Source organism: Variovorax sp. Varisp41 (assembly GCF_047325085.1).
Taxonomy (GTDB): domain Bacteria; phylum Pseudomonadota; class Gammaproteobacteria; order Burkholderiales; family Burkholderiaceae_C; genus Variovorax.
Genome location: NZ_CP168540.1, coordinates 1,282,209 through 1,392,583, shown reverse-complemented (window position 1 = coordinate 1,392,583; position 110,375 = coordinate 1,282,209). Strand labels below are relative to the sequence as shown.

109 protein-coding genes and 1 tRNA gene (2 of these 110 cut by a window edge) are annotated in these 110,375 nt (G+C 69.4%); 55 read left to right on the top strand and 55 right to left on the bottom strand.

Features of this window, described 5'->3' with window-relative positions; translation table 11 throughout:
* Positions 1-48, top strand: partial view of a 4-hydroxythreonine-4-phosphate dehydrogenase gene (locus ACEN9J_RS06425; RefSeq protein WP_413763623.1) — the final stretch only. Its footprint begins 624 nt before the window's first position; 48 of the gene's 672 nt are visible here — the last part of the coding sequence; its start codon lies beyond the left edge, outside the window; it ends in the stop codon at positions 46-48.
* 31 nt (positions 49-79) lie between these two features.
* Here ACEN9J_RS06425 and ACEN9J_RS06420 read toward each other — a convergent pair whose 3' ends face one another.
* From ACEN9J_RS06420 to flhD, 8 genes are all read right to left on the bottom strand, one after another.
* Positions 80-802: an RNA polymerase sigma factor FliA gene (locus ACEN9J_RS06420; RefSeq protein ID WP_261205972.1), complete on the bottom strand. Its 723-nt coding sequence runs from the start codon at positions 800-802 to the stop codon at positions 80-82.
* Positions 803-854: 52 nt separating this feature from the next.
* The gene (gene flhF / locus ACEN9J_RS06415; RefSeq protein ID WP_413763622.1) at positions 855-2,327 is read right to left on the bottom strand and encodes a flagellar biosynthesis protein FlhF; all 1,473 of its coding nucleotides are present in this window, start codon (positions 2,325-2,327) and stop codon (positions 855-857) included.
* Complete coding sequence (gene flhA / locus ACEN9J_RS06410) at positions 2,324-4,396, bottom strand: flagellar biosynthesis protein FlhA (RefSeq protein WP_413763621.1); 2,073 nt, start codon at positions 4,394-4,396, stop codon at positions 2,324-2,326. The genes flhF and flhA overlap by 4 nt, the downstream gene beginning before the upstream one ends.
* Positions 4,393-5,571, bottom strand: a complete 1,179-nt coding sequence (locus ACEN9J_RS06405) for a flagellar biosynthesis protein FlhB (RefSeq protein WP_296735597.1) — start codon at positions 5,569-5,571, stop codon at positions 4,393-4,395. The genes flhA and ACEN9J_RS06405 overlap by 4 nt, the downstream gene beginning before the upstream one ends.
* A 15-nt stretch (positions 5,572-5,586) precedes the next feature.
* Positions 5,587-6,606, bottom strand: coding sequence for a flagellar motor protein MotB (motB, locus tag ACEN9J_RS06400; protein ID WP_082321545.1), 1,020 nt, complete (start codon positions 6,604-6,606; stop codon positions 5,587-5,589).
* Positions 6,607-6,631: 25 nt separating this feature from the next.
* Positions 6,632-7,489, bottom strand: coding sequence for a flagellar motor stator protein MotA (gene motA, locus ACEN9J_RS06395; RefSeq protein ID WP_057591773.1), 858 nt, complete (start codon positions 7,487-7,489; stop codon positions 6,632-6,634).
* 118 nt (positions 7,490-7,607) lie between these two features.
* Positions 7,608-8,147, bottom strand: a complete 540-nt coding sequence (gene flhC, locus ACEN9J_RS06390; RefSeq protein WP_057591772.1) for a flagellar transcriptional regulator FlhC — start codon at positions 8,145-8,147, stop codon at positions 7,608-7,610.
* Between the two features lie 28 nt (positions 8,148-8,175).
* Entirely contained in the window at positions 8,176-8,508 is a 333-nt protein-coding gene (gene flhD / locus ACEN9J_RS06385) for a flagellar transcriptional regulator FlhD (RefSeq protein ID WP_057591771.1), read from the bottom strand.
* Between the two features lie 623 nt (positions 8,509-9,131).
* Here flhD and ACEN9J_RS06380 point away from each other — a divergent pair.
* The 4 genes from ACEN9J_RS06380 (at position 9,132) to ACEN9J_RS06365 (ending at position 12,687) form a co-directional block, all read left to right on the top strand.
* Entirely contained in the window at positions 9,132-10,295 is a 1,164-nt protein-coding gene (locus tag ACEN9J_RS06380) for a flagellin (RefSeq protein WP_057591770.1), read from the top strand.
* Positions 10,296-10,422: 127 nt separating this feature from the next.
* Positions 10,423-11,871, top strand: a complete 1,449-nt coding sequence (gene fliD, locus ACEN9J_RS06375; RefSeq protein ID WP_057591769.1) for a flagellar filament capping protein FliD — start codon at positions 10,423-10,425, stop codon at positions 11,869-11,871.
* 80 nt (positions 11,872-11,951) lie between these two features.
* Entirely contained in the window at positions 11,952-12,368 is a 417-nt protein-coding gene (gene fliS, locus ACEN9J_RS06370) for a flagellar export chaperone FliS (protein ID WP_296735589.1), read from the top strand.
* Between the two features lie 19 nt (positions 12,369-12,387).
* The gene (locus ACEN9J_RS06365; RefSeq protein WP_057591767.1) at positions 12,388-12,687 is read left to right on the top strand and encodes a flagellar protein FliT; all 300 of its coding nucleotides are present in this window, start codon (positions 12,388-12,390) and stop codon (positions 12,685-12,687) included.
* A gap of 73 nt (positions 12,688-12,760) precedes the next feature.
* Here the strand turns inward: ACEN9J_RS06365 and fliE are convergent, their stop codons facing one another.
* Positions 12,761-13,078 carry a flagellar hook-basal body complex protein FliE gene (gene fliE / locus ACEN9J_RS06360; protein ID WP_413763620.1) on the bottom strand — a complete coding sequence of 106 codons (318 nt, stop codon included), beginning with the start codon at positions 13,076-13,078 and terminating at the stop codon, positions 12,761-12,763.
* A 160-nt stretch (positions 13,079-13,238) separates the two neighbouring features.
* Between fliE and fliF the strand changes: the two genes are divergently transcribed.
* The 13 genes from fliF (at position 13,239) to fliR (ending at position 23,933) form a co-directional block, all read left to right on the top strand.
* Positions 13,239-14,975, top strand: coding sequence for a flagellar basal-body MS-ring/collar protein FliF (gene fliF / locus ACEN9J_RS06355; RefSeq protein WP_413763619.1), 1,737 nt, complete (start codon positions 13,239-13,241; stop codon positions 14,973-14,975).
* A 15-nt stretch (positions 14,976-14,990) separates the two neighbouring features.
* The gene (gene fliG / locus ACEN9J_RS06350) at positions 14,991-15,983 is read left to right on the top strand and encodes a flagellar motor switch protein FliG (protein WP_413763618.1); all 993 of its coding nucleotides are present in this window, start codon (positions 14,991-14,993) and stop codon (positions 15,981-15,983) included.
* 43 nt (positions 15,984-16,026) lie between these two features.
* Positions 16,027-16,704: a flagellar assembly protein FliH gene (locus ACEN9J_RS06345; RefSeq protein WP_057591763.1), complete on the top strand. Its 678-nt coding sequence runs from the start codon at positions 16,027-16,029 to the stop codon at positions 16,702-16,704.
* Positions 16,691-18,097, top strand: a complete 1,407-nt coding sequence (gene fliI, locus ACEN9J_RS06340; protein WP_057591762.1) for a flagellar protein export ATPase FliI — start codon at positions 16,691-16,693, stop codon at positions 18,095-18,097. Before ACEN9J_RS06345 ends, fliI begins: the two co-directional genes overlap by 14 nt.
* The gene (gene fliJ, locus ACEN9J_RS06335; protein ID WP_296735579.1) at positions 18,094-18,543 is read left to right on the top strand and encodes a flagellar export protein FliJ; all 450 of its coding nucleotides are present in this window, start codon (positions 18,094-18,096) and stop codon (positions 18,541-18,543) included. The genes fliI and fliJ overlap by 4 nt, the downstream gene beginning before the upstream one ends.
* Positions 18,540-19,793 carry a flagellar hook-length control protein FliK gene (locus tag ACEN9J_RS06330; RefSeq protein ID WP_413763617.1) on the top strand — a complete coding sequence of 418 codons (1,254 nt, stop codon included), beginning with the start codon at positions 18,540-18,542 and terminating at the stop codon, positions 19,791-19,793. The genes fliJ and ACEN9J_RS06330 overlap by 4 nt, the downstream gene beginning before the upstream one ends.
* A gap of 107 nt (positions 19,794-19,900) precedes the next feature.
* Positions 19,901-20,467 (top strand): flagellar basal body-associated protein FliL, encoded by a 567-nt coding sequence (gene fliL / locus ACEN9J_RS06325; RefSeq protein WP_057607213.1) that lies wholly within the window; start codon positions 19,901-19,903, stop codon positions 20,465-20,467.
* Positions 20,468-20,480: 13 nt separating this feature from the next.
* Complete coding sequence (fliM, locus tag ACEN9J_RS06320; protein WP_057591758.1) at positions 20,481-21,470, top strand: flagellar motor switch protein FliM; 990 nt, start codon at positions 20,481-20,483, stop codon at positions 21,468-21,470.
* Positions 21,460-21,825: a flagellar motor switch protein FliN gene (gene fliN, locus ACEN9J_RS06315; RefSeq protein WP_057591757.1), complete on the top strand. Its 366-nt coding sequence runs from the start codon at positions 21,460-21,462 to the stop codon at positions 21,823-21,825. Before fliM ends, fliN begins: the two co-directional genes overlap by 11 nt.
* A gap of 25 nt (positions 21,826-21,850) precedes the next feature.
* Positions 21,851-22,147 carry a FliO/MopB family protein gene (locus ACEN9J_RS06310; protein ID WP_093341687.1) on the top strand — a complete coding sequence of 99 codons (297 nt, stop codon included), beginning with the start codon at positions 21,851-21,853 and terminating at the stop codon, positions 22,145-22,147.
* A complete protein-coding gene (gene fliP / locus ACEN9J_RS06305; RefSeq protein WP_057591755.1) occupies positions 22,128-22,877 on the top strand; it encodes a flagellar type III secretion system pore protein FliP in 750 nt (249 codons plus the stop codon). The genes ACEN9J_RS06310 and fliP overlap by 20 nt, the downstream gene beginning before the upstream one ends.
* Positions 22,874-23,143, top strand: coding sequence for a flagellar biosynthesis protein FliQ (gene fliQ / locus ACEN9J_RS06300; protein ID WP_057591754.1), 270 nt, complete (start codon positions 22,874-22,876; stop codon positions 23,141-23,143). Before fliP ends, fliQ begins: the two co-directional genes overlap by 4 nt.
* A 19-nt stretch (positions 23,144-23,162) precedes the next feature.
* Positions 23,163-23,933: a flagellar biosynthetic protein FliR gene (gene fliR, locus ACEN9J_RS06295; RefSeq protein ID WP_057591753.1), complete on the top strand. Its 771-nt coding sequence runs from the start codon at positions 23,163-23,165 to the stop codon at positions 23,931-23,933.
* A gap of 1 nt (position 23,934) precedes the next feature.
* On the opposite strand, the gene ACEN9J_RS06290 is transcribed toward fliR, so the two are convergent.
* Positions 23,935-24,462: a nucleoside 2-deoxyribosyltransferase gene (locus ACEN9J_RS06290; protein WP_261205863.1), complete on the bottom strand. Its 528-nt coding sequence runs from the start codon at positions 24,460-24,462 to the stop codon at positions 23,935-23,937.
* A 264-nt stretch (positions 24,463-24,726) separates the two neighbouring features.
* Positions 24,727-25,530, bottom strand: a complete 804-nt coding sequence (locus ACEN9J_RS06285; protein ID WP_413763616.1) for a helix-turn-helix domain-containing protein — start codon at positions 25,528-25,530, stop codon at positions 24,727-24,729.
* A 66-nt stretch (positions 25,531-25,596) separates the two neighbouring features.
* Between ACEN9J_RS06285 and ACEN9J_RS06280 the strand changes: the two genes are divergently transcribed.
* On the top strand, positions 25,597-25,998 hold the full coding sequence (locus tag ACEN9J_RS06280; RefSeq protein WP_413763615.1) for a helix-turn-helix domain-containing protein: 402 nt from the start codon (positions 25,597-25,599) through the stop codon (positions 25,996-25,998).
* 188 nt (positions 25,999-26,186) lie between these two features.
* Here ACEN9J_RS06280 and ACEN9J_RS06275 read toward each other — a convergent pair whose 3' ends face one another.
* The 10 genes from ACEN9J_RS06275 to ACEN9J_RS06230 form a co-directional block, all read right to left on the bottom strand.
* The gene (locus ACEN9J_RS06275) at positions 26,187-26,690 is read right to left on the bottom strand and encodes a hypothetical protein (protein ID WP_057591751.1); all 504 of its coding nucleotides are present in this window, start codon (positions 26,688-26,690) and stop codon (positions 26,187-26,189) included.
* 106 nt (positions 26,691-26,796) lie between these two features.
* Positions 26,797-28,776 carry an ABC-F family ATP-binding cassette domain-containing protein gene (locus ACEN9J_RS06270; protein WP_057591750.1) on the bottom strand — a complete coding sequence of 660 codons (1,980 nt, stop codon included), beginning with the start codon at positions 28,774-28,776 and terminating at the stop codon, positions 26,797-26,799.
* A gap of 160 nt (positions 28,777-28,936) precedes the next feature.
* Positions 28,937-29,809 (bottom strand): 50S ribosomal protein L3 N(5)-glutamine methyltransferase, encoded by an 873-nt coding sequence (gene prmB / locus ACEN9J_RS06265; protein ID WP_413763614.1) that lies wholly within the window; start codon positions 29,807-29,809, stop codon positions 28,937-28,939.
* Positions 29,806-30,984 carry a succinyl-diaminopimelate desuccinylase gene (gene dapE / locus ACEN9J_RS06260; protein ID WP_413763613.1) on the bottom strand — a complete coding sequence of 393 codons (1,179 nt, stop codon included), beginning with the start codon at positions 30,982-30,984 and terminating at the stop codon, positions 29,806-29,808. The genes prmB and dapE overlap by 4 nt, the downstream gene beginning before the upstream one ends.
* 14 nt (positions 30,985-30,998) lie before the next feature.
* On the bottom strand, positions 30,999-32,147 hold the full coding sequence (locus ACEN9J_RS06255; protein ID WP_413763612.1) for a PilT/PilU family type 4a pilus ATPase: 1,149 nt from the start codon (positions 32,145-32,147) through the stop codon (positions 30,999-31,001).
* Positions 32,148-32,248: 101 nt separating this feature from the next.
* A complete protein-coding gene (gene dapD / locus ACEN9J_RS06250; protein ID WP_057591746.1) occupies positions 32,249-33,082 on the bottom strand; it encodes a 2,3,4,5-tetrahydropyridine-2,6-dicarboxylate N-succinyltransferase in 834 nt (277 codons plus the stop codon).
* Between the two features lie 50 nt (positions 33,083-33,132).
* A complete protein-coding gene (gene dapC, locus ACEN9J_RS06245; RefSeq protein WP_261205857.1) occupies positions 33,133-34,359 on the bottom strand; it encodes a succinyldiaminopimelate transaminase in 1,227 nt (408 codons plus the stop codon).
* A 47-nt stretch (positions 34,360-34,406) separates the two neighbouring features.
* Positions 34,407-35,042 carry a LysE family translocator gene (locus ACEN9J_RS06240; protein WP_261205856.1) on the bottom strand — a complete coding sequence of 212 codons (636 nt, stop codon included), beginning with the start codon at positions 35,040-35,042 and terminating at the stop codon, positions 34,407-34,409.
* Between the two features lie 31 nt (positions 35,043-35,073).
* Positions 35,074-36,420, bottom strand: coding sequence for an amino-acid N-acetyltransferase (gene argA / locus ACEN9J_RS06235; RefSeq protein WP_057591743.1), 1,347 nt, complete (start codon positions 36,418-36,420; stop codon positions 35,074-35,076).
* A 43-nt stretch (positions 36,421-36,463) separates the two neighbouring features.
* Positions 36,464-38,470: an AAA family ATPase gene (locus tag ACEN9J_RS06230; RefSeq protein ID WP_413763611.1), complete on the bottom strand. Its 2,007-nt coding sequence runs from the start codon at positions 38,468-38,470 to the stop codon at positions 36,464-36,466.
* Positions 38,471-38,961: 491 nt separating this feature from the next.
* Between ACEN9J_RS06230 and hrpA the strand changes: the two genes are divergently transcribed.
* Positions 38,962-42,747, top strand: a complete 3,786-nt coding sequence (hrpA, locus tag ACEN9J_RS06225; RefSeq protein ID WP_413764547.1) for an ATP-dependent RNA helicase HrpA — start codon at positions 38,962-38,964, stop codon at positions 42,745-42,747.
* A gap of 106 nt (positions 42,748-42,853) precedes the next feature.
* Here hrpA and ACEN9J_RS06220 read toward each other — a convergent pair whose 3' ends face one another.
* The 8 genes from ACEN9J_RS06220 to lptF form a co-directional block, all read right to left on the bottom strand.
* Positions 42,854-43,012: a DUF3309 family protein gene (locus ACEN9J_RS06220; RefSeq protein WP_082321553.1), complete on the bottom strand. Its 159-nt coding sequence runs from the start codon at positions 43,010-43,012 to the stop codon at positions 42,854-42,856.
* A gap of 95 nt (positions 43,013-43,107) precedes the next feature.
* Entirely contained in the window at positions 43,108-43,575 is a 468-nt protein-coding gene (locus tag ACEN9J_RS06215) for a DUF3592 domain-containing protein (protein ID WP_413763610.1), read from the bottom strand.
* 16 nt (positions 43,576-43,591) lie between these two features.
* Positions 43,592-43,978: a rard protein gene (locus tag ACEN9J_RS06210; protein WP_413763609.1), complete on the bottom strand. Its 387-nt coding sequence runs from the start codon at positions 43,976-43,978 to the stop codon at positions 43,592-43,594.
* Positions 43,979-44,015: 37 nt separating this feature from the next.
* Positions 44,016-45,185: a pyridoxal phosphate-dependent aminotransferase gene (locus ACEN9J_RS06205; protein WP_413763608.1), complete on the bottom strand. Its 1,170-nt coding sequence runs from the start codon at positions 45,183-45,185 to the stop codon at positions 44,016-44,018.
* A 43-nt stretch (positions 45,186-45,228) separates the two neighbouring features.
* Entirely contained in the window at positions 45,229-46,170 is a 942-nt protein-coding gene (locus ACEN9J_RS06200) for a CysB family HTH-type transcriptional regulator (RefSeq protein WP_057591737.1), read from the bottom strand.
* Between the two features lie 63 nt (positions 46,171-46,233).
* Positions 46,234-46,608, bottom strand: coding sequence for a sirohydrochlorin chelatase (locus tag ACEN9J_RS06195; RefSeq protein ID WP_057591736.1), 375 nt, complete (start codon positions 46,606-46,608; stop codon positions 46,234-46,236).
* Positions 46,608-47,717, bottom strand: coding sequence for an LPS export ABC transporter permease LptG (gene lptG / locus ACEN9J_RS06190; RefSeq protein ID WP_057591735.1), 1,110 nt, complete (start codon positions 47,715-47,717; stop codon positions 46,608-46,610). Before lptG ends, ACEN9J_RS06195 begins: the two co-directional genes overlap by 1 nt.
* On the bottom strand, positions 47,714-48,850 hold the full coding sequence (lptF, locus tag ACEN9J_RS06185; RefSeq protein ID WP_057591734.1) for an LPS export ABC transporter permease LptF: 1,137 nt from the start codon (positions 48,848-48,850) through the stop codon (positions 47,714-47,716). Before lptF ends, lptG begins: the two co-directional genes overlap by 4 nt.
* Positions 48,851-48,871: 21 nt before the next feature.
* Between lptF and ACEN9J_RS06180 the strand changes: the two genes are divergently transcribed.
* From ACEN9J_RS06180 to ACEN9J_RS06165, 4 genes are all read left to right on the top strand, one after another.
* The gene (locus ACEN9J_RS06180; RefSeq protein ID WP_413763607.1) at positions 48,872-50,419 is read left to right on the top strand and encodes a leucyl aminopeptidase; all 1,548 of its coding nucleotides are present in this window, start codon (positions 48,872-48,874) and stop codon (positions 50,417-50,419) included.
* Complete coding sequence (locus ACEN9J_RS06175) at positions 50,416-50,859, top strand: DNA polymerase III subunit chi (protein ID WP_413763606.1); 444 nt, start codon at positions 50,416-50,418, stop codon at positions 50,857-50,859. Before ACEN9J_RS06180 ends, ACEN9J_RS06175 begins: the two co-directional genes overlap by 4 nt.
* A complete protein-coding gene (locus ACEN9J_RS06170) occupies positions 50,859-51,278 on the top strand; it encodes a hypothetical protein (RefSeq protein WP_413763605.1) in 420 nt (139 codons plus the stop codon). Before ACEN9J_RS06175 ends, ACEN9J_RS06170 begins: the two co-directional genes overlap by 1 nt.
* Positions 51,279-51,427: 149 nt before the next feature.
* Positions 51,428-52,636 (top strand): branched-chain amino acid ABC transporter substrate-binding protein, encoded by a 1,209-nt coding sequence (locus ACEN9J_RS06165; protein WP_057591730.1) that lies wholly within the window; start codon positions 51,428-51,430, stop codon positions 52,634-52,636.
* 106 nt (positions 52,637-52,742) lie between these two features.
* Here ACEN9J_RS06165 and ACEN9J_RS06160 read toward each other — a convergent pair whose 3' ends face one another.
* The 5 genes from ACEN9J_RS06160 to ACEN9J_RS06140 form a co-directional block, all read right to left on the bottom strand.
* Entirely contained in the window at positions 52,743-53,132 is a 390-nt protein-coding gene (locus ACEN9J_RS06160; RefSeq protein WP_057591729.1) for a response regulator, read from the bottom strand.
* Positions 53,133-53,269: 137 nt separating this feature from the next.
* Positions 53,270-53,632 carry a hypothetical protein gene (locus tag ACEN9J_RS06155; RefSeq protein WP_057591728.1) on the bottom strand — a complete coding sequence of 121 codons (363 nt, stop codon included), beginning with the start codon at positions 53,630-53,632 and terminating at the stop codon, positions 53,270-53,272.
* 139 nt (positions 53,633-53,771) lie between these two features.
* Positions 53,772-53,862 (bottom strand) — tRNA-Ser (locus ACEN9J_RS06150).
* A gap of 45 nt (positions 53,863-53,907) precedes the next feature.
* Positions 53,908-54,840 carry an SPFH domain-containing protein gene (locus tag ACEN9J_RS06145; RefSeq protein WP_057591727.1) on the bottom strand — a complete coding sequence of 311 codons (933 nt, stop codon included), beginning with the start codon at positions 54,838-54,840 and terminating at the stop codon, positions 53,908-53,910.
* 34 nt (positions 54,841-54,874) lie between these two features.
* A complete protein-coding gene (locus ACEN9J_RS06140) occupies positions 54,875-55,300 on the bottom strand; it encodes an NfeD family protein (RefSeq protein ID WP_057591726.1) in 426 nt (141 codons plus the stop codon).
* A gap of 211 nt (positions 55,301-55,511) precedes the next feature.
* On the opposite strand from ACEN9J_RS06140, the gene ACEN9J_RS06135 reads away from it, so the two are divergent.
* The gene (locus ACEN9J_RS06135; protein ID WP_057591725.1) at positions 55,512-57,809 is read left to right on the top strand and encodes an arginine/lysine/ornithine decarboxylase; all 2,298 of its coding nucleotides are present in this window, start codon (positions 55,512-55,514) and stop codon (positions 57,807-57,809) included.
* Positions 57,810-57,847: 38 nt separating this feature from the next.
* On the opposite strand, the gene ACEN9J_RS06130 is transcribed toward ACEN9J_RS06135, so the two are convergent.
* Both ACEN9J_RS06130 and fabI read right to left on the bottom strand, forming a co-directional pair.
* Positions 57,848-58,687 carry a DNA ligase gene (locus ACEN9J_RS06130; RefSeq protein WP_413763604.1) on the bottom strand — a complete coding sequence of 280 codons (840 nt, stop codon included), beginning with the start codon at positions 58,685-58,687 and terminating at the stop codon, positions 57,848-57,850.
* A 141-nt stretch (positions 58,688-58,828) separates the two neighbouring features.
* Complete coding sequence (gene fabI / locus ACEN9J_RS06125; protein ID WP_261205846.1) at positions 58,829-59,611, bottom strand: enoyl-ACP reductase FabI; 783 nt, start codon at positions 59,609-59,611, stop codon at positions 58,829-58,831.
* 38 nt (positions 59,612-59,649) lie between these two features.
* Between fabI and ACEN9J_RS06120 the strand changes: the two genes are divergently transcribed.
* The 11 genes from ACEN9J_RS06120 to typA all read left to right on the top strand — a co-directional run bounded on the left by ACEN9J_RS06120 (position 59,650) and on the right by typA (position 75,261).
* Positions 59,650-61,449, top strand: a complete 1,800-nt coding sequence (locus tag ACEN9J_RS06120; RefSeq protein WP_057591722.1) for an extracellular solute-binding protein — start codon at positions 59,650-59,652, stop codon at positions 61,447-61,449.
* Positions 61,450-61,490: 41 nt separating this feature from the next.
* The gene (locus tag ACEN9J_RS06115) at positions 61,491-62,525 is read left to right on the top strand and encodes a microcin C ABC transporter permease YejB (RefSeq protein ID WP_057591721.1); all 1,035 of its coding nucleotides are present in this window, start codon (positions 61,491-61,493) and stop codon (positions 62,523-62,525) included.
* Positions 62,526-62,529: 4 nt separating this feature from the next.
* Positions 62,530-63,588: an ABC transporter permease gene (locus ACEN9J_RS06110; protein ID WP_395347494.1), complete on the top strand. Its 1,059-nt coding sequence runs from the start codon at positions 62,530-62,532 to the stop codon at positions 63,586-63,588.
* Positions 63,585-65,231 carry an ABC transporter ATP-binding protein gene (locus tag ACEN9J_RS06105; RefSeq protein ID WP_413763603.1) on the top strand — a complete coding sequence of 549 codons (1,647 nt, stop codon included), beginning with the start codon at positions 63,585-63,587 and terminating at the stop codon, positions 65,229-65,231. Before ACEN9J_RS06110 ends, ACEN9J_RS06105 begins: the two co-directional genes overlap by 4 nt.
* Positions 65,232-65,271: 40 nt before the next feature.
* Positions 65,272-66,492, top strand: coding sequence for a YbfB/YjiJ family MFS transporter (locus ACEN9J_RS06100; protein ID WP_057591718.1), 1,221 nt, complete (start codon positions 65,272-65,274; stop codon positions 66,490-66,492).
* Between the two features lie 271 nt (positions 66,493-66,763).
* Positions 66,764-67,408, top strand: a complete 645-nt coding sequence (gene rimP / locus ACEN9J_RS06095) for a ribosome maturation factor RimP (RefSeq protein WP_057591717.1) — start codon at positions 66,764-66,766, stop codon at positions 67,406-67,408.
* A gap of 16 nt (positions 67,409-67,424) precedes the next feature.
* Positions 67,425-68,909 (top strand): transcription termination factor NusA, encoded by a 1,485-nt coding sequence (gene nusA / locus ACEN9J_RS06090; RefSeq protein WP_057591716.1) that lies wholly within the window; start codon positions 67,425-67,427, stop codon positions 68,907-68,909.
* Positions 68,910-68,933: 24 nt separating this feature from the next.
* Positions 68,934-71,957: a translation initiation factor IF-2 gene (gene infB / locus ACEN9J_RS06085; protein ID WP_057591715.1), complete on the top strand. Its 3,024-nt coding sequence runs from the start codon at positions 68,934-68,936 to the stop codon at positions 71,955-71,957.
* A gap of 144 nt (positions 71,958-72,101) precedes the next feature.
* On the top strand, positions 72,102-72,473 hold the full coding sequence (gene rbfA / locus ACEN9J_RS06080; protein WP_057591714.1) for a 30S ribosome-binding factor RbfA: 372 nt from the start codon (positions 72,102-72,104) through the stop codon (positions 72,471-72,473).
* Between the two features lie 2 nt (positions 72,474-72,475).
* Positions 72,476-73,432 (top strand): tRNA pseudouridine(55) synthase TruB, encoded by a 957-nt coding sequence (truB, locus tag ACEN9J_RS06075; RefSeq protein ID WP_413763602.1) that lies wholly within the window; start codon positions 72,476-72,478, stop codon positions 73,430-73,432.
* Positions 73,429-75,261 (top strand): translational GTPase TypA, encoded by a 1,833-nt coding sequence (gene typA / locus ACEN9J_RS06070; protein WP_261205840.1) that lies wholly within the window; start codon positions 73,429-73,431, stop codon positions 75,259-75,261. The genes truB and typA overlap by 4 nt, the downstream gene beginning before the upstream one ends.
* Before the next feature lie 42 nt (positions 75,262-75,303).
* Here typA and ACEN9J_RS06065 read toward each other — a convergent pair whose 3' ends face one another.
* The 7 genes from ACEN9J_RS06065 to ACEN9J_RS06035 all read right to left on the bottom strand — a co-directional run bounded on the left by ACEN9J_RS06065 (position 75,304) and on the right by ACEN9J_RS06035 (position 81,263).
* Positions 75,304-77,235, bottom strand: coding sequence for a hypothetical protein (locus tag ACEN9J_RS06065; protein ID WP_413763601.1), 1,932 nt, complete (start codon positions 77,233-77,235; stop codon positions 75,304-75,306).
* 114 nt (positions 77,236-77,349) lie between these two features.
* Positions 77,350-77,745: an ATP-binding protein gene (locus tag ACEN9J_RS06060; protein ID WP_057591710.1), complete on the bottom strand. Its 396-nt coding sequence runs from the start codon at positions 77,743-77,745 to the stop codon at positions 77,350-77,352.
* A 79-nt stretch (positions 77,746-77,824) separates the two neighbouring features.
* The gene (locus ACEN9J_RS06055) at positions 77,825-78,643 is read right to left on the bottom strand and encodes an anti-sigma factor family protein (RefSeq protein ID WP_413763600.1); all 819 of its coding nucleotides are present in this window, start codon (positions 78,641-78,643) and stop codon (positions 77,825-77,827) included.
* A 4-nt stretch (positions 78,644-78,647) separates the two neighbouring features.
* Positions 78,648-79,199 carry an RNA polymerase sigma factor gene (locus ACEN9J_RS06050; protein ID WP_413763599.1) on the bottom strand — a complete coding sequence of 184 codons (552 nt, stop codon included), beginning with the start codon at positions 79,197-79,199 and terminating at the stop codon, positions 78,648-78,650.
* Positions 79,200-79,220: 21 nt separating this feature from the next.
* On the bottom strand, positions 79,221-79,604 hold the full coding sequence (locus ACEN9J_RS06045) for a hypothetical protein (RefSeq protein WP_296732031.1): 384 nt from the start codon (positions 79,602-79,604) through the stop codon (positions 79,221-79,223).
* A 98-nt stretch (positions 79,605-79,702) separates the two neighbouring features.
* Positions 79,703-80,179 (bottom strand): SsrA-binding protein SmpB, encoded by a 477-nt coding sequence (gene smpB, locus ACEN9J_RS06040; protein ID WP_057591776.1) that lies wholly within the window; start codon positions 80,177-80,179, stop codon positions 79,703-79,705.
* 85 nt (positions 80,180-80,264) lie between these two features.
* Positions 80,265-81,263, bottom strand: a complete 999-nt coding sequence (locus tag ACEN9J_RS06035; protein WP_413763598.1) for an AraC family transcriptional regulator — start codon at positions 81,261-81,263, stop codon at positions 80,265-80,267.
* A 132-nt stretch (positions 81,264-81,395) separates the two neighbouring features.
* On the opposite strand from ACEN9J_RS06035, the gene ACEN9J_RS06030 reads away from it, so the two are divergent.
* From ACEN9J_RS06030 to ACEN9J_RS06005, 6 genes are all read left to right on the top strand, one after another.
* Positions 81,396-82,184 carry an SDR family oxidoreductase gene (locus tag ACEN9J_RS06030; protein WP_413763597.1) on the top strand — a complete coding sequence of 263 codons (789 nt, stop codon included), beginning with the start codon at positions 81,396-81,398 and terminating at the stop codon, positions 82,182-82,184.
* A gap of 51 nt (positions 82,185-82,235) precedes the next feature.
* Positions 82,236-83,510: a styrene monooxygenase/indole monooxygenase family protein gene (locus tag ACEN9J_RS06025; RefSeq protein ID WP_413763596.1), complete on the top strand. Its 1,275-nt coding sequence runs from the start codon at positions 82,236-82,238 to the stop codon at positions 83,508-83,510.
* 2 nt (positions 83,511-83,512) lie between these two features.
* Positions 83,513-84,055, top strand: coding sequence for a flavin reductase family protein (locus tag ACEN9J_RS06020; RefSeq protein WP_057591703.1), 543 nt, complete (start codon positions 83,513-83,515; stop codon positions 84,053-84,055).
* 51 nt (positions 84,056-84,106) lie between these two features.
* A complete protein-coding gene (locus ACEN9J_RS06015) occupies positions 84,107-85,345 on the top strand; it encodes a dienelactone hydrolase family protein (RefSeq protein WP_413763595.1) in 1,239 nt (412 codons plus the stop codon).
* 90 nt (positions 85,346-85,435) lie between these two features.
* Positions 85,436-85,882, top strand: a complete 447-nt coding sequence (locus tag ACEN9J_RS06010; RefSeq protein WP_057591701.1) for a type II toxin-antitoxin system RatA family toxin — start codon at positions 85,436-85,438, stop codon at positions 85,880-85,882.
* 7 nt (positions 85,883-85,889) lie between these two features.
* A complete protein-coding gene (locus ACEN9J_RS06005) occupies positions 85,890-86,225 on the top strand; it encodes an RnfH family protein (protein WP_261205831.1) in 336 nt (111 codons plus the stop codon).
* Between the two features lie 15 nt (positions 86,226-86,240).
* Here the strand turns inward: ACEN9J_RS06005 and ACEN9J_RS06000 are convergent, their stop codons facing one another.
* Positions 86,241-86,759, bottom strand: coding sequence for a DUF4124 domain-containing protein (locus tag ACEN9J_RS06000; RefSeq protein ID WP_261205830.1), 519 nt, complete (start codon positions 86,757-86,759; stop codon positions 86,241-86,243).
* A 209-nt stretch (positions 86,760-86,968) separates the two neighbouring features.
* On the opposite strand from ACEN9J_RS06000, the gene guaB reads away from it, so the two are divergent.
* The 4 genes from guaB to guaA all read left to right on the top strand — a co-directional run bounded on the left by guaB (position 86,969) and on the right by guaA (position 90,839).
* Entirely contained in the window at positions 86,969-88,438 is a 1,470-nt protein-coding gene (gene guaB, locus ACEN9J_RS05995) for an IMP dehydrogenase (protein ID WP_261205829.1), read from the top strand.
* A gap of 91 nt (positions 88,439-88,529) precedes the next feature.
* On the top strand, positions 88,530-88,778 hold the full coding sequence (locus ACEN9J_RS05990; protein WP_057591697.1) for a type II toxin-antitoxin system Phd/YefM family antitoxin: 249 nt from the start codon (positions 88,530-88,532) through the stop codon (positions 88,776-88,778).
* On the top strand, positions 88,775-89,209 hold the full coding sequence (locus ACEN9J_RS05985) for a type II toxin-antitoxin system VapC family toxin (RefSeq protein WP_057591696.1): 435 nt from the start codon (positions 88,775-88,777) through the stop codon (positions 89,207-89,209). The genes ACEN9J_RS05990 and ACEN9J_RS05985 overlap by 4 nt, the downstream gene beginning before the upstream one ends.
* A gap of 10 nt (positions 89,210-89,219) precedes the next feature.
* A complete protein-coding gene (gene guaA / locus ACEN9J_RS05980) occupies positions 89,220-90,839 on the top strand; it encodes a glutamine-hydrolyzing GMP synthase (protein ID WP_209545026.1) in 1,620 nt (539 codons plus the stop codon).
* Positions 90,840-90,850: 11 nt separating this feature from the next.
* On the opposite strand, the gene ACEN9J_RS05975 is transcribed toward guaA, so the two are convergent.
* The 7 genes from ACEN9J_RS05975 to ACEN9J_RS05945 all read right to left on the bottom strand — a co-directional run bounded on the left by ACEN9J_RS05975 (position 90,851) and on the right by ACEN9J_RS05945 (position 100,031).
* Entirely contained in the window at positions 90,851-91,822 is a 972-nt protein-coding gene (locus ACEN9J_RS05975) for a zinc-dependent alcohol dehydrogenase family protein (RefSeq protein WP_413763594.1), read from the bottom strand.
* A gap of 64 nt (positions 91,823-91,886) precedes the next feature.
* The gene (locus ACEN9J_RS05970) at positions 91,887-92,189 is read right to left on the bottom strand and encodes an ArsR/SmtB family transcription factor (protein WP_093341792.1); all 303 of its coding nucleotides are present in this window, start codon (positions 92,187-92,189) and stop codon (positions 91,887-91,889) included.
* 54 nt (positions 92,190-92,243) lie between these two features.
* Complete coding sequence (locus ACEN9J_RS05965) at positions 92,244-93,281, bottom strand: MBL fold metallo-hydrolase (protein ID WP_413763593.1); 1,038 nt, start codon at positions 93,279-93,281, stop codon at positions 92,244-92,246.
* Between the two features lie 35 nt (positions 93,282-93,316).
* Positions 93,317-93,907: a TetR/AcrR family transcriptional regulator gene (locus ACEN9J_RS05960; RefSeq protein WP_057591691.1), complete on the bottom strand. Its 591-nt coding sequence runs from the start codon at positions 93,905-93,907 to the stop codon at positions 93,317-93,319.
* A 199-nt stretch (positions 93,908-94,106) separates the two neighbouring features.
* The gene (locus tag ACEN9J_RS05955; protein ID WP_413764546.1) at positions 94,107-95,051 is read right to left on the bottom strand and encodes an ornithine cyclodeaminase family protein; all 945 of its coding nucleotides are present in this window, start codon (positions 95,049-95,051) and stop codon (positions 94,107-94,109) included.
* 31 nt (positions 95,052-95,082) lie between these two features.
* Positions 95,083-98,553 carry a molybdopterin-dependent oxidoreductase gene (locus ACEN9J_RS05950; protein ID WP_413763592.1) on the bottom strand — a complete coding sequence of 1,157 codons (3,471 nt, stop codon included), beginning with the start codon at positions 98,551-98,553 and terminating at the stop codon, positions 95,083-95,085.
* Positions 98,550-100,031, bottom strand: a complete 1,482-nt coding sequence (locus ACEN9J_RS05945) for a short-chain fatty acid transporter (protein WP_413763591.1) — start codon at positions 100,029-100,031, stop codon at positions 98,550-98,552. The genes ACEN9J_RS05950 and ACEN9J_RS05945 overlap by 4 nt, the downstream gene beginning before the upstream one ends.
* Positions 100,032-100,154: 123 nt before the next feature.
* On the opposite strand from ACEN9J_RS05945, the gene ACEN9J_RS05940 reads away from it, so the two are divergent.
* On the top strand, positions 100,155-101,093 hold the full coding sequence (locus tag ACEN9J_RS05940; protein ID WP_093341799.1) for a LysR family transcriptional regulator: 939 nt from the start codon (positions 100,155-100,157) through the stop codon (positions 101,091-101,093).
* Between the two features lie 46 nt (positions 101,094-101,139).
* On the opposite strand, the gene ACEN9J_RS05935 is transcribed toward ACEN9J_RS05940, so the two are convergent.
* Positions 101,140-102,006, bottom strand: coding sequence for a pirin family protein (locus ACEN9J_RS05935; protein ID WP_261205816.1), 867 nt, complete (start codon positions 102,004-102,006; stop codon positions 101,140-101,142).
* 131 nt (positions 102,007-102,137) lie between these two features.
* On the opposite strand from ACEN9J_RS05935, the gene ACEN9J_RS05930 reads away from it, so the two are divergent.
* From ACEN9J_RS05930 to ACEN9J_RS05900, 7 genes are all read left to right on the top strand, one after another.
* Positions 102,138-103,040 (top strand): LysR family transcriptional regulator, encoded by a 903-nt coding sequence (locus ACEN9J_RS05930; protein WP_413763590.1) that lies wholly within the window; start codon positions 102,138-102,140, stop codon positions 103,038-103,040.
* Positions 103,041-103,250: 210 nt separating this feature from the next.
* Positions 103,251-103,871, top strand: a complete 621-nt coding sequence (locus ACEN9J_RS05925; protein ID WP_413763589.1) for a hypothetical protein — start codon at positions 103,251-103,253, stop codon at positions 103,869-103,871.
* A 13-nt stretch (positions 103,872-103,884) separates the two neighbouring features.
* Entirely contained in the window at positions 103,885-104,427 is a 543-nt protein-coding gene (locus ACEN9J_RS05920) for a GTP-binding protein (protein ID WP_413763588.1), read from the top strand.
* A complete protein-coding gene (locus ACEN9J_RS05915; protein ID WP_057594938.1) occupies positions 104,424-104,807 on the top strand; it encodes a roadblock/LC7 domain-containing protein in 384 nt (127 codons plus the stop codon). Before ACEN9J_RS05920 ends, ACEN9J_RS05915 begins: the two co-directional genes overlap by 4 nt.
* A 93-nt stretch (positions 104,808-104,900) precedes the next feature.
* A complete protein-coding gene (locus ACEN9J_RS05910) occupies positions 104,901-105,260 on the top strand; it encodes a hypothetical protein (protein WP_057594939.1) in 360 nt (119 codons plus the stop codon).
* 236 nt (positions 105,261-105,496) lie between these two features.
* On the top strand, positions 105,497-106,105 hold the full coding sequence (locus tag ACEN9J_RS05905; protein ID WP_413763587.1) for a nitroreductase: 609 nt from the start codon (positions 105,497-105,499) through the stop codon (positions 106,103-106,105).
* 177 nt (positions 106,106-106,282) lie between these two features.
* On the top strand, positions 106,283-106,936 hold the full coding sequence (locus ACEN9J_RS05900) for a 2'-5' RNA ligase family protein (RefSeq protein ID WP_413763586.1): 654 nt from the start codon (positions 106,283-106,285) through the stop codon (positions 106,934-106,936).
* Positions 106,937-106,944: 8 nt separating this feature from the next.
* Here the strand turns inward: ACEN9J_RS05900 and ACEN9J_RS05895 are convergent, their stop codons facing one another.
* A complete protein-coding gene (locus tag ACEN9J_RS05895) occupies positions 106,945-107,604 on the bottom strand; it encodes an outer membrane beta-barrel protein (RefSeq protein ID WP_413763585.1) in 660 nt (219 codons plus the stop codon).
* Positions 107,605-107,814: 210 nt separating this feature from the next.
* Between ACEN9J_RS05895 and ACEN9J_RS05890 the strand changes: the two genes are divergently transcribed.
* Entirely contained in the window at positions 107,815-108,708 is an 894-nt protein-coding gene (locus ACEN9J_RS05890; protein ID WP_413763584.1) for an NAD(P)-dependent oxidoreductase, read from the top strand.
* Here the strand turns inward: ACEN9J_RS05890 and ACEN9J_RS05885 are convergent, their stop codons facing one another.
* Both ACEN9J_RS05885 and ACEN9J_RS05880 read right to left on the bottom strand, forming a co-directional pair.
* The gene (locus ACEN9J_RS05885) at positions 108,709-109,512 is read right to left on the bottom strand and encodes an AraC family transcriptional regulator (RefSeq protein WP_261205808.1); all 804 of its coding nucleotides are present in this window, start codon (positions 109,510-109,512) and stop codon (positions 108,709-108,711) included.
* A gap of 55 nt (positions 109,513-109,567) precedes the next feature.
* Positions 109,568-110,375, bottom strand: partial view of a LysR family transcriptional regulator gene (locus ACEN9J_RS05880; protein ID WP_413763583.1) — the 3' portion only. The gene runs 107 nt beyond the window's last position; the window shows 808 of its 915 coding nt (coding positions 108-915); its start codon lies beyond the right edge, outside the window; it ends in the stop codon at positions 109,568-109,570.

The window sequence follows — 110,375 nt, the reverse complement described above, 5'->3', positions numbered from 1 at the left end:
GATCGAAGCCTCGAAAGCCAGCTCGCGGCGATCCTCGGCGCGCGATGAAAAAGCACCGCGGCGCGGTGCGGTGCGAGCGTCAGTGCGAGCGCATCTTCGCGCGCAGCCGCGCGATCGACTGGCTGTGCAGCTGCGAGACGCGCGACTCGGTCACGCCGAGCACGGCCGCGATCTCCTTGAGGTTCATGTCCTGCTCGTAGTACATGCCCATGATGTGGCGCTCGCGCTCGGGCAGGCTGTCGATGGCGCCCACCAGCGCCTGGCGCAGCCGCTGGTCCTTGAGCAGGCTCATCGGGTCGGCGTCGGCATCGGCCAGGTGGCGGTCGAGGAAGCCCGACTCGCCCTCGGCATCGGTGCCGCCGCCCATGTCCTCCAGGTACACGAGCTGGGTGCCGCGCACGCGGCCCAGCAGGCTCTGGTAGTCGGCCAGCGGCATCTCGAGCGCCTCGGCGATCTCGGACTCGGCGGGCGCGCGGCCCAGCTTCTGCTCGAGCGCGCGCACGGCCTGCTCGATCTGCTTCTGGCTCTTGCGCGAGCCGCGCGAGAGCCAGTCGCCGTCGCGCAGCTCATCGAGCATGGCGCCGCGGATGCGCTGGGTGGCGAAGGTCTCGAACTGCACGCCCTGGCTGGCCTCGAAGCGCGACAGCGCATCGGCCAGGCCGATCATGCCGACCTGGATCAGGTCGTCGAGCTCGACGTTGGGCGGCAGCTTGGCAATCATGTGATGCGCCAGCCGGCGCACCAGCGGCACGTGCTGCCGGATCAGCGCATCGCGGTCGAGCCGGCCCTTGGGCGTGTACATCTGGGAGAGCGGGGAAGCGGCCTGCATGTCGTGTCGTGGGGCGGAACGCTCCTCAGAGTTCGCCCGCGCCGGGCGAGAAGAACAGTTCGAGGTCGGCCGGCTGCGGATCGAAGGGCGAGCGCTGCGCCGCGCGCATCGAGTCGCGCACCAGCTCGGCGGCCAGCGCCGGCTTCCAGTCCTGCGAGGCGCGCGGGCCATGGGCCACGCCACGCAGCACCAGCTGGTGGCGGATCAGCGTGTCGAGCGCCGGGCCCAGCTTCACGGCCTCGTCGGTCTTGCTCAGCACGGCCTGGCGCGCGCCGCCGATCTTGAAGCTGGCGGCCATCTCGTCGAGCGTGTCGCCGTGAGCGCCGGCGTTGAGCACCATCAGGCGCGACACGCCGGGCAGGTCGAGCAGGTCCAGCAGGTCGCGCCGGCGCGGATCGCGCGGCGCCAGGCCTGCGGTGTCGATCAGCACCATGCGCTTGCCGTGGAACAGCGCGAGCAGCTCCTGCAGCGCGGCGCGGTCGTGCGCGAGATGCGCCACCACGCCCATGGCGCGGCCGTGGGCGCGCAGCTGCTCGTGCGCGCCCGCGCGGTGCATGTCGAGCGTGATCAGGCCGACGCTGGCCGGGCCGTGCAGTCGCACGCACTGGGCCGCGATCTTGGCGGCGGTGGTGGTCTTGCCGACGCCGGTGGCACCGACCAGCGCGTAGACGCCGCCTTCCTCGGCCAGCGTGGGCGCGGCGGGGTCGAGGCCGAGCATGGTCTCGAGCGCGCCCATCATGCGGCGCACCGCGCCGGCCGCGTCGTTGTCGAGCGCGATCGATTCGAGCACGCTGCGCGCGAGCGCGGGCGAGTAGCCGGCGCGCAGCAGCTTGAGCATCAGGTTCGAATGCACCGGGTTCTGCCGCGCCGGGCCGAGCCAGGCGAGGGCGTTGAAGCGGCTCTCCATCAGCGTGCGCATGGCCTGCAGTTCGGCCATCAGCGCCTGCTGCGTTTCGCTCGCGGTGTCGGTCACGGGGGCGGGCGCGGCGACGGGAGCGGGGCGTGGCGTTTCGGTGGCGGCGGGTGCGGCGGTGGGCGCGAAGGCCGCGCGGGCCGGCGCTGCCGAGGGCGTGGCGGGCACGGGCGCCGGCGATGCGGCCTCCTGCTGGCGCCGCAGCATGCGTTCGCGCACATAGTCCTGGAACGACAGCGTGCTCATGCCGAGCTCGGCCACGTCGGCCTCGACGATGGCGCGCGATTCGGCGCTCGCGAGCGGGACCGGTGCCGGTGCCGGCGCGGCGGGTTGCGGTTGCGCGATGGCGGGCGCGGGCACCGGCTTCGGCGGCGTCCACGCGGGCGCCGACAGCGTGCCCTGCGTGCCCTGCAGGATCGCGCGGCCGGCCTCGAGCGCGCTGAGGCTGTCCTCGGCCGCGGCCACCACTTCCACGCCGTCGTCGAGCTGGCGGTTCGAGAGGATCAGCGTGCCGTCGCCGAAGACATTGCGCGCCAGCGCCATCGCTTCGCGGGCGGTCGGTGCGGTGAAACGTTGGATGTTCATGCGGAGGCTCCTCGCAGGATCGGGCCGATGCGGATCGTGTGGGTTTCAGGGATTTCGCTGTGGCCGAGCACCTGCATGCGCGGCGCGGCGCGGCGCACCATGCGCGCGATGGCGTTGCGGATCGCGTCGGGCACCAGCAGGCAGGCCGGCACGCCTTGCTCTTCCTGCTTGAGCGCGACCTCGGCCGCGGTGCGCGTGAAGATCTCGACCACGCCCGGATCGAGCGCGGGCGCCTGGGCATTGCCCAGGGCCTGCATCAGCAGGCGCTCGAAGGCCGGCTCGATGGCGATCACGTCGAGCTCCTTCACCGGGCCGTAGATCTGCTGCACGATGGCCGGCGCCAGCGCCACGCGCACGCGGCGCGCGAGTTCGGCCGGGTCGGTGGTGCTGCCGGCATGCTCGGCCAGCGTCTCGACGATGGTGCGGATGTCGCGGATGTGCACCGACTCTTCCAGCAGTAGTTGCAGCACCTTCTGGAACGTGGACAGCGGCACCAGCTTGGGCACGACTTCCTCGATCAGCTTGGGCGCCAGTTTGTTCACGTGTTCGACCAGTTGTTGGGTTTCGGTGCGGCTCAGCAGGCGCGCCGCCTGCACCTGCATCAAATGTGACAGGTGGGTGGCCATCACGGTCTCCGAATCAACGACGGTGAAACCGCTCATTTGCGCGGCTTCCCGCTGCCGCTCCTCGATCCAGTGCGCGGGCAGGCCGAAGGCCGGGTCGGTGGTGGGCGTGCCGATCAGCGGGGTGGTGATGCCGCCCGGATTGATCGCCAGGTACATGCCCGGATGGGCCTCGCCCTCGGCCACCACCACGCCGCGCAGGGTGACGCGGTAGCTGCTGGGCTTGAGCTCGAGGTTGTCGCGCACGTGCACCGCGGGCGGCAGGAAGCCCACCTCCTGCGCGAACTTGCGGCGCACGCCCTTGATGCGCGTGAGCAGGTCGCCCTGGCGGCTCTTGTCGACCAGCGCGATCAGGCGGTAGCCGAGTTCCAGGCCCAGCAGATCCACCGGCTGCAGGTCGTCCCAGCTGGCCTCGGCATCGGGCGCGGGCGGTGCCGGCGGCGCGGGCGCGGCCGGCGGCGGGCGGCGCGACAGCCGCCAGGCGCCCCAGCCCAGCAGCGAGGCGATCGAGAGGAACACCAGGTGCGGCATGCCCGGGATCACGCCCAGCAGGCCCAGGATGCCGGCCGTGAGGCCGAGCACGCGCGGCGAGGTCAGCAACTGGTCGACGATCTGGCGGCCCACGTCGTCCTCGCGGCCCACGCGCGAGATCACCATCGCCGCGGCGACCGAGATCAGGAGGCCCGGCACCTGCGCCACCAGCGCGTCGCCGACCGCGAGCAGCACGTAGGTGTCGGCCGCCTTGCCGGCCGACAGGCCGTGCTGCAGCACGCCGATGGCGAAGCCGCCGACGATGCTGATCACCAGGATCAGGATGCCGGCGATCGCATCGCCGCGCACGAACTTGGAGGCGCCGTCCATCGAGCCGAAGAAGTTGGCTTCCTCGGCCACCTCGGCGCGACGGCGGCGGGCCTCCTTCTCGTCGATCACGCCGGCGTTGAGGTCGGCGTCGACCGCCATCTGCTTGCCGGGCATGGCGTCGAGCGTGAAGCGCGCCGACACCTCGGCGATGCGCTCGGCGCCCTTGGTGACCACCACGAAGTTGATCACCACCAGGATCGCGAACACGATCAGGCCGACCGCGAAGTTGCCGCCGATCAGGAAGTGGCCGAAGGATTCGATCACCGCGCCCGCGGCGCCGGGGCCGGTGTGGCCCTCGAGCAGCACCACGCGCGTGGAGGCCACGTTGAGCGACAGCCGCATCAGCGTGGTCAAGAGCAGCACCGAGGGAAAGGCCGCGAAGTCCAGCGGGCGCACCATGTAGGCCGCCACCATCATCACCATCAGCGCGACCGCGATGTTGAGCGTGAAGAAGCCGTCGAGCAGCCAGGGCGGGATCGGCAGCACCATCAGCGCGAGGATGGCCACCACCAGGAGCGGCGCGGCCGCGCGCTGGAACATGCCGCCGCGCTCGCCGAGCCACTGGCGCAGGGCGAGCGGGTTCATGGACGCACTCCGGCGACGGGTTCAGCGGCTGCCGTTGCAGGCAGCTTGCGGTGCGGGTCGAGCTCGGGCGCCACGTAGGGATCGGGCACGCCCTGCGGCATCGGGCCCTCGCCGCGCAGCGCGGCCTTCAGGCGGTAGACATAGGCCAGCACCTGGGCCACGGCGGTGAACAGGCTCGAGGGAATGGGCTGGTCGATCTCGGCATGGGCGAACAGCGCGCGCGCGAGCATCGGCGACTGCACCACCGGGATGCCGTTGGCATTGGCGATCTCGCGGATCTTCATCGCGAGCAGGTCGGCGCCCTTGGCCACCACCTGCGGCGCGTTCATGGTGGCCTCGTCGTAGCGCAGCGCCACCGCGTAGTGGGTCGGGTTCATCAGCACGAAGTCGGCGCGCGGCACGGCCGTGATGCTGGCGCGCTGCGAGATCGCGCGCGCCGCGCTGCGCTGGCGGCCCTTGGTGTGCGGGTCGCCGTCGGATTCCTTGTGCTCCTGCTTGACTTCCTGGTGCGACATCTTGAGCTTCGACAGGTGGAAGAAGCGCTGCAGCGGCACGTCGATCACGGCGGTGGCGAACACCACCAGCAGCAGCAGGCCCACGCCGGTGGCGAGCCAGTCGCCGAGCGCGCGCAGCGCCGAAGGCGAGGGCTGCAGCACCGTGCGCACCACCTCGCCGATCGAGCCGGCCACGTAGTACCAGCCGATGGCGCCGAGGATGGCCGCCAGCAGCACCAGCTTGGTCACCTGCGCGAGCTGCTGGCGGCTGAAGAGATTGCCCAGGCCCTTGAACGGGCTCAGGCGGGAGAGGTCGGGCGTGATCGCCTTGGTGCTCGAGACCCAGCCGCCGACCGCGAGGCTGCCCGCGACCGCCGCGCTCAGCACGATGGCCGCGAACACCACGCAGGCCACCAGGCCCAGGCCGGCGAAGGTCGACAGCCGCGACAGCATGTCGGCCGGGTCCTGCACGCTGGCCGCGTTGAAGACCAGCGCCTGCGCGAGCGTGCCGCGCATCTGCTCGAAGGCGGTGGGCGCGAGCAGCAGCAGCGCGACCGCGCCGGTGCCCATCACCGCGAGGTGCGACAGGTCCTTCGAGCGCGGCACCTGGCCGTCGCGGCGCGCCTGGTCGATCTTGCGCTGCGAGGCGGGGAGCTGGCGGTCCTGGCTGTTCGATTCCATGGCGGTGGCGCTCGCTCAGGGCTGGGTGCGGCCCGGGGTGGCGGCGGGCGCCGCGCCGGCGGGTGCGGCGGGCGCATCGGCGCCCTCGGGCTTCTTCTGTTCCTTGGCGAGCTCGGTGGCGATGGCCTTCACCGCATCGTTGCCCTCGAGGCGCGCGTTGCCGAACAGGCGCGACTCGGCGTCGCGCGTGAGCACCACGATGCTGATGCGGCGGTTCAGCGGGGCCAGCGCATTCTTCTTGTCGAGCAGGTCGCTCGCGGCCAGGCCGACCACGCGCACCAGCTTGTCGTCGGGCATGCCGGCGGCCACCAGCTCGCGGCGCGAGGCATTGGCGCGGTCGGCCGACAGCTCCCAGTTGCCGTAGCCGCGGTCGCCGTTGCCGTAGGGCGCGGCATCGGTGTGGCCGGCCAGGCTCACGCGGTTCTCGATGCCGTTGAGCGCACCGCCCACCGCGCGCAGGATGTCGTGCATGTAGGGCTTCACGATCGCGCTGCCGGTGTCGAACATCGGGCGGTTCTGCGCGTCGACGATCTGGATCTCCAGGCCGTCGGAGGTCACCTCGAGCTTGATCTGCGAGCGGAATTCGCGCAGCTTGGGATTGCTCTCGATCATCTCCTCGATGCGCGCGCGCAGCGCTGCCATGCGGCGCGCATCCTGGCGCGCCTGCTCGAGCTTGAGGCTGTTGTCCTGGCCGATCTTCTTCGGGTCCATGGTGCTGCCGTCGGTGCGCCGCACCTCGCCGGTGGTGCGCGTGAGGTCGCGCCCGCCGCCGGGCACCACGCTCGAGGCGCTGCCCGCGCCCGAGCCGCCGGCCATCTCGACCTTCATCGGCGAGTTGAAGTAGGAGGCGATGCCCTGCAGGTCGCCCTTGGCGGTCGAGCCCAGCAGCCACATCAGCAGGAAGAAGGCCATCATGGCCGTCACGAAGTCGGCGTAGGCGATCTTCCAGGCGCCGCCGTGGTGCGCATGCGTGGTCTTCTTGACCCGCTTGATGATGATCGGCTGGAGCTTGCGGGTCCCGGGCGTGGTGGCCATGGCGTTGCCTCTTGCGCTGGGCGCTCTACTTCTTCTTCACGTGGGTCTCGAGCTCGGTGAAGCTCGGCCGGTCGGTCGAGAACAGCACCTTGCGGCCGAACTCGATCGCGGTCGTGGGGTTGTAGCCCTGCATGCTCGCCAGCAGGGTGGTCTTGATGCACTGCAGTTCCTTGGTGCCTTCCTCGGCCTTCTGCTCGAGCAGGCCGCCCAGCGGCTCGACGATGGCGTAGGCCAGCAGGATGCCCAGGAAGGTGCCGACCAGCGCCGAGCCGATCATGGCGCCGAGCACCGCCGGCGGCTGGCCGACCGAGCCCATGGTGTTCACCACGCCGAGCACCGCGGCCACGATGCCGAAGGCCGGCAGGCCGCCGGCCAGCCGCGCGATGGCGGCCACGGGCGCATGCGATTCCTGGTGGTGGGTCTCGATCTCGCTGTCCATCAGCGACTCGATCTCGTGGCTGTTGAGGTTGCCCGAGGCCATCATGCGCAGGTAGTCGGTGGTGAACTCGACCACGTGGTGGTCCTTCGCCACGTTCGGGTGCTTCTGGAACAGCGGCGAATCCTGCGGCGCCTCGATGTCCTTCTCGATCGACATCAGGCCTTCCTTGCGCGCCTTCTGCAGGATGTCGTAGAGCAGCGCCATCAGCTCGAGGTAGCGCGCCTTGGTGTACTTGGAGCCCTTGAGCGCGGTCGGCAGCGCCTTCAGCGTGGCCATCAGCACCTTGCGCTGGTTGTTCACCACGAAGGCGCCGAGCGCGCCGCCGCCGATCACCATCAGCTCGATCGGCAGCGCGTGCAGCACCACGCCGATGTTGCCGCCATGGATGATGTAGCCGCCGAAGATGCAGCCCAGCGCGACGAGGTAACCGAGGATGACGGACATGGGGCGAGACGAGTTCCTGGAACCCCTATTGGGCCTCGGAGACGCCCCGCGCATTCCATGAAAAAAGGGCCCTGCGGGGGCCCTTATCTTCTGTTTGCCGCGGCGGCCGCGGCGTTCGTCACTGCAGCTGGATGCCGCCCGCGCCCGAACCCTTGCCGGCGCGCGCCGGCGGTTCGCACAGGCCGCAGACGAAGTGCTGCGCGTTCTCGTAGGGCTCGGTCACGAAATGGCCGCCGCAGCGCGAGCAGGGCGTCATGGCGAGCATCTGGTTCTCCATGAAGCGCACCAGCCGCCAGGCGCGCGTGATCGACAGCTGCGGCTCCAGGCCGCAGGCGCCGGTCTGCTCGGTGTACAGGCCGTAGGCCTTGATCAGCGCGTCGACCGGCTCGAGCTCGCTGGTCTTGTGGAGGTAGGTGTAGATGTTGTGGAACAGCGAGGCGTGGATGTTCGGCTGCCAGGTCAGGAACCAGTCGGTCGAGAAGGGCAGCTGGCCCTTCGACGGCGACTTGCCCGCCACTTCCTTGTAGAGGCGCAGCAGCCGTTCGTACGACAGCTCGGTCTCGCTCTCCAGCACCTGCAGGCGGGCGCCCATCTCGATCAGATGGACCGCGCGCTCGATCTGCCGGGACTCGCCCAGCACGCTCTTCGGATTGGCCATGCCTTGTCAGCTCGCGGAACGCGGCGCCTCAGTACGAGGTTTCCGCGAACCGGCTCGACATGACGATGTTGGCGTGCAGCTTCAGCGTCTCGTCGTTGGCCGTGCGGGTGCGCACGTTGTGGTTGGTGAGCAGTCCCCAGACCATGTCGTCGGTGGCGCGGAAGCGGCACAGCAGCATGTTGCTGGAGGCCAGCTTCATGATCTGCGCCGGCGACAGCGTGTCGATGAGGTCCGCGGATTCCTCGGAAATGCCGAGCCGGAACAGGGCCTGTGCCTTGTCTTCCCGGATGAGGCTCTGCGCCAGCATCAGGTAGGTGAGGTTGGCTTCCTTGATCTCGGCGAGCAGCTGTTCATTGGTCATGAGTGCCTCCTCCTAGGCGGGCAAAAGTGCCCTTGGCGACCGTGTACTTTCAGTTTAATCACAAATGTCAGCTTCAGTAAACATTTGTTAAAAATGTACAGCAGTAGGTGGATTCCTACAAAAAAACTTTGGCCTGACGTTGTCCGATGGTAAGTGCTTGCAACCGCAGCGCCCCAAAACTGTGACTTTGTCGACCAAAACGAATACTAAGGCACGCATGGCGAAAGACTTATTTCGACAGGAATAGATAAATCTATCGATATCAAGACATTCATGGCTTTCCTCGCGCGCTTTACAAGCTGTTAACGAGTGTGACCGCCCGTGGTGCACAGACCACGAAATCCCGTGGGGGCGAAGTTGTCTTGCGTGGTGGGGAAGCTACGTGTTTCCGTGGGGGTAACACGCGGAACATGGTGGCTCCGGCAGCGCAATCGCTGTGGCCCCCGTCTGCATCCGCTCGGAAATCTTGAGGGTGCGCTCGCAAAAATAAATCGCTAAAGAGCCGGCGGGGACCCACCGAAAACCAGTGCAACGGGCCTTGCACCAGGGTTCGTCAGGCAGCCAGCGCTTCGCTGGCGCGACTTTGGCAGCGATGCCCGACTTATCAGTTTGAAGGAGCTCTCATGGCCTCGATCATCAACACCAACATCAGTTCGCTCACCGCGCAGCGCAACCTCTCGGGCAGCCAATCCTCGCTGGCGACCTCGATGCAGCGCCTGTCCTCGGGTCTGCGCATCAACAGCGCCAAGGACGACGCCGCCGGCCTCGCGATCTCCGAGCGCATGACGGCCCAGATCCGCGGCCTGACGCAAGCCGGCCGCAACGCCAACGACGGCATCTCGCTGGCGCAGACGGCCGAAGGCGCGCTGAGCACCATCGGCAACAACCTGCAGCGCATCCGCGAACTGGCCGTGCAGTCGCGCAACGCCACCAACTCGACCGAGGACCGCGCCTCGCTGCAGAAGGAAGTCACGCAGCTCAAGAGCGAAATCGACCGCGTCGCCAAGCAGACCTCGTTCAATGGCACCAAGCTGCTCGACGGCAGCTTCAGCGCCCAGTCGTTCCAGGTCGGCGCCAACCAGGGCGAGACGATCTCGATCGACTCGATCGCCAACGCCAGCATCAACTCGCTGGGCAGCTGGACCAGCGTGGACACCTACTCGGCCACGGTGACCGGCGCGGCGCCCGCGGGCTTCGGCGGCATCACCGCCAACGCCTTCACGATCAACGGCGTGGGCATCGGCGCGGTCAATGCCGGCACCGACGCGGCGACGCAGGGCGCCAACGTGGCGGCCGCCATCAACAAGAAGTCGAGCGAGACCGGCGTGGTCGCGACGGCCGCCGCCAGCGGCGCCATCACGCTGACCTCGAGCGGCAGCACGGCCATCACGGTCGGCGGCACGCTGACCAACACCGGCCTGACCGCCGGCCAGACGGCCGCGACCGTCACCGCCGCGGGCAGCGCGCAGACCGGCTTCTCCGGCCTGACGGTGGACACGGTGGATGGCGCCGACAACGCGATCCTCGCGATGGACGCCGCGCTGAAGGCCGTGAACTCCTCGCGCGCCGACCTCGGCGCGATCCAGAACCGCTTCGAATCGGTGGTCTCGAACCTCTCGACCTCGGCCGAGAACCTGACCGCTTCGCGCAGCCGCATCCAGGACGCCGACTTCGCGGCCGAAACCGCCAACCTGTCGCGCGCCCAGGTGCTGCAGCAGGCCGGCACGGCGATGGTGGCGCAGGCCAACCAGCTGCCGCAGACGGTGCTGTCGCTGCTGCGCGGCTAAGGCAGGAACAGGGGGCCGAAGGCCGGCCTCCTGCACGCTTCATCGCGGGGCGGCGAACGGACAATTCCGTTCGCCGCCCCGCGTTTTTTCCGTGGGCGGCAAGCGATTCCAGCATCGGAGAAAAGACATGGCCAGCATCACATCGACGGGCATCGGCAGCCAGCTCGACGTCGAATCCATCATCACGCAGCTGATGGCGATCGAGAAGAAGCCGCTGACCGCGCTGCAGACCACGGCGAGCACGCTCGACAGCAAGATCTCGGCCTTCGGCACGCTCAAGTCGCAGCTCTCGGCGCTGTCCGACGCGGCCACCAAGCTGGCGGCCGCCGCGACCTGGAACGCCAAGACCGCCTCGAGCTCGAACGCGACCGCGCTGAGCGCCAGCGTCACCAATGCCGGCGACGCCGTGGCCAGCAGCTTCACCATGCAGGTGTCGCAGCTCGCGCGCGCCCAGGCCGTGTCCTCGAACGCGGTGGCCACGGGCACCGGCTTCGGCCTCGGCACGCTGAGCATCCAGCTCGGCGACTGGAACGACACCGACGCGGGCGGCCCGAACTTCGCGGCCGGCGACAAGCCGGCCATCGACATCAGCGTGAACGAGGGCGACAGCCTCTCGGCCATCGCGGCCAAGATCAACGGGGCCGGCGCGGGCGTGAGCGCCACCGTGCTCAAGGACCTCTCGGGCGAGCGGCTGATGCTGCGCTCCAGCAGCACCGGCGAGGCCGCGGGCTTCCGCGTCACGGCCACGCCGCTGGGCTCGGGCGACGGCGCCGATCTCGGCCTGCTGGCCTTCGACGGCACCGGGCAGGGCATGGGCGCCAACCCGGTGCAGTACGCGCGCAATGCCGAGGCCACCATCAACGGCGTGACGATCCGCTCGGCCACCAATGTGCTGGCCGACACCGTGCCCGGCGTGAGCCTCACGCTGTCGCAGGTGACGACTTCGCCGGTCGAGGTCGCCGTGGCCACCGACACCTCGGGCCTGCGCGGCACGATCCAGGCCTTCGTGACGGCCTACAACACGATGAACCAGACGCTGAACTCGGCCACGGCCTACGACGCGGCGAGCAAGACCGCGGCGCTGCTGCAGGGCGATTCCACCGCCGTGAGCCTGCAGAACGCGCTGCGCAGCCTGGTCGGCGCGCCTTCGGGCGGCGGCGCGATCCAGCGCCTGAGCGACCTCGGCATCACGGTCGCCAAGGACGGCGCCGGCAACCTCGCGCTCGACACCGCCAAGCTCGACACGGCACTGAAGAACCCGGCCGCCGTGCAGCAGTTCTTCGCCGCGCCGCAGAACACCCTGGATTCCAGCGCCACCGGCTTCGCCACGCGGCTGTCGGCCTTCACCCAGGCCGCGATCGCCACCGACGGCACGCTCGACACCCGCACCCAGTCGCTCAAGGCCCAGCGCAAGGACAACGACAAGAGCCAGGACAACCTCAGCGACCGGCTGACCCTGACCGAGAAGCGGTTGCGCGCCCAGTACACGGCGCTGGACACCAAGATGGCCTCGCTGACCGCGCTCAACACCTACATCACCCAGCAGGTGGCGCAGTGGAACAAGTCCACCAGCTGAGGCGCCGGGCCCGCGGGCCTCAACTTCCGCGCCGGAATGCCGATAAAGAAGGCATAGACACCGGAACAGGAAGCCGCACCATGTACACCTCGCCCGCAGCCCGCGCCGCCCAGGCCTACTCCAGAGTGGGCGCCGAATCGGGCGTGGACGCCTCGACCTCTCCGCACCGGCTCATCGAGCTGCTGTTCGACGGCCTGCTGCAGTCCATCCATGCCGCCAGCGGCGCGCTGGCGCGCGGCGACATCGCGGCCAAGGGCCAGCAGATCATGCGCGCGGTGCGATTCCTCGAGGAGGGCCTCAAGGGTGGGCTCGACGAGGCCCGGGGTGGAGAACTCGCGGTTACACTCCGCGCGTTGTACGACTATTGCATCAACCGCCTGACGGTCGCCAACCTCCGCAACGACGGGGCGGCCCTGGCGGAAGTGGCCTCGCTGATCGCACCGGTCGCACAGAGCTGGAAACAGATCGGGCCGTCTCAGCCCGCGCAGGCCGCCTGAGGCGTCTTTGGAGTCCTTCATGCAAGAGCGACTGCTCGACTACTACAAAGCGATCGAAGCCGCGAGCAAGCAGATGCTCGAGGCCGCCCGCATGGAAGACTGGGAAGGCGTGGTGCGCTGCGAAGGCGCCTGCGCCGTGCTGATCGAGCAGCTGCGCTTCAAGGCCACCTCGCTCGAGCTGCCGCGCACCGACCGTGCCGAGAAGACCCGCGTGATGCAGCGCATCCTGCGCAACGACGCCGAGATCCGGCTGCTGGCCGAGCCGTGGATCGCCGACCTCGACCACCTGTTCGATTCGCGGCTGCAGCTGATCCACTGAAGAGGAAGGACCGACACCGCCGGCAAGGCGGCGGCACGGTCCGGCAAGACAGGCGGGCAGGGCGCCCGTCGCCTCACACCTGCATGTTCATGATGTCGCTGTAGGCCTGCACCATGCGGTTGCGCACGTGCATCGTGGCCTGGAAGCCGATCTGCGCCTTCTGGATCGCGACCATGGTCTGCTCCAGGCTGACGTTCGGGTTCTCGAGCTGAACCTCGCGCTGCAGCGCGCCGGCCTGGTTCTGGGCGGCGCTCACCGCCTGCAGCGCGCCCGAGAGCGCGCCGGCGAAGCCGCCGCCGCTGCCCTCGGCGGCCGGGGGCGCGGTGCGCGCCGTGCGCGCGAAGGCCTGCGCCGGGGTGGGCGAAGTCAGCGGTGCGAGTCGGAGGTCCATGGGCACCGATGCTACGGGCGCTCGGCCGTTCGCGATCGCGGGGAAATGGGCAGGAAAGCAGCCCTTTATCGGGCTTATGTGGGACGGGGGCGGCCCGAATAATCGCAGCGAGCACGAAGCGCCTTCCGCGCCGTGCGAACCGACCCGCACCGCCGAGCCCATGTCCACCGCCGTCGCCGAACTTCCCGCCGCCCAGTCCGCGTCCCTTGCCGCCCCGGCCTGGCAGGGCCGCCTCGCGTCGCTCGACCGGCGCCAGCGCCTGCGGCTGGCGATCGGCGCCGCGCTGCTGGTGGCGCTGGCCGTGGCCGCCATCGTGATGGGCCGCCAGGCCGACTGGCGCGTGCTCTACGCCAACCTCGGCGACAAGGACGGCGGCGCGATCGTCGCCCAGCTCGCCCAGATGAACGTGCCCTACAAGTACACCGAGGGCGGCGGCGCCGTGATGGTGCCGGCCGACAAGGTGCACGACGTGCGCCTGCGCCTGGCCTCGCTGGGCCTGCCCAAGGGCTCGGTGGCCGGCTTCGAGCTGATGGAGAACAACCGCTTCGGCATGACCCAGTTCCAGGAGAAGCTGAGCTTCCAGCGCGGTCTCGAGGGCGAGCTCACGCGCTCGATCCAGGGCCTGGCCTCGGTGCAGAGCGCGCGCGTGCACCTGGCGCTGCCGAACCAGAACGGCTTCTTCCGCGAGCAGCAGAAGCCCTCGGCCTCGGTGCTGCTGACGCTGCATCCGGGCCGCACGCTCGAGCGCAGCCAGATCGCGGGCATCGTGCACCTGGTGGCCTCCAGCGTGCCCGAGCTCGCGCCCTCGGCCGTGAGCGTGGTCGACGACAGCGGCAAGCTGCTGTCGCAGACCGGCGACGGCGCCACCGGCGGCGCGGGCGCCGGCGAGGGCCAGCAGCTGCAGTACGTGCAGCAGATCGAGCAGCAGTACATGCGCCGCATCCTCGACATCCTCGAGCCGGTGGTGGGGCGCCAGAACGTGAAGGCGCAGGTCACGGCCGACGTGGACTTCTCGCAGAGCGAGGCGACCATGGAGGAGCACCGCCCGAACCAGGCGGCCGAGGCCGGCGCCGTGCGCAGCCAGCAGACGGTGGAGACCACCGGCGCCGGCGCCACGCCGCCCGCGGGCGTGCCGGGCGCGACCTCGAACCAGCCGCCCGGTGCCTCGTCGGCGCCGGTCAACGGCCCGGCCGCGGCGCTCGCGCCGGCCGGTTCGGCGGCCGCGGGAGCCGCGGCGCAGCGCCCGCCGGGCAAGCGCGAGTCCACCATCAACTACGAGGTCGACAAGACCGTGAAGACCGTGCGCAGCGCCACCGGCCAGATCCGCCGGCTCAGCGCGGCGGTGGTCGTCAACTACCAGGGCGTGGCCGATGCCGCGGGCAAGGTGGTGCCGACCGCGCTGTCGGCGCAGCAGGTCGAGCAGATGACGGCGCTGGTGCGCGAGAGCATCGGCTTCAACAAGGAACGCGGCGACTCGGTGAACCTGATGAACACGCCGTTCCTGGTCGACGCGCCGGTGCAGGTCGAACTGCCGCTGTGGAAGCGCCCCGAAACGCTCGAGCTGGCGCGCAGCTTCGCCTGGCCCGTGGGGCTGGTGCTGATCGGCGCGATCGTGCTCCTGGGCATGGTGCGCCCCGGCCTCAAGGCCATGGCCGCGGCCAAGCCGCTGCCCGGCAGCATCACGCCGGCGCTCGGCGGTCCCGCCACCGGCAGCCAGCTCAACGCGATGGTGGCCGACACGCCCGAGCGGCCCGCGCTCGGCGCGCCCGAGGCGGTGGCCGTGCCCTCGCCGCAGGAACAGGTGCCCGAGCAGATGCGCCTGGAGGGCGCGCGCCAGATGGCGCGGCAGAACCCGGTGGCGGTGGCGAACATCGTCAAGACCTGGGTCCACGGCTGAGCGGAAACCAGACAGATGGACGAACAGGGACTCAACGACGCGGCGATCCTGCTGATGTCGCTCGGCGAACAGGAAGCCGGCGAGGTGCTGCGGCACCTGTCGCCGCGCGAGGTGCAGAAGATCGGCGAGACCATCGCCAAGACCCGCGCGGTGTCGCGCGAGCGGCTCGGCGAGGTGGCCGACCGCTTCATCACCGCCACCGCGGGCCAGAGCCTGTTCGCGGCCGACACGAGCGACTACGTGCGCTCGGTGATGCGCCACGCGCTCGGCGAGGAGAAGGCCTCGATCCTGGTCGACCGCATCCTGCAGACCGCCGACCTCAGCGGCATCGAGAACCTCAAGTGGATGGACGCGCCCTCGGTGGCCGAGGTGCTCAAGCTCGAGCATCCGCAGATCGTGGCTGCGATCCTGGTGCACCTGGAGCCCGAGCATGCCTCGGCGATCCTGCTGCAGCTGCCCGACCTGCAGCGCGCCGAGGTGCTGCTGCGCGTCGCCACGCTCGAGGGCATCCAGCCGGCCGCGCTCGAAGACCTCAACGAGGTGATGTTCCGCGTGCTCTCGGGCGGCGCCAAGGTGCGCAAGCCTTCGCTGGGCGGCCCGCGCACGGCCGCCGGCATGATCAACCTGCTGGGCAGCGGCGCCGATGCGCAGGCCATCGCGGCGATCCGCAACCACGATGCCGAGCTGGCGCAGCAGATCGCCGACCTGACCTTCGTCTTCGACGACGTGATGAAGCTCGACGACAAGTCGCTGCAGCTGGTGATGAAGGAGATCGCGTCCGAGACGCTGATCGTCGCGCTCAAGGGCGCGGCGCCGCCGCTGCGCGACAAGTTCCTCTCGAACATGTCCTCGCGCGCGGCCGAGGCGCTGCGCGAGGACCTCGAGGCGCGCGGTCCGCTGCGGCTGTCGGAGGTCGAGGCGCAGCAGAAGGAAATCCTCAAGGCGCTGCGCCGGCTCGCCGACGAAGGCCAGATCATGCTGGGCGGCGGCGATGGCGGGTTCGTCTGATGGGCGCGCGCATGACGCTTGCTGAAACGACGGAGGTCCGGGCGTGAGCCGCGGTGCCTTCATCCGCGGCGAGGACGTCGCGCGCTTCGCGCGCTGGCAGTTCGCCGCCGTCGGCGCCGAGGGCAACGTGCTCGGCGGCGTGGTCGATCCCGAGGCGATCGAGGAGGCGCGCCAGCAGGGCCGCGACGAAGGCTATGCGGCCGGCCGCGCCGCCGCGCAGGCCGAGGCGCGCGAACAGATGGAGGCCTACCAGGCCAACGAGGGCCTGGAGGCCGCGCAGCGCGTGGCCGCCTTGCTCGCAAGCGCCGAGGCGCAACTGGCCGAGGTGCAGCAGGAGCTCGCGCGCGGCACGCTCGAGATCGCCTGCGCGCTCGCGCGCCAGGTGCTGCGCCAGGAGATCGCGACGCGGCCGGCCGTGCTCGAGCCCGTGGTGCGCGAGGCGCTCGCGATGCTCGCGGTCGATGGCAAGGCCAGCGCCGTGCGGCTGTCACCCACCGATTTCGAGAGGCTGGGCGTTGCCCTGCGCGCCGAGTTCGAGGGCCAGCCCGTGAGCGTGGTGGCCGACGCGGGCATCGCGCCCGGCGACTGCCTGGTCGAATCGGCCGGCACCGTCATCGACGGCGGCGTGGCCACGCGCTGGTCGCGCGCGGTCGCGGCGCTGGGCCTGGCGATGCCGTGGCAGGACGACGCGGCGCCGAAGGACCCGGATGCGGCTGGCTGACCCGCTCGACTGGCGTCAGTTCATGGCCGACGCGCAGGCGCGGCTGGCGCACGACGCCGGCCTCGAGGCGCGCGGCACGCTGACCCGGCTCACCGGCCTGGTGCTCGAGGCCTCGGGCATCCGCGCGCCCGTGGGCTCGCAGTGCCTGGTGCGCATGGGCAGCCAGCCCGCGGTGCTGGCCGAGGTGGTGGGTTTCTCGAACGACCGCGCCTTCCTGATGCCGGCCGGCGAGGTGCAGGGCCTGTCGAGCGGCGCCAGCGTGGTGCCCGCCGCGCCCTATGTGCCGGTGCCGCGGCTCGGCGAGGCCGACCCCGGCATCGCGCCGCGCGTGGGCGCGCTGCGCCTGCCGCTGGGCGACGGCCTGCTGGGCCGCGTGGTCGACCCGCAGGGCCATGTGCTCGACGACCTGGGCCCGCTGACGGAGGTCAGCGCCGAGCCGCTGGAGCGCGCGCCGATCAACGCGATGGACCGCGACCCGGTGCGCGAGCCGCTCGATACCGGCGTGCGCGCGATCAATGCCTTGCTGACCGTCGGGCGCGGCCAGCGCATCGGCCTGTTCGCCGGCTCGGGCGTGGGCAAGAGCGTGCTGCTCGGGATGATGGCGCGCTACACCGCCGCCGACGTGATCGTGGTCGGCCTGATCGGCGAGCGCGGCCGCGAGGTGAAGGAATTCATCGAGGACATCCTCGGCCCCGAGGGCCGCGCGCGCTCGGTGGTGGTGGCCGCGCCGGCCGATTCGCCGCCGCTCTTGCGCATGCAGGGCGCGAGCTATGCCACCGCGGTGGCCGAGCATTTCCGCGACCAGGGGCTGCACGTGCTGCTGCTGATGGACTCGCTCACGCGCTATGCGATGGCGCAGCGCGAGATCGCGCTGGCGATCGGCGAGGCGCCGGCCACCAAGGGCTATCCGCCCTCGTGCTTCGCCAAGCTGCCGCGGCTGGTGGAGCGCAGCGGCAACGGCCTCAACGGCGTGGGCTCGATCACCGCCTTCTACACCGTGCTGTCGGAGGGCGACGACCAGCAGGACCCGATCGCCGACGCCGCGCGTGCCATCCTCGACGGCCACATCGTGCTGTCGCGCGCGCTGGCCGAGGAGGCGCATTTCCCGGCCATCGACATCGAGCAGTCGGCCTCGCGCGTGATGCACAACGTGGCCTCGGCCGGCCACCTCGAATGCGCGCGCCACTTCCGCGCCATCTATTCGCGCTACCGCAAGAGCCGCGACCTGGTGCGCGTGGGCGCCTATGCCGCGGGCAGCGACCCGGCGCTCGACCAGGCGATCCGGCTGCAGCCCGCGATGACCGCGTTCCTGCAGCAGCGCATGCACGAGAGCGCACCGTTCGACGTCAGCCTCGGCGGCATGGCAGACGTGCTCGAGGGACGGCAGCCATGAGCGGCCTAGAGATAGCCGCCGACATGGCGCGCGACCGGCGTGACGCCGCGGTACAGGTGCTCGCGCAGGCGCGCCAGAAGTGGCTCGCGGCCCAGGTTCAGCTCGACCAGCTCGAGAGCTACGCGCAGGAATGCACCGCGCGCTGGGCCACGCGCTCGCTCAGCTGCACGCCCGAGCTGATGCGCCACCACTACCAGTTCATGGAGCGGCTCGATCACGCGATCGCGCTGCAGACCGGCATCGTGCGCGAGCTCGGCCAGGGCGTGGAGCGCGCGGCCGTACCGGTGCGCGAGGCCGAGGCGCGGCTCGAGAGCCTGCGCCAACTCGTGCAGGCGCGCGAGCGCGAGCTGCAGCTGCAGGCCGACCGGCGCGCGCAGAAACAGACGGACGAGCAGGCGGCCTTGCAGCATCGGCGGCACGGCGAACGGTCGGAGGAATGGCGATGAGCGTCGAAGTCGCGCGCACGAGCGTCGATCCCTTGCTGCCCGCGCGTGCGCCGGCAGCGCGCGGGCCAGGCGGCGCGGCCGATGCCTTCGACCGGGCGCTCGAGGGCGCGAATGAATCACAGGCCTCGGAGGCGGCGGAAGCGGCCGGCGAGGAGGGCGCTTCGAGGCCCGCGAAGACACCCGCCGCGGGTGCGGCGAAAGACGACGAGAAGGCCGACGAGGCGCTTGCCGGCGCGCCCGTGCCCGCAACCACGCAGCCGGCCGTCGAGCCCTGGATGCTGCTGGCGCAGGGCGCCTTCGTGAGCGGCGAGGGCAAGGCGGGGGACGTGCACGTCGCCACGGCCGAGGCCGCTGTCGATGCCGTGGACGGCGCCGGAGCGGGGCCGAGGCCCGCCAAGGGCATGCCCGCGTTGCCGACGACGCCTGGCACCACGCAGGAGGCCGCTGCCGATGTGCCCGCCGCGCCCGCCGCCAAGCCGAATGCAACGGCGACCGTGCGCGGCACGGCGCAGCGCCTGGCGAACCTGGCGGCGGCCGATGCCGCGGCCGCGCCGCCACGCACCGCGCCGTCGCAGCCCCTGCCGCCGAAGGAGGAACTCGCCGCCGCCTCGTTGTCCGCGCAGGCGCGAACGATCCAGGCCGCGGTGACGGAAACCGTCGCCACCGTGGCCGCGCCGCGCCGCGCCGAGAAAAGCACCGAGCGCGGCAGCGCCACCGGCACGCTCGCCGATCCCGGCAGCGCGACGGCGGGCACGTCCTCCTCCGCCCCGGCACCGTCGGCCTGGATGGCGCCCGTCGATGCGGCCTCCGCCGCCGCCTCGGCCGGCGGCGCCATGCTCGCCGACCGCATGACCGAGCAGGTCAGCTGGTGGCTGGCGCAGAAGTCGCAGGGCGCCGATGTCTCGCTCGAGCTCGCGCCGGGCCAGACCGTGTCGTTCAGCGTGCAGGTGCAGGGCAACGAGGCGCAGATCGCGTTCCGCAGCGACCAGCCCGAGGTGCGCCAGATGCTGGGCCAGGCCGCGGCGCAGCTCAAGGACCTGTTCGGGCAGGAGGGGCTGCTGCTGTCGGGCGTGACCGTGGATGCGCAGTCCGCGGGCACGCAGCAGCGCGGCGAGGGCGAAGGGCGGCCCGATGCGCGTGGCGTGGTGCGCGGGGTCGCGCGGCTCGGTGCGGCCTCCGCCTCGGCGCCCGCGCCGGCGGTCGTGCGTGCGCCGCTGCCGGCGGGGCGTGCGCTCGATCTGTACGTCTGAGCGGTTTTCCCCCCTTTTTTCCGCCCCTTCCCGCGGCCCTCGCGATCGAATAATCGACCGCACGAGGATGGCGATGGCCGCCGTCCGTGCCCCCAAGGAAATCCACCGTGTCCGCCAAAGCCGCCGACCCCGCCATGGCCAATGCCGCGCCGCCGCCCAAGGGCAGGATGAAGCTCATGCTCGGCATCGTCGTCGCCGTGCTGCTGGCCGGCGGCGCCGCCGCGGGCGGCACCTGGTTCTTCCTCAACAAGAACGGCGCCGCGGCGCCGGCCGCCGCCGCCGATGCGGAACCCGAGCCCGAGGCCAAGCATGCCGATGCCACCTACCTGGCGCTCGAGAACCTGATCGTGAACCTGGCCGACCCGGGCGGCGAGCGCGTGGCGCAGATCGGCATGACGCTCGACGTGAAGGACGAGAAGACCGCCGCGCGCCTGAAGACGCTGATGCCCGTGGTGCGCAGCAAGATGCTGATGCTGGTGTCGCAGCGCACCTCCGAGGAACTGCTCAAGCGCGACGGCAAGGAGAAGCTGGCCGAGGACGTGATGCTCGAGGTGACGCGCGTGCTCAACCCCGAGTCGGCACGCGGCGACGACGACGAGGCGCCGCGCCGCAGGAAGCCGCGCGCGAACGGCCCGGTGCGCGGCGTGCTGTTCTCCAGCTTCATCGTGCAGTGAGCCCGACGCGCCCATGAGCAGCAGCGAACAGGACACCGAGGCCGCGCCCGAGGCGGCGGCCTCCACCGACAGCGCCGAGCGCATGGCCGACGCGGCCGCGCGCGACTACGACATCACGGCCGGCGAGGAGCGGCTGGTGCGCCGTCCCATGCCCACGCTCGACGTGGTGCACGACCGCTTCGCGCGCAACCTGCGCCAGGGCCTGTTCCAGCTCGTGAGCCGCAGCGCCGACATCGCCATCGAGCCGGTGCAGCTGCTGCGCTTCTCCGATTTCCTCGGTGCCTTGCCGCTGCCGTCCAACTTCAACATCGTGGCGATGCCGCCGCTGCGCGGCCGCGCGCTGGTGGTCTGCGAGTCCACGCTGATCTCGGCGCTGGTCGATGCGCTGTACGGCGGCTCGGGCACGGTGCATGCGCCGATCGAGGGCCGCGACTTCTCGCCGACCGAGCAACGCGTGATCCAGCGCGCGCTCGGCGCGATCTGCCAGGCCTACAACACCGCCTGGCAGGACGTGTATCCGCTCAAGCTGGTGCCCGACCGCTCCGAGACGCACGTGCAGTTCGTCGACGTGGCCGCGCCCGGCGACACGGTGCTGGTCAACCTGATCAAGGTCAGCGTGGCGGGCGTCACGGGCCACATCCACGTCTGCCTGCCTTACGCCTCGCTGGAGCCGATCCGCTCGGTGCTCTACGGCGCGCAGCAGGCGCGCGAGATGGCCGAGGACCGGCGCTGGGTGACCATGCTCACGCGCGAGATCCAGGCCGCCGAGGTCACGCTGGTGGCCGAGCTGGCCCATCCCGAGGTCACGGTGGCGCAGCTCATGAGCATGAAGCCCGGCGACTTCATCCAGTTCGACCGCCTGCCGCAGCTGGTGGCCTCGGTCGAGGGCGCTCCCGTCTTCATCTGCCACTACGGCACCCACAACGCGCGCTACGCCTTGCGCATCGACGAATGCCTGCGCGGCGACGACCCGCACTGGCTTGGAGGTTCACATGTCCACTGATCAAGCCACCCCCGACAACGCCGCCGGCGGCTGGGCCGAGGCGCTCGAGGAAGTGCCCGCGGGCGCCGCCGCTGCGGGCGCGGCGCCGCTGCAGGACATCCAGCGCGTGCTCGACATCCCGGTGCAGCTCTCGGTGGAGCTGGGCCGCAAGAAGGTGCCGATCAAGCAGATCCTGCAACTCGGCCAGGGCTCGATCGTGGAGCTCGACACGCTCGCGAGCGAGCCGATGGACGTGCTGGTCAACGGCTACCTCGTCGCCCAGGGCGAGGTGGTGGTGGTCAACAACAAGTTCGGCATCCGGCTGACCGACGTGGTCGCGCCGGCCGAGCGGCTGCGCCGGCTCAACCGGGTCTGAGGCGGCTTTTCCTCCGTTTGCCTTCATGACGCAGAGCCTGCTCACCATCGTCGTCTTCATCGGCCTGATCTGCGCCGTGCCCTTCGTGCTGCGCCGCCTGCAGCAGCGCCGCGGGCTCGGTCCGGCCGGCGCGGGCGGTTCCGCCTCGCGCCTGCTGTCGGCGGTGGCGGTCGGGCCGCAGCAGCGCGTGGTGACGGTCGAGGTCGGCCCCGAGGGCGCGCGGACCTGGCTGGTGCTTGGCGTGACCGGCCAGTCGATCACCTGCCTGCACACGCTGCCGGCCGCGTCTTCCGAGGTGCCGCATGCGCAACTGCCGCGCTAAGGCCTTCGCGGCCGTCGCGCTGCTCGCGCCCGCGTTCGCCTTCGCGCAGGAGGCCGGCGGCCAGCTGCCGCTGCTGGTGGGCTCGGGCAGCGGCGGCACCAGCTTCTCGGTGCCGGTGCAGACCTTGCTGTTCTTCACCGCGCTGTCGTTCCTGCCGGCCATCGTGCTGATGATGACCGGCTTCACGCGCATCGTGATCGTGCTGTCGCTGCTGCGCCAGGCGCTGGGCACGCAATCGGCGCCGCCCAACCAGGTGATCATCGGCCTGTCGCTGTTCCTCACGGTGTTCGTGATGGGCCCCACGCTGGACCGCGTCTACGACGAGGCCTACAAGCCCTACAGCACCAATGCCATCGGCTTCGAGGAGGCGCTCAAGCGCGCCGAGACGCCGATGCGCCAGTTCATGCTCAAGCAGACGCGCCAGAGCGACTTCGCGCTGTTCGCGCGGCTGGCCAAGCTGCCGGCCGACGTGAAGGCCGAGACCGCGCCGATGCGCGTGCTGATCCCGGCCTTCGCCACCAGCGAGCTCAAGTCGGCGTTTCAGATCGGCTTCATGATCTTCATCCCGTTCCTGGTGATCGACATCGTGGTCTCGAGCGTGCTGATGTCGCTCGGCATGATGATGCTGTCGCCGGTGCTGGTCGCGCTACCGTTCAAGCTCATGCTGTTCGTGCTCGCGGACGGCTGGAACCTCCTGATCGGCTCGCTCGCCGCGAGCTTCGCCACATGAACGCGCAGATGGTCCTGACCATGGGGCAGGAGGCGCTGGTCATGCTCCTGACCGTGTCGCTGCCCGTGCTGCTGGTGGTGCTGGTCGTGGGCCTGGTCGTGAGCATCTTCCAGGCCATCACGCAGATCAACGAGGCCACGCTGGCCTTCGTGCCCAAGCTGGTGGCGGCCGTGGCGGTGTTCGCGCTGGCCGGGCCGTGGATGCTCGCCACGCTGGTCGACTACATCCGCCGCGTGATCGAGTCGATTCCGCAGATGGTGCTGTAACGCGCCTTCTTCTTTTTCCGTGCTGACCTTCACCGAAGCCCAGCTCATGGCCTGGGTCACGCCTGTGCTGTGGCCCTTCCTGCGCGTGCTGGGCGTGTTCACCACCGCACCGGTCTTCTCCTCGCGCGCCTTTCCGGTGCGCGCGCGCATCGGGCTGGCCTTCATGGTCGCGCTGTGCGCGCAGGCCACGCTGGACACGCCGCCGATGATCGGCCTCAACGACGCCGCGATGCTCGGCACGCTGGTGCAGCAGGTGGGCATCGGCATGGCGATCGGCTTCTCGGTGCGCATGGTGTTCGCGGCGGTCGAGTTCGCGGGCGAGCTGGTCGGGCTGCAGATGGGGCTGAACTTCGCCTCCTTCTTCGACCCCGTGAGCAGCGGCCAGACCAGCGCCGTGTCGCGCTTCTTCGGCAACATCGCGGTGCTGTTCTTCGTGGTGATCAACGGCCACCTCACGGTGCTGATGGCGGTGATCCGCAGCTTCGAGGCCTTCCCGGTCGGCGGCAGCCTGCTGCAGGCGCTGGCGCGCACGCGCATGCACGAGCTGGGCACCGACCTGTTCGCGAGCGCGATGTGGATCGCGCTGCCGATGATCGGGCTCCTGCTGTTCGTCAACTTCACGCTGGGCATCGTCTCGCGCGTGGCGCCGCAGATGAACATCTACGCCATCGGCTTCCCGGTCACGCTGACCGCGGGCCTGGCCGGCATCGCGCTGGTGCTGCCGATGATGGAGCAGCCGCTGCTCGCGCTGATGGAGCGCATGATCACGACCGCCGCGGGCGGGCGCTGAGTCAGCCCAGCCGCTCGCGCAGCAGCTCGAGCGCTTCCTCGGCCGTGCGCGCGATGCGGATCGAGCAGGCCAGCATCAGGTTGAGCGGCAGCTCGAAGCCCTCGACCGCCATGCCGTTCGCGTCGCGCAGCGTGCCGTTCGCATCGCGCCGCGTGGGCAGCGCGGCTTCGACGCGTGCCGCGTAGCTGCCCTCGGGAATGCCGTAGCCCACCACCGGCAGGCCCAGCGCGATCGCCACGCCGACCTCGAACACCGTGCCCGAATCGGGCTCGGTGCCGCGGAACGGCGACAGGTCCGCGATCACGCCCGAGGCGCGTCGCAAGAGCGCCATGTTGGTGTCGTAGATCGCCTGCGCCACCTCGGCCGGCGGCGTGGCCGGGCCGCTCGCGTCCTCGGCCGGCGGCAGCGCCTCGAAGCCGCGCGCCGCGCAGGCCTCGACCAGGCGCTGCAGGCGTTCGGTGGCATCGGCGCGGAAGACATCGGGGCCGGCGAGGTAGACGCGCCGCACGCGGTCGGAAGCTGCGTTCATGCACCGAGTATGCGGCGACGCGGCGCGCATGCGCGTAGGGCGATGCGCCCTGGCATTTCGCATCGGGTCGCGCCACAAAAAAAACAGCCCGCACGAGGCGGGCTGGAAGGTGACCTGCGGAGGAGGGAGGATCAGAGGTACAGGTCACAGGGAGAGCCCTTAATGTGCGCTCCGAACCTGCATGCAACCTGACCGTACGCGCCGTTTGGCCCTTTGAGGCGCGCGCTCATTCTGGGCTCATTCTTCGTGGCGACGGCGCCCGGTTCAGTCCTCGTCTTCCCATTTGCCGATGACCGTGCCCAGCACGGTGAAGGCGAGCCGGATCGGCTCGTGCGCGGGATTGAGCGGCTGCAGCCAGCGCCGGCCGTCCTCCTGCTTGAAGGCCTTGAAGGTGACCTCGCCGCTGGCGTCGAGCCTGGCGACGATGCGTTCGCCATCCATGGGCTGCACGCGCTGCGGGTCGACGAAGATGATCGCGTCGACCGGATAGCTCTTGAGGTGGCCGCTGGGCGCGGTCATGCTGTCGCCGCGCACGCGAACCGCATAGGCCAGCTCGCTGTGGCGGCTCACGCAGGGAATCCACATCTCGGCCGGCACCGGTTGCGGCGGCGGCGCGGGCGGCAGCTTGCCCTTGCGCAGCTCGCGCACGTTCAGTGGCAGCGGCGGCGGGGCCGGCGGTGGCGGTTCGGGGATGGTCGGGCCGGTCCAGGTGGCGGCCTGCTCCCAGGTGATCAACGGCACGGTGCCGGGCGTGCCGGGGCGGTAGAACGGGATCGGCGGCGGCACGCGCGTCACGCGGTAGGGGCCGTCGCGCGCGCCCGTGATGTCGCTCGAGCGCGGCAGCGCGGCTTCCTCCCAGGGGGCGCGGCCCTCGCCGGTGACCAGCCAGATCGGATCGCAGCGGTAGGCGCGCGCGAGCTGCACCAGACCCGAGGGCCGCACCGTTTCTCCACGCTCGATCTTCGAGATGTCGGATTGCCGCACGCCTGAGTGCTCCTCGGCCTGCCGCTGTGTCAGTTTGGCGAATTTGCGAGCCGCCAGCGCCCGTGCCGCGAGGGGATCTTCCATGGGCGCGAATTTAAGCGTGAGGGAATATTCACTCTCAACTCTAGAATGGGCGAAAGGGAGTCAGCCATGAAGCCACAAGAGCTCGTACTGGCGCTTCGCGCCCTGGGACTTACGCAGAAGCAGATCCAGAAACGGACCGGCATTCCGCAACCCACCATCAGCAAGATCGGTCGCTACGGCGACCGCGACGTGATGCTGCGCACCTACGACGCGCTGCGCGCCGCCTACGAACAGCAGCTCAAGGAAGGGCCGGTGGCGCCGCGGGCGCCCAGGGGCCGACCTTCGACGCGCGCCGCGCCGGCCGAGCCCGTCGCACCGGGATCGGCACCCGCGGCTTCTGCTCCCGCACCGGCGTCCACGCCGGCCAGGGCCGGCGCCTCGTCCCGTCGCCGGCCCGCGTTGCCCCCGGTGGTGCTGCGCCCCTTTCCGCGCGGCCCGCTGCCTTGGCCCGCGATGCACCGCGACTGATCGATGCGCCGGGCAGGCCATGCCGTGCCAGGGCTTCGAGGGCAAGCTGCGCATCCTGTTGCTGCTGGTGTCGGCGGCGGTGATCTGTGCCGGCTGGCAGGCCGGCAACATGCTGGCCCTCGGTCTCGGCGGTTTCGGCCTGGCCCTCGGCGCGGCGCTGGCGCTGGCCGCGCCCGATCGCGAATCGCTCAGGCGGACGCGGGCGCTTCGGCGGGCGGCAGCGCGAGCACGGTGCGCACGCGCACGCAATCCTTGATGTGCTGTTCGCCCAGGGCACGCAGCGCGGCATAGCCGAGCGCGGCCGACACCACCTGGCCGGCGATCGGCACGTACTTGGTGGCCTGCTTGGCCGTGAGCCGCATGCCGGCATGGCGAGCGAGCTTGATCAGCAGCTCGCGCGTGACCAGCCGGCCGACCAGCAGCGCGCCGACGGTGGTGGCGGCCTTCTGCACGCGTTCGCGCTGGTGCGTGCCGAGGCGGTCGATCTGGGTCACCGAGAGCCCGAATTCGGCGCTGATCTGCGGCACCAGCCGCGAGAGCAGGGCGGCATCGGCCATCCAGTCCACGCCCGGCAGCGGCACCGCGCTGGCGGCCGCGGCCATCAGGGCCTTGCGGCCGAGCAGGCGCCGGCTGCGGTGGATGGCGGCGATCAGCTTCTCGTCGCCCTGGGCCAGTTCGATGGCGGATGGCATGCGATGCACCTCCCGGGTGGTCGTCGGATAAATGGGGATCTTCCGATAGATGGTCCGGCCGGGCGGTGGTTCAAGGCCTGCAAGCGTTACAGGCGTTTCAGGCCCGTCACGCGCTCAGGGCTTCCAGCTGATCCGACAGCGCGAGCCAGCGTTCCTCGAGCTGGCCGATCTCGTCGTTGAGCGCCTTGAGCCGCTTGCCGGCCTCGGCGATCTCGGCCGGCGGCAGCGGCTCGGCCAGCCGCGCCTCGAGCGCGGTGCGCTCGCTGCCGGCCGCGGCCATGCGCTCGTCGATCTTCGAGAGCTCGCGCTTCAGCGGCTTGGCCTGCTCGCTGCGCTGCTGGCGCTCCTGGGCGTCCTGCTTGCGTGACGCGGCCGGCGGCGCCACGGGGGCGGGCGCGGCCACCGGCGCGGCGGCGGCTGCGTTCGCCACCTTGGCCTCCTCGCGCAGCCGCTTGGCCTCGTCGAGCAGGTAGCGCTGGTAGTCGTCGAGGTCGCCGTCGAAATCGCCGACCACGCCGCGGCCCACGAGCCAGAACTCGTCGCAGACCGAGCGCAGTAGCGCGCGGTCGTGGCTCACGAGCATCAGCGTGCCCTCGAACTCGTTGAGCGCCACGGCCAGGGCCTCGCGCGTGGCGAGGTCCAGGTGGTTGGTGGGCTCGTCGAGCAGCAGCAGGTTGGGCCGCTGCCAGACCATCATCGCGAGCACCAGCCGCGCCTTCTCGCCGCCGCTCATGGTGCCCACGGGCTGCTTCACCATGTCGCCGCTGAAGTTGAAGCTGCCGAGGTAGCCGCGCAGCGCCTGTTCGCCGGTGGCTTCCTTCACGCTGCTGCCGAGTTCGCGCGCCATGCGCACCATGTGCTCGAGCGGGTTGCTCTCGGGGTGCAGCACGTCGAGTTCCTGCTGCGCGAAGTAGCCGATGTTCAGGCCCTTGCCCTCGGTGACCTGGCCGGCCAGCGCGCCCATCTCGCGCGCGATGGTCTTCACCAGCGTCGACTTGCCCTGGCCGTTGGCGCCCAGGATGCCGATGCGCTGGCCCGCGAGCACCGAGCGGTTGACGCCGCGCAGGATGGTCTTGGGCTCCTCGTTCTCGATCTCGTAGCCGAAGCTCGCGTTGCTGATCGACAGCATCGGGTTCGGGATGTTGCCCGGCTCCTTGAACTCGAAGCTGAAGTCGGCCTCGGCCAGCAGCGGCGCCACGCGCTCCATGCGCTCGAGCGCCTTCACGCGGCTCTGGGCCTGCTTGGCCTTGCTGGCCTTGGCCTTGAAGCGGTCGATGAACTTCTGCAGGTGGGCGATCTTGTCCTGCTGCTTGACGAAGGCCTGCTGCTGCTGCTCCATCTGCAGTGCGCGCATGTCCTCGAACTTGCTGTAGTTGCCGCCGTAGCGCGTGAGCTGGGCGTTGGCGATGTGCAGGGTCACGTCGGTCACGGCGTCGAGGAACTCGCGGTCGTGGCTGATGACGATCATGGTGCCCGCGTAGCGCTGCAGCCAGGCTTCGAGCCAGACCAGGGCGTCGAGGTCCAGGTGGTTGGTGGGTTCGTCGAGCAGCAGCAGGTCGCTCGGGCACATGAGGGCGCGCGCGAGCTGCAGCCGCATGCGCCAGCCGCCCGAGAAGCTGTTGACCGGCGCGTCGAGCTCGTGCGCCTTGAAGCCCAGGCCCAGGATCAGCGCCTGCGCGCGCGGCACGGCGTCGTGCTCGCCGGCATCGGCCAGGTCGGTGTAGGCATGCGCGAGCGCCATGCCCGCGTCGGCATCGTCGGGATCGGTCGCGTGCGCGGCCTCGGCCAGCGCGAGCGCCTCGCGCAGCTCGACCAGGCGGGTGTCGCCGCCCACCACGAAGTCGGTGGCCGACTCCTCGGTCTCGGGCATGTTCTGCGCGACCTGCGCCATGCGCCACTGCTTGGGCACGGAGAAATCGCCGCCATCCTCGTGCAGGGTGCCGTTGAGCAGCGCGAACAGCGTGGACTTGCCCGCGCCGTTGCGGCCCACCAGGCCGACTTTCTCGCCGGGGTTGAGGGTGACGGTGGCGCCGTCGAGCAGGACCTTGGCGCTGCGGCGAAGAATGACGTTCTTGAGAGTGATCATGAAATGGAGCCCAACCCCGGATTATCCGAGTTGGGCCGAAAGGGGGGCGGAATACGGGTACCGGACGCAGAGGACGCGAAGATTTCGCGAAGGACGCAAAAAAGAGATCTCCTGGTTTCTTTCGCGTCCTTCGCGAAATCTTCGCGTTCTTCGCGTCCGGTCAGCCCGCTTTCAACAGCGCATCTCGCGTGACCAGCAGCACCTGGTCGTCGCCGGCCGAGGTTTCGAGCCATACCACCTCGAGCTGCGGAAACGCCGCCTCGAAGTGCTCGCGCTCGTTGCCGATCTCCAGCACCAGCACCGCGTGCTCGCTCATGCGCGCGGGCGCGTCGGCGAACAGCCGGCGCACGAAATCCATGCCGTCGGCGCCGCCGGCCAGCGCCAGCTCGGGCTCGGCGCGGTATTCGGCGGGCAGGGCGGCCATGCTGTCGCTGTTGACGTAGGGCGGGTTGCACAGCACCAGGTCGTAGGGGCCGGGCGTGGCCGCGAGGCCGTCGGATTCGATCAGCGTCACGCGCGCATCGAGCGCGTGGCGCGTGACGTTGATCGCCGCCACCTCGAGCGCCGCCACCGACAGGTCGGCCGCGTCCACCCTCACCTCGGGATAGGTCAGCGCCGCGAGCACCGCGAGGCTGCCGTTGCCGGTGCACAGGTCGAGCACGCGCTGCGTGTGCTCGCCGAGCCAGTAGTCGATGGAGCCGTCGGCGATCAGCTCGGCGATGAAGCTGCGCGGCACGATGGCGCGCTCGTCGACGTAGAAGGACACGCCCTGCAGCCAGGCTTCCTTGGTGAGGTAGGCGGCGGGCTTGCGGCTCGCGATGCGCTCGGCGATCAGCGCCTCGACCTTGGCCGCGTCGGCCGGCGCCACCGGCGTGTCGGCCACGGCGTCGAGTTCGTCGAGCGGCAGCTTGAGGCGCCACAGCACCAGCCAGGCCGCTTCGTCGAAGGCGTTGGCGGTGCCATGGCCGAAGGCCACGCCGGCTTTTTCCAGTTGCTCGGCGCCCGCTTCGATCAGCGCGATGACGGTCTTCATGCCGCGAGGGCAGCGTCGAGCTGCTTCAGGGTGCGCAGGTAGATGTTCTTCAGCGTCTCGATCTCGGCCACGTCGATGTGCTCGTCGATCTTGTGGATGCTGGCATTCACCGGGCCGAGCTCGACCACCTGCGGGCAGACCTTGGCGATGAAGCGCGCGTCGCTGGTGCCGCCGCTGGTCGACAGCTCGGTCTCGATGCCGGTCTCGTCGCGGATCGCGCCCTGCACGGCCGCGACCAGTTCGCCCGGCGTGGTCAGGAAGGGCAGGCCGCCGACGGTCCAGGCCAGCGTGCAGTCGACGCCATGCGCATCGAGCACAGCCCGCACGCGCTGCTGCAGCGACTCAGGAGTGGACTCGGTCGAGAAGCGGAAATTGAAGTCGATCACCGCGCTGCCCGGGATCACGTTGCTCGCGCCGGTGCCCGCGTGGAAGTTGCTGATCTGCCAGCTCGTGGGCTGGAACCAGGCATTGCCGGCGTCCCAGCCGCCGGCCTCGTTGATCGCGACCAGCTCGGCCAGCGCGGGCGCCACCGCATGCACCGGGTTCTTCGCGAGGTGCGGATAGGCGATGTGGCCCTGCACGCCCTTGACCGTGAGCTTGCCGCTCATGGTGCCGCGGCGGCCGTTCTTGATCATGTCGCCGCAGCGCTGGACGGCCGTGGGCTCGCCGACGATGCAGTAGTCGAGCCTCTCGCCGCGCGCGGCCAACGCGTTGCACACGACCACGGTGCCGTCGACGCCCGGGCCTTCCTCGTCGCTGGTGAGCAGCAGCGCCAGCGTCAGGCGCGGATCGGGCACGGCCTGCAGGAATTCCTCGATCGAGACCACGAAGGCGGCCACCGAGGTCTTCATGTCGCAGGCGCCGCGGCCGTAGAGCTTGCCGTCGCGATGGGTGGGCGTGAACGGGTGGCTGGTCCACTGCTCGACGGGGCCGGTGGGCACCACGTCGGTGTGGCCCGCGAACACCAGCGTTTTCGTGGCGGCCGAGGCGTCGGCCGGGCGGCGCACCGCCCACAGGTTGGTGACCCGGAAGTCCGCCGGGCCGCTCTCGATGGTTTCGAGCACGAAGCCCAGCCGCGCGAGCCGCTCGCCCAGGATCTGTTGGCAGCCCGCGTCGTCGGGGGTGACGGAAGGGCGCGAGATCAGTTGTTCGGCGAGCTGGAGCGTGCGGGACATCGGGTGGGCGGTTCTCAGAATTTCACGTCGAGCGTGATGTCGGTGAAGGTCGGTTCGTCGAGCTGGTCGGTCAGGTGCCGCTCGTCGACCTGGGACTTGGGCGCCTGGCGGTTCTGCAGGCGCCACATGAGGTTGGTGGGCGAATCGGCATGCGCCAGCCCTTCCTCGCGGGTGATGCGTTCCTCGATCACGAGGCGCGCGATGTCTTCCTCGAAGGTCTGCGAGCCTTCGGCCATGGATTTCTCCATCGCTTCCTTGACGCCCGAGAAGTCGCCCTTCTCGATCAGCTCGGCCACCAGCGCGGTGTTGAGCATGACCTCGAGCGCGGGCACGCGCGCGCCCTGGGGCGTGCGCAGCAGCCGCTGCGAGACGATGGCGCGCAGCGCCGAGCCCAGGTCGCCCAGCAGCGTGGGGCGCACCTCGACCGGGAAGAAGCTCAGCACGCGGTTGAGCGCGCGGTAGCTGTTGTTGGCATGCAGCGTGGCCACGCACAGGTGGCCCGACTGCGCATAGGCGATGGCCGCGGTCATGGTCTCGCGGTCGCGGATCTCGCCGATCTGGATCACGTCGGGCGCCTGGCGCAGCGCGTTCTTCAGCGCCGTCTGCAGCGACTGCGTGTCGCTGCCCACCTCGCGCTGGTTCACCAGCGAGCGCTTGTTGGTGTAGGTGAACTCGATCGGCTCCTCGACCGTGAGGATGTGGCCGCTGGCGTGCTCGTTGCGGTAGTCGAGCATCGAGGCCAGCGTGGTGGTCTTGCCGGCGCCGGTGGCGCCCACCATCAGGATCAGCCCGCGCTTCTCCATGATGAGCGTCTTGAGGATGTCGGGCAGGTTGAGCTCGTCGAAGCCAGGGATGACCGAGGCGATGTGCCGCACCACCACCGCATAGGTGCCGCGCTGGCGCATCGCGCTGATGCGGAAGTTGCCCGCGCCCTCGATCGCCACCGCCATGTTGAGCTCGCCGTTGGCCTCGAGCTCCTGGATGCGCGCGGGCGGTACCACCTCGGCCAGCAGCGCGAGCGGCGCGGCCGGCGGCAGCACCTGCGCATTGACCGGCACGCACACGCCGTTGATGCGGATCTGCACCGGGGAGTGCGCCGACAGGTAGATGTCGGAGGCCTTGCGCTCGGCCATCAGCCGAAGAATTCGCTCCATCATGTTCATCGTCGCTCTCCTTCTCCTCGGTCGTTCGGCGGTGCCGTCGTGGCGCTCTGGTGGAACGGAAAAAAAGCGGCCCCCTCGGGCCGCCCGGATCGATCTTTCGATCAGTCGCGCAGCAGGTCGTTGAGGCTGGTCTTCGAACGCGTCTGCGCGTCGACCGTCTTCACGATGATCGCGGCATAGGTGCTGTAGTCCTGGCCCGACTTGGTCTTCTTGGGCAGGTTGCCGCTGATCACCACGCTGCCGCTGGGCACGCGGCCGTACGAGATTTCGCCGGTATCGCGGTTGAAGATCGGCGTGCTCTGGCCGATGTACACGCCCATGCCGAGCACCGAGTTCTCTTCCACGATCACGCCTTCGACCACTTCGGAGCGCGCGCCGATGAAGCAGTTGTCCTCGATGATGGTCGGGTTGGCCTGCAGGGGTTCGAGCACGCCGCCCAGGCCCACGCCGCCCGACAGGTGCACGTTGGCGCCGACCTGCGCGCACGAGCCCACGGTGGCCCAGGTGTCGACCATGGTGCCTTCGCCCACGTAGGCGCCGATGTTCACGTACGAGGGCATCAGGATCGCGCCCTTGGCGATGAAGCTGCCGCGGCGGGCCACGGCCGGCGGCACGATGCGCACGCCCGAGTCCTTGAGTTCGCTGGCCGACAGGTGCGAGAACTTGGTCGGCACCTTGTCGTAGAAGCCGAGCGAGCCGGCCTGGATCTGCTCGTTGTCCTTGAGGCGGAACGACAGCAGCACGGCCTTCTTGATCCACTGGTGCACCGTCCACTGGCCCACGCCCTCGCGCGTGGCCACGCGCAGCTTGCCGTTGTTGAGTTCGACGATCACGTGCTCGACGGCATCGCGCACTTCGGCCGAGGAGGCGCTGGCGGAGATGTTGGCGCGGTCTTCCCACGCGGCGTCGATGATTTGTTGCAGTTGCTGGGTCATGAGGACTCTCGGATGAAGAAGCGAAAAATGGGGGGCGGGGAGAGGCAGGATCAGCGACCGCCCTGCACGAAGCGCACGATGCGCTCGGCCGCCTCGACGCACTCGGCGGTCTCGGCCACCAGTGCCATGCGGATGCGGCCCTTGCCCGGGTTGACGGGGGCGCCGCCCTGCGGGCCGTGCGTGTCGCGTGCCAGATAGCTCCCCGGCAAAACCGTGACATTGTATTGAGCGTGAAGGGCGCGGGCGAAGCCTTCGTCGTCGCCGGCCCACACTTCGGGCACGCCGGCCCAGAGGTAGAAGCTGGCGTCGGGCAGGCGCACGTCGAGCACCGGCTCGAGCAGCGGCGTGACGGCCGCGAATTTGGCGCGGTACATCTCGCGGTTGCGCACCACGTGTTCCTCGTCGCCCCAGGCGGCGATGCTGGCCGCGGCCACGACGCCGCTCATGGCGCTGCCGTGGTAGGTGCGGTAGAGCAGGAATTTCTTGAGTATCTCGGCGTCGCCCGCGACGAAGCCGCTGCGCAGGCCCGGCACGTTGCTGCGCTTGGACAGCGAGGTCAGCGCGACCAGGTTCTTGAAGTCGCCGCGGCCGAGCCTGGCCGCCGCCTCCAGCCCGCCGAGCGGCGGCTCGTCGCGGAAGTAGATCTCGCTGTAGCACTCGTCGGCGGCGATCACGAAACCGTGGCGCTCCGAGAGCTCGAACAGCTTGCGCCATTCGTCCAGCGGCATCACGGCGCCCGTGGGGTTGCCGGGCGAGCAGACGAAGACCAGCTGGGTGCGCTGCCAGATCGCCTCGGGCACGCTGTCCCAGTCGACCGCGAAGTTGCGCGCGGGCACGCTGGGCGCGTAGTAGGGCTCGGCGCCCGAGAGGAAGGCCGCGCCCTCGTAGATCTGGTAGAACGGGTTGGGCGAGATCACCACCGGCGGATGGGCCGTGTCGCTGGGGTCGATCACGGTCTGGGCCAGCGAGAACAGCGCCTCGCGCGAGCCGTTGACTGGCAGCACCTGGGTGGCCGGGTCGAGCGCCAGGCCATAGCGGGTGCGCAGCCAGTCGGTGAACGAGGTGCGCAGCTTCAGGTCGCCGGCGGTGGCGGGGTAGGCGGCCAGCGCGCCGAGGCCGGCGCTCAGGGCTTCCTTGATGAATTCGGGGGTCGCGTGCTTGGGTTCGCCGATGCCGAGGCTGATGGGCTTCAGGTCGGGGTTCGGCGTGACGCCGGCGAACAGCTGCTTCAGCCGTTCGAAGGGGTAGGGCTGGAGCCTGGAAAGCAGGGGATTCATGGGGCGCGATTATCGGCGACACGGGCCGTCGCCGCCCCGGCGCGGGCTCAGGGCGTGGCGCGGCGGTAGAAGGCCAGCGAGCCGGCCAGCGCCAGCAGCATCGCGCCGCAGGTGCGGTCGATCCAGCGCGCGGCGCGCGCGGTCAGCAGCTGCATCGCCTTGGCGCCGACGAAGGCATAGACCAGCATCACGGCCATGTCGAGGCCCGCGAACAGCACCGCGATGATCGCGTACTGCATGCCCTGCGACGCGGCGGGATCGATGAACTGCGGCAGCAGCGCCGAGCAGAACAGGTAGCCCTTGGGATTGGTCACCGCCACCAGGAAGGACTTGAGGAAGACCTGCCGGCCGCTGCCCGGCGCGGCGGCCGCGCCCTCGGCGGGCCGTTCGAAGCTGCCGCCCTTCGAGCGCAGCATGCGGACGCCGAGCCAGGCGAGGTAGGCCGCGCCCACCCACTTGAGCATCGAGAACCAGAATTCCGAGGCCGCGAGCAGCGCGCCCAGGCCCAGCGCCACCGCGCCCACCAGCACGAAGTCCGACAGCATCGCGCCGAACATGCCCGGCAGCGCGCCGCGCACGCCGCGGCGCGAGCCGTTGCTCAGCGCCAGCAGCACGGTGGGGCCGGGCGTGGCGATGGCGGCCAGGGCCACGATGGAGAACAGCAAGGCGGTGGTGAGCGTCATGGTTTCTCGCGCGCGGAATCGATGGAAGGGTTCAGATCTTCTTCACCAGCACCTGGCTCTTGCGGTCCCAGTTGTACTTGCGCTTGCGCGCCTCGGGCAGCCAGTCGGGGTTGACCTGCTGGAAGCCGCGCTTGAGGAACCAGTGCATGGTGCGGGTGGTGAGCACGAACAGGCTCTCGATGCCCATGGCCTTGGCGCGGTGCTCGATGTGCTTGAGGATGCGTTCGCCGTCGCCCTGGGCCTGCGACTGCGGCGAGACGGTGAGCGCGGCCATCTCGGCGGTCTTGGCCTCGGGATAGGGATAGAGCGCGGCGCAGCCGAAGATCACGCCGTCGTGCTCGACCACCGTGTACTGGTGGATGTCGCGCTCGATCTCGGTGCGGTCGCGCTTGACCAGCGTGCCGTCGCGCTCGAAGGGCTCGATCAGCTGCAGGATGCCGCCGATGTCGTCCACGGTCGCCTCGCGCAGGCTCTCGAGCTTCTCGTCGATCACCATGGTGCCCACGCCGTCGTGCACGTAGACCTCGAGCAGCAGCGAGCCGTCGAGCGCGAACGGCAGGATGTGGTTGCGCTCCACGCCGGCCTTGCAGGCCTTCACGCAGTGCTGCAGGTAGAAGGCGGTGTCGGTCGGCTTCTGCGGCGGCGGCAGCGAGGCCAGCAGCTTCTCGGCGGCGTCCAGCGGCAGCTCGGTGTCGATCGGGTTGTCCTCGCTCTCGGGCAGCTCGCTGTCCATGCGGATGCCGGGAATCTCGGTCAGGAAGATCAGCTTGTCGGCCTGCAGCGCGATCGCCACGCTGGTGGCCACGTCCTCCATCGTGAGGTTGAAGGCCTCGCCGGTGGGCGAGAAGCCGAACGGCGAGATCAGCACCATGGCGCCGAAATCGAGCGTGCGGCGGATGCTGGTGGAGTCGACCTTGCGCACCAGCCCCGAATGCTTGAAGTCCACGCCGTCGACCACGCCCACGGGCCGCGCGGTGATGAAGTTGCCCGAGATCACGCGCACCGTCGAGCCCGCCATCGGCGTGTTCGGCAGCCCCTGGCTGAACGCGGCTTCGATCTCGTAGCGCAGCTGGCCCGCGGCTTCCTGCGCCGAGTCGAGCGCCACCGCGTCGGTGATGCGGATGCCGTGCGAGTACTTGGCCTCGTGGCCCTTGGCGGCGAGCTGCTCGTTGACCTGCGGGCGGAAGCCGTGCACCAGCACGATCTTCACGCCCATGCTCTGGATCAGGGCCAGGTCCTGCGCGATGCTCTGGAGCTTGCCGGCCGCGATCGCCTCGCCCGCGAGCCCGACCACGAAGGTCTTGCCACGGTGCGTGTGGATGTAGGGCGCGACGGAGCGGAACCAGGGCACGAAGGTGAAATTGAAGACGGTCGACATGGGGCGTGATTGTGCATTCTTGGACGCGTTTTGGTGCAGCGCATCAGGCCAGGGCGCGCAGCAACCGCGCGGCGGCCCCGGCCGGCGGCGTGCCGCGGGCCTTGAACGACGCGAGCTGCGTGGCGTAGGCCTCCAGCGGCTCGGGCTCCGGCGCGGCCGCCGGTGCCACCGCGGCCAGCGGCAGGCCGAGCAGCCCGGCGAGTTCGGCCGGCGCGATCGAGCCTCGCGCCATCAGTGCATCGACCACCGCGAGGAAGGCCGTCGCGTGCGACTCGATCAGCTCGAGCGCGCGGATGTGCTCGCGCGCCAGGATCTGCTCGATCTCCCGGTTGGTGGCCGCCACGTCGGTGTTGAGGTTGTCGTTGGCGTCGGTCGTCACGTCGGTGCGGCTCCAGCGGCTGCCGAAGCCGTGGTGCCGCACGTGGCGCGCCGCGGTCGCGGTGGCCTGCGCGAGATCCTGTTCGGCGCCGGTGGTGGCACCGGCGTCGCCGAACACCAGCCGCTCGGCCGCGCGGCCGGCCAGGCTCACGCAGATGCTGTCGAGCGTGTTCTGCTTCGACCAGGCCTTGCGCTTCACGTAGCTGTTGTAGCCGCCCTCGAACGAGGCCACGTTGATGCGGATCTCCTGCGGCGCGCGGCCGAACAGCAGCGCATAGACCAGCCCGTGGCCGGCCTCGTGCACCGCCAGCAGCGCGCGGAAGTCGGCATTGGCGCGCTGCTTGATCCGGTTGAGCTCGAGCACCACCGGGAACTCGCGCCGCGCGAGGCGATGGCGCGCCACCATCCTCGCCTGACCCTGCGCGCCGTCGCCCGCGTCGAGCATCAGCCACACCGGCTCGGCGCCGTTGGCGCCCTGCTCGAGCGCCCAGAGCGCCGCGTTGACCAGGGTCGCGCTGAGGATCGCGTGGATCGACGAGAACAGCGGCCGCGTGCCCTGCGCGGGGAACACCGCGTTGGCGTAGATCTGCTCGTAGACGCTGGCGTCGAGCACGAAGCGCACGCCCGAGCTCTCCTGGATCTCGGCCACGTAGCGGTCGCAGATCGAGAGGATCAGACGCACGTAGGTCGCGCGGTCGAACGAGGGGTAGATCACGTGGTCGTTGCCCAGCCGCGCGATCTGCTCGGGCTTGAAGCGCTCGGCCAGCGCCTTCTTGACGTCGATCAGCGACAGCTTCTTCGTCAGCGCGTGGAAGATGTCGGCGTCGGTGTCGCAGTCCTCGACCCGCCTGGCGGTCTCGGCATACATCTCGTCGAGGTTGCCCGAGACGAACACCAGCAGCTTCGAGTAGTCGCTCTCCCAGCTCTGCTGCGAGGCGCGAAAGGCGCGCAGCCGTTCCTGGATCTCGGCCGGCTTCCAGGTCATGATCTCGAGCAGCGATTCGCGCAGCTTGAGGCAGCGCTTGAACTCCTGCGCTTCCCACGGCGAGAGCTGCAGCCGGCGCTTGCGGCGCGGCTTGCCGTCCTTCTCGTCGTCTTCCTCATCGTCTTCGTCGGCGCTCTTGCGATCCTGGTCGTACTCGGCCCAGGCCAGCGAGGACTCGATCTCGCCGAGCACCGACAGCGAGGGCGGCAGGCGGCCGTCGGACAGCAGCGCCCAGACGTCCTGGTAGCGCTCGACCTTGGTCTCCTTGCCGCGCTTGTCGACGGTGCGAAAGCGCTGGAACTCGTCGAGCACGAGGATGCCGCGCTCGCCCTCGGCGATGCCCGACTCGGCCAGCATGGCCGAGATCGAGCCGGCACTGCGGTGGCCCGAGCCGTGGCTGAAGCCGTCCATCTGCACTTCGATGAAGCGGTCGTAGAAGCCCAGGTGCTGGGCCAGGCGGCGCACCAGCTGCGTCTTGCCGGTGCCCGTGAGGCCCCACAGGCAGATGACTACCGGGCGGCCGATGAGCTGCGGCAGCACGTACCAGGCGCGCAGCGAATCGATCACGCGATCGATGATGTCGTCGATGCCGAAGAGCTCGGTCTTCAGCGATTGGGCCACGGCCTGCAGGTGGCGCGAGCGCTGGGCCAGCGTCGCATGCAGGTCGGAATGGATGTCGTTGGACATGGCGGTCTTTTTCTTCTTCGGATGAATGGTCGGGAGACGGGAACGCGGCCGCTTCCCCGCGAACGGGGAGGGCTGCATGCGATGCACTGGGAGGGATCAGGGCGGCGCGCTTCGGATCGCTTCCGAAGCGTGCGGGCGGCGGCGTTCCGTGAGGGGAGGGAACGCGGCGCGCGCGGGCTTCGTCAGGCCGGGCGGGTCGACTTGACCCCGCCACGTGCAATCACGTGGCCTGCGCGTGAACGCAGCGAGGGGGGTACAAGGATGGTGGTCATGGCCGCGATCGTAGCGGCGCGCGGCCGGCGCGTAAAGAATATTTACGCCGTGGTGTGGAAGCGCTGCAACATCCGTGGTGCGCGCCGATAATCGACGGTTTGCCCGAAGAGCACGGGCGCCTGCGCTTGCGACCCCCTCCCTTGACGACCACGACGACTTCCCCCCTTCGCATCGACTTCCCCGAATCGCTGCCGGTCTCGGCCCGGCGCGACGAGATCATGGCCGCCATCCAGGCGCACCAGGTGGTGATCGTCTGCGGCGAGACCGGCTCGGGCAAGACCACGCAGCTGCCGAAGATCGCGCTGGCGCTGGGCCGCGGCAAGCTCAATGCAGAGCCCGGCAAGGGCCGCCTGATCGGCCACACGCAGCCGCGCCGCATCGCCGCGAGCTCGGTGGCCAAGCGCATCGCGGAGGAACTCAAGACGCCGCTGGGCGAGGTGGTCGGCTTCAAGGTGCGCTTCCAGGACCGCCTGTCGCGCGATGCCTCGGTCAAGCTGATGACCGACGGCATCCTGCTGGCCGAGACGCAGACCGATCCGCTGCTCAAGGCCTACGACACCATCATCATCGACGAGGCCCACGAGCGCTCGCTGAACATCGACTTCCTGCTCGGCTACCTGCGCGAGATCCTGCCGCGCCGGCCCGACCTCAAGGTGATCGTGACCTCGGCGACCATCGACGCCGACCGCTTCGCCCAGCACTTCGCCTCGGCCAAGGGACCGGCGCCCACGGTGTTCGTGTCAGGCCGCACCTTCCCCGTGGAGCAGCGTTACCGGCCCTTCGAGGAATCGCGCGACCACGACCTCAACGACGCCATCGCCGACGGCGTCGACGAGCTCTGGCGCGATCCGCACCATGCGGGCGACATCCTGGTCTTCCTGCCGGGCGAGCGCGAGATCCGCGAGGCTGCCGACCACCTGCGCCGGCACCTGACGCACCAGCCGCTCTACCGCAATGCCGAGGTGCTGCCGCTGTTCGCGCGGCTGTCGCAGGCCGAGCAGGACCGCATCTTCGACGGCCACACCGGCCGGCGCATCGTGCTGGCCACCAACGTGGCCGAGACCTCGCTCACCGTGCCGGGCATCCGCTACGTGATCGACGCGGGCACGGCGCGCGTGAAGCGCTACAGCTTCCGCAGCAAGGTCGAGCAGCTGCTGGTCGAGCCGATCAGCCAGGCCGCCGCCAACCAGCGCGCGGGCCGCTGCGGCCGCGTGGCCAACGGCATCTGCATCCGCCTCTACGACGAGAAGGACTTCGAGGGCCGGCCGCGCTTCACCGATCCCGAGATCCTGCGCTCGTCGCTCGCGGGCGTGATCCTGCGCATGAAGTCGCTGCGGCTGGGCGACGTGTCGCGCTTTCCCTTCCTCGAGGCGCCGTCGCCGCGCGCCATCGCCGACGGCTACCAGCTGCTCAACGAGCTCGGCGCGGTCGACGATGCCAACGAGCTGACCGCCACCGGCGCCGAGCTCGCCAAGCTGCCGCTCGACCCGCGCGTGGGCCGCATGATCCTCGAGGCCCGTGCGCGCGGCGCGCTCGAGGAGGTGCTGGTGATCGCCTCGGCGCTCAGCGTGCAGGACGTGCGCGACCGCCCGATGGAAGCGCAGCAGCAGGCCGACCAGGCGCATTCGAAGTTCGACGACGAGAAGAGCGAGTTCAGCGGCTACCTGCGGCTGTGGAAGTGGATCGCCGATGCGCGCGGCGGCCATGGCGACAGCCACAAGCTCAGCAACCGGCAGTACGAGCAGCTGCTGCGCCAGAACTTCATCAACGTGCGCCGCGTGCGCGAATGGCGCGACATCCATTCGCAGCTGCTCACGGTGGTCACCGAGCACAAGTGGCGCATCAACGCCGAGCCCGCGGGCTACGAGCCGCTGCACCTGTCGATGCTCGCGGGCCTGCTCGGCAACATCGGCTGGAAGCTCGAGGACGACGAGGCCTACCTCGGCGCGCGCGGCATCAAGTTCTACAAGCATCCCGGCGCGCACCTGAAGAAGAAGCCCGGGCGCTGGATCGTGGCGGCCGAGCTGGTCGAGACCACGCGGCTGTTCGGCCGCGGCATCGCCAACATCGAGCCGCAGTGGCTCGAGCAGGTGGGCGGCCATCTGCTGAAGAAGCAGCTGCTCGATCCGCACTGGGAGAAGAAGAACGCGCAGGTGGCCGCGCTCGAGCGCGCCACGCTCTACGGCCTGGTGGTCTACAGCGGCCGGCGCGTCGACTTCACGCGCGTCGACCCGGTCGCCGCGCGCGAGATCTTCATCCGCGAGGCGCTGGTCGGCGGGCAATGGGACAGCCGCTTTCCGTTCCTCGCGGCCAACCGCAAGCTGGTGCGCGAGGTCGAGGGCCTCGAGCACAAGTCGCGCCGGCAGGACGTGCTGGTCGACGACGAGCTGATCTTCGCCTTCTACGACGCGCAGTTGCCGGCCGACGTGGCCAGCGGCACGACCTTCGAGAACTGGTACCGGCAGGCCTCGAAGGAGCAGCCGCGCCTGCTGTTCCTCACGCGCGACGAGCTGATGCGCCACCAGGCGGCCGGCATCACCACCCAGTCGTTCCCGCCCACCTTGCGGCTCGGCGGCGTGGACTGCGCCGCGAGCTACCTGCACGAACCCGGCGATGCCAAGGACGGCCTCACGGTCAGCGTGCCGCTGTTCGTGCTCAACCAGGTCAGCGAGGAACGCTGCGAATGGCTGGTGACGGGCATGCTCAAGGACAAGATCCAGGCGCTGCTCAAGAGCCTGCCGCAGCGGCCGCGCTCGCGGCTGGTTCCGCTGCCCGAGTCGGCGGCGAAGCTGGCCGAGGCGCTGTCGGCGCCCGAGCTGTTCGGCACGGGCTCGCTGACCGACGTGCTGCTCAAGCGCGTGCGCGACATGACCAGCATCGACGTGAAGCGCGCCGACTTCAAGCTCGACATGCTCGCGCCGCACCTGTTCATGAACCTGCGCGTGGTCGACGAGCATGGCCGCCAGCTCGGCATGGGGCGCAACCTCGGCGCGCTCAAGGCCGAGCTCGGCGCCAAGGCCCGCGGTGCGTTCCAGGCGCTGGCCGGACTCAACGTGAAGGCCTCGGCCGAACCCGCCAAGACCGCGGTGCCCGCCGATGCGCGCCGCGCCCAGGAGACCGCGCCGGCCGCGCCCGCCACGCCGGCGCTGCCGGCCGGCCAGCGCTACACCGCCTGGAGCTTCGGCGAACTGCCCGAGCTGATGGAGGTGCGCCGCGGCGCCCAGTCGCTGGTGGGCTTTCCCGCGCTGCGCGACGAGGGCGATGCCGTCACGATCGAGGTCTTCGACGAACCCGCGGTCGCGGTCGCGAAGCACCGCGCGGGCCTGCGACGGCTGTTCGCGCTGCAGCTCAAGGACGCGCTCAAGTACCTCGAGAAGAACATCCCCGACCTGCAGAAGATGGCCGTGGCCTACATGCCGCTGGGCACCGCCGACGAGCTGCGCGCGCAGATCGTCGAAGTGGCGATCGACCGTGCCTTCCTGCAGGAGCCGCTGCCGGCCGACGAGTTCGCGTTCAAGCGGCGGCTCGACGAGGGGCGCGGCCGGCTGACCCTGATCGCCAGCGAGGTGGCGCGGCTGGCCGCGACGATCCTCGTGGAGTACGCCGCGGCCGCGCGCAAGATCAAGGACACGAAGATCCAGCCCGAGTCGGTGCAGGACGCCGCGCAGCAGCTGCAGAAGCTGGTCGGCAAGCGCTTCATCGCCGATGCGCCGTGGACGCAGCTGCAGCATTTCGCGCGCTACCTCAAGGCCATCGTGCTGCGGCTCGACAAGCTGCGCGGCGACCCGGCGCGCGACACCGCCAAGCTGGCCGAGCTGCGGCCACAGGAGCAGCGCTACTGGCGGCTGGTGGCCGAGCGCAAGGGCGTGGTCGACGATCGCATGCTCGAGTTCCGCTGGCTGCTCGAGGAACTGCGCGTGAGCTTCTTCGCGCAGGAACTGCGCACGCCGCAGCCGGTGAGCGTGAAGCGGCTCGACAAGGCCTGGGCGCAACTGCAGGCCTGACGGTCCTTTCGACGTTCCAAAGAAAAAGCCCGCTGCCGCGGGCTTCGTCCGAAGAGGCCTTCGCCTCGTCATGAAGGGCAAGGCGGCATGCCACCTTGCCCGCGAGTCATATCCTGCCCATGAGCACCAGGATGATCACGATCACGAGCACGAGACCAAGACCGCCGCTGGGTCCGTAGCCCCAGGTACGGCTGTGTCCCCAGCTCGGCAGCGCGCCGATCAGCAGAAGGATCAGGACGATCAGCAGGATGAACGAGAGCGACATGTTTTCTCCAGGGACGTTGTTATCGAGCCTCGATGCTCGTGACCCCGGGGTGCGCGCAGCGCAAGAGAGCCGCGCCTTCGCCGGTCAGGACTGTCCTACCGTGGGCGTCGGCGCCCGCGCCGGGTGGGCTGCGCCGGTGTAGCCGCGGCGGCGATGGCGAGCACCAGCACGACCACCAGGAAGGCCGTGCCGATGGCACCGAAGACGATGGACATGCCCCAGAGCGAGAAGAAGCCGTCGATGCGCGCGTTGCGCGGATCGCCGGGCGCATGCAGCACCTGCACCGCTTCGCCGATTTCGTAGGAGGGCGGGTTGCTGCTGGTCGAGGACTCGAACTCGATCGTCTCGCCCGCGGCCGTGCGGAAGCGCACGCGCGGCTTCCAGGTGCCGTCGCCATCGTCGTCCGATTCCACGTGCAGCAGGTCGATCACCTCGCCGGGCGCGTGTACCGCGGAGCGGATGAAGTAGACGGTGTGGGCCGCCACGAGCAGCGCCACCACGAACAGGGCCGCGCCGACGCCGCCGAAGACCTTCTGCAGGGTGCGAAGCTGGGGATTCGCCATGGCGCGCGTGCCTCCCTCAGCCGCCACGGTGCGAGGCGCCCGCGGCGAAGTCGCCGAGCAGGCCGCCGAGGCTCGCGAGCAGCAGGCAGAAGGCGAGGAAGCCCGCGGTGCGCAGCAGGCCGAGCAGCGCCTGCCGCCAGGGCCGCGTGCGCAGGAAGAACACGGGAACGCCCAGCAGCGGGAACAGGCCCGCGAACAGCGCGATGCGCCCGCGCGGCATCTGGCCGCGCGCGAGCAGGTCGGCACGGCACCAGGCGTAGCACAGCGCGGTGATCAGCGGCATGTGCAGCATGTCGACGGCCGAGTACTGCCGGCTCGGCAGCAGCGGCACGAAGGCGTCGGCCACGCCGGCGGCGAAGAAGGACAGCGCCAGCGCGCCGAGGAGCAGCCGTGGCGCCTTCATCGCGTGCGGTCCCGTGGCCCGGCGCCGATCGATGGGCTCAGAGCCTGGCGAGCCGCTCGAGCGCGGCGACCAGCGTCTCGTCCTTCTTGGCGAAGCAGAAGCGCACCACGCGCTGATCGAAACCGTCGCCGTAGAAGGCCGACAGCGGGATCGCGGCCACGCCGATCTCGCGCGTGAGCCAGAGGCAGAAGTCGGCTTCGGAGAGATCGCTGACCGCCGAGATGTCGACGCACTGGAAGTAGCTGCCTTCGCTGCGCAGCAGCTTGAAGCGGGTCCTGGCGAGGCCGGCGGCGAACAGGTCGCGCTTGCGCTGGTAGAAGGCAGGCAGCTCGAGGTAGGGCGCGGGGTTGGCCATGTAGCGCGCCAGTGCGTGCTGCATCGGCGTGTTGACGGTGAACACGTTGAACTGGTGCACCTTGCGGAACTCGGCCATCAGCGGCGCCGGCGCGGCCACGAAGCCGACCTTCCAGCCGGTGACGTGGTAGGTCTTGCCGAAGCTGCTGACGATGAAGCTGCGCGCCGCCAGCCCGGGGAAGCGCGCCACGCTCTCGTGGCGCGCGCCGTCGTAGACCATGTGCTCGTAGACCTCGTCGGCGATCACGAACACCTCGGTGGGCGCGAGCAGTTCCTCGAGCCGGCGCATCTCGGCCTCGGTCCACACGGTGGCGCTGGGGTTGTGCGGCGTGTTGATGATGATCGCGCGCGTGCGTGGGCTTAAAGCGGCGGCGATGCGGTCGAAATCGGGTCGGAAGCTGCCCGGCACCAGCGGCACGCGCACCACGCTGCCGCCCGCGAGCTCGATGTTGGGCACGTAGCTGTCGTAGCAGGGCTCGAGCACGATCACCTCGTCGCCCGCGCGCACCACCGCGAGGATGGCCGTGATGATCGCCTGCGTGGCGCCCGCGGTCACCGTGATCTCGGCCGCGGCGCTGTAGCGGTGGCCGTAGAGCGCCTCGATCTTGGCCGCGATGGCATCGCGCAGCGCGGGGATGCCCGGCATCGGCGGGTACTGGTTGTGGCCCGCGGCCATGGCGGCCGTCACGTCCTCGAGCAATTGCGGATCGCAATGGAAATCGGGGAAGCCCTGGCCCAGGTTGACCGCGTTCTTCTCGGCCGCGAGCGCGGACATCACGGTGAAGATGGTGGTGCCGACGGCGGGCAGCTTGGTCGCGATCTCGGGCGTGCGGGGAGAAGGGGCGGTGCTCATGGTGGGATGCGTGGAAGGAAGGTCGGGCGAGCGCTTGGGCTGCTCAGAGGTCGTAGTCCTGCTGGTGGCCGCTCAGGGCCTTGGCGATCAGGTTGCGGTCGAGCCGGTCGGACAGCAGCTCGGCGAACTTGAACACGAAGTTGCGCAGGTAGGCGCTGCGCTTGAAGGCCACGCGCGCGATGTTCTGGCCGAACACCTGGCCCATCGGGCGCACCACGAGGTCGGCGTTCGATTCGTCGCGCACCGCCATCTCGGCCACGATGCCCACGCCGAGCCCGAGGCGCACATAGGTCTTGATCACGTCGGAGTCGATGGCTTCGAGCGCGATGCGCGGCGCGAGCTTCTTCTGCGCGAAGGCATGGTCGATGCGCGTGCGGCCGGTGAACGAGGGGTGGTAGGTGATGATCGGTTCGGAGGCCAGGTCCTCGAGCGAGATGCGCTCCTTGGTCGCCAGCGGGTGTTCCTTGGGCAGCACCAGCACGTGCTGCCACTCGTAGCAGGGCAGGGTCACGAGCTCGGCGTAGTCGGCGAGCGATTCGGTCGCGATGCCGATCTCGGCCACCTCGTCGATCACCATGCGTGCCACCTGGTCGGGCGAGCCCTGGTGCAGGCTCACGTTGACCTTGGGGTAGGCCTCGCGCAGCTTGGCCACCGGCACCGGCAGCACGTAGCGCGCCTGCGTGTGGGTGGTGGCGATCGACAGCGTTCCGCTGTCCTGCGCGCTGAACTGCTCGCCGATGCGCTTGAGGTTGCCGACCTCGCGCATGATCAGCTCGATGCTCGCGATCACGTGCTGGCCCGGCTCGGTCACGCGCTTGAGGCGCTTGCCGTGGCGCGCGAAGATTTCCACGCCGAGTTCCTCCTCGAGCTCGATGATCGCCTTCGACACTCCGGGCTGGGAGGTGTGCAGCGCCTTGGCGGCCTCGGTCAGGTTCAGGTTGCGCCGCACGGCTTCCTGAACAAACTTGAACTGGTGCAGATTCATATCAAATTCCGTCTTATTGCGGAATTTATTATGCCTTCGGAATCTATGGAAATGTCCGGATGTTCAGTTTTCCACCGCGATTCGGGCCAGCAGGTCGATCACCTGCGGCGATTCCCCCACGGTGGGGCCGAGCGTGAAGGCCAGCGCGGGCCATTCGGCGCGCAGCGCGTCGAGCTGGCGCGGGATGTCCTCGCGCGCATGCTTGCCCATGCCGAGGAACAGCGGCACCACGCGGATCGCGCTGGCGCCTTCGCCGGCCAGCGCGGCCACCGCGCCGCGCAGGTCGGGCTCGGCCAGCTCGAGGTAGGCGCAGCGCACCCGGGCCTCGGGCGACAGCGCTTGCGTTCGTGCCGCCACGGCCTCGATCGGCGCGCGCCAGCGCGGGTCGCGCGAGCCGTGCGCCAGCAGCACGATGCCCTGCACCGTCGGCGTGGCCATCAGCGCCTGAGCACCAGCCAGCTGAAGGCCGCCAGCGACATCACCGAGTAGATGAGCCCCGGCGCCGCCGCCGTGATCCAGGGCGACCAGTTGCTGAGGTTGCCGAGGTAGCCGAACACGTTGTTCAGCAGGAAGAAGCTGATGCCGATCATCACGCCGCCGAACACGTAGGTGGTGATGCCGGCCTGGCGGAAGTGCAGGTAGGCGAAGGGCAGGGCGAGCACCACCATCACCAGGCAGGACAGCGGATAGAACACCTTGCGCCAGAACTCGATCTCGTAGCGCTGCGCGGTCTGGCCGTTGGCGTCGAGGTGGCGGATGTAGTCGAACAGGTCGATGGTGCTCATGCGGTCGGGCCGCAGCAGCGCCACCGACACCATCTCGGCCGTCAGCGAAGTCGGCCAGTTGAGTTCGGCCATTTTTGTGGTGGCGACGTGCGCCTTGCCCTCGGCGGCGCGGGTGTCGTAGTCCTGCTGCTCGATCTCCGACAGCACCCAGTAGCCGCGCTCGATGCGCGCGGTGGCGGCGGTCATCTGCTTGCGCAGGTAGCCCTTGTCGTCGAACTCGAAGATGCGCGCGGTCTTGAGCGCGCCGTTGCGCGAGATCGACAGCACGTTGACGGCGTAGGACGCCTTGTCCTGCCGCTCCTTGAGCCAGGCGCCGGTGTTGCCCACGAAGGTGAAGGTGCCCTGGTAGCGCGACTTCACGAGCTGCGCGGCGCGCTCGGCGGCCGGCGCGAGGTAGTCGCCCACCGCGAAGGTCAGCACCACGAAGCCCAGGCCGAGCACCAGCAGCGTGCGCAGCGCGCGCCAGGGGCCGAGGCCGCTGGTGCGCAGGATGGTGTATTCGGAGCTTTGCGCGAGCCGCGCCATCACGAAGATGCAGCCGATCAGCACGGTGATCGGCAGCAGTTCGTAGAGATGGCTCGGCAGCAGCAAGGTCACGTAGAGCAGCGCCTGCGCCGGCCCGTAGGCCAGGCTCTCGGGACGGCCCACGGCCTGCAGCTCGTCGACGAAGTCGAAGAAGAAGAACAGGCTCAGGAAGCCGAGCGTCACGAAGGCCACGGCCTTCAGCGCCTCGATGTAGATCAGGCGGCGGATGGTTCTCATGGCGTGGGCTCCAGCCGGGTGGTGGAGGGCGGCGGCGGGGCGGCGCCCGTGCCGCGGTTCTTGCGGCGCGTCCAGTTGTTGTTGCGCAGCGTCAGCCAGGAGACGGCGAACAGCGCCACGCCGCCGTGCAGCAGCAGCATGAAGCCGCCCATGCCGTAGCGGCCCGAGCTGATCCAGCTCTGGCCCAGGTTCAGCAGGTTGTAGTAGATGACGAAGGCGAACAGCGCGAACAGCAGGTTGCCGCTGCGGCCCACGCGCGGATTGACGCTGGAGACGGCCAGGGCCAGCAGCACGAAGTTGATGGCCGCCAGCAGCATGCCCAAGCGCCAGGCGAGTTCGCCGCGCGCCGCGCTGGTGTTGAAGTCGCCGAGCAGCGACAGCGTGGTGCGAGCGCGCGGCGGCGTGGCGTCGCTGGAGCCCGCGCTGCTGCCGCCGGCACGCGTGCCGTAGGTCTCGAATTCGCTGATCTTCAGGGCGCCGTTGGGCAGCAGCGGGCGCTCCAGGCGCTGGCCGTTGCTCAGCATCAGGTAGCGCGAATTGCCGACGTTCTCGATGCGGCCGCTGCGCGCCGAGGTCGTGATCTGCAGGTTGCGCTCGACCGACCAGATGAAGACGTTGGTGGCGGTGGCGCTGTCGGCGGAGTCCTTGTCGATGAAGAACACCCGCAGCCGGCCGGCCGATTCACGGAATTCGCCGGGCGAGACGCGCTCGAGGTCGCCGCGCTGCTCGTACTGCTGGCGCATGCCCATGGTCTGCGAGTTGGCCCAGGGCCAGCCGATCAGCGCCATGGCGGCGATCAGCAGCAGCACCGGCCAGGCGAAGCGGAACAGCGGCTCGACGAAGTCGGACAGCCCGCGGCCGCTGGAGAACCAGATCACCATCTCGCTGTCGCGGTACATGCGCGACAGGGTGCCGACGATGGCGATGAACAGGCTCAGGCTCAGGATGGTCGGCATGTAGCCGAGCACCGTGTAGGCCATGACGAGGAACACTTCGGACGGGTTCACGCTGCCCTTGGAGGCCAGTCCGAGCGTACGGATGAGCATCATGGTCATCACGATGGTGACCAGGACCACGAGGGTCGCTCCGAAGCTGCGGGACAGCTCCTTGCGTAGGGAAGAATGGAATAACATCGTTCGAGGAAAAAAAGGATTATGGACTTTCAACTCAAGACCCTCACCGTCGCCCGCGCAGCGGCCGAAAAATCCGACGTCCTGATCGTGCTCGTGGGCAGCGCGCCGCTCGCGTCCAAGGACCCTCTTTCCGTCCAGATCGCGGCCGCCCGCAAGGCCGGCGACCTGCCCGACAAGGCCGGCAAGCTGCTGTCCCTGTACCGGCCCGAGGACGTGGCCGCCAACCGCGTGGTGCTGGCGGCCATCGGCGACGGCCAGCCGGCCTCGGTGCGCAGCGGCGTGATCGCCGCGGTCAACGCCGCCAAGGCCCAGTCGCCCAAGCGCGTGGTGCTGGCCTTCGCCCAGGACGCCGCGCCCGCGGCCGTGGCGAGCGCCGTGACCGCGGCCGCCGACGCCAGCTATGTCTACACCGCCACCAAGTCCAAGGCCGAGCCGCGCACCATCCGCCAGCTGATCGTCGGCGTGGCCGACGCGGCCGCGGTCGGCGCGGCCTTCGAGCAGGCGCGCGCCACCGTCGAGGGCATCGAGTTCGCCAAGGAGTGGGGCAACCGTCCCGCCAACCATGCCACGCCGACGATGCTGGCCGAGGCCGCCAAGGGCCTGGGCAAGCTGCCCGGCATCAAGTGCGAGGTGCTCGGTCCCAAGGAGGTCGACAAGCTCGGCATGGGCGCCTTCGCGGCCGTGGCCCAGGGCTCGGCCGAGCCGCTGCGCTTCATCGTGCTGCGCTATCAGGGCGGGCCCAAGGACCAGGCGCCCGTGGTGCTGGTCGGCAAGGGCATCACCTTCGACACCGGCGGCGTCTCGCTCAAGCCGGCGGCCGAAATGGACGAGATGAAGTTCGACATGTGCGGCGCCGCGAGCGTGCTCGGCACCTTCCGCGCGCTCGCCGGCATCCAGCCCGCGATCAACGTGGTCGGCCTGATCCCCTCGTGCGAGAACATGAACGACGGCCGCGCCATCAAGCCCGGCGACGTGGTCACCAGCATGAGCGGCCAGACCATCGAGATCCTCAACACCGATGCCGAGGGCCGGCTGATCCTCTGCGACGCGCTGACCTACGCCAAGCGCTTCGACCCCGCCGCCGTGATCGACATCGCGACGCTCACGGGCGCCTGCGTGGTGGCCCTGGGCGGCGTGCGCAGCGGCCTGTTCTCGAGCGACGACGCGCTGGCCACGGCGCTCGAGGCGGCCGGCGAGACTTCGCAGGACCGCTGCTGGCGCCTGCCGCTCGACGACGAATATGCCGAGGGCCTGAAGACCAACTTCGCCGACGTGGCCAACGTGGCCGGCCGTGCGGGCGGTGCCATCACCGCGGCCAAGTTCCTGCAGCGCTTCACGGCCGACTTCGCCTGGGCGCACCTCGACATCGCCGGCACCGCATGGAAGAGCGGCGCGGCCAAGGGCTCGACGGGCCGGCCGGTGGGCCTGCTGGTCTCGTACCTGACGCGCCGCGCGCAGGACGGCGCGGCCGCCGCCGACAGCGCCAAGGCGAAGGCCGGGGCGGAGCGCAAGAACGAGGGCAAGGGCGAGAGCAAGGCGGCGGCCCGCAAGGCGCGTTCGGTGCGGTGACGGAGATCGGCTTTCACTACAACGCGCCCGACAAGCTCAGCTACGCCTGCCGGCTCGTGCGCAAGGCCGTCGCCATGCGCGGCATGCGCGTGGTGGTGGTCGGCGAGGCGCAATGGCTCGACGCGGTCGATGCCGGGCTCTGGCAACTGGCGCCGACCGAGTTCGTCGCGCATTGCCGAGCCGACGCGCCGGCCCACGTGCTGTCGCGCTCGCCCGTGATCCTGGCCGACGAGGGCGCGGAATCGGCGGCGCTGCCGCACCGCGAACTGCTGGTCAATCTCGGGGCACAGGTGCCCGCGGGCTTCGAGCGCTACGAGCGCCTGATCGACATCGTGAGCAACGAACCCGACGACCGCCAGATCGGCCGCGCGCGCTGGCGCCACTATGCCGACCGCGGCTACACGATCCAGCCGCACGACTTCGCGAGGAGCGCATCCTGATGGCCAGTCCGACCCGCACGCCGCCGCGTTTCGTTCCCACCCTGACGACGGTGCTCGACCTGCCCGCCGAGCCGGTCGCGGCGCATTCGCCATCGACGGACCACGCGGGTCCGGACGCCGCCGCGCCGGCCATGCCCGACCCGGCCCAGGCCGTCGCACTGCCGCCCGCGGTGCAGCGTTCCGAGGCCGACATCGTGCGGCTCGAGGAGCAGTTGCTGCACCGCGTTCTGCAGCGCGTGGACTTCTCGCTCGAGGAGCGTTTGAGCGATACGGTGGCCGCCGCCGTGCAGCAGCAACTCGATGCGATGGTGCCGCGTTTGCGCGGCGAAATCGAAGCCGTTTTGCGCGCTCTGGTGATCGAGGCGATGGCCGCCGAACTCTCGGAAAACCCAGGGTCTACGCCAACTTTCGAGGGGTGATGCTTCGGCTAAACTGCGCGCCAGGTCGGGTGGGCCAAAGCTGGAGGGTTAGGGTGGCCCGGGTCTGCGGCGCGGAACTTGCGAGGTCAGGAGCGCCCGGATCACACGACCGGTTTCTCAATCTCATCATCCATGTTCTGGAGGTTCTCATGCAATTGAAATGGACTGCGGTCGCTCTGGCTGCACTCACGCTGGTGGCTTGCGGCAAGAAAGAAGAAGCTGCGGCACCCGCTGCTGCCCCGGCGCCCACCGCGGCCGCCCCGGCACCCGCTGCACCTCCCGCCGATGCACTGGTCGTGAAGATCGGCCACGTGGCTCCGACCAGCGGTCCCATTGCCCACCTCGGCAAGGACAACGAGTTCGGCGCCAAGATGGCGATCGAGGAACTGAACGCCAAGGGTCTGAAGATCGGCGACAAGGTCGCCAAGTTCGAACTGGTCGCCGAAGACGACGCAGGCGATCCGAAGCAAGGCACGGCCGTGGCCCAGAAGCTGGTCGACAGCAAGGTCAACGGCGTGGTCGGCCACCTGAACTCGGGCACCACGATCCCCGCCTCGAAGCTCTACAGCGACGCCGGCATCCCCCAGATCTCGCCGTCGGCGACGAACCCCAAGTACACCCGCCAGGGCTTCAAGACCACCTTCCGCGTGGTGGCCGACGACACGCAACTCGGCGGCACGCTGGGCAAGTACGCGGTCGAAACGCTCAAGGGCAAGAACATCGCCGTGATCGACGACCGCACGGCCTACGGCCAGGGCGTCGCCGAAGAATTCGAGAAGTCGGCCAAGGCCGCCGGCGCCACCATCGTGGGCCACGAATTCACCACCGACAAATCGACCGACTTCAACGCCATCCTGACCAAGCTCAAGTCGGCCAAGCCCGACGTGCTGTTCTTCGGCGGCATGGACGCCGTCGGCGGCCCGATGCTCAAGCAGGTCAAGCAGCTCGGCCTGAACGTCAAGTTCATGGGCGGCGACGGCCTGTGCACCGGCGAACTGCCGAAGCTCGCTGGCGATGCCATCGGCGAAGACATGGTGGTGTGCGCCGAAGCCGGCGGCGTGGACGGCGACTTCAAGCAGCCGCTGGAAGACTTCAAGACCAAGTTCAAGGCCAAGAACGGTGTCGACGTGCAGATCTACGCACCGTACGTCTACGACGCGGTCAACGTGCTGGCCGAAGCCATGGTCAAGGCCGGTTCGTCCGACCCCGAGAAGTACCTGCCCGAAGTGGGCAAGATCCAGTACAAGGGCGTGACCGGCCCGATCGCCTTCGACGAGAAGGGCGACATCAAGAACGGCGCGCTGACGCTCTACACCTACAAGGGTGGCCAGCGTACGCAGATCGCCGTGGTTCGTTGATCGGCTGCGATCGCGTTCCAACGAGAAAGGGCCTTCGGGCCCTTTTTTCATGGGCGTTCGAAACGGCACAAGGAAGTGCAGAGGCGGGCGATGGGCGCCCGTGGCTTCAGAGCGGCGCGAGTCCCGAGGGGCGGTCGGTGTTGCAGTACTCGATGAAGGCGTCGAGGTCGCGCGACTTGTCGAAGACCGCGTCGGCGCCGAGGGTCTCGCAGCGCGTACGGATGTCGGCCGTCACGTAGTTGCTCAGCACCACCGCGCGCTGGCCGGGACGGCGTTCCTTGCAGCCCGCGAGCACGCCCAGGCCCGAGCCTTCCTTGAGGAACAGGTCGACGATCAGCAGCTGCCACTCGGCCGGATGGTCGCGCAGCCATGCCAGCGCTTCGGATTCGGTTTCGGCAAAGCCAACGACTTGGGCATTCACGAGGTCCTCGAGTGCCGGAACCAGGTTGTCCCTGATGGTCTTGTTGTCCTCGACGAGGAACGTGATGAGGGCCATGCCACGGATAGGGTGTGAGAACCAATAGCGTAGCGTGCCGCGCGAGCTTGTCGCGTAGGAGAAAGGAGACGGAGAAACGCGGCGTGTCCCTATTTCATGCGATGACCGAGGCTCGGGCATCGCCCAAGCGCGCGGCGTCAGTCGTTCGCGCTCTTGCCCGTGCCGGCGGCCTGCTCGAGCTTCTTCGCGCGGGCCACGCTCTCGTCGCGCTGGGCCGTGGCCTCGATGCGCTTCTCGATCTCCTCGCTGAGCGCGGCATTGACCTCGGCGAGCTGCTCGGCCGATTGCGCGAGCTTTTCCTCGAGCTGGCTGGTGTGCGCGATGGCCAGCGCCACGTCGCCCACCTGCACCTCCTCGGGCAGCTCCTGCTCGAGCACGGTGTTGACCACCGCGAGGTTGTCGGAGGCCTTCTGCACGTCGGCGGCGACCTGCTCGGTCTTTTCGAGGGTGCGGTCGAGCGACGTGCTGCCGAGCGGCTTGGTGCTGGGGTGTCCTGCCATGCGGCGCCTCCTGGGAACTGAGAACCTGCGGATCGTACGCCAGTCGTGCGCGAGCAACGGGCGCCCACAAAAAAGCCCAAGTGCCAATGGCAACTCGGGCTTCCTGCATGTTCGCGAACGGTTGCGAACAAAGACTCTCTGGCGGAGCAGGCGGGATTCGAACCCGCGGAGGGCTATTAACCCTCACACGCTTTCCAGGCGTGCGACTTAAACCGCTCATCCACCGCTCCGAAGCCCACGATTGTAGCAGTCGCCGGGGCCGTTTCCGGAAAGCTTCAGGCCGTCGGCCCCGAGGACTTGCCGGCCTGCACCATGCGCATGGCCGAGGCGATGAGCGCCGCGGTCTCGGTCATGTTGCTCGGCACGATCAGCGTGGTCTTGGAGTCGGCCGCGACCTTGCCGTAGGCATCGACCGCGCGTTCGGCCACTTTGAGCTGCACCGCCTGTTCGCCGCCCGGCTGCTGGATCGCGGCGGCCACGCGTTCGATGGCGTCGGCCGTCGCGGTGGCCACCGCGGTGATCGCGGCCGCCTCGCCCTGGGCGTTGTTGATCTGGGCCTGCTTCTCGCCCTCGGAGCGCGCGATGAAGGCCTCGCGTTCGCCGGTGGCGATGTTGATCTGCTCCTGGCGCCGGCCCTCGGAGGCCGCGATCAGCGCGCGCTTCTCGCGTTCGGCCGTGATCTGGCGTTGCATCGCCTGCAGGATTTCCTTCGGCGGCGTCAGGTCCTTGATCTCGTAGCGCAGCACCTTCACGCCCCAGTTGAGCGCCGCCTCGTCGATGGCCGCGACCACCTGGGCATTGATGACGTCGCGCTCCTCGAAGGTCTTGTCGAGCTCCAGCTTGCCGATCACGCTGCGCAGCGAGGTCTGGGCGAGCTGGGTCACGGCCACGATGTAGTTCGACGAGCCGTAGCTCGCGCGCATCGGGTCGGTGACCTGGAAGTAGAGGATGCCGTCGACCTGCAGCTGCGTGTTGTCGCGCGTGATGCAGATCTGGCTCGGCACGTCGAGCGGGATTTCCTTCAGGCTGTGCTTGTAGGCCACGCGGTCGATGAACGGGATCAGGAAGTTGGGGCCGGGCGTCATGGTGCCGTGGTACTTGCCCAGGCGCTCGCGCACCCAGGCGTTCTGCTGCGGCACGAACTTCACCGACTGGCTGATGAAGATGATCGCGATGACCAGGATGATGACGGGGACCGAATATTCCATGGCTTCTGTACCTTTCCTCTTTCGTTCTCGGGTTCTAGATCTTGTCGACCACCAGCCGGCTGCCGACCACCTCCACCACGCGGTGCTCGCCGGTGGAGGGCGCATGGCCCGCGCGCTGCACGACGGTCCACTGGGCGCCGCGGTAGCGCACGGTGGCGGTGCCGTCGGGATTCCAGGCCTCGACCTGCACGCGCTCGCCGATGTCGAGATTGAGGTCGCGGTTGGCTTCGGTGGGTGGGGGCGGCGGGCGCTTGCGCTGGATCGAGTACCAGGCCAGCACCGCGACCACGCCGACGACGGCGGCCACCAGCAACTGCGTGACGGTGCCGAAGCCCAGGTGGGCGGAGATCGCCGCGGCGGCGAATCCGCCGGCCAGCAGCAGCAGGTAGATCGTGCCGGACAGGAGCTCGACCACGATTGCCGCGCCAGCGATCAACCACCAGATCGTGGAATTCGCCATTGACATCTCCTTCCTTGTTTTGTTTCAGGCGACGCCATTCTGAGGCATGCGCTCCCGCGCGCCCGGACTCGCCTGCACTTTGTGGGGGCTCCCGGCGCGGCGTGGCGGGACGCATCGCGGCGACATTCGGCGGGCATTGCGCGCGTGGGCGAATTCTTCATCTGAATTCCGTACACTTCGCGCCTCATTGCCTGTCCCGGAGCTCTGCCCCATGAAATTCCGCTTCCCCATCGTCATCATCGACGAGGACTTCCGCTCCGAGAACACCTCGGGCCTCGGCATCCGCGCGCTCGCGCAGGCCATCGAGACGGAAGGCTTCGAGGTGCTGGGCGTCACGAGCTACGGCGACCTGAGCCAGTTCGCTCAGCAGCAAAGCCGTGCCAGCGCCTTCATCCTGTCGATCGACGACGAGGAATTCTCGATCGGGCCCGACCTCGATCCGGCGGTGCTGAACCTGCGCAATTTCATCGGCGAAGTGCGGCGCAAGAACGCCGACGTGCCGATCTACATCTACGGCGAGACCAAGACCTCGCGCCACATCCCGAACGACATCCTGCGCGAGCTGCACGGCTTCATCCACATGTTCGAGGACACCCCCGAATTCGTGGCGCGCCACATCATCCGCGAGGCCAAGAGCTACCTCGAGAGCGTGCAGCCGCCGTTCTTCAAGGCGCTGATCGACTACGCGGAAGACGGCTCCTACTCGTGGCACTGCCCGGGCCACTCGGGCGGCGTGGCCTTCCTCAAGAGCCCGGTGGGCCAGATGTTCCACCAGTTCTTCGGCGAGAACATGCTGCGCGCCGACGTCTGCAACGCGGTGGAGGAACTGGGCCAGCTGCTCGACCACACCGGCCCGGTGGCGGCCAGCGAGCGCAACGCGGCGCGCATCTTCAATGCCGACCACTGCTTCTTCGTGACCAACGGCACCAGCACCAGCAACAAGATGGTGTGGCACCACACGGTGGCGCCCGACGACGTGGTGGTGGTGGACCGCAACTGCCACAAGTCGATCCTGCACGCGATCATCATGACGGGCGCGATCCCCGTCTTCATGAAGCCCACGCGCAACCACTTCGGCATCATCGGCCCGATCCCCAAGAGCGAGTTCGAGCCCGAGGCCATCAAGGCCAAGATCAAGGCCAATCCGCTGCTGGCGGACGTCGATGCCAACAAGGTCAAGCCGCGCGTGATGACGCTCACGCAGTCGACCTACGACGGCGTGATCTACAACACCGAGACCATCAAGAACACGCTCGACGGCTACGTCGACACGCTGCACTTCGACGAGGCCTGGCTGCCGCACGCCGCCTTCCACCCCTTCTACGGCTCCTACCACGCGATGGGCAAGCGCCGGGTGCGGCCGAAAGAGTCGCTGGTGTTCGCGACCCAGTCCACGCACAAGCTGCTGGCCGGCATCAGCCAGGCCAGCCACGTGCTGGTGCAGGACTCGCAGAACCGCCAGCTCGACCGCGACCTGTTCAACGAGGCCTACCTGATGCACTCGTCGACCAGCCCGCAGTACGCGATCATCGCGAGCTGCGACGTGGCCGCCGCGATGATGGAGCCGCCCGGCGGCACCGCGCTGGTGGAGGAGAGCATCCTCGAGGCGCTCGACTTCCGCCGCGCCATGCGCAAGGTCGAGGAGGAGTTCGGCAAGGACGAGTGGTGGTTCAAGGTCTGGGGTCCCGAGAAGCTCGTGGACGAGGGCATCGGCGTGCCGGACGACTGGATCATGCACGGCGAGAAGAACGGCAAGAGCCGTTCGAAGAAGTCGCCGCGCAACTGGCACGGCTTCGGCGAACTGGTCGACGGCTTCAACATGCTCGACCCGATCAAGTCGACCATCGTGACGCCGGGCCTGGACCTCGAGGGCAACTTCGCCGAGAGCGGCATTCCCGCCAGCGTGGTGACCAAGTTCCTCGCCGAGCACGGCGTGATCGTCGAGAAGACCGGCCTCTACAGCTTCTTCATCATGTTCACCATCGGCATCACCAAGGGCCGCTGGAACACGCTGCTGACGGCGCTGCAGCAGTTCAAGGACGACTACGCGCGCAACCAGCCGATGTGGCGGATCATGCCGGAGTTCTGCCAGCAGCACACCGGTTACGAGCGCCTCGGCCTGCGCGACCTGTGCCAGCACATCCACCAGCTCTACGCGCGCTACGACGTGGCCCGCCTGACGACCGAGATGTACCTGAGCGACCTCACGCCCGCGATGAAGCCCAGCGACGCCTTCGCGCACATCGCGCACCGCAAGACCGAGCGCGTGGAGATCGACGAACTCGAGGGCCGCATCACCACCAGCCTGATCACGCCGTACCCGCCGGGCATTCCGCTCCTGATCCCGGGCGAGGTCTTCAACAAGAAGATCGTCGACTACCTGAAGTTCTCGCGCGAGTTCAACACGCAGTGCCCGGGTTTCGAGACCGACATCCACGGTCTGGTGGCGCGTGTCGACGAGACGGGCAAGAAGCGCTATTACGCCGACTGCGTGCGGAAGAGCGCCTGAGCGCCGAAGCGCGAGGGGAGACGGCTGCGCAGGGCGGCTCAGCCGTCCTCGCGCACGCGCACGAAGCGTGCGAAGCGCGGCAGCCCGCCGGCCGTGAGCCCGTTGTAGCGGTAGGTGACCCAGGTGCCGATCGCGGGCGGATGCTCGCGCTCGGCATCGCTCAGGCCGGTGCCCAGCTTGAAGCGCTGGCCACCGGGCATCTCGACCAGCAGCGCGCCAAGCCGCTGGGCATGCCTGCCCTTGCCGGGCACGTGGCCGACCACGCGGGCCTCGGCATCGTCGTGGGTCTTGACCTTGAGCAGGTCGTTGTTGCGCTCGGCGCGGTAGAGCGAGGCGCCGCGGTGCAGCATCAGGCCTTCGCCGCCCATCTTCACGGTCTTGTCGAGCAGCGCCTGCAGCGCCTCGGCCGTGGTCGCGCGTTCCTGCGGCACCGCGACCACCCAGGGCGCGTCGGTGATCGGCAGCAGCCTGCGCAGCACGCCGAGGCGGGCCGTGAAGTCACCGCCCTGGGCCGGCAGGTCGAACACCATGAACTTCATCTCGTGCCAGGCGACGTCGTTGGGCGCCTGGCTGCGCACCGTCGACACCGCATGCGCGAAGCGTCCGCGGCCGGCCCAGAGTTCGCCGTCGAGCGGCTGCTTGGGCAGCGTCGCGGTGAACCAGGCCGGCGCCACGATGCGCTCGCCGCCGCGCGTGTAGAGCTGCCGCCCGTCCCAGTACGCGCGCACGCCGTCGTATTTCTCGCTGACCCAGTAGTCGGCCAGCGACATGCCCGGCTTGTAGACCTCGGCCAGCATCAGGGCCGGCGCACCGGCGCGCGCGGGCAAGGCCAGCACGAGGCCCAGGGTGGCGAGCAGCAGGGAACGTCGATGGAGCACGGGTGCTATGAAATGAGTAGCTGGAAACGACCGATGGATGCCCATTTGTGGCCGAAGTTCCATGGCGGGGCAAGCGCGGCGCGACCGGCGCGCATCGCCGTCCGACGGGCGCGAGGCCGCGCCCGTGAGCAGCTTGGCCGCTTACTCGGCCATGCCGCCGACGACGTTGCTGAAGCCGCCGTCGACGTAGGTGATCTCGGCCGTCACGCCGCTGGCGAGGTCGCTCAGCAGGAAGGCCGCCACGTTGCCGACTTCCTCGATCGTCACGTTGCGCCGGATCGGCGAGGCCTCGGCCACGGCGCCGAGCATCTTGCCGAAGCCCTTGATGCCGCTGGCCGCGAGCGTCTTGATCGGGCCGGCGCTGATGCCGTTGACGCGCACGCCCTTCGGGCCCAGCGAGGCCGCCGTGTAGCGCACCGAGGCCTCGAGCGAGGCCTTGGCCAGGCCCATGGTGTTGTAGTTGGGCAGCGCGCGCTCGGCGCCCAGGTAGGTCAGCGTGAGCAGGGCCGACCGGTCGTCGAGGTAGGGCTGGGCCGCCTTCGCCATCGCCGGGAAGCTGTAGGCGCTGATGTCGTGCGCGATGCGGAAGCCCTCGCGCGACAGGCCCTCGAGGAAGTCGCCCGCGATCGCCTCGCGCGGCGCGAAGCCGATGCTGTGCACGAAGCCGTCGAACTTCGGCCAGGCCTGCGACAGGTCGGCGAACAGCTTCTCGATCTGGGCATCGTCGCCGACGTCGCAGTCGAAGATCAGCTTGGAATCGAAGTCGGCCGCGAACTCGGTGATGCGGTCCTTGAAGCGCTCGCCGACATAGCTGAAGGCGAGCTCGGCACCCTGTTCATGGCAGGCCTTGGCGATGCCGTAGGCGATGGAGCGGTTGCTCAGCACGCCGGTGATCAGGAGTTTTTTGCCGGAAAGAAAGCCCATGGAGTTGCCTCGTGAAAATCTCGGGGCAGAATTCTCGCATGCGAGGTTGGCTGCTCTGGTTCGGTTTGGCGCTCTCGGCGGCCCCTTCGTGGGCCGCCCATGCGTACGCGCAATTCGGCGACATCAAGTACGCGCCGGGCTTCACGCACTTCGATTACGTGAATCCGAACGCGCCCAAGGGCGGTGAATTCAGGCTGGTGCCGCCGACCCGGCCCACCAATTTCGACAAGTTCAACCCGTTCACGCTCAAGGGCACCGGGCCCTCGGGCCTCGGCGCGCTGATGTTCGAGAGCCTGATGACCGGCAACTCCGAGGAGCCGACCACCGTCTACGGCCTGCTGGCCGAGGACATCGACGTGGCGCCCGACCGGCTCTCGGTGACCTTCAGGCTCAATCCCAAGGCCCGCTTCAACGACGGATCGCCGGTGCTGGCGGCCGACGTGGTCCATTCGTTCCAGACCCTGATCGGCCCGCTCGCGGCGCCGCAGTTCAAGACCATCTATGCCGAGGTCAAGAAGGCGACCGCGCTCGGCGAACGCACGGTGCGCTTCGACTTCGCGAGCCCGAACCGCGAGCTGCCGCTGGTGGTCGGCAGCATGGCCGTCTTCAGCCGCCAATGGGGCGGCGGCAAGCCCTTCGACCAGATCGTGACCGAGGTGCCGATCGCCTCCGGTCCCTACAAGCCCGCGAGCGACCGGCTGGGCCGCGACATCACCTACGTGCGCCGCGCCGACTACTGGGGTGCGGACCTGCCGGTGCGCAAGGGCCTGTTCAATTTCGACCGCATCGCCTACAAGGTCTATCTCGACGAGACCGCGCGCTTCGAGGGCCTGAAGGCCGGCGAGTTCGACTTCATGCGCGAGTTCGTCTCGCGCAACTGGGCGCGCCAGTACAAGGGCAAGCAGTTCGACAGCGGCGAGATCGTCAAGCGCGGCTTCGAGAACCACAACCCCGGCGACTTCCAGGGCTACATCTTCAACACGCGCCGCGACAAGTTCAAGGACGTGCGCGTGCGCCAGGCCATCGGCCTCGCGATGGACTTCGAGTGGCTCAACCGCCAGCTGTTCTACGGCATCTACACGCGGGTGCAGGGCTATTTCCCGAACAGCGACTTCCACGCGGAAGGCCTGCCCGGGCCCGACGAACTGGCGCTGATGGAGCCGCTGCGCGCCAAGCTCCGGCCCGAGGTGTTCGGGCCCGCGCCGGTGCCCGCGAGCACCGATCCGCCCGGCAGCCTGCGCGAGAACCTGCGCAAGGCGAGGGCGCTGCTGGCCGAGGCCGGCTGGACCTACCGCGACGGCGCGCTGCGCAATGCCAAGAACGAGGCCTTCACGATCGAGTTCCTCAACGACCAGCCCTCGCTGATCCGCGTGGCGACGCCGCTGCAGACCGCGCTGAAGAAGCTGGGCATCGAGATGAGCTTTCGCACCGTCGACTTCTCGCTCTCGCAGCAGCGCATGCAGAACTACGACTTCGACATGACCTCGATGCGGCTGCCGGGCAACAGCGCGCCGGGCGGCGAGCTGTTCGAGCTGTTCGGTTCGAAGTCGGCCGAGACGCCGGGCTCTTCCAACTACTGGGGCATCGCCGATCCGGCGGTCGACGCCATCGTCGGCAAGGTGGTGTCGGCCACCACGCGCCCCGAGCTCACCACGGCCCTGCGCGTGCTCGACCGCGTGCTCTCGGCCGGCTACTACTCGATCCCGATGTACTACGGCAGCGCCTTCCTGGTCGGCTACCGGCCGGCCGGCGTGGTGCTGCCGCCGACCGTTCCGCCGTACTACGATGTCGGCGACTGGGCCCTCGCGACGTGGTGGGCCTCGCCGGCCAACAAGTAGCGCCAGCCGCACCCGAAAAGATCCGGAGCACGACAAACCGCATGGCCAGCTACATCCTCAAGCGACTGCTGCTGATGATCCCCACGCTCCTGGGCGTGCTGATCATCACCTTCGGCGTGATCCAGTTCGTGCCGGGCGGTCCGGTCGAGCAGATGGTGGCGCAGTTGCAGGGGCGCGATTCGGGCGGCGAGCGGGCCGCGAGCAGCGGCGCCGGCTACCGTGGCCGCCAGGGCCTCGATCCGCAGCGCATCGAGGAGATCAAGAAGCTCTACGGCTTCGACAAGCCGGCCCACGAGCGCCTGTGGACCATGCTCAAGTCCTTCGCGCGCTTCGATCTCGGCACCAGCTTCTACCAGCGCAAGGACGTCTGGGAACTGGTCAAGGAGAAGATGCCGGTCTCGATCAGCCTGGGCCTGTGGACCTTCTTCATCAGCTACCTGATCGCGGTGCCGCTGGGCGTGGCCAAGGCGGTGCGCGCGGGCTCGCGCTTCGACTTCCTCACCACGCTGATCGTGCTGATCGGCTATGCCATCCCGGGCTTCGTGCTCGGCGTGGCGCTGCTGGTGATCTTCGGCGGCCAGTTGCAGTGGTTCCCGCTGCGCGGCCTGACCTCGCCGAACTGGGAGAGCCTGAGCTGGGGCGCGCGCATCGTCGACTACCTCTGGCACATCGCGCTGCCGGTCACGGCGATGGTGATCGGCAGCTTCGCCGTGACGGCGATGCTGACCAAGAACTCCTTCCTCGAGGAGATCCGCAAGCAGTACGTGCTGACCGCGCGCGCCAAGGGCCTCGCCGAGCGGCAGGTGCTCTGGAAGCACGTGTTCCGCAATGCGCTGATCCCGATCATCACGGGCTTTCCGGCCGCCTTCATCGGCGCCTTCTTCACCGGCTCGCTGCTGATCGAGACCCTGTTCACGCTCGACGGCCTGGGCCTCCTGAGCTACGAGAGCGTGATCCGGCGCGACTACCCGGTGGTGCTGGGCACGCTCTACCTGTTCACGCTGATCGGGCTGGTGACCAAGCTGATTTCCGATCTCTGCTACGTCTGGGTCGATCCGAGGGTGAAGTTTGACTGAATCGATGCCCACTCCCGCCGCGCCGCGTCCGCCGGCCAAGTCGGACAGCCCGGGCCGGCGCGCCTGGCGCCGCTTCCGCCGCAATCCGCTGGGCTTCTGGAGCCTGGTCCTGTTCTCCGTGCTCGTGGTGCTGAGCCTGTTCGCGGAGCTGCTGTCCACCGACAAGCCGCTGGTGGTGCGCTACGAGGGCCAGACCTACTTCCCGGTGCTGCGCGACTACTCCGAGAAGACCTTCGGCGGCGACTTCGAGACTCCGGCCGACTATCTCGATCCCTTCATCCGCGACCGCATCACGGCCGGCGCCAATTGGGCGCTCTACGCGCCCAATCCCTACGGCCCGCGCACGCTCAATTACTTCGCCAAGCAGCCCAACCCGGCCGCGCCCTCGGGCGAGAACCTGCTGGGCACCGACGACCGCGGGCGCGACCTGCTGGCGCAGCTGATCTACGGTTTCCGCGTCAGCGTGCTGTTCGCGCTGGCGCTCACGGCCGTGGGCGTGGTGCTGGGCATCGCCATCGGCGCGATCCAGGGCTTCTTCGCGGGCAAGACCGACCTGTTCCTGCAGCGGCTGCTCGAGATCTGGGGTTCGATGCCCGAGCTCTACCTGCTGATCATCTTCAGCGCCATCTTCACGCCCAGCGTGCTGCTGTTGCTCGTGCTGCTGAGCCTGTTCGGCTGGATGTCGCTGGCCGACTACGTGCGCGCCGAGTTCCTGCGCAACCGCCAGATGGACTACGTGCGCGCCGCGCGCGCGCTCGGCGTGAGCAACCTGCAGATCATGCGGCGCCACATCCTGCCCAACAGCATGGTCCCGGTCGTCACCTTCCTGCCGTTCCGCATGAGCGCGGCCATCCTTGCGCTGACCTCGCTCGACTTCCTCGGGCTCGGCGTGCCGCCGGGCACGCCCTCGCTGGGCGAACTGCTGAACCAGGGCAAGGCGAACATCGACGCCTGGTGGATCTCGATGTCCACCTTCGGCGTGCTGGTCTTCACCCTGATGCTGCTGACCTTCATGGGCGACGCGCTGCGCGACGCCCTCGATCCACGGAAGGCCGACAAGTGAAGCCAGGCCAATCCTCCCTCGCGGCCGGCGCGCCGCTGCTCGACGTGCGCGGCCTGCGCGTGGCCTTCGGCGGCAAGCCGGTGGTGCATGGCGTCGACTTCCGGATCGCGGCCGGCGAGAAGTTCGCGCTGGTGGGCGAATCGGGCTCGGGCAAGACCGTCACCGCGCTGTCGCTGCTGCGGCTGGTGCAGAACGCCGAGCTCTCGGGTTCGGCGCGGCTGTTCGATGCCGAGCGCGCGCAGGACGGGCGCGACCTGCTGTCGATCCCCGAGCGCGAGCTGCGCGGCATCCGCGGCAAGGAGATCGCGATGATCTTCCAGGAGCCGATGACCGCGCTCAACGCGCTCTACAGCGTGGGCGACCAGATCGCCGAGGTGCTGCAGCTGCACGAGGGCCTGCCGGCACGCGCCGCGCAGGAGGCCGCGGTGCAACTGCTGGCCGACACCGGCATTCCCGAGCCCGCGCGGCGCGCGCGGGCGCTGCCGCACCAGCTCTCGGGCGGCCAGCGCCAGCGCGCCATGATCGCCATGGCACTGGCCTGCCGGCCGCGCCTGCTGCTGGCCGACGAGCCGACCACCGCGCTCGACGTGACGGTGCGGGCCCAGATCCTCGAGCTGCTGGCCGATTTGCAGCGCAAGTACGGCATGGCGGTGCTGCTGATCACCCACGACCTGAACCTGGTGCGCCATTTCGCCGACCGCGTCGCGGTGATGGAGCAGGGCCGCATCGTCGAGCACGGCCCGGTGGCGGACGTGTTCGAGGCGCCGCAACACCCCTACACGCGCAAGCTGATCGACAGCCATCCCACGCGCGACGTGACCCCCGCGCCGGCGCGGCCCGACGCGGCGCCGATCCTCTCGGCCACGGGACTGCGCGTGAGCTATCCGGTGCCCAGGCCCGGCTTCGCCGGCTGGTTCGGCAAGGGCGAGTTCGTGGCGGTGCAGGGTGCCGATTTCCGCATCGCGCCCGGCGAAACCCTGGGCGTGGTCGGCGAGTCGGGCTCGGGCAAGTCGACCCTGGCGCTGGCCGCGCTGGGGCTGCTGCGCTTCCAGGGCGCGCTGAAGGTCGAGGGGCAGGGCTGGGGGCAGGGCCAGGCGTCCGATCTCGCGCTGCGGCGCGCGATGCAGGTGGTGTTCCAGGATCCGTTCTCCTCGCTGTCGCCGCGCATGACCGTCGAGCAGATCGTCGGCGAGGGCCTGCTGGTGCACGCGCCCGAACTCAAGGCGTCCGACCGTCGCGCGCGGGCGCTGCAGGCGCTGGCCGACGTCGGGCTGACCGAGGCGCAGTTCCCGGCGCTGCTCGACCGCTATCCGCACGAGTTCTCGGGCGGGCAGCGGCAGCGGCTGGCAATCGCGCGCGCGCTGATCGTCGATCCGCGCCTGCTGGTGCTCGACGAGCCCACCAGCGCGCTCGACGTCACGATCCAGAAGCAGGTGCTGGGGCTGCTGCAGCGGCTGCAGCGCGAGCGCGGGCTGAGCTATCTGCTGATCACGCACGACGTGGAGGTGATCCGCGCCATGGCGCACCAGGTCATCGTCATGAAGGACGGGGCGATCCTCGAGTCGGGCCCGGTCGACCGGGTGCTCGACGCTCCCGAACACCCCTACACGCAGAAACTGGTGGCCGCCGCGCAGCTGGCCTGACGGCGAACGCGACCTACAACAACGAGCATTGCGCGAAAAGATGTCGGAAATCGGACAAGACAGGCGCGGCGCCTGGCGGGCGGCGCTCGCCTGCATGGTGACGCTGGCGGTGGCCATGGGGCTGGGGCGCTTCGCCTTCACGCCGATGCTGCCGATCATGTTGCACGAGGGCAAGCTCGAGCTCGAAGCCGGCGGGCTGCTGGCCTCGCTCAACTACCTCGGCTATTTCGTCGGCGCGGTGAGCTGCGCGGCCATCGGCGTGCGCGCCAAGACCATGGTGCGCGGCGGCCTGCTGGCCACCGCGGCGCTGCTGGTCGGCATGGGCTTGCTGCACAGCTTCGCTGCCTGGGGCGTGCTGCGCGCGGCGGCCGGCGTGATGAGCGCCTGGGTGTTCGTGTTCGCCTCGAGCTGGGGCCTGCGCCGGCTGGCCGAAACGCGTTCGCCGGCGCTCGGCGGCGTGATCTACACCGGCCCGGGCGTCGGTATCGCGATGACCGGGCTGCTGGGCGGGGCGCTCGGCCGCTGGGGCTCCGAAGCCGGCTGGATCGGCCTGGGCGTGCTCGCCTTGGTGCTGATTGCGGCGATCTGGCGCGTGTTCAACGACGGCGAGCAGGCCGTGGCCGGCGGCGCGGCGCCCGCGCCCGTCGCGGCGCCGAGCGCCCAGGAGTCGGCCGCGGCGCGTTCCGACGCGATCTGGCTGGTCGCGCTCTACGGGCTGGCGGGCTTTGGCTACATCATCACCGCTACCTTCCTGCCGGTGATCGCGCGCCAGGCGCTGCCGGGCTCGTTCTGGCCCGACTATTTCTGGCCGCTGTTCGGCGCCGCGATCATTCCGGGCGCATTGATCGGCTCGCGCGCGCCCATGCACTGGGACAACCGCCTGCTGCTGGCGATCGCCTATGCGTTGCAGGCGGTCGGCGTGGTGCTGTCCGTGGCCTGGCCGAGCGTGGTCGGTTTCGCCCTCGGCAGCCTGCTGCTGGGCATGCCGTTCACCGCCATCACGCTGTTCGCCGTGCGCGACGCGCGCCGGTTGCGTGGCAATGCGGCGGCCGGGCTGATCGGCTACGCCACCGCGTCGTACGGCGTGGGTCAGATCATCGGCCCGCTGTTCGCGGCGCCACTGGCGCAGCGCACCGGCTCGTTCCAGATTCCGCTGCTGGTCGCGGCGGCCGCGCTGGCGCTGGGATCGGTGCTGTTCGCGGCCGTCTGGGCGCGCTCCAGGCGCGTCGCCGCCGCTCGGGAAGGGGCCGCCACGCCCTGAGCCGCGAACGGGCGTGGTCCGCGTGCAGAAGTGCCCCTTCATTTATCACAGAAGTGGCATATAATTGGAGGCTCACGACCAAACGGGCGGGTACCAACCGCCCGTTTTTTTATGGTCCATCCGGTATTGAGTTATCGAGTGGAATTCCGGGTGGCAGCAATTTCCGGTTTCCTCGCGATTTCTCGCCGAAGCGATTTTTATCGATGGCGCGGTACCTGGCGGGCGGGTTATTGCACATCGTCGATTGAATAAAAAAGGCACCTTCGAACACGTGGCATTGCAGCAGACAGTGGAACAAACCGTGGCCGGCCTCGGCTACGACCTGGTCGAGATCGAACGCTCGGCGGGAGGATTGCTGCGCGTGACGATTGATTTGCCGTGGACGGCCCCCACATCGGAGGCTCTCGCCGCCGGCACGCCCGAGCCCTTCGTCACGGTCGAGGACTGCGAGAAGGTCACGCGACAGCTCCAGTTCGCGCTCGAGGTCGATGGCGCCGACTACAAGCGGCTCGAGGTGTCCTCGCCGGGCATCGATCGTCCGCTGCGCCACGAGAAGGATTTCGAGCGCTTCGAGGGCGAGGTGATCGACATCACGCTGAAGGCGCCGATCGGCGAGGCGGCGGCCGGCCAGGTGTCGGCCAATCGCAAGAAGTTTCGCGGCACGCTCGAGCGGGCCGCACAGGCTGAGGGGTCCGACGGCCCCCGGGGCTGGCAGATCGTCTGGAGCGACGAGCCGGAGCCCAAGCCGGGTCAGAAGGTCAGCAAGAAGCGCGCGCCGGCACCGTTGCAGGCGCTGGGCTTCGTGCTGGACGAGCTGCGCGAGGCGCGGCTGGCACCCATCGTGGATTTCAAGGGGCGCAAGCCCAGGGCCCGTCAGGGCTCGCAGGACATTGGCGGAACAAAGGTTCCGGACTGACTAGAGGAGTGGTGGCATGAATCGCGAAATGTTGATGTTGGTGGATGCGATCTCGCGCGAGAAGAACGTCGAGCGTGACGTCGTCTTCGGCGCGGTCGAGTCCGCGCTGGCGCAGGCCACCAAGAAGCTGTACCAGGGCGAGGTGGACATCCGCGTCGCCGTCGACCGCGACAGCGGCGACTACGAGACCTTCCGCCGCTGGCACGTGGTGCCCGACGAAGCCGGCCTGCAGCAGCCCGACCAGGAAATCCTGCTGTTCGAAGCCAAGGAAGAGATGCCCGACATCGAGGTCGACGAGTACATCGAGGAAGCGGTGGACTCGGTGCCGATCGGCCGCATCGGCGCCATGGCCGCCAAGCAGGTGATCCTGCAGAAGATCCGCGACGCCGAGCGCGAGATGCTGCTCAACGACTTCATGTCGCGCGGCGACAAGATCTTCGTGGGCACCGTCAAGCGCCTGGACAAGGGCGACATCATCGTCGAGGCCGGCCGCGTCGAAGGCCGCCTGCGCCGCAGCGAGATGATCGCCAAGGAAAACCTGCGCAACGGCGACCGCGTGCGCGCCATGATCATGGAGGTCGACCTGACGCTGCGCGGCGCGCCGATCATCCTGTCGCGCTCGGCCCCCGAGTTCATGATCGAGCTGTTCCGCCAGGAAGTGCCCGAGATCGAACAGGGCCTGCTCGAGATCAAGAGCTGCGCCCGCGACCCCGGTTCGCGCGCCAAGATCGCCGTGCTCTCGCACGACAAGCGCGTCGACCCGATCGGCACCTGCGTCGGCGTGCGCGGCACGCGCGTCAACGCCGTGACCAACGAGCTCGCCGGCGAGCGCGTGGACATCGTGCTGTGGAGCGAGGATCCGGCCCAATTCGTGATCGGCGCCCTGGCGCCGGCCAACGTGTCCTCCATCGTGGTGGACGAGGAGAAGCACGCCATGGACGTGGTGGTCGACGAGGAAAACCTCGCGATCGCGATCGGCCGTGGCGGCCAGAACGTGCGTCTGGCTTCCGAGCTCACCGGCTGGAAGATCAACATCATGGACGCCAACGAGTCGGCCCAGAAGCAGGCGAACGAGACCGACGCCGCGCGCCGCCTGTTCATGGAGAAGCTCGACGTCGACGAGGAAATCGCGGACATCCTGATCTCCGAGGGCTTCACCAGCCTCGAGGAAGTGGCCTACGTGCCGATCTCCGAGATGCTCGAGATCGAAGCCTTCGACGAAGACACGGTCAACGAACTGCGCTCGCGTGCCAAGGATGCGCTGCTGACCATGGAAATCGCCAAGGAGGAGGGCGTCGAGACCGTCTCGCAGAACCTGCGCGACCTCGAAGGCCTGAACCCCGACCTGATTCCGAAGCTGGCCGAGGCGGGGGTGAACACCCGCGACGACCTGGCCGACCTCGCGGTCGATGAACTCACCGAGATCACCGGCCTGAGCGCCGATGACGCCAAAACCCTCATCTTGAAGGCCCGCGAACACTGGTTCGCCGGCCAAGAGTGATGGTCATGGAGGCACGAAACGAATATGTCCAGTACCACTGTCGCCGAGTTCGCGAATGAACTCAAGAAGACTCCCGAAACCTTGCTCGACCAGCTTCGCAGCGCCGGTGTGCCCAAAGCGGCCGCCAGCGACGCACTGACCGAGTCGGACAAGCAGCGCCTGCTCGGTTTCCTGAAGGCCAGCCACGGCACCGTCGAGCCCGAGCGCAAGAAGATCACGTTGACCAAGAAGTCGACCAGCGAGATCAAGCAGGCGGACGCCACCGGCCGCGCCCGCACGATCCAGGTCGAGGTGCGCAAGAAGCGCACCTTCATCCAGCGCGACGAAGGCCCCGCGGGTGCCGTCGAGGCTCCGGCGCCGGTGGCTGCCGCGCCCGTCGCCGCTCCGGCCGAGCCGGCCGCGCCGCGCATCGATGAAGCCGAACTCGCCCGTCGCGAGGAGGAAGCCCGCCGCCAGGCCGAGCTGATCCGTCGCCAGGAAGAAGAGCTGGCCGAGAAGCGCCGCCAGCGCGAGGAAGCCGAAGCCCGCGAACGCGAGAAGGTGGAACGCGCCGAGCAGGCCGAACAGGCCGAGCAGGCACGCCAGGAAGCCGCGCAGGCGGCTCGCCAGGAAGCCCAGAAGAAGGCCGAGACCGAGGCCGAAGCGGCCAAGCCGGTCGTTCGCAGCTCCGCCAACAGCGCCGCCAAGGCCGAGGCCGAAGTCGCCGCGCTGAAGGAAGCCGCGGAGGCGCAGGTCGCCGCCGCCAAGCAGGCCGCCGAGGCCAAGGCCACGGCCCAGGCCGCCGCCACGCAGGCCAAGGAAGACGCGAAGGCCAAGGCCGCCGCCGAATCGAAGGCCCGTGCCGACGAGGAAGCCGCGCGTGCGCGCGACCTCGACGAGCGCCGCCGCAAGGCCCTGGCCGAGGCCGAAGCCATCCGCGCAATGATGAATGCGCCGGCCCGCGTGCTGGTGCCGCACAAGGCCGAGAAGCCCGCCGAGGTCAAGCCCGCCGGTGGCGTCAAGGGCACGCTGCACAAGCCGACCGCGCCCGCGGCCCGCGCCGGGGCTCCGGCCGCGCCGGGTGCCGCCACGGCGGCGCCCGCCGGCGGTGCCGCCGGCAAGGAAGTGAAGTCGGCCAAGCTCTCGTCGAGCTGGGCCGGCGACACCGCCAAGAAGAAGGAAATCAAGACCCGCGGCGACGCGAGCGGCGGCGTGGGCCGTGGCAACTGGCGCGGCGGTCCGCGCGGGCGCCGTGGCAACGACCGTGGCCACGACGACCAGCAGCACGCACCGGCGGCGCCGGTCGAGGCCCGCATCATCGAGGTGCACGTGCCGGAAACCATCACGGTGTCCGAGCTCGCGCACAAGATGTCGGTCAAGGCCTCCGAGGTGATCAAGCAGCTCATGAAGCTGGGCCAGATGGCCACGATCAACCAGGCGCTCGACCAGGACACCGCGATGATCGTGGTGGAGGAAATGGGTCACAACGCGGTGGTTGCCGCGCTCGACGATCCCGAAGCCTTCACCGACGAGGACGTGTCGGCGCAAACGGCGGAAGCCCTGCCGCGCGCACCGGTCGTGACCGTCATGGGCCACGTCGACCACGGCAAGACCTCGCTGCTGGACTACATCCGCCGCGCCAAGGTGGCCGCGGGCGAAGCCGGCGGCATCACGCAGCACATCGGTGCCTACCATGTGGAAACCGAACGCGGCATGGTGTCCTTCCTCGACACCCCGGGTCACGAGGCGTTCACCGCCATGCGTGCCCGCGGTGCGCAGGCCACCGACATCGTGATCCTGGTGGTGGCGGCCGACGACGGCGTCATGCCCCAGACCAAGGAAGCCATCAAGCACGCGAAGGCGGCGGGTGTGCCGATCGTGGTCGCGATCAACAAGATCGACAAGCCCGATGCCAACCTGGACCGCGTGAAGCAGGAACTGGTGGCCGAGGAGGTGGTGCCCGAAGAGTACGGCGGCGACGTTCCGTTCGTCGGCGTCTCGGCCAAGACCGGCCAGGGCATCGACGACCTGCTTGAGCAGGTGCTGCTGCAGGCCGAAGTGCTGGAACTCAAGGCGCCGGTGGATGCCGCCGCCAAGGGCCTGGTGATCGAAGCCCAGCTCGACAAGGGCCGCGGCCCGGTCGCGACCGTGCTGGTGCAGTCCGGCACGCTCAAGACCGGCGACGTGGTGCTGGCCGGCTCGACCTATGGCCGTGTGCGCGCCATGCTCGACGAGGACGGCAAGCCGACCAAGACGGCCGGTCCGTCGATCCCGGTCGAGATCCAGGGCCTGACCGAAGTGCCGCAGGCCGGCGACGAGTTCATGGTGATGGGCGACGAGCGTCGTGCGCGCGAAATCGCGACCTACCGTGCCGGCAAGTTCCGCAACACCAAGCTGGCGAAGGCCCAGGCCGCGAACCTGCAGAACATGTTCTCCGACCTGTCGGCGGGCGAGGTGCAGACGCTGCGCATCATCATCAAGGCCGACGTGCAGGGCTCGCAGGAAGCGCTCGCGCAATCGCTGCTCAAGCTCGCGACCGACGAGGTCAAGGTGCAGGTGGTGTATGCGGGCGTGGGCGGTATCAGCGAAAGCGACATCAACCTCGCGATCGCCTCGAAGGCGGTGGTGATCGGCTTCAACGTGCGTGCCGATGCCGGCGCGCGCAAGCTGGCCGAAGGCAATGGTGTCCAGCTGAACTACTACAGCATCATTTACGACGCGGTGGACGAGATCAAGGTCGCCATGTCGGGCATGCTGGCGCCGGAGCGCCGCGAGGAAGTCATCGGCTCGGCCGAGATCCGCACGGTGTTCGTGGCCTCGAAGATCGGTACCGTGGCCGGCTCGTACGTCACCTCGGGCTATGTCACCCGCAGCTCGCACTTCCGCCTGCTGCGCGACAACGTGGTGGTCTACACCGGCGAAGTCGACTCGCTCAAGCGCATGAAGGACGATGTCCGCGAAGTGCGCGAAGGCTTCGAGTGCGGTATCAAGCTCAAGAACTACAACGACATCAAAGAGGGCGATCAGCTCGAGTTCTTCGAAATCAAGGAGATCGCGCGGACCCTGTAATACGGACAACCGAACGCAGAAGTCGCGAAGGTCTCGCAGAAGTCGCAGAAGCAAGAAAGAGGTTTCTTCTGCTGCTTCTGCGACCTCTGCGCAGTCTTCGCGGCTTCTGCGTTCTGAATCCGATGTCGCTCCCGCATTCCTGACATGCCCAAAAGAAAAGCCGCTACTCCCAACCGCGCCTTCAAGGTCGCCGATCAGATCCAGCGCGATCTGACGGAGCTGATCGCGCGCGAGTTGAAGGACCCGCGCGTGGGCATGGTCACGTTGCAGGCGGTCGAGGTCACGCCCGACTATGCGCATGCGAAGGTCTTCTTCAGCCTGCTCACCGGCGACGTGGCCGAGACCACCGAAGCGCTCAACCAGGCCGCGGGCTTCCTGCGCAACGGCCTGTTCAAGCGCCTGCACATCCACACCGTGCCCACGCTGCACTTCGTGTTCGACCGCACCACCGAGCGTGCCGCCGACATGAACGCGCTGATCGCGCAGGCCGTCGCTTCGCGTTCGAAAGACGACTAGCCATGAATGCGCCACGCACAAGGGTGCAGCGGCGCCCTGTGCATGGGGTGTTGCTGCTCGACAAACCGCTGGGACTGTCCAGCAACCAGGCCTTGCAGAAGGCCAAGTGGCTGCTGCGCGCCGAGAAGGCGGGCCACACCGGCACGCTCGATCCGCTGGCCACCGGCGTGCTGCCGCTGTGCTTCGGCGCCGCCACCAAGTTCAGCCAGCTGCACCTCGACGCCGACAAGACCTACGTCGCCACCGCGCGGCTGGGCATCCGTACCGCCACCGGCGATGCCGAGGGCGAGGTGATCGCCGAACGCCCGGTCCAGGTCGCGGCCGAGGACCTGGCGCGCGCCGAGGCCCTGTTCACCGGCCCGATCCGCCAGGTGCCGCCGATGCACAGCGCGCTCAAGAAGGACGGCAAGGCACTCTATGAATACGCGCGCGAGGGCATCGAGGTCGAGCGCGCGCCGCGCGACGTCGTCATCCACGCGCTGAAGATCGCGCAGACCGCGGCCGCTGCCATCCGCATCGAGGCCTCGGTCAGCAAGGGCACCTACATCCGCACCCTGGGCGAAGATATCGGCGAGGCGCTGGGCTGCGGCGCCCACCTGAGCTCGCTGCGCCGCACCGCCACCGGCGGCTTCGTGGCGGCCCAGTGCATCACGCTCGAGGCCCTGGAAGCCATGGACGAGGACGAGCGGCTGGCCCGGTTGTTGCCTGCCGAATGCCTGGTCGAGGGCCACACGATCGTCACGCTGGGCAGCGAGGATGCAGGGCGCTTTCTGTCCGGCCTGCGTCGGCGCGGGCCGTGGGCCGATGCGGCCCGGGTCGCGGTGTTCGGCGAATCGCCTCCGGCCTTCCTCGGCACGGCCCACGTGGCCGCCCATGAACTGATCCCGGGGCGCTTGCTGAACCCCATCGAAATCCAGCAAATTCTTTTGAACGCACCACAGACCGAAGCGACACCATGACCAAGCAAATCCGCAATATCGCCATCATTGCCCACGTGGACCATGGCAAGACCACGATGGTCGACCAGCTGCTGCGCCAATCGGGCACCTTCGCCGAGCACGAGAAGGTCGTCGACACGGTGATGGACAACAACGCGATCGAAAAGGAACGTGGCATCACGATCCTGGCGAAGAACTGCGCCGTGACCTGGCAGGGCACGCACATCAACATCGTCGACACCCCCGGCCACGCGGACTTCGGCGGTGAAGTGGAACGCGCGCTGTCGATGGTCGACGGCGTGGTGCTGCTGATCGACGCGCAGGAAGGCCCGATGCCGCAGACGCGCTTCGTGACCAAGAAGGCGCTGGCCCTGGGCCTGAAGCCCATCCTGGTGGTGAACAAGGTCGACAAGCCCGGTGCCAACCCCGACAAGGTGGTCAACGCCGCCTTCGACCTGTTCGACAAGCTCGGCGCGACCGACGAGCAGCTCGACTTCCCCGTGGTCTACGCCTCGGGCATCAACGGCTGGTCCTCGCTCGAGGAAGGTGCGCCCGGCGAGCAGTGGGGCCCGGACATGTCGGCCCTGTTCGACACCATCCTGAAGCACGTGCCCTCGCAGAAGGGCGACCCGGCCGCGCCGCTGCAGCTGCAGATCTCGGCCCTCGACTTCTCGACCTTCGTCGGCCGCATCGGCGTGGGCCGCATCAGCCAGGGCACCCTGAAGCCGATGATGGACGTGCTGGTGATGGAAGGCCCGGACGGCCAGTCCATCAAGGGCCGCATCAACCAGGTGCTGACCTTCCAGGGCCTGGACCGCGTGCAGGCCACCGAAGCCGGCCCGGGCGAGATCGTGCTGATCAACGGCATCGCCGACATCGGCATCGGCGTCACGGTGACCGACCCCGCGAACCCGGCGCCGCTGCCGATGCTCAAGGTCGACGAGCCCACGCTGACCATGAACTTCTGCGTCAACACCAGCCCGCTGGCCGGCCGCGAAGGCAAGTACGTCACCAGCCGCCAGATCTGGGACCGCCTGCAGAAGGAACTGCAGCACAACGTGGCACTGCGGGTGAACGAGACCGACGAGGAAGGCGTGTTCGAGGTCATGGGCCGCGGCGAACTGCACCTGACCATCCTGCTGGAGAACATGCGCCGCGAAGGCTACGAGATGGCCGTCTCGAAGCCGCGCGTGGTGTTCCGCAACGTCAACGGCGAGAAGCACGAGCCGATCGAGCTGGTGACGGCGGACATCGAGGAGCAGCACCAGGGCGGCGTGATGCAGGCCCTGGGCGAGCGCAAGGGCGAGCTGGTCAACATGGAACCGGACGGCCGTGGCCGCGTGCGCCTCGAGTACCGCATCCCGGCGCGTGGCCTGATCGGCTTCACCAACGAATTCCTGAACCTGACGCGCGGTTCGGGCCTGATCAGCAACATCTTCGACAGCTACGAGCCGCACAAGGGCGAGATCGGCAGCCGCAAGAACGGCGTGCTGATCTCGATGGACGACGGTGAAATCTTCACCTACGCCCTCGGCAAGCTCGACGACCGCGGCCGCATGTTCGTGAAGGCGAACGATCCGGTCTACGAAGGCATGATCGTCGGCATCCACAGCCGCGACAACGACCTGGTGGTGAACGCCACCCGCACCAAGCAGCTCACGAACTTCCGCGTCTCGGGCAAGGAAGACGCGATCAAGATCACGCCGCCGATCGACCTCACGCTCGAGTACGGCGTCGAGTTCATCGAGGACGACGAGCTGGTCGAGATCACGCCCAAGAGCGTGCGCCTGCGCAAGCGCTTCCTGAAGGAACACGAGCGCAAGCGCGCGAGCCGCGAATCGGCCGTCTGAGGACGGTCGCCGCGCCCCGGCCGGCCAGGCCGGGCGCGGCGCTCAGCGCGCCACCTTCGGTGGCGGCAGCTTCGGCAGCACGATCTGCGGCGGGGGCGGTGGCGGCTCGGGCAGCTCGAGCGGTCCCAAGGCGGCATCGGTCGCGCCCTGTTTGTGAAGCCGTGCCTCGACCACCGCCATCGCGAAGCGTCGATCGAAATCCCCATCCACGCGCCAGACGCCGATGTCGTCGGGCGCCAGCGTGATTTCGGCGCGCAGCGGCAGCGACGCCGCGCCGCTGGCGCGCACGCCGCCGATGGCGCCGAGCCGGCGGTCGTCGTAGACCATCACCACCGGGCAGACCTGCTGCTGCCCGTCCCCGGCCTGGCAGGCGCCGGCGGGCTCGACTTCGGTCAGCGCGAGCCTGGGGTCGGGGTCGATCGTCATGAGCGGCATTTCGCGCAGCGCGCGCAGGCGTTCCTGCAGGGTCTTGGGCGCCCGCATGCGCGCTTCCAGGTTGTCCACGCCTTCGCGCAGCGCGTCCGCGAGCGCCGGCCGGCCGACCGGCTCGGCGTTGTGCTGCGGGCGGCCTTCGGCATCGAGCGCACCGAAGCGCGCCTCGACGATCGCCGCCTCGGCGCCGCGCACCACCGTGCCGCCGCCCGAGCCGCCGCTGTCGGACCCGATGGTGAAGCCGATGGCCTCGGTCTTCCCGTCGCGCGACAGCGTGGCCAGGCAGCCGCGCACGTTGTCGGCCTTGAGAAAGCCGATCTCGCGCAGCGCGCTCACGCGGGCCTCGACGCCGGGCTCGGAACGCAGCCGCTCGTCGTTGCTGGTGCTCGATACCAGGCCGTCGAGCTCGCGCCGTGCCAGGTCGCTGTTGCAGGCCGGCAGGCCGTTCAGCTGCCACAGGTAGGCGCCCGCCGCGCCGACCATCGCGATCACCGCGAGCACGCCGAGCCAGCGCGGCGGGCGCAGCCCCGTCGAGCGCTTGCGCGTCGCGGCCTTCGAACTCGCGGTCTCGGCCGCGATGCGCTCGCGCGCCTGCGCGATGATCTGTCGCCGCTCGTCGGCGCCGACGAAGGCCGGCTCGGCCTCCACGCGCGCGGCGATGGCCTCGAAGCGCTCTTCCTCGAGCCAGCCGTCGGTCACCAGCCAGGCGAGGGCGGTGGCCGGGTCGGCGCGCTTGTCGGACACCAGCGGCACCCACGGCAGCGCCTCCTCGAGGTCCTCGGCGTCGAGCAGGCCGTCGTCGCGCAGCGCCTGCACCACCGCATGCGAGAGGCCGAGCGCGCCGGCCTCGAGCAGTTCCTCGGATTCGTCGAGCGTGTCCTCCGCATCCTCGGCCGCCGATTCGCCGTGGGCCGCGACGATGCGCTCGACCAGCGCGTCTTCGTCCTCGTTCTCGACCGGCAGCAGCCCGCGCAGTCGCATCCAGGCATAGGCATGGGCCGGCGTCGGCGGCCTGGGCAGGCTCGCGTATTCGGGATGGGCGCGCGCGGTGGCGAGCCGGGGCGCGTCGACCAGGCCCTGGAGGACCAGCGCCTCGAAGGGCTCGGGGTCGAGCCAGGCATGCGTGGCCTCGGGGTCGGGCTCGGCGCCGCCGACCGGCACGCGCTCCAGTGCCTCGTCGCGCGCATCGGCGTCGATGCGGCCGTGGGCATGCAGCGCGAGCACGGCCTCGCGCACGATGCCGCGCTCGCCGAGCCGGTGCAGCGCCTCGGCCTGTTCGGCGACTGCCACGGCCTCGTCGCGCGTGCCGCGGTCGAGGGCGTTGCGCTCGACGCGCCGGTCGAGCTGGATGCGCAGCACGTGCGAGGCCACGGGGTCGATCAGCCCCTGCTGCTGCATCCAGTCCAGCGCGTGCGCCGGGCTCGGCAGCGCCGGCAGCGTGGGGAAGCCGGGATGGGCCAGCACGGCATCGTGCTGCTCGTCGGTGATCAATCCTAGGGGCAGCAGGGCGGCGAAGGCGTCGAGGTTGGCGTTCAGGGGCATCGGGTCATTCTGCCGCCTGCGCGCGGCGGGTCCGGAAACGAAAAAGGCGGCCGCTGCGGGCCGCCTTCCTGGCGTGGATCGCCCGGGCGCGAGCCCCGGGCGATGGGCGCTGTCTCAGGGACGCGCGAGCTTCCAGGCGCCGTTGGCGAAGCCGTCGCCGGTCTTGTCGCCCGGCTTGGCATCCTTGGCCCAGTAGTACAGCGGCCAGCCCTTGTAGGCCCATTGGCGCTTGCCGTCCTCGCGGATGATGATGGTGTAGCCACCCATCGGCTTGGCGGTTTCGGCCACGCCCAGCGGCGGCCAGTTGGTCGCGCACTGGCCGTTGCAGGCCGAGGTGCCCGAACCGGCGGCATCCTTGGTGAAGGTGTAGAGCGTCATGCCGTTCGGGCCGACGAGCACGCCGTCGGCGGTGCGCGTCGGGGTGTCGGGCGCGCTGGCGCTCTGGTTGGACATGCTGCCGCAGCCGGCGAGCAGGGCGGCCGCGAGGATCGAGGCGCTGAGCAATTTCATGCAGTTTCTCCTTCGTTGAGTGATCGCGAACATGGAAATGGGGGGATGCATGCGCGAACCGGCCGAGTGTATGCCGCGCTCAAGACAGATCCCGGTAGGCCAGCGTCGCCAGTTTCATCAGCGTTTCGCGCGGCAGCCGGCCGGCCACCGCGTAGCCGAATCCCTGGTCGACCCAGTAGAAGCTGGGCACGGCGCCCTCGGCGGCGAAGCGGAAGGCGGTCTCGGGCGCGGGGGCTGGCGGGCCGCCCGCGGTCTTGGGATCGAGCTGGCCGACATAGAGCGTGACGCGCTCGCCGGCCGCGTCCTCGAACATGAACTGGGCCCGCGCGCCGTTCTCGCCGGGCAGCAGCCGCCCGCCGACCAGCGTGTAGCCCAGGGTCGAGAAGTCCGGCACCTTGAGCGGCCGATCGAGCCGGCGCGACAGCCACTGCACCAGGTGCTGCTGCTCGGCCGCGGCCACCTCGACCGGATGGCGTTTTTCGGGCGTGTAGACCTGGTGCGCGAGCGAGGCCGCATGGACGAACTCGCGCACCGCCGGCGCGCGCGCCAGCGTGGTGCCCGGCCGCTGGCTGGCGCTCCATTGGGCATTGCCGAGCCAGCCGGCGCCGAAGGCGACCAGCAGGCCGGCCGCGATGCCGCCCCAGCGCCACCAGCCGTCGCGCGGCGCGGCCTCGCGTTCGAGCACGGCCGACAGGTGGGCCGGCACGGGCTCGTGGAGCAGTTCGGCATGCAGCTGCCGCAGCGTGTCGCGCTGCGCCTGCCAGAGCGAGACCCGCGCCGCGAGGGCCGGATCGTCCGCCAGCGCGGCCTCGACGGCGGCGCGGCGCTCGGGCGCGAGCCGACCGTCGACCCAGGCATGCAGTTCGTCGTCGGAAGGGGGCGGGGCGGGGCGGTTCATGGCGTTACTTGAGGCGGCGCAGGCCGGGGCGCGGGGCCGCACTGCCCGCCAGTGTGCCCGCCGCCGCGCCGGATGCGGCCGCGCCGTCGAGCAGTTCCTGCAGCCGCACGCGGGCGCGCGACAGCCGCGACATCACGGTGCCCAGCGGAATGCCGAGCACTTTCGCGACCTCGGCATAGGACAGGTCCTCGAGCGTCACCAGCAGCAGCACGGCGCGTTGCTCTTCCGGCAGCTGCAGCAGGCAGCGCTGCAGGTCGAGGCGCACGCCGTGGTCGCGGCCGGGGTCGACGCCGCCCTGCTGTTCGGGCGGCAGCTCGTCGAGCGGCACGGCCGCATGCGGCGGCGGCGCGCGGCGCACCTGGCTCGCGAAGAGGTTGTGCATGATCGCGAACAGCCAGGCGCGCAGGTCGCTGCCCGCCACCCACAGCCGCCACTTGCTGCAGGCGCGCTCGAGCGTGTCCTGCACCAGGTCGTCGGCCGCCCAGGCATTGCCGGTCAGCGCGCGCGCATAGCGGCGCAGGCCGGGAATGTGCGGGGCGAGCTGGCGGGCGTCCATGGAAGGCGGGAAGGCCCGGGCTCAGGGCTTGGCGGTCTTCCAGCTGCCGTTGACGCCGTCGCCGGTCTTGTCGCCGGGCTTGGTGTCCTTGATCCAGTAGTACAACGGCCAGCCCTTGGCGGCCCACTGCTTCTTGCCGTCGTCGCGCGTGACGATGCTGAAGTCGCCCGCGGCCTTGTCGCCGTCGGCCGCCATGTACGGCGGCCAGTTGGTGGCGCACTGGCCGTTGCAGACCGACTTGCCGTTGCCGGCCGTGTCCTTGTCGAAGGTGTAGAGGGTCATGCCGTTGGGGCCGACCAGGGCGCCGTCGGCGGCCTTGGGTTGGGCCGCGGCGGGCAGCGAGAGCAGGGAGGCGGCCAGCAGCGTGGCGGCGAGGAAGGGAAGATGGCGCGAGGTCAGCGGCATGGAAGAGCTCCTGGTTGTGGCGCCGGACGATCCGGCGACACCTGCATGAACGCCCGCGGCGCCGCGTTTATTCCATGGCCGCGCAAAAAAACGCGAACTCAGCGGCTGCGGCTCTTCATCGCGCGCTCGACCTCGCGCTTGCCTTCGCGGTCCTTGATGGTGTCGCGCTTGTCGTGCTCGGCCTTGCCCTTGGCCAGCGCGATCTCGCACTTCACCTTGCCGGCTTTCCAGTGCAGGTTCAGCGGCACCAGGGTGTAGCCCTTCTGCTCGACCTTGCCGGTCAGGCGGCGGATCTCTTCCTTGTGCAGCAGCAGCTTCTTGGTGCGCACCGAGTCGGGCGTCACGTGGGTCGAGGCGCTCTTGAGCGGGTTGATCTGGCAGCCCAGCACGAACATCTCGCCGTCGCGGATCACCACGTAGCCGTCGGTGAGCTGCACCTTGCCTTCGCGCAGCGCCTTCACTTCCCAGCCTTCCAGCACCATGCCGGCCTCGAAGCGTTCCTCGAAGAAATAGTTGTACGCCGCCTTCTTGTTGTCGGCGATGCGGGAGGAGGTGTCTTGTTTCTTGGTGGCCATCGTTGTCATTTGGGGGCGCATGGCGCCCGGACAACCGCCCGGCATGCACAGGGCGTGGATTCTATGAAAGTGGCCGCGGGTGCCTTCAGCGGTGCCGCTGCAGCGTGCGATGGGGCGATTCGCCGAAGCGGCGCGCGTAGTCCTGCGCGAAGCGCCCGAGGTGGGCGAAGCCGAACTGCAGCGCGACCGAGGTCACGGTGGTGTCGGCGCCCGGGTCGCTCAGGCGTTCGTGCACCGCGAGCAGCCGCCGCTCGCGCAGGTAGGCCATCGGCGTCTGGCCCGCATGCTGGCGGAACGCCACCTGCAGGCTGCGCACGCACAGCCCGCTGGCCGAGGCGATCTCGTCGACCGTGAGCGCATCGGGCAGGTGCGCCTCGATGTACTCGCGGGCGCGGCGCAGCGCGCGCGGCGAGACGTCGCCGCGCTCGGCGCCCAGCCGTCCGCTCTGGTTGTGCGGCAACTGGCCCAGCAGGGTGTGGATCAGGCCCGATTCGGCCTGGGCCAGGAAGGGCGTGGTCAGCGGCGTGCGCCCGCACGAGAGTTCCTGCGCGAGGAACTCGACCAGGTGCTTCACGCTCGCGCCCGCGCCCTCGTCGAGCGCGATCTCGGGCTCGAACTCCAGCGGCCGCGCGCCGGCCGGCTCGCCGCACAGCGATTCCCAGTGGCGCTGCACCACCGCCTTGCCGATCTTCACGATCAGGTGCGGTGTGTCGTCGCCCCAGCGCATGCGCAGCGGCTGGCTCGGCGAGGCCAGCGAGGCCCGGTGCGCGTCGGAGGTGAAGCTCTGGCCGGCCCATTCGATGCGGGCGTTGCCCCTGAGCGGGATCTGCAGCAGATAGAAGTCGCCGAGGCAGCCGGGATCGATCTCGACCTCGGCGCCGTACTGCACGTAGTTCAGCGAGATGTCGCCCAGCGGCGCGACGTGGTGGCGCGCGTCGAAACGCGAGCTGCCGTGGCCCAGGTGCAGCCGGTGCGGACAGAAGATGCGCGCCACCTCGTCGCGCGCCTCGTCGAGGTCGGGCGTGGCGATGACGGCATAGCGCGACAGGGGAAGCGAGGCCGATGCAGCGACAGCGTGTTCCATGCGGGGCGGCGTGGGGGCAGCGAATAAATGCGTTTTGCGGACAGCGGCTGCGCAATCCGGATTGGGGGCTGAATCCTTCAAATCTAAAGTAACTGCAAGCAATTGACAACGGGACCAACCAGGAGAAAAGGCATGAGCGACAAGGACTTGCAGGACAGGACGGTGCTCGTCACCGGTGGCGCGACCCTCATCGGTGCGGGCGTGGCCCGTTGCCTGCGCGATGCCGGTGCACGCGTGGTGCTGGCCGACATCGACGTGGCGCGCGGCGAGGCGGTGGCGCGCGAGATCGGTGCGACATTCATCGCCACCGACATCACCGACGACGCCGCCGTGCAGGCCTGCGTCGAGCAGGCGGCCGATGCCGAGGGCCGCATCCACGCGCTCGTGAACCTGGCCTGCAGCTACCTCGACAACGGTCTGGCCTCGCCGCGCGGCGAATGGCAGACCGCGCTCGACGTCAACGTGGTCTCGGCCGTGATGATGGCGCGCGCCACGCTGCCCTTCATGCAGACCGCGGGCGGCGGCGCCATCGTCAACTTCACCTCGATCTCCTCGGGCGTGGCCCAGACCGGCCGCTGGCTCTATCCGGTGAGCAAGGCCGCGCTGGTGCAGCTCACGCGCAACATGGCGCTGGACCTGGCGCCGATGAAGGTGCGCGTCAACTCGGTGTCGCCGGGCTGGACCTGGTCGGCCGTGATGGACCAGCTCACCGGCGGCGACCGCGCCAGGACCGACGCGGTGGCCAGGCCCTTCCACATGCTCGGCCGCGTCGGCGACCCGGTCGAGGTCGGCCACGTGGTGGCCTTCCTGTGCTCGCACAAGGCCTCGTTCGTCACCGGCGCCGACTGGGCCGTGGACGGCGGCTATTCGGCCCTGGGCCCGGAGCAGGGCGAGCCGGCCATTCCCAAGCTCGCGGCCTGAAGGCGGCCGGCGCATCCCTTTCATCACCCCACCCACGAACGAGGCATACCCATGAGCAACATCGCATCGCAGGGCGCCAAGCCGCGCCGTTTCATGATCGTCGGCGCGGGCCAGTCGGGCCTGCAACTGGCGCTGGGCCTCCAGCGCGAGGGCCACGAGGTGACCGTGGTCTCGAACCGCAGCGCCGAGGACATCGCAACCGGCCGCGTGATGTCGAGCCAGTGCATGTTCGACGCCAGCCTGCAGATCGAACGCGACCTCGGCATCGACCAGTGGGCCGACGCTTGCCCGCCGGTCGAGGGCATCGGCTTCGCCGTGCCGCATCCCGAGAAGCCCGGCGAGAAGCTGCTCGGCTGGTCGCACCGCCTCGACGCGCCCGCGCGCTCGGTCGACCAGCGCGTGAAGGTGCCGGCCTGGATGAAGACCTTCGAGGAACGCGGCGGGCAGATCCTGTTCCAGGACGCGGGCATCGAGGACCTCGAGCGTTGGACCCAGTCGCACGACCTGGTGATCGTGGCGGCCGGCAAGGGCGAGATCGCGCAGATGTTCGAGCGCGACGCGCAGCGCTCGCCCTACGACAAGCCGCAGCGCGCGCTGGTCCTGACCTATGTGCACGGCATGACGCCGCGCCCCGAGTACTCGGCCGTCAACTTCAACCTGATCCCCGGCGTCGGCGAGTACTTCGTGTTCCCCGCGCTGACCGTGACGGGGCCGTGCGAGATCATGGTGTTCGAGGGCGTGCCCGGCGGCCCGATGGACTGTTGGTCCGACGTGAAGACGCCCGCGCAGCACCTCGAGCGCTCGCTGTCGATCCTCGACACCTTCACGCCCTGGGAGGCCGAGCGTTGCCGCGACGTGCGCCTGACCGACGACAACGGCATCCTGGCCGGCCGCTTCGCGCCCACGGTGCGCAAGCCGGTCGGGCGGCTGCCCTCGGGCCGCGCCGTGCTCGGCATGGGCGACGTGGTGTGCCTCAACGACCCGATCACCGGCCAGGGTTCGAACAACGCCGCCAAGTGCGCCGATGCCTACCTGCGCGCCATCCTCGCGCAGGGCGAGGGCGCCTTCGACGCGGACTTCATGCAGTCGGCCTTCGACGGCTACTGGCGCTATGCGCGTCACGTCGTCGAGTGGACCAACGCGATGCTGCAGCCGCCGCCCCCGCACGTGCTCGAGGTGCTGGGCGCGGCCCAGGGCAACGCGGCCGTGGCACGGCGCTTCGTCAACGGCTTCAACGATCCGCGCGACTACGCCGAGTTCTTCATGACGCCCGACGCGAGCAGCGCCTACCTGCGCTCGCTGGCGCCGCAACCGGAGGCGGCCTGACCATGCGCGGCGAGTTCCGGGCCATCGAGTCGCTGCGCTGCGAGCCCAACGTGGGCGCGGGCGACTTCCGGCGCGCCATGCGCTGCCTGGTCGGCGCCGTGACCGTGGTCACGAGCACCGACGGGCAGACGCCCGTGGGCCTCACGGCCACGGCCGTGACCTCGTTCTCGGCCGAACCCGCGCGCATCCTGGCCTGCGTCAACCTGCAGGGCAGCAGCTTCCGCACCATCGCGCAGAGCCGCCGCATGGCGGTCAACCTGCTCGCGCTCGACCAGTCGGCGCTGGCGCTGGCCTTCTCGCGCCAGGGCGAGGCCGGCGAGCGCTTCGATCCCGCGCACTGGGAGACGCTGGTGACCGGCGCGCCCGTGCTGCGCGGCGCGCTCGCGGTGTTCGACTGCGTGGTCGACGAGATGATGGTGGCGCACAGCCACGCGATGCTGATCGGCGAGGTCAAGGCCGCGCGCATCACCGATGCGCAGGGCCTGCCGCTGCTCTATGCCTGCGGCCAGTTCACCACCCTGCGCGACGAGTGCGTGCCGGCCTGAGCGCCGGCCGCACCACCCCACGACTCAGAGATTCGAAACAAGGAGAAAGACATGACAGCTCAGAAGGGCCGCTGGCTGCAGGTGCCGGCCATCGACGGCAGCGGCAGCTTCCGCGCCTACCTCGCCACCCCGGCCTCGGGCAAGGGCCCCGGCATCGTGCTGGCGCAGGAGATCTTCGGCGTCAACGCCACCATGCGGCAGGTGGCCGACTACTACGCGGAGGAAGGCTACGTGGTGCTCGCGCCCGACCTGTTCTGGCGCCAGCAGCCCGAGGTCGAACTCGGCTATGCGCCCGACGACTGGCAGAAGGCCTTCGCGCTCTACCAGGGCTTCGACGAGGACAAGGGCACCGAGGACGTGGCCGCTTCGCTGGCGCTGCTGCGCTCGCTGCCCGAGCAGCAGGGCAAGGCCGGCGTGCTGGGCTTCTGCATGGGCGGCAAGCTCGCCTACCTCGCGGCCTGCCGCACCGATGCCGACGTCTGCGTGGGCTACTACGGCGTGGGCATCGAGCAGCGGCTCGAGGAAGCCGACCGCATCCAGGGCCGGCTGGTGCTGCACATCCCCGAGCTCGACGGCTTCTGCCCGCCCGAGGCGCGCTCGCGCATCGTCGAGGCGCTAGTCGCGCGGCCTGGGTGCGAGCTCTATGTCTATCCGGGCGTCGACCATGCCTTCGCACGGCTGGGCGGCGACCACTACCACAAGCCTTCGGCGCTGATGGCGCACGAGCGCAGCGTGGCCGCGTTCCGCCGCGAGATGGGGCCGCACTACGACTTCTCGGCGCTGTGGGACAAGCACTGCGAGTACGAGTTCGCCACCCGCAACGTGGCCGACACCATGGCCACCATGGTGGCCGAGCCCTACGTCAACCACATCCCGACCATGACCGGCGGCGTGGGGCACGCGATGCTGAGCCGCTTCTACCAGCACCATTTCGTGAACAGCAATCCGCCCGACACGCGGCTGGTGCCGATCTCGCGCACCGTGGGCGCGACGCAGATCGTCGACGAGATCCTGTTCAGCTTCACCCACACCTGCGAGATCGACTGGCTGCTGCCCGGCGTGGCGCCCACGGGCAGGCCGGTGGAGATTCCGCTGGTGGCGATCGTGAAGTTCCGTGGCGACAAGCTCTACCATGAGCACATCTACTGGGACCAGGCGAGCGTGCTGGTGCAGGTGGGACTGCTCGATCCGAAGGGCCTGCCGGTGGCCGGCGTCGAAACCGCGCGCAAGCTGCTCGACGAGACGCAGCCCTCGAACACGCTGATGACGGCCTGGTCGCGGTCGGGCTGAGAGGACTGGACTAGAGAGCGGGCTCCCGTCCCGCGAGAGGAGGGAGCCACGGAGGCTCCCTACAATGAATCGGTCTCTCGATCCGATTCAATGAAAACAGTCAACAAGTCCGTTCTCATCTGGTACAGCGCCGAAGAGATGTACGCGCTGGTCACCGATGTGGCGAAGTACCCCCAGTTCCTGCCCTGGTGCGACAAGGCGCGCGTCATCGAGCAGGACGAGGCCGGCATGACCGCCGAGGTCGGCCTGGCCTTCGCGGGCCTGCACCAGAGCTTCACCACGCGCAACACCCACGTGCCCGGCCGCGAGGTGCAGCTCAAGCTGGTCGACGGGCCGTTCTCCAACCTCGACGGCAACTGGAAATTCGTGCCCGTGGGCGAGGGCGGCGAACGCGCCTGCCGCGTCGAGCTGCACCTGAGCTACGGCTTCAGCAACTTCGCGCTGCAGGCCCTCGTGGGCCCGGTGTTCGACACCATCGCCTCGAGCCTGGTCGAGGCCTTCGTCAAGCGCGCCGAGCAGGTCTACGGCGCGTCTTGAGCCACCGATGATCGAGGTGACCCTGAGCTGCTCGCCGGCGCCGCGCGAGGTGTTCGAGGAGCCGCTGCGCCTCGCCGCCGGCGCCACCGTGAACGATGCGATCCGCGCCAGCACCCTGGCGCAACGTTTTCCAGCGCTCGATTGGCGCGAGACGATGACGCCCGGCATCTGGGGCCGCAGCGCCGACTGGGACGATGCCCTCGAAGACGGCGATCGCGTCGAGCTGTGCCGCGCGCTCGAGGTCGATCCGAAGGTGGCGCGGCGCGAGCGTTTCCAGCGGCAGGGCGCGCGCGGCACCGGGTTGTTCGCCAACCGGCGCCAGGGCGGCAAGGCGGGGTACTGACCCGCTCGGCGCGGCTTACTTGCAGTCGCTGTCGATCACCGACTGCAGCCGGCGCTGCTCGGCCACGCGCTGGTTGTCGTCGAGGATCTCGCGCTCGCCCTTGGCGTTGACGCGCGCGATGCGCATGCCGCTGTCCATGGTGGCCTTGCTCTCGCGGGCGCGGCTGCAGTTCTCGGCCTTGGCCTTGGCGAGCTTCGCGGCCTCGGCGGCCTGCTTGGCCTTCTCGTCGGCCTCGGCCTTCTTCGTCTTTTCCTCGAGGTCCTTGTCGACCGTCGGCGCCTTCGGGGTGGCCGGCGCGGCGGGGGCTTCGGCCGGCTTGTCGGTGGTGGCCGTGCCCTCGGGCGCCGCCACGCCCGAGCCGGTGCGCGCCGGCGGGCCGGCGCGGCGCACGATGTTCTTCTCGGGAATGTCGGTCGGCGGCGGCTGGTCGCTGAAGACCTTCTTGCCGTTTTTGTCGATCCATTGCCACTGGGCATCCGCGGCCAGGGGCAGCAGGCAGATCGATCCGAGCAGGAGGCTGAGCAGGAACTTCATGGGGCGCAAGTCTAGCGATGCCTTACGTTTTGCAACAGGCAGTGATTGGTTTTCGCCGCGGTCCGCAGACCGGGCAGCGGGCAGTGGGCAAATGGCGACGCGGGATGCGACGGCCGGGCGATAGGCCCGCACCGCGCGGGGCCGAGCCGCGCTGAGCCCGGCAGCATACCCCGCCGCCTCGTTACAATCCGTCTTTTGGAGCCTCACCCATGCGCCTTCTCGGCAAAGCGCTCACCTTCGACGATGTGTTGCTGGTGCCAGCGTTCTCCCAGGTCCTGCCCAAGGACACCTCCCTCGCCACCAAATTCTCCCGAAACATCACGCTGAACATCCCGCTCGTCTCGGCGGCGATGGACACCGTGACCGAAGCCCGCCTCGCGATCGCCATCGCGCAGGAAGGCGGCATCGGGATCGTGCACAAGAACCTCACCGCGCAGCAGCAGGCCGCCGAAGTGGCCAAGGTCAAGCGCTACGAGTCGGGCGTGCTGCGCGACCCGGTGGTGATCACGCCGACGCACTCGGTGCGGCAGGTGATGGCGCTGTCGGACCAGCTCGGCATCTCGGGCTTCCCGGTGGTCGACGCCGGCAAGGTCGTGGGCATCGTGACCGGGCGCGACCTGCGCTTCGAGAGCCGCTACGACGTGCCCGTGAGCGAGATCATGACGCAGCGCGAGAAGCTGATCACCGTGCCCGACGGCACCACGCTGGCCGAGGCCAAGGCGCTGCTCAACAAGCACAAGCTCGAGCGCCTGCTGGTGATCAACAGCGACTGGGAGCTCAAGGGCCTGATCACCGTCAAGGACATCACCAAGCAGACCACCTTCCCCAATGCCGCGCGCGACCCCTCGGGCCGCCTGCGCGTGGGTGCGGCGGTCGGCGTGGGCGAGGGCACCGAGGAGCGCGTCGAGGCACTGGTCAAGGCCGGCGTCGATGCCATCGTGGTCGACACCGCGCACGGCCACAGCAAGGGCGTGATCGACCGCGTGCGCTGGGTCAAGCAGAACTATCCGCAGATCGACGTGATCGGCGGCAACATCGCCACCGGCGACGCGGCCCGCGCGCTGGCCGAGGCCGGTGCCGACGCGGTCAAGGTCGGCATCGGCCCGGGCTCGATCTGCACCACCCGCATCGTGGCCGGCGTGGGTGTGCCGCAGATCATGGCGGTCGACAGCGTCGCCACCGCGCTGCAGGGCACGGGCGTGCCGCTGATCTCCGACGGCGGCGTGCGCTACTCGGGCGACATCGCCAAGGCCATCGCGGCCGGCGCCAGCACCGTGATGATGGGCAGCATGTTCGCCGGCACCGAAGAGGCGCCCGGCGAGATCGTGCTGTACCAGGGCCGCAGCTACAAGAGCTACCGCGGCATGGGCTCCATCGGCGCGATGCAGCAGGGCAGTGCCGACCGGTACTTCCAGGAATCGACCACCGGCAATCCCAACACCGACAAGCTCGTGCCCGAGGGCATCGAGGGCCGCGTGCCCTACAAGGGCTCGATCGTCTCGATCATCTACCAGATGGCCGGCGGCGTTCGCGCCAGCATGGGCTACTGCGGCTGCGGCACCATCGAAGAGATGAAGAACAAGGCAGAGTTCGTCGAGATCACCACCGCCGGCATCCGCGAGAGCCACGTCCACGACGTGCAGATCACGAAGGAAGCGCCGAACTACCGCGCCGAGTAAACGCGGTGTCCGAACCTGATTCTGGCCAGACCTTGAAAGTCGGGCCAGATCAGGTTTAGAATTCGGGCCAGATTCAAATTTTCTGGCCCCAATGCAATCCATCGGCATCGCTGAAGCCAAGAACAACTTCTCGGCCCTGATCGACTCGGTCGAGAAGGGCGAGGAGGTGCGCATCACCCGCCACGGCAAGGAGGTGGTGCGCATGCTGCCGGTGCGGCGCAAGCCGGTCATCACCGACGAGCAGATCGCGCGCGAACTGGGCCAGATCGACGCGCTGCATGCCGCCATCCTTCCAGGCACCTCGGCCGGCGCGCTGCTGAACCAGGGCCGCCAGCCATGACCGCCTTCGTCATGGACGCCTCGGTCACCGCCGCCTGGCTGCTGCCCGACCACGCCAACGAACACACACGCAGGCTCTACGCCGCCATCCGCCGCGACGAGGTCGAGCCGCAGGCGCCCAATGCCTGGCAGTGGGAGTGCGCCAACGTCATCGCCAACGGCGTGCGCAGCGGCCGCATCCCGTCCTCGGCCGTCGAGGGCCTGTGGAGCGTGCTCGATGCCATCCGCCATCGCGTCGAGCTGCACGAGCTCGCGCCGGCCCAGCACAAGGCCGTGCTCGCCGTCGCCATCGATGCCGGCGTCTCGCTCTATGCCGCGGGCTACCTCTGGCTCGCGCGCTCGCTCGGTCTTCCGCTCGCCACCTTCGACGAGCAACTCATCCAGGCGGCGCCGCAAGCGGGCGTCCGGCTGTTCGACATTTCAACGCTCTGAGTCCCAGCCCATGCAACACGACAAGATCCTCATCCTCGACTTCGGCTCGCAGGTCACCCAGCTCATCGCGCGCCGCGTGCGCGAGGCCCATGTGCTCAGCGAAGTGCATCCCTGCGACGTCAGCGACGAGTGGGTGCGCGAGTACGCGGCCGACGGCCACCTCAAGGGCGTGATCCTCTCGGGCAGCCATGCCAGCGTGTACGAGGAGACCACCGACAAGTGCCCGCAGGCCGTGTTCGACCTCGGCATTCCCGTGCTCGGCATCTGCTACGGCATGCAGACCATGGCGCACCAGCTCGGCGGCAAGGTCGAGGGCGGCCACAAGCGCGAGTTCGGCTTCGCCGCTGTGCGCGCCCATGGCCACACCGCGCTGCTCAAGGAGATCGCCGACTTCGCCACGCCCGAGGGCCACGGCATGCTCAACGTGTGGATGAGCCATGGCGACAAGGTGACCGAGCTACCGCCGGGCTTCAAGCTCATGGCCAGCACCGACAGCTGCCCCATCGCCGGCATGGCCGACGAGGCGCGCCGCTACTACGCCGTGCAGTTCCATCCCGAGGTCACCCACACCGTGCAGGGCAAGGCCATCCTCGAGCGCTTCGTGCTCGGCATCTGCGAAGCGAAGCCCGACTGGGTCATGCGCGACCACATCGCCGAGGCCGTGCAGAAGATCCGTGAGCAGGTGGGCGACGAGGAGGTCATCCTCGGCCTCTCGGGTGGCGTCGATTCGAGCGTGGCCGCCGCGCTGATCCACCGCGCCATCGGCGACCAGCTCACCTGCGTCTTCGTCGACCACGGCCTGCTGCGCCTCAACGAAGGCGACATGGTCATGGAGATGTTCGAGGGCAAGCTGCACGCCAAGGTCATCCGCGTCGATGCGAGCGAGCTGTTCCTCGGCAAGCTCGCCGGCGTGAGCGACCCCGAAGCCAAGCGCAAGATCATCGGCGGCGAGTTCGTCACCGTGTTCAAGCAGGAAGCCGCCAAGCTCAAGGCCGGCGACGGCGGCCACAAGGGCGCCACCTTCCTCGCGCAAGGCACCATCTACCCCGACGTCATCGAGAGCGGCGGTGCCAAGAGCAAGAAGGCCGTCACCATCAAGAGCCACCACAACGTCGGCGGCCTGCCCGAGCAACTCGGCCTGAAGCTGCTCGAGCCGCTGCGCGACCTGTTCAAGGACGAGGTGCGCGAACTCGGTGTCGCGCTCGGCCTGCCGCCCGAGATGGTCTACCGCCATCCGTTCCCCGGCCCGGGCCTGGGCGTGCGCATCCTCGGCGAAGTGAAGAAGGAATACGCCGACCTGCTGCGCCGCGCCGATGCGATCTTCATCGAGGAACTGCGCAACTTCACCGACGCCGAGACCGGCAAGACCTGGTACGACCTCACGAGCCAGGCCTTCACCGTGTTCCTGCCGGTGAAGAGCGTCGGCGTGATGGGCGACGGCCGCACCTACGACTACGTCGTCGCGCTGCGTGCCGTGCAGACCAGCGACTTCATGACCGCCGACTGGGCCGAGCTGCCGTATGCGCTGCTCAAGAAGGTGTCGGGGCGGATCATCAACGAGGTGCGGGGGATCAATCGGGTGACTTACGACGTGTCCAGCAAGCCGCCGGCGACGATTGAGTGGGAGTGAGATCGGGGCTTTCAAGAGGCCGAGGGCCCGACGGTGATCGCGATCTTTCCCCGCACCCCGTTGTTGGGACTTTCCAGCCGCGCATGGGCAAGCGGAATGTCGGCCAGCGAATAGACGGCACCCACATGCGGCCGTAGCTGCCCGCGCTCGATCAAGGCGCTCAACTCGTCGAGCTTGCCGCGGTTCTGTCGCGTGAAGACGAAGTGGTAGCTCGCGTTCTTGCCCCAGGCCTGAACGAGGTTCTGCGGCCGGGCGATGTCCACGATGCTGACGACGCGGCCGAGCTGGGCCAGCGCGTCGGGGCTGCGCGACAGGGTGTCGCCGCCGATGGTGTCGAACACGACATCGACGCCGCGGCCACCCGTCTCGCGCAGGACGGCGTCGACGTAGTCCTCCTTCTCGTAGTCGATGAGCACATCGGCACCCAGGCTGCGTGCGAACTCGAAGTTGGCTTGACGCACGGTGGTGAACACCCGGGCTCCGATGGCTCTGGCGAGCTGGATCGCCACGTGGCCGACGCCTCCCGCGCCGCCGTGCACGAGGATGCTTTCGCCCACCCTGAGCGCCGCGCGCACGACCAGTGCTTCCCACGCCGTGCCGCCCACCAGGGTCAGGCTCGCCGCCTCGAGATGGCTCAGCGAGGAGGGCTTCTTTCCGACGATGCCTTGGGCGGCGACGTGGTACTCGGCATAGCTGCCCGGCCCGTCGAAGATTTGCGGCGTGTACCAGACCTCGTCTCCGGGAGAGAAGGCCGTCACGCCCGGCCCGACTTCTTCGACCACGCCCGATACGTCGTGGCCGGTGATGGCCGGCAGCGGCACCAGGTCGGGATAGTCGCCGCGCCGGACCTGGTAGTCCAAGGGATTGATGGAGGTCGCATGGACGCGGACCAGGACCTGTCCCGCCTGGGGCACAGGGCGGGGCAGGTCGCACAGTTCGAACGCTTCGGGGCCACCGAACGATGTGAGTCTCAGGGCTTTCATGGCATGTCCTTCATTTCTGTAAAAAGGGATATCGGGAATTTCCGATGTTTCAGGGTAAAAAATGTCAAAGCTCCTTGCCGATGATTTCGGCAAGGGCGCTGATGGTTGCCTCGTTGCGCTTGTAGTAGGTCCACTGGCCGATGCGCCGGACTTCGACCAGGCCCGCTCGCTGCAGGGTCGCCAGATAGTCCGACACCGTCGACTGCGACAGCCCGACGCCTTCCTGGATGCTGCTGACGCAGACGCCCACCGTCAGGACGTCGCCTTCGTCCTGCGGCGGGAAGTTCTTCGCGGGATCCTTCAAGCCCTTGAGGATGTCGAGGCGCGTCCGGTTCGAGAGGGCCTTGAAGACTTCGAGCAGTTCCATGCGCCGATCGTATCGGAATTTACCGATATCCCAATGCCGACGCCGCGATGCCCCTCAGTTCCCGCCGGCCACCCACCACGCACGCCCCGTGCGCGGCGCCTCCAACGCCACCCGTTCCCCCATCACCGGCGTGGCCAGCTTCACATCGCGCGCCTGTGCCAGCGCCTGGATGCGCTCGAATGGCTCGTTCCAGGCATGCATCGCCAGGTCGAAGGTGCCGTTGTGCACCGGCAGCAGCCAGCGCCCGCGCAGGTCCAGGTGGGCCTGCAGCGTCTGCTCGGGCTGCATGTGGACGTCGGCCCATTGCCTGTCGTAGGCACCGGTCTCGAGCAGGGTCACGTCGAAGGGACCGTAGCGATCGCCGATGGTCTTGAAGTCGGCGTGGTAGCCGGTGTCGCCGCTGAAGAAGAGCCGCAGGTCGCCGGCCAGGATCACCCATGAAGCCCACAGGGTGCGGTCTTCGTCGAGCAGGGTGCGGCCCGAGAAGTGCTGCGCGGGCACGGCCGCGAGGCGGATGCCGCCGACGGTGGTCTCGTCCCACCAGTCGAGCTGCCGCACCCGCGCCGGGTCGACGCCCCAGCCGATCAGGCGGTCGCCCACGCCGAGCGGGGTGACGAACACCTCGACCTTCGGCGCGAGGCGCGCGATGGCTGCGCGGTCCAGGTGGTCGAAGTGGTCGTGCGAGAGGATCACGCCCTTGATCGGCGGCAGGTCGTCGATGTCGATCGGCGGCGCATGGAAGCGCTTGGGCCCCGCCCATTGCACCGGCGACGCACGCTCGGAGAACACGGGGTCGGTGAGCCAGAACTCGCCGTCGAGCTTGAGCAGCAGGGTCGAATGGCCGAGGCGGTAGAGGCTGCGGTCCGGCGCCGCGAGCAGTGCCGCAGTGGTCAGCGGCCGCACCGGGATCGGGGTGCTCGGCACAGTGGTGTCGCTCTTGCCGGTCAGGACGCGCCAGCCGATCGCCACGGTCTTCAGAAAACCCATCGGCGTGCGCGGCACGACGTTGCGATAGACGCCGTTGCGTTGCTGCGGCGACTGGGGATGGGCCGTGGGTCGCGAACCGCAGGCACAAAGCGAGAAGGTGGACATGGCGAGGACTCCGTTCGTGAACAGGTGGAAGGGGCTCAGGCGCCGGCCGCCGGGCCGGGACGGCCGCAGACGAGGCGCACGGCGGTGCGGATGCCGGCCTGGTACTCGGCCGGCGTGCGGGCGTAGTGCTTGAGGCCGTGCGAGGCGGCATACAGGTGCTGCGCGAGCGCCTTGGCCGTGAGGCCGGCGCCGCGCCAGGGCACGGCGTCGCCGCTGGACTGGATGGCGCGCGCCAGCTCCTTGGGAACGGCCTGGTCGAACTCCTCGAGCACCGGGCCGACCAGCTCGCGCGCGGTCGCGACGATCTCGTTCATGTGCTCGAGCGACATCTGCGAACCGTCGTTCTGCGCATGCAGCGCCGCGAAGGCGCCGACCAGGCGCTCCTCGATCGGCAGCTCCTCGCGCGCCAGCGCGGCCCGCATGGCCGCGAGGCCGCGTTCCGCGAACCAGGTGACGGCCTGCTTGAAGAGTTCGTCCTTCGCGCTGAAGTGCAGGTAGAGGCCCTGGCGCGAGATGCCGGCGGCGCGCGCGAGGTCGTCCATCGAGGTCTTGCGGTAGCCGTAGCGCAGGAAGACGCCGATCGCGGCTTCCATGATCGCGACGCGCCGGTCGGGGGTGGGGGCCATCAGCGGGGCGCTCCGGCGGGGCCGAAGGAGATCGGGGACAGCGAAGGCATGGGGCGAACTCGACGGTGAGGGTGGATGTTCAAGGTCCCCGCCGGTCGACACGCCGCGAAGCTCGGCCGCCGGTCCGCGAGGACAGACGTCGAACTTTACAGTATTGATCTATTTTGTCAATTTGGTGTGGGGGTCGAAACCCCGCTGCTCACGCGGTTTCAATGCTCTCGTAGACGAGGATCGCCGCCGCGAGATCCTCGAGCGCCGTACCCACGGCCTTGAAGACGGTTCGTCCATCGGACTCGGTGCGCCCCCGCACCCGGCCCGCGGCCAGGTCGGCCAGCTCTCCCGCCACGTCCGCCGCCGCGAACACGCCGCGCGACATCGGACCGAGCAGCTCGCCGCTCTTCTGCAGTGCCTCCCGCGTGTCGATGAAAAGCTTCGCGCCGACGAACGCGGTGTCGTCGGCCTCGCGCATCTGCGGCGTGAAGCTGCCGATCAGGTCGAGGTGGCCGTGCGGCCGCAGCCAGGCCCCCTCGATCACCGGCTGCGTCGCGAGCGTGGCGCAGCTCACGATGTCGGCCTCGCTCGCGGCCTGGCCGAGGTCGGTGGCGACGAAGGCATCGATATCTTGCGCGTGGAGGCGCGCGGCGAGTTCCTTCGCCGCCACTTCGTTGCGATCCCAGACCGCCACACGCTCGATCGGCCGCACGGTGCGAAACGCCTCGGGAACCAGGCCACCGACACGGCCGCAACCGACGACGAGCAGGCTGCGCGCCTTTGCGGGCGCGAGGTAGGAGGCGGCGAGGGCCGATGCGGCGGCGGTACGGCGCGAGGTGATCTCGTTGCCATCGATCTGCGCCAGCGGCTCGCCGGTGCGCGCGTCGTAGAGCGTGTAGGTCGAGAACAGACCGGGCAGGCCGCGTTTGGCATTGCCCGGGAAGATGTTCACCGTCTTGATGCCCAGGTAGCGGCCCTCCTGCCACGCCGGCATGATCAGCACGGTCCCGCCCGCTTGCGCGCCCTGGCCGGCAAGCGCATGCACATGCCGCAACGGCACTTCGCAGCCGGCGACGAACATGTCGCGCAGCGCGGGAATCAGGCGCTCGAAGCGCAGGGCGCGGCGGGTGGTTTCGGTATCGATGGTTCTCATGGGGCTATGGGGCGGAAACGGAGGGCGGGGCTCATGCATCGAGCACGAGGTCTTCGAGCGGCACGGCCTGGCATGTCAGGCACACGGCCGGGTCTTCGGGTTCACGGCCATGCAGGTGTGCCACCTTGCCGGCGATCACGCGTACGGCGCAGCTTTCGCATTGCCCCACGCGGCAGCCGCTGGGCAGTGGCAGACCCAGCGATTCGCCGAAGCTCAGCAGCGTGCCCTGCCTGGGCGTCCACGTGGCCGGCCCGCGGTCCGAGCGCGCGAAGCGGACATCGAACTGCTGGGGACCGTCGGTCGGCGGCGCGGCGGGCGAGCGGAACACCTCGCTGAAGATGTCGAAGCGCGGAACGCCGCGCGCCACCAGTCCCGCGATGACGCTGTCCATCATCGCGGGCGGGCCGCACAGGTAGAAGCGCGCCCGCTGCGCGATCAGCGCGTCGTCCACCACACCGGCATCGATGTAGCGGTCCGACTGGTAGTCGATGCCGAGGCGGTCCCCGGGCAGCGGCGCGTTGTAGTGGTCGATCACCCGCAGCCGGGGCAGGCGCGCACGGTGCTGCGCGACGCGTTCGCGAAAGGCATGCGTCGCGCTGTTCTGGTTGGCGTAGTAGAGCTCGATCGCGGGGCCTTCGGCGCCATCGGGCAGCGACTCGAGCAGGCTGATGAACGGCGTGATGCCGATGCCGCCCGCGAACAGCACCAGCGGCTGGGGCGAACGGCGCGGAATCACGAAGCCGCCCGACGGTGCCCGCAGCTCGACCGTGTCGCCGAGCTTCAGCTCGCGGTGCAGGTGGCCCGACATGCGGCCCTGGTACGGCGTGCCGTCGGCCGCTCGACCGCGCTGGTGTCGCACCGCGATGCCGTAGCCGCGCCGATCCTCTTGCTCGGCCGCACCGGTGAGCGAGTAGGCACGCGAGACCGGCGCGCCATCGCCGGGGTCGAGCTTGAGTTCGACATGCTGGCCGGGCCGGTAGTCGGGCAGGGGCCCTCCATCGACGGGCGCGAAGCGGATGCCCAGCACGCCCTCGGCCTCGGGCCGCAGTGCGTCGATGCGAAAGCGCCGCATGCCCGTCCACGCGCGCTGTCGCAACGCCGTGGCGGGATCGCGCTCGATGTCGCAGAGAAAGGAGCGGTGCGGCACCGAGCCGCTGACTGGATCGCAATGGTCGGCCGAGATCAGCGCATTGAAATTGCTGCTCAGCGCACCGTCGACCGGCAGGCCCTCGCGGTCCAGCTCGCTGCAGCCTTGCCACCAGCCGAACTCGGCCACGACGACATCGTCGGCCAAACCGGGCGTGATGCGCGCGACGAAGCGGGCCGCGCCCACGCGCGTGCGGATACGCACCCAGTCGCCCTCGACGATGTTCCTGGCCTGCGCGAGCGCGGGGCTCAGCTCGGCCACCGGCTCGGGCGCGCGCCTGCGCAGCGAAGCCAGGCTGCGATGCTGGCTGTGGCAGTAGAGGCCGTTCTTGGCCGAGCTCAGCACGTAGGGGAAGCGGCCCTGTCCGGTCGCCCTGGCGTCGCGCGGCGTGTCGGCCGGCTCGACGAAGCTCGCCAGGGGCGGCTGGCCGTGGCGCATCAGGGTTTCGGAATAGAGCTCGACGCGGCGCGTGGGCGTGTCGAAGCCGCGCACGCCGGTGGGCGTTCCGCGCGCGTACTTCCGCTCGCCCGCGTCGATGTCGCAGGCCATGCCTTCGGGCCGCTCGCGCAGCTGCGCCACCGTGAGACCCAGCGGCTCGAGGATGTGATTCCACCCGGCCTCCAGGCTGCCGCCGAAGAATGCGTCGCCCATGCCGAGGCGTTGCGCGAGATCGAACAGCACCTCGTTGTCGGAGCGCGATTCCCCGCGCGGCGCCACCATGCGCTGGCGCAACTGCACCCAGCCGGCCGCGCGGTCGTCGATCTCGAAGCCGATGCGCAGGCCCTCGCGCTCCCAGGGCGTGTCGATCGGCAGCAGGATGTCGGCGTAGCGCGCGGCTGGCGTTTCGAACAGGTCGCAATGCACGTGGAATTCGAGCTGCGCCAGCGCCTGCCGCGCGAGCGCGGTGTCGGCCTGCGAGACCGGCAGGTTGGTGCCGAAGGCCATCATCGCGCGCACCTTGTACGGCGCGCCCTCGACGATTGCGCGATAGGTGTCGCGCGCGGTCACCCAGCCATGGGCAGGCGGGCCGATCGGCCGTTCCTTCAGGCCGAGCGCCTTGGCGCGCTGCGCAGCGGGCAGCAGCGAGAGCGCATTGACCGCGTTGACGCGCGGACCCGTGCGCACGCGGTTGCCGCCGATGCGATCGAAGCTGCCGCACAGCGCGTACAGGGTGGCGACCGCGCGTTCCGACTGAGTCGCGTTGGTGTGCTGGCCGATGCCGGTCCAGGCGTGATAGGCCGTGCGGTGCCCGCCGCCGAACAGCTCGGCCGCGGCGCGCAGCGGGGCTTCGGGCACGCCGGTGATGCGTTCCACCTGCTGCGGTGTCCAGGCGGCGCAGGCCTGCGCCAGCAGATCGAAGGCAGGGCGACACGCGAGGCGCTGGCCGTTTTTCCCCGTCACTTCGACCGCACCGCGCAGGCGGAAGTGGGCCGAGCCTTGAGCTCGTGCGGCCCGAGCGGTGTCGTAGGGCACTGCCCCCTGGTCCGCATCGCTCCAGACCATGAAGCGGTCGCCCTCGGCATCGGGCCGCAGGTCGCGCTCGCGCAGCAGATGCCCGTCGTCGTCGCGCACCAGCAACGGCGCATTGGTCCAGTCGCGCGCGAAGGCTGCGTCGAAGCGGTCGTCCTCGATCAACAGGCGGATCAGCCCGAGCGCGAGCGCCGCATCGGTGCCGGGGCGCACCGGCAGCCACACATCGGCCTGGCGCGCCAGCGCCGTGGGACGCGGGTCGACCACGATCATCCGCGCGCCTTTGGCGCGACCCTTCGCGATGGCATTGGCCTGCGCTAGCCAGGTGTTGGTGGGGTTGTGGCCCCACAGCACGATCAGCTCGGCCTGCGCATAGTCGGCCGGCGGCATGCCGCAGCCGAAGGTGAAGGCATGGGCGAAGTCCTTGTGCCAGTTGCAGACCTCGGTCGCATAGCAGATGTTGGGGCTGCCGAAGAGGCGCACGAAGCGCTCGATCCAGTCGATGCTGTCGGACAGCGGCGTGCCGCTCGGCGTCGTGACCGCGAACACCACCGATTCGGCGCCGCTCTCGGCCTTGATGGCGCCCAGGCGCCGGGCGGTCTCGGCCAGCGCCTCTTCCCAGCCGATGCGCACCCAGCCCGGATCCGGGTCGCCCTTGGGCCGCGTGCGGCGCATGGGATGCAGCACGCGATGCGGGCTGTGCACGAGTTCGGGCGCGGCCTTGCCCTTCATGCACATCGCCTGGCCGGTCGGGTGCGCCGTGTCGGGGCGCACCGACACCAGCATGTCGCCGCGCACCTCGTTGAGCGTGCCGCAGCGCGAGCGGCAGAGCGTGCAGTAGCCGGGCTTGGTGTGCGTCGTGGCCGCGGCCATCGAAGCGCTCATGGCATCACGGGCGCCACGTAGCTCAGCGTGCGACCCAGGAACCACAGCATGAAGAGCACCAGCGGCGCATGGACCAGCAGTTGCAGGAAGGTGAAGCCGACGATGTCGCGCGCCTTCAGCGAGAGCACGCCCAGCAGCGGCAGCATCCAGAACGGGTTGATCAGGTTGGGCAGCGCCTCGGCCGCGTTGTAGACCTGCACCGCCCATCCGAGGTGGACCTTGAGCTCGTTGGCCGCCTGCATGACGTAGGGCGCCTCGATGATCCACTTGCCGCCGCCCGAGGGAATGAAGAAGCCCAGGATGGCGGAGTACGCGCCCATCACCACCGCGAAGCTGTCGACGCTGGAGATGCTCACGAACAGGTGCGCGATGCGGTCCGACAGCGTGTGGCCGCCGTCGCCCTTGGCGGCGGTCAGCATGGCCGCGATGGCGCCGTAGAGCGGAAACTGGATGATCACGCCCGCGGTCGAGGGCACCGAGCGCGACACGGCGTCGAGAAAGCTGCGCGGGCGCCAGTGCAGCAGCGTGCCGATCATCAGGAACAGCAGGTTGTAGGTGTTGAGCCCCGCGATCGCGATCAGCGGGCTCTTGGCCATGAACTCCTGCGCGAGCCAGCCGAAGCCGAGGGCGCACAGCAGCAGCGTGAGCAGCGGGCTGCGCTCGAGCCATTCGCCGGGGCGCCGCGCGGCGGTTGCGTCCGTCGCCGGCTTGGCCTCGGCCAGGTCGATGCCCAGGTCCTGCGCCGTGACAGCGCTCTCGGCCGTGGGGGCGGACCACAGCGCGATCGCGACCGAGACGGTGATCAGCACCAGCGCCATCACCATCGACTGCCACAGGAAGATGGTCTGGCTGAACGGGATCACGCCGGTGATGTCGAGGATGCTCTTGGGCAGGCTGGCGGCGTTCGCCTGCAGCTGCGCCGCCGAGGAGCTCAGGCCGAGTGCCCAGGTCGCGCCCAGCCCGAGATAGGCGGCCGCGCCGGCGGCGCGGTAGTCCATGCGCAGTTCGGTCCGGCGCGCCAGGGCGCGCACGTAGAGCGCGCTGAAGATCAGCGAGATGCCCCAGTTGAACAGCGACAGGATCATGCTGATCGCCGCCACGTAGGCGATGGCCTGGCGCCCCGAGACGGGCACCGCGGCCAGGCGGCCGATGAAGCGCGCGGCCGGCGGCGAGGTCGCGACCACGTAGCCGCCGATCGCCACCAGCGCCATCTGCATCGTGAAGACGATCAGGCTCCAGAAGCCGTCGCCGAAGGACTTGGCCACGACCAGCGGGCTCGATCCATTGAGCAGCGCCGCGACCGCGACCACCGCCGCCGCGATGGCCGCGAACACGTAGGCATCGGGGAACCAGCGCTCGGCCCAGGCGGTGAAGCGCAGGCCCAGTCGGCTCAGGAGGCCGGGACCCGCGGGGCCGGGGTGCGCGGCGGAAGGGCGCAGGGCGTCTTGCCCGGGGGCTGTTCTCGATGTCGAAGGCATGGTGTCTCCAGTGGCTGGGCCTGGGGCGTCTTTCGCGCCCGGAATGTCGTGCGGGGCGACTATGGGCGAACACCGGAGCCAATTCAAATATTGAATATCAATAGAGTGATATAGGATCGATCTATGTCGATCACGATCAAGCAGCTGCAGCACTTCGTCGCCACGGCCCACACGGGGCAGGTCTCGCGCGCGGCCCAGCGCTGCTACGTGAGCCAGCCCTCGTTGACGACCTCGCTGCGCAATCTCGAGACCGCGCTGAAGGTCCAGCTCTTCACGCGGCACTCCGACGGGCTGCGACTCACGGTGCATGGCGAGGGCTTCCTGCGCCACGCGCAACACATCCTGCGCACGCTCGAAGTGGCGGTGGAAGAGACCCACGGCTCGGCGTCCTCCGTCGAAGGGCGCGTGCGCATCGCCATCACGGACACGGTGTCCGAATACATGCTGCCGAAGATCATCGGCGCCATGCGCCGGCAGTTGCCGTTGATCGAGTTCGAACCGGTCGAGCGCAACCGCGAGGAGATCGAGGCGGGGCTGCGCAGCGGCGAGTTCGACCTCGCCGTGGTGCTGGTCTCGAACCTCTCGCAGGCGCCCGACATCCGGCGCGAGAACCTGCTGAAGTCGCAGCGGCGCCTGTGGACCTCGCTCGATCATCCATTGGCGACCGGGCAGTCGGTGTCGTTGCGCGAGATCGCGGAGCTGCCCTTCGTGCTGCTCGACATGGACGAGCACGTGGAGACCGTGGGCCGCTACTGGGGCGCGGCCAAGCTCGAACCCAAGGTCGTGTTCCGTACCAAGTCGATCGAGGCCGTGCGCAGCCTGGTCGCGCAGAACGTCGGCGTGACGATCCTGTCGGACCTGGTGTTCCGCCCGTGGTCGCACGACGGCGGCCGCATTCGCCGCACGGCGATGGCGGGCGCGGTGCCGTCGATGGACCTGGGGCTGGCCTACCGGCGCAGCGGCGTGCTGTCCGAAGCGGTCGCGGCCTGCGCGAGCACCTTGCGGCTGCTGGCCAAGACGGTGACGCGCGAGTCGGATCTGCGGGCCGGCGACGGCCCCTGAATGAAAAAAGCCCCCGCGTCTTTTCGAAACGCGGGGGCTCGATCGCTCAGGCCGGCATGCGGCCGAAGCGGCCGCCGTTGAAGTCGGCCATGGCCTGACGGATCTCGGCCTCGCTGTTCATCACGAACGGACCGTAGCCCACCACGGGCTCGTCGATCGGCTCGCCCGACAGCCACAGCACCGTCGCGTCGCTGTTGGCCTCGATCTCCACGCCGCTGCCGGCGGTGTCCAGATGCACCAGCTGCCCCTCGCGCGCGACCGTCTCGCCGTTGACCAGCACCGTGCCGCGCAGCACCACCAGCGCCAGCGTGCGGCCTTCCTTCGCCTCGAAGCGGCCGACGCGGCCCTGGGCGATGCGAAGGTCCCACACGTCCATCGGCGTGAAGGTGCGTGCCGGGCCGCGCTGGCCGTCGAACGCGCCGGCGATCACGCGCACCCGGCCCGCGCCCTCGGGCAGGTCCACCGAGGGGATCTGCGCGTCGAGCAGGGTCTGGTAGCCGGGCTCGGCCATCTTGTCCTTCGCGGGCAGGTTGACCCAGAGCTGCACCATCTCCATCGTGCCGCCGCGCTCGGTGAAGGCGCGCGAGTGGAACTCCTCGTGCAGGATGCCGCCGCCGGCGGTCATCCATTGCACGTCGCCCGGGCCGATCAGGCCACCCGCGCCGGTGGAGTCGCGATGCTCGACCTCGCCCTGGTAGACGATGGTCACGGTCTCGAAACCGCGGTGCGGATGCTGGCCCACGCCGCGCGGGCGGACGGCCGGTTCGAAGGCGGTCGGCGCCGCATGGTCGAGCAGCAGGAACGGGCTCAGGTGCTTGCCCAGGCCGTCGTAGCCGAACAGCGAGCGCACCGGAAAACCGTCGCCCACCCAGTGCGTGCGAGGGGCGCTGTAGACACCGAGAACCTTCTTCATCTTCATCTCCTTGCGTCGCCAGGACGAGGGTCCTGGCCGATGGATAGAGAATATGGGTTGAACGATGGCTGCGGTAGATGGCGATATTTGCCATCAGAGTTCTATTTTGTGAACGATGAGGGGTGCGAGCGATGAAGGACCTGAACGATCTCTACTACTACGTGCAGGTGGTGGACCACGGCGGCTTCGCGCCCGCGGGCCGCGCGCTGGGCATGCCCAAGTCCAAGCTCAGCCGGCGCATCGCGCTGCTCGAGGAGCGCCTGGGCACGCGCCTGATCCAGCGCTCGACGCGGCGCTTCGCCGTCACCGAGCCGGGCCAGACCTACTACGGCCACTGCAAGGCGATGCTGGTCGAGGCCGAGGCGGCCGACGAGGCCATCGCGCTGACCCAGGCCGAGCCGCGCGGCGTGGTGCGCATGACCTGCCCGGTGGCGCTGCTCGACACGCATGTCGGCGACATGGTGGCGGCCTTCATGGTCGCGCACCCGCGCGTGCAGATCCACCTCGAGGAAACCAACCGCCGCGTGGACGTGGTGGGCGAGGGCGTCGACGTGGCGATCCGCGTGCGGCCGCCGCCGATCGAGGACAGCGAACTCGTGATGCGCGTGCTCGCCGGGCGCGGGCAGTGCCTGGTGGCGCATCCGCAACTGCTCTCGGGCGGCATCCCGAGTGCCCCCGCCGATCTCGCGGGCCTGCCGAGCATGGACCTGGGCCTGCCGCAGCACGAGCATGTGTGGACCCTGATCGGCCCCGACGGCGCGCAGGCCGCCATCCGCCACCAGCCGCGCCTCGTCACGCGCGGCATGCTCGCGTTGCGCGCCGCGGCCCTCGCGGGCGTGGGCGTCGTGCAACTGCCCTCGATGATGGTGCGCGAGCAGATCGCGCGCGGCGAGCTGATCCACGTGATTCCGGGCTGGGCGCCGCGGCGCGAGATCATCCATGCGGTGTTCGCTTCGCGGCGCGGGCTGCTGCCGGCGGTGCGGGCGCTGGTGGACTTCCTGGTGGAGCGTTTCGCGGCGTTGGACGAGGACTGAACCTGCGTTCCATTTGCCGGGTGCAAGGGGTGCTCGATTCGCAACAATTCGCGTCAATCGCAACTTGAAACCCATCGCCGGCAACAAGTGTTGTGGATTTCTTCTCAGTGTTTGCCCGAATGTCGGGCTGCACTTGTACATCTGTACATCCTTTGATTAACAACATTAACAATATGCACGTATCAAAAAAATACAGTCAGGGAAGAAGTTATGCCACTCGTTCTGGGCGTCATGGGGCTCCCTCCGATTGAGGTCGAGCTCCTGAGAATCATCGTCCGCCTCAGTTCCAATCTCCGCTCGCGCTGGACGGTCAGCGAATCGCAATCCTGCGACCTGCTGCTGGTCGATGGCGACGGGCCCGCCGCCGAGCGGCAGGCGCCGCCGGCACGTTTCGTGGTGCCCATGGTGCCTCGCGGCGCCGATGCCGCCACGCTCGCCAGTTGCGCGCTGGCTCGCCCCATCTATGCCGAAGAGGTGGTCGAGCTGCTCAACAAGGTCACGCCGAACGCGTCGCCGGACGACGCGGCGCAGGCCGGCGCGCGCGCCTCGCTGACGCGCTGGCCTTCGCAGGCGACGCTGCAGCGCCACCCGGCCCACGTCAGGCTGGCGGCCGCGCTCTCCAAGAGCGCGCAGTCGGCCGAGAGCCTCGCCGCGTTGGGCCAGGTCGATGTCGAGGCGTGCCGCGCCTTCCTTCGCCTGCTGGCGGAAGAAGGCGCCCTGGCCTGGACCCGGGAGGCGTCGAGTGCACCTCGCGCGGCCGCGACCGCCGACGCTCGGCGGCAGAAGCAGGGGCTGCTTTCGCGCATCCGCCGGCGTCTCGGCCTGTCCTGAACACGGGCGCGCCATGAGGGATTTCAAGCTCGTCTTCACGGGCCCGATGGGCGTGGGCAAGACCACGGCCATCGCCGCCATCAGCGAGACCGCGCCCATCGCCACCGAGGTCGCCAATGCCGACGCCTCCGTGGCCAAGGCCACCACGACGGTGGGACTGGACTTCGGCCAGGTGACGCTGGACAACGGCGACCGGCTGCGCCTGTACGGCACGCCGGGGCAGGCCCGCTTCGACTTCATGTGGAAGATCCTGGTGCGCGATGCGCTGGGCCTCGCGATCCTGATCGACAACAGCCGGCCCGATCCGCTCGCCGACCTGGCGGCCTACCTCGACGGCTTCGCGGGTGCGCTCCAGAAGATGCCCTGCACGATCGGCGTCACCCGGCTGCGCACGCATCCCGCGCCCACGCTCGACGATTACGCCGGTGCGCTCGCGGCCCGCGGGCTGGTGCTGCCGGTGCTGGCGATGGATCCGCGCCGCAAGGACGAAGTCGTCGCCCTGATCGAGACCTTGCTGATGCAGATCGAGGCGATCGACGAGGAGGTCGCGCCATGAAGATTCCCCACGCGCTCAGGCTGCGCGCCGCGGCCGAGGCCCGCGGCGTGCTCGACGAGACGAGCGGCGTCGTCTCCGTGGTGGTCGCCACGCCCGACGGCTTCGAGATCGCCCATGCCAGCCTGCGCGACTTCGACCCCTCGCGCATCGCAGCGATGGCCAGTTCGATGGCCGCCATCGGGGCCGTCGCCTCGCAGGAGGCGCGGCTCGGCCGCTGCACCTGCATCACGGTGGCCACCGACAAGGGCTTCGCGCTGGTGAGCCCGGTGCGCAACGGCGAGACGGAGCTGGTGGTCAACGTCATCGCCGACGCCGGCGCGGTGCTCGCGCAGGTGATGTACCGGACCGCCGCCTGCGTGCGGACGCTCGAGGCGCCTTGACGCGCCGATCGCAATTTCCGGCGGAGGCGGGTTGCATGCGACGCCGCCGCTTCATCCTTTCATTCGCATGATCATCGACAGGGAACAAGACACATGGCCACGATCCAGAACAGCCTCGACAACCTCCTGACCGCCGACGGCGCCCTGTGCGCCGCCGTGGTCGATTCCGCCAGCGGCATGATGCTCGGCGCCATCGGCACCGGCGTCGACCTCGAAGTGGCGGCCGCCGGCAATACCGAAGTGATGCGCGCCAAGCTCAAGACGATGCGCGCCCTCGGCCTCAACGACAGCATCGAGGACATCCTGATCACGCTCGGCAAGCAGTACCACCTGCTGCGGCCGATGGCGCAGAAGGAGGGCGTGTTCATCTACTTCGTGCTCGACAAGGCCAAGTCGAACCTGGCGCTGGCGCGGCGCAAGCTGCAGGAGGTCGAGAAGGACATGAACTTCTGAGCCTGCGCGCACCGGGTGCCTTATACGCACCCGGTGCATGGGCAATGCGGCGCCGATACGATGGCTCGCTCGTTCGCCGCCCCGTCGAACCTTGGTGACCGCTTTCTTCGTCGCGCACGAGGAGCCGGATGCCAGCCATCTCGCCCGATGCGGCGGGACAGCCCGCCACTGAACCCTTGCAGCACCTGTCACTCCCCGCGGGGCGGCTTCCTCGTCTCGAACCGAAGGACGCCGACATGCATGCCGACACAGACATCCCCGCTTCGCTCCGGCGCGAAGCCCTCGACCTGCTGCTGCAACGCCATTCCCCCTGGCCGCTGACCGATCCCGCGCCGCCGCAACGGGAGCTCGACCTCGTCTTCCAGGCCGCGCTGCGCGCGCCCGACCACGGCCAGCTCCAACCCTGGCGCTTCATCACCATCCGCGGCGATGCCCGCATCGCGCTCGGCGAGGTGTTCGCACGAGCCGCGCGGGAGCGTGATCCCGAAGAAGACGGCGAGCGCTTCCGCAACAAGGCGATGGCCGCGCCGCTGCTGATCGCGCTCTGCGCGCGCGTGCTGGCGCCGCACAAGATTCCCGAGTCCGAACAGGTGCTCGCGGTCGGCGCCGCCGCGATGAACATGCTCAATGCGTTGCACCTGCTGGGCTATGGCGGCTTCTGGGCCACCGGGCTCAACAGCTACGACCCGAATGTGCGTGGCGCGCTGGGCCTGGGCGAGTCGGACCGGCTGCTGGGCTTCCTCTACGTCGGCACGCCGAAGGAGGCGACGCGCGCGCCCGAGCGCCACGCGCCCGAAGCCTTCGTGCGCGAGTGGACGAGCCCGGCGATCGACGTGGCCCGCTGAAATTTCTTCGCGCGGCGGCCCCGGATCGCGCCGGGCATCTGTACCATTCAGCCCCTCCCACGAATGCCATCCGCCGTGCGGTCCTCGACCGCCACCGCACGTGCCCCCACGCTTGACTGCCGCCATCCGCCACACCCGCCGCCGCGCGCCCACGTCCCCGCACGAGGGTCGACGCGCATGAAGTCCCGCCGCACCGCCCCCGCGCCCGAGCAGTTGCTGCTGCCCGGCATCGACGCACCGCCGCCACCGCTGCGCACGCGTGAGCGCGCCACGCCCGGCCAACGCGCGCCGCGCAAGCCGCCGCCGGCGCACGTGCTGTTCTTCGCGCTCCAGCCGGGCGAAGAAGATGCCGCGCGCATCGCGGCCTGGAGCGCGCAATGGCATGCGGAACGGGACCTCCGCGCCATGCATGTGGAGCCCGACCGGCTGCACGTCACGCTGCATGACCTGGGCGAGCACGACGAGCTGCCGCGCGACAGGGTCGAGCTCGCGATCGCGGCCGCCTCGCGGCTGCACCTGCCGCGCTTCGAGGTGGCGTTCGACGGCGTGATGCGCTTCGCCAAGGGCGCCTGCGTGCTGCTCGGTGGCGACAACGGCGAAGTGGCCGCGCTCGCGGCCTTCAGGCAGCGCCTGGGCGAGGTGCTGGCCGACGCGGGCTTCGCGCCCAAGCGCGCCTTCACGCCGCACCTGACGGTGTCGTACCTGCGCGGCGCGATGGAACCGGCCACGGTCGAGCCGGTGCGCTGGACCGCCGCGAGCTTCGCGCTGATCGACAGCCGGCGCGCCGAGGGCGTGCACGAGGTGCTGGGCCGCTGGGCGCTGCCGGGCTGACGCCCGCGTCAGAAGTTCGCGCGCACGCCCACGGTCAGCAGGCCGGCCTTGGCGTGCTTCGAGACCTTGCCGAAGTAGTCGTAGTCGGCCGTGATCGAGAGATTGCGCGTCACCGCGTACTCGGCACCGAAGCCGGCCATCAGGCCCGTGCCGTTGCCGCCGATGCTCTCGCCGCCGAACAGGCGGTGGCTGTTGCCGGCCGAGACCCGGCCATGCGCCACGCCGAGCCGGCCGTTGAGCGCGAACGACTCGCCCAGCGGCAGCCGGGCGGTGGCGGCCGCGTAGAACACCTGGCCGGTGCCGTTCTCGAGCACCGAGTTCGCGCCGAACACGCTGTAGCTGGTGTTCCATTGCTTCACTCGGCCCAGCCGCGCATAGCCGCCTTCCACGCCGAAGGTGTCGCTGAAGCGGTAGCCGCCATAGAGCTTGAACGCGGTGCCGCTCTTGCTGTTCTTCTCGCCGCCCCAGGGCACGGGCACGCGCGAGGACGAGGGCAGGCTGTAGCTCGAGCGGCCGATGGCGCCGCCCACGTACAGGCGGGTGCCGTCCTTGCCGTAGTCGGCCGCGCCGGCCTGCGTCGACGCGGCGGCGGCCAGCAGCAGGGCGGACAGGAGGACGGCGGTGCGCAGGGGCGAAGTCTTCGGGAGCGAGGCTTGGATGGAATGCATGAAATGCCTGGAAGTGAGATGAAAAAGAAGGGAGCCACAGGCCTCACGCGGTGCGCCGGTGGTTGCATTCATTCTCGAAACCGAGCCTGAAGAAAGGCTGCGCCTCCCCTGAAGGCTTCGTGAAGCCGGCCGCTGCACAAGGCTTCAAGACACGGCGTTCGCCGAGCCATAAGGTCTTGCGTCATCCCTCATGCATTCACGGAGACGCGGTTGACTGACATCGAACCCCTCGGATTCATCGGCCTCGGCGTCATGGGCCAGCCCATGGCGCTCAACCTCGCGCGCGCCGGCACGCCGCTGGTCGTGTGGAACCGCTCGCCCGCGCGCGCCGAGCCGCTGCGCGAGGCCGGCGCGCAGGTCGCGGACTCACCCGCGCAGGTGCTGCGTCGCACGCGCATCGCGATCCTCATGCTGGCCCACGGCGAAGCGATCGACGAGGCGCTGGGCCGCGGCACGCCGGCCTTCGCGGACAACGTGGCGGGGCGAACCATCGTCCACATGGGCACCACCTCGGCCGCGTATTCGCAAGCGCTGGCCGACGAGGTCCGTGCCGCGGGCGGGCGCTATGTCGAGGCGCCGGTCTCGGGTTCGCGCAAGCCGGCCGAGGCCGGGCAGCTGGTGGCGATGCTGGCCGGCGACGCGGACGCGGTGGATGCGCTGCGGCCGCTGCTCAAGCCCATGTGCCACGAGACCGTGGTCTGCGGCCCGGTGCCGCAGGCGCTGCTGATGAAGCTCTCGGTCAACCTGTTCCTGATCACCATGGTCACGGGCCTCGCGGAGGCCTTCCATTTCGCGGACCGCCACGGGATCGACACGCGCAAGCTGGTGTCGGTGCTCGAGGCCGGGCCGATGGCCAGCGCCGTGTCGCGCGTGAAGGCGCAGAAGCTGCTCGCGCGGGACTTCGAGGTGCAGGCCTCGATCGTCGACGTGCTCAAGAACAACCGGCTGGTGGCCGAGGCGGCGCGCGCGGCCGGCGTGGCCTCGCCGCTGCTCGATGCCTGCCATGCGCTCTATGGCGAGACGCAGGCGCTGGGCCTGGGCGCGCTCGACATGGCGGCCGTGGTGCGCGCGATCGAGGCGCGCACCGATGCGGGCGCGCGCTGATCAGCCCAGCGCCGCGCTCCAGCGCGCGGGCGTGAGGCCGTAGGCCTGCTTGAACTGGCGCGACATGTGGCTCTGGTCGGCGAAGCCGGCCGCGTCGGCCGCATCGGCCAGCGAGCTGCCTCGCCGCAGCAGCCGGCGCACCGCGTCGAGCTGGCGCAGCGTGCGGAAGCGGCTCGGACTGGTGCCGAAGGCCGCGCGGAACTGGCGCGCGAGCGACCAGCGGTCGAGGCCGGAGAGCCGCTCGAGCGCCGCCATCTCTGGGCGTTCGGTCGGCGTGGCGGCGATGTGGTCGCGCACGCGTCCGAGGCCGGCAAGCTCGAGCGAGCCGGGCGCCCGGGGCTGACCCGAGGCGGCATTGGCCAGCAACTGCGCCACCGCGACCGCCAGTTCGGTGCGCAGCACCTCGTCGTCGATCGCGGCATCGAAGTCCCAGATCTCGCGCGCGCCGCCGAGGGCCCGCAGCCGCGCCGCATCGAGCACCGGCTGCGCCACGAAGGGCAGCGGCCTGCCATGCAGCGCGTTCTGCACCAGCGCGGGATCGACGTAGAGGATGCGGTAGCCGAAGCCGTCGTCGGTGCCCGCGCCGCCGTCGTGCAGCTCGTCGGGATGCAGCACGTGGCACTGGCCCGGCAGGCACTGCTGCTGCGTGCCGCGGTAGCGAAAGCGCTGCACGCCCGCGAGCGTGATGCCGATCGCGTAGGTGTCGTGGCGGTGCGGCGAGAAGGCCTGGCCGTGCAGGTGGGCCTCGAGGCGTTCGATGCCTTCGGTGCCGGGGGCGATCCGGATGCGGGGGGAGGGCGCCATCGTGATGCGGAAAAGGGCAGTGGCCGTGTTTGTACGCCGAACCCGAAGACCGTGCTCAGTCGCCGTCGGCGAACTGGTCGAACAGCAGGCCGCGCAGCCACTGGTTGCCCGGATCGCGGTGCAGCTTGGCGTGCCAGAACAGGTTGATCGCGATCTGCGGCAGCGCCACCGGGTGCGGTCGCCACACCAGCCCGAAGGGCTCGGCGATGCTCTGCGCGAGCCGCTCGGGCACGGTGGCGATCATGTCGCCCGAACGCAGGATGTGGCCGATGGCCACGAAGTGCGGCACGCGCAGCCGGATGCGCCGCTGGATGCCCTGCGCGGCCATCACGTCGTCGGCCTTGCCGTGGCCGGTGCCCGCGGCCTGCACCAGCACGTGGTCGGCCGCGACGAAATCCTTGAGCGACACGCTGCGCTTCTTAGCCAGCGGATGGCTGTCTGCGAAGAGGCACACATAGCGCTGGCGGAACAGCCGGCGCTGGAACACGCCCGACTTGAGCTGCGGCAGCAGCCCGATCGCCAGGTCGACATGGCCGGCCTCGAGTTCCTCGCGCAGGTTCGTGGCCGTGTTGTTGCGCACGGTGCTGATGGTCACGCCCGGCGCGACCGCGGACAGCGCGGCCATCAGCTTCGGCGTGAAGTAGATCTCGCCGATGTCGGTCATCGCGAGCGCGAAGGCCCGCGTGCTGGTGGCGGGGTCGAACACCACCTGCTGGTTGAGCGCGGTGTGCAGCGCGCCCATCGCATAGGCCACCGGCTCGGCCAGCTGCAGCGCGAAGGGCGTGGGCTCCATGCCGCGCGCGGTGCGCAGGAACAGCTCGTCGCCCAGCAGCTTGCGCAGCCGCGCGAGCGCGTTGCTGATC

Bases quoted from the DNA above. Each gene is read 5' to 3' on its own strand.
- ACEN9J_RS06420 (WP_261205972.1), bottom strand. From the start codon at position 802: ATGTACACGCCCAAGGGCCGGCTCGACCGCGATGCGCTGATCCGGCAG.
- ACEN9J_RS05915 (WP_057594938.1), top strand. From the start codon at position 104,424: ATGAAGATTCCCCACGCGCTCAGGCTGCGCGCCGCGGCCGAGGCCCGC.
- ACEN9J_RS06405 (WP_296735597.1), bottom strand. From the start codon at position 5,571: ATGGAATCGAACAGCCAGGACCGCCAGCTCCCCGCCTCGCAGCGCAAG.
- ACEN9J_RS06005 (WP_261205831.1), top strand. From the start codon at position 85,890: ATGATCGAGGTGACCCTGAGCTGCTCGCCGGCGCCGCGCGAGGTGTTC.
- flhA (WP_413763621.1), bottom strand. From the start codon at position 4,396: ATGAACCCGCTCGCCCTGCGCCAGTGGCTCGGCGAGCGCGGCGGCATG.
- fliP (WP_057591755.1), top strand. From the start codon at position 22,128: ATGCGCAACTGCCGCGCTAAGGCCTTCGCGGCCGTCGCGCTGCTCGCG.
- ACEN9J_RS05950 (WP_413763592.1), bottom strand. From the start codon at position 98,553: ATGAGCGCTTCGATGGCCGCGGCCACGACGCACACCAAGCCCGGCTAC.
- infB (WP_057591715.1), top strand. From the start codon at position 68,934: ATGTCCAGTACCACTGTCGCCGAGTTCGCGAATGAACTCAAGAAGACT.
- ACEN9J_RS05920 (WP_413763588.1), top strand. From the start codon at position 103,885: ATGAGGGATTTCAAGCTCGTCTTCACGGGCCCGATGGGCGTGGGCAAG.
- ACEN9J_RS06380 (WP_057591770.1), top strand. From the start codon at position 9,132: ATGGCCTCGATCATCAACACCAACATCAGTTCGCTCACCGCGCAGCGC.
- ACEN9J_RS06065 (WP_413763601.1), bottom strand. From the start codon at position 77,235: ATGCCCCTGAACGCCAACCTCGACGCCTTCGCCGCCCTGCTGCCCCTA.
- ACEN9J_RS06205 (WP_413763608.1), bottom strand. From the start codon at position 45,185: ATGAGCACCGCCCCTTCTCCCCGCACGCCCGAGATCGCGACCAAGCTG.
- guaB (WP_261205829.1), top strand. From the start codon at position 86,969: ATGCGCCTTCTCGGCAAAGCGCTCACCTTCGACGATGTGTTGCTGGTG.
- ACEN9J_RS06145 (WP_057591727.1), bottom strand. From the start codon at position 54,840: ATGGAATATTCGGTCCCCGTCATCATCCTGGTCATCGCGATCATCTTC.
- ACEN9J_RS06365 (WP_057591767.1), top strand. From the start codon at position 12,388: ATGCAAGAGCGACTGCTCGACTACTACAAAGCGATCGAAGCCGCGAGC.
- ACEN9J_RS06035 (WP_413763598.1), bottom strand. From the start codon at position 81,263: ATGGAACACGCTGTCGCTGCATCGGCCTCGCTTCCCCTGTCGCGCTAT.
- ACEN9J_RS06025 (WP_413763596.1), top strand. From the start codon at position 82,236: ATGAGCAACATCGCATCGCAGGGCGCCAAGCCGCGCCGTTTCATGATC.
- lptG (WP_057591735.1), bottom strand. From the start codon at position 47,717: ATGAGAACCATCCGCCGCCTGATCTACATCGAGGCGCTGAAGGCCGTG.
- dapD (WP_057591746.1), bottom strand. From the start codon at position 33,082: ATGACCCAGCAACTGCAACAAATCATCGACGCCGCGTGGGAAGACCGC.
- prmB (WP_413763614.1), bottom strand. From the start codon at position 29,809: ATGAAGACCGTCATCGCGCTGATCGAAGCGGGCGCCGAGCAACTGGAA.
- ACEN9J_RS05945 (WP_413763591.1), bottom strand. From the start codon at position 100,031: ATGCCTTCGACATCGAGAACAGCCCCCGGGCAAGACGCCCTGCGCCCT.
- fliM (WP_057591758.1), top strand. From the start codon at position 20,481: ATGAGCAGCAGCGAACAGGACACCGAGGCCGCGCCCGAGGCGGCGGCC.
- ACEN9J_RS06210 (WP_413763609.1), bottom strand. From the start codon at position 43,978: ATGAAGGCGCCACGGCTGCTCCTCGGCGCGCTGGCGCTGTCCTTCTTC.
- ACEN9J_RS05975 (WP_413763594.1), bottom strand. From the start codon at position 91,822: ATGAAAGCCCTGAGACTCACATCGTTCGGTGGCCCCGAAGCGTTCGAA.
- ACEN9J_RS06110 (WP_395347494.1), top strand. From the start codon at position 62,530: ATGCCCACTCCCGCCGCGCCGCGTCCGCCGGCCAAGTCGGACAGCCCG.
- ACEN9J_RS06045 (WP_296732031.1), bottom strand. From the start codon at position 79,604: ATGCCGCTGACCTCGCGCCATCTTCCCTTCCTCGCCGCCACGCTGCTG.
- fliG (WP_413763618.1), top strand. From the start codon at position 14,991: ATGGACGAACAGGGACTCAACGACGCGGCGATCCTGCTGATGTCGCTC.
- ACEN9J_RS05940 (WP_093341799.1), top strand. From the start codon at position 100,155: ATGTCGATCACGATCAAGCAGCTGCAGCACTTCGTCGCCACGGCCCAC.
- ACEN9J_RS06310 (WP_093341687.1), top strand. From the start codon at position 21,851: ATGACGCAGAGCCTGCTCACCATCGTCGTCTTCATCGGCCTGATCTGC.
- ACEN9J_RS05905 (WP_413763587.1), top strand. From the start codon at position 105,497: ATGCATGCCGACACAGACATCCCCGCTTCGCTCCGGCGCGAAGCCCTC.
- ACEN9J_RS05895 (WP_413763585.1), bottom strand. From the start codon at position 107,604: ATGCATTCCATCCAAGCCTCGCTCCCGAAGACTTCGCCCCTGCGCACC.
- lptF (WP_057591734.1), bottom strand. From the start codon at position 48,850: ATGTTATTCCATTCTTCCCTACGCAAGGAGCTGTCCCGCAGCTTCGGA.
- ACEN9J_RS06135 (WP_057591725.1), top strand. From the start codon at position 55,512: ATGAAATTCCGCTTCCCCATCGTCATCATCGACGAGGACTTCCGCTCC.
- flhF (WP_413763622.1), bottom strand. From the start codon at position 2,327: ATGAACATCCAACGTTTCACCGCACCGACCGCCCGCGAAGCGATGGCG.
- fliS (WP_296735589.1), top strand. From the start codon at position 11,952: ATGTACACCTCGCCCGCAGCCCGCGCCGCCCAGGCCTACTCCAGAGTG.
- ACEN9J_RS06115 (WP_057591721.1), top strand. From the start codon at position 61,491: ATGGCCAGCTACATCCTCAAGCGACTGCTGCTGATGATCCCCACGCTC.
- ACEN9J_RS05910 (WP_057594939.1), top strand. From the start codon at position 104,901: ATGGCCACGATCCAGAACAGCCTCGACAACCTCCTGACCGCCGACGGC.
- nusA (WP_057591716.1), top strand. From the start codon at position 67,425: ATGAATCGCGAAATGTTGATGTTGGTGGATGCGATCTCGCGCGAGAAG.
- ACEN9J_RS06120 (WP_057591722.1), top strand. From the start codon at position 59,650: ATGCGAGGTTGGCTGCTCTGGTTCGGTTTGGCGCTCTCGGCGGCCCCT.
- flhD (WP_057591771.1), bottom strand. From the start codon at position 8,508: ATGACCAATGAACAGCTGCTCGCCGAGATCAAGGAAGCCAACCTCACC.
- guaA (WP_209545026.1), top strand. From the start codon at position 89,220: ATGCAACACGACAAGATCCTCATCCTCGACTTCGGCTCGCAGGTCACC.
- ACEN9J_RS05935 (WP_261205816.1), bottom strand. From the start codon at position 102,006: ATGAAGAAGGTTCTCGGTGTCTACAGCGCCCCTCGCACGCACTGGGTG.
- ACEN9J_RS06330 (WP_413763617.1), top strand. From the start codon at position 18,540: ATGAGCGTCGAAGTCGCGCGCACGAGCGTCGATCCCTTGCTGCCCGCG.
- ACEN9J_RS05965 (WP_413763593.1), bottom strand. From the start codon at position 93,281: ATGTCCACCTTCTCGCTTTGTGCCTGCGGTTCGCGACCCACGGCCCAT.
- ACEN9J_RS06240 (WP_261205856.1), bottom strand. From the start codon at position 35,042: ATGACGCTCACCACCGCCTTGCTGTTCTCCATCGTGGCCCTGGCCGCC.
- dapC (WP_261205857.1), bottom strand. From the start codon at position 34,359: ATGAATCCCCTGCTTTCCAGGCTCCAGCCCTACCCCTTCGAACGGCTG.
- ACEN9J_RS06285 (WP_413763616.1), bottom strand. From the start codon at position 25,530: ATGGAAGATCCCCTCGCGGCACGGGCGCTGGCGGCTCGCAAATTCGCC.
- fliQ (WP_057591754.1), top strand. From the start codon at position 22,874: ATGAACGCGCAGATGGTCCTGACCATGGGGCAGGAGGCGCTGGTCATG.
- ACEN9J_RS05885 (WP_261205808.1), bottom strand. From the start codon at position 109,512: ATGGCGCCCTCCCCCCGCATCCGGATCGCCCCCGGCACCGAAGGCATC.
- ACEN9J_RS06270 (WP_057591750.1), bottom strand. From the start codon at position 28,776: ATGATCACTCTCAAGAACGTCATTCTTCGCCGCAGCGCCAAGGTCCTG.
- ACEN9J_RS05900 (WP_413763586.1), top strand. From the start codon at position 106,283: ATGAAGTCCCGCCGCACCGCCCCCGCGCCCGAGCAGTTGCTGCTGCCC.
- ACEN9J_RS06200 (WP_057591737.1), bottom strand. From the start codon at position 46,170: ATGAATCTGCACCAGTTCAAGTTTGTTCAGGAAGCCGTGCGGCGCAAC.
- ACEN9J_RS06160 (WP_057591729.1), bottom strand. From the start codon at position 53,132: ATGGCCCTCATCACGTTCCTCGTCGAGGACAACAAGACCATCAGGGAC.
- ACEN9J_RS06055 (WP_413763600.1), bottom strand. From the start codon at position 78,643: ATGAACCGCCCCGCCCCGCCCCCTTCCGACGACGAACTGCATGCCTGG.
- argA (WP_057591743.1), bottom strand. From the start codon at position 36,420: ATGTCGACCGTCTTCAATTTCACCTTCGTGCCCTGGTTCCGCTCCGTC.
- motB (WP_082321545.1), bottom strand. From the start codon at position 6,606: ATGGCCACCACGCCCGGGACCCGCAAGCTCCAGCCGATCATCATCAAG.
- smpB (WP_057591776.1), bottom strand. From the start codon at position 80,179: ATGGCCACCAAGAAACAAGACACCTCCTCCCGCATCGCCGACAACAAG.
- ACEN9J_RS05970 (WP_093341792.1), bottom strand. From the start codon at position 92,189: ATGGAACTGCTCGAAGTCTTCAAGGCCCTCTCGAACCGGACGCGCCTC.
- typA (WP_261205840.1), top strand. From the start codon at position 73,429: ATGACCAAGCAAATCCGCAATATCGCCATCATTGCCCACGTGGACCAT.
- ACEN9J_RS06050 (WP_413763599.1), bottom strand. From the start codon at position 79,199: ATGGACGCCCGCCAGCTCGCCCCGCACATTCCCGGCCTGCGCCGCTAT.
- ACEN9J_RS06100 (WP_057591718.1), top strand. From the start codon at position 65,272: ATGTCGGAAATCGGACAAGACAGGCGCGGCGCCTGGCGGGCGGCGCTC.
- ACEN9J_RS05930 (WP_413763590.1), top strand. From the start codon at position 102,138: ATGAAGGACCTGAACGATCTCTACTACTACGTGCAGGTGGTGGACCAC.
- ACEN9J_RS06060 (WP_057591710.1), bottom strand. From the start codon at position 77,745: ATGAAATTGCTCAGCGCCTCGATCCTCGCGGCCGCCCTGCTCGCCGGC.
- ACEN9J_RS06195 (WP_057591736.1), bottom strand. From the start codon at position 46,608: ATGGCCACGCCGACGGTGCAGGGCATCGTGCTGCTGGCGCACGGCTCG.
- ACEN9J_RS06030 (WP_413763597.1), top strand. From the start codon at position 81,396: ATGAGCGACAAGGACTTGCAGGACAGGACGGTGCTCGTCACCGGTGGC.
- ACEN9J_RS06010 (WP_057591701.1), top strand. From the start codon at position 85,436: ATGAAAACAGTCAACAAGTCCGTTCTCATCTGGTACAGCGCCGAAGAG.
- ACEN9J_RS06165 (WP_057591730.1), top strand. From the start codon at position 51,428: ATGCAATTGAAATGGACTGCGGTCGCTCTGGCTGCACTCACGCTGGTG.
- ACEN9J_RS06020 (WP_057591703.1), top strand. From the start codon at position 83,513: ATGCGCGGCGAGTTCCGGGCCATCGAGTCGCTGCGCTGCGAGCCCAAC.
- ACEN9J_RS06155 (WP_057591728.1), bottom strand. From the start codon at position 53,632: ATGGCAGGACACCCCAGCACCAAGCCGCTCGGCAGCACGTCGCTCGAC.
- ACEN9J_RS06220 (WP_082321553.1), bottom strand. From the start codon at position 43,012: ATGTCGCTCTCGTTCATCCTGCTGATCGTCCTGATCCTTCTGCTGATC.
- fliE (WP_413763620.1), bottom strand. From the start codon at position 13,078: ATGGACCTCCGACTCGCACCGCTGACTTCGCCCACCCCGGCGCAGGCC.
- ACEN9J_RS06230 (WP_413763611.1), bottom strand. From the start codon at position 38,470: ATGTCCAACGACATCCATTCCGACCTGCATGCGACGCTGGCCCAGCGC.
- rbfA (WP_057591714.1), top strand. From the start codon at position 72,102: ATGCCCAAAAGAAAAGCCGCTACTCCCAACCGCGCCTTCAAGGTCGCC.
- fliI (WP_057591762.1), top strand. From the start codon at position 16,691: ATGCGGCTGGCTGACCCGCTCGACTGGCGTCAGTTCATGGCCGACGCG.
- ACEN9J_RS05925 (WP_413763589.1), top strand. From the start codon at position 103,251: ATGCCACTCGTTCTGGGCGTCATGGGGCTCCCTCCGATTGAGGTCGAG.
- flhC (WP_057591772.1), bottom strand. From the start codon at position 8,147: ATGGCCAATCCGAAGAGCGTGCTGGGCGAGTCCCGGCAGATCGAGCGC.
- ACEN9J_RS05955 (WP_413764546.1), bottom strand. From the start codon at position 95,051: ATGAGAACCATCGATACCGAAACCACCCGCCGCGCCCTGCGCTTCGAG.
- ACEN9J_RS05990 (WP_057591697.1), top strand. From the start codon at position 88,530: ATGCAATCCATCGGCATCGCTGAAGCCAAGAACAACTTCTCGGCCCTG.
- ACEN9J_RS06280 (WP_413763615.1), top strand. From the start codon at position 25,597: ATGAAGCCACAAGAGCTCGTACTGGCGCTTCGCGCCCTGGGACTTACG.
- ACEN9J_RS06215 (WP_413763610.1), bottom strand. From the start codon at position 43,575: ATGGCGAATCCCCAGCTTCGCACCCTGCAGAAGGTCTTCGGCGGCGTC.
- fabI (WP_261205846.1), bottom strand. From the start codon at position 59,611: ATGGGCTTTCTTTCCGGCAAAAAACTCCTGATCACCGGCGTGCTGAGC.
- ACEN9J_RS06140 (WP_057591726.1), bottom strand. From the start codon at position 55,300: ATGGCGAATTCCACGATCTGGTGGTTGATCGCTGGCGCGGCAATCGTG.
- fliF (WP_413763619.1), top strand. From the start codon at position 13,239: ATGTCCACCGCCGTCGCCGAACTTCCCGCCGCCCAGTCCGCGTCCCTT.
- ACEN9J_RS06255 (WP_413763612.1), bottom strand. From the start codon at position 32,147: ATGAACATGATGGAGCGAATTCTTCGGCTGATGGCCGAGCGCAAGGCC.
- ACEN9J_RS06170 (WP_413763605.1), top strand. From the start codon at position 50,859: ATGGCCAGTCCGACCCGCACGCCGCCGCGTTTCGTTCCCACCCTGACG.
- fliJ (WP_296735579.1), top strand. From the start codon at position 18,094: ATGAGCGGCCTAGAGATAGCCGCCGACATGGCGCGCGACCGGCGTGAC.
- hrpA (WP_413764547.1), top strand. From the start codon at position 38,962: ATGGCCGCCATCCAGGCGCACCAGGTGGTGATCGTCTGCGGCGAGACC.
- dapE (WP_413763613.1), bottom strand. From the start codon at position 30,984: ATGTCCCGCACGCTCCAGCTCGCCGAACAACTGATCTCGCGCCCTTCC.
- ACEN9J_RS05985 (WP_057591696.1), top strand. From the start codon at position 88,775: ATGACCGCCTTCGTCATGGACGCCTCGGTCACCGCCGCCTGGCTGCTG.
- ACEN9J_RS06000 (WP_261205830.1), bottom strand. From the start codon at position 86,759: ATGAAGTTCCTGCTCAGCCTCCTGCTCGGATCGATCTGCCTGCTGCCC.
- ACEN9J_RS06180 (WP_413763607.1), top strand. From the start codon at position 48,872: ATGGACTTTCAACTCAAGACCCTCACCGTCGCCCGCGCAGCGGCCGAA.
- ACEN9J_RS06290 (WP_261205863.1), bottom strand. From the start codon at position 24,462: ATGAACGCAGCTTCCGACCGCGTGCGGCGCGTCTACCTCGCCGGCCCC.
- fliN (WP_057591757.1), top strand. From the start codon at position 21,460: ATGTCCACTGATCAAGCCACCCCCGACAACGCCGCCGGCGGCTGGGCC.
- ACEN9J_RS05960 (WP_057591691.1), bottom strand. From the start codon at position 93,907: ATGGCCCCCACCCCCGACCGGCGCGTCGCGATCATGGAAGCCGCGATC.
- ACEN9J_RS06015 (WP_413763595.1), top strand. From the start codon at position 84,107: ATGACAGCTCAGAAGGGCCGCTGGCTGCAGGTGCCGGCCATCGACGGC.
- motA (WP_057591773.1), bottom strand. From the start codon at position 7,489: ATGTCCGTCATCCTCGGTTACCTCGTCGCGCTGGGCTGCATCTTCGGC.
- fliD (WP_057591769.1), top strand. From the start codon at position 10,423: ATGGCCAGCATCACATCGACGGGCATCGGCAGCCAGCTCGACGTCGAA.
- truB (WP_413763602.1), top strand. From the start codon at position 72,476: ATGAATGCGCCACGCACAAGGGTGCAGCGGCGCCCTGTGCATGGGGTG.
- ACEN9J_RS06275 (WP_057591751.1), bottom strand. From the start codon at position 26,690: ATGCCATCCGCCATCGAACTGGCCCAGGGCGACGAGAAGCTGATCGCC.